Origin of the sequence: Corynebacterium sp. HMSC058E07, assembly GCF_001809885.1 — a bacterium.
Taxonomy (GTDB): domain Bacteria; phylum Actinomycetota; class Actinomycetes; order Mycobacteriales; family Mycobacteriaceae; genus Corynebacterium; species Corynebacterium macclintockiae.
In genome coordinates this window covers 228,699-343,759 of record NZ_KV799275.1, presented here as the reverse complement: position 1 = coordinate 343,759, position 115,061 = coordinate 228,699, and the positions used below count along the sequence as shown (strand labels likewise).

104 protein-coding genes (2 of these 104 cut by a window edge) are annotated in these 115,061 nt (G+C 62.6%); 73 read left to right on the top strand and 31 right to left on the bottom strand.

Going from position 1 to position 115,061, the window contains the following annotated elements:
* The 5 genes from HMPREF2678_RS07005 to trmD all read left to right on the top strand — a co-directional run.
* A protein-coding gene (locus HMPREF2678_RS07005) for a hypothetical protein (RefSeq protein WP_070551567.1) crosses the window boundary here: on the top strand, positions 1-2,770 show its 3' portion. Its footprint begins 1,325 nt before the window's first position; the window shows 2,770 of its 4,095 coding nt (coding positions 1,326-4,095); its start codon lies beyond the left edge, outside the window; its stop codon occupies positions 2,768-2,770.
* Between the two features lie 209 nt (positions 2,771-2,979).
* Complete coding sequence (gene rpsP / locus HMPREF2678_RS07000) at positions 2,980-3,495, top strand: 30S ribosomal protein S16 (protein WP_034976085.1); 516 nt, start codon at positions 2,980-2,982, stop codon at positions 3,493-3,495.
* Positions 3,496-3,728: 233 nt separating this feature from the next.
* On the top strand, positions 3,729-5,072 hold the full coding sequence (gene gdhA, locus HMPREF2678_RS06995; protein ID WP_034970723.1) for an NADP-specific glutamate dehydrogenase: 1,344 nt from the start codon (positions 3,729-3,731) through the stop codon (positions 5,070-5,072).
* A gap of 3 nt (positions 5,073-5,075) precedes the next feature.
* Positions 5,076-5,639, top strand: a complete 564-nt coding sequence (rimM, locus tag HMPREF2678_RS06990) for a ribosome maturation factor RimM (RefSeq protein ID WP_035008289.1) — start codon at positions 5,076-5,078, stop codon at positions 5,637-5,639.
* A gap of 2 nt (positions 5,640-5,641) precedes the next feature.
* A complete protein-coding gene (trmD, locus tag HMPREF2678_RS06985) occupies positions 5,642-6,490 on the top strand; it encodes a tRNA (guanosine(37)-N1)-methyltransferase TrmD (RefSeq protein WP_035008288.1) in 849 nt (282 codons plus the stop codon).
* Positions 6,491-6,496: 6 nt separating this feature from the next.
* Here the strand turns inward: trmD and betA are convergent, their stop codons facing one another.
* On the bottom strand, positions 6,497-8,281 hold the full coding sequence (gene betA / locus HMPREF2678_RS06980) for a choline dehydrogenase (protein WP_034976079.1): 1,785 nt from the start codon (positions 8,279-8,281) through the stop codon (positions 6,497-6,499).
* A gap of 232 nt (positions 8,282-8,513) precedes the next feature.
* Between betA and betT the strand changes: the two genes are divergently transcribed.
* From betT to HMPREF2678_RS06925, 11 genes are all read left to right on the top strand, one after another.
* Positions 8,514-10,697: a choline BCCT transporter BetT gene (betT, locus tag HMPREF2678_RS06975; RefSeq protein ID WP_237743952.1), complete on the top strand. Its 2,184-nt coding sequence runs from the start codon at positions 8,514-8,516 to the stop codon at positions 10,695-10,697.
* A 48-nt stretch (positions 10,698-10,745) separates the two neighbouring features.
* On the top strand, positions 10,746-12,317 hold the full coding sequence (locus tag HMPREF2678_RS06970) for an aldehyde dehydrogenase family protein (protein ID WP_070551564.1): 1,572 nt from the start codon (positions 10,746-10,748) through the stop codon (positions 12,315-12,317).
* A gap of 124 nt (positions 12,318-12,441) precedes the next feature.
* Positions 12,442-14,715 carry a Tex family protein gene (locus HMPREF2678_RS06965; protein ID WP_070551563.1) on the top strand — a complete coding sequence of 758 codons (2,274 nt, stop codon included), beginning with the start codon at positions 12,442-12,444 and terminating at the stop codon, positions 14,713-14,715.
* A gap of 111 nt (positions 14,716-14,826) precedes the next feature.
* The gene (gene rplS, locus HMPREF2678_RS06960) at positions 14,827-15,168 is read left to right on the top strand and encodes a 50S ribosomal protein L19 (RefSeq protein ID WP_034976072.1); all 342 of its coding nucleotides are present in this window, start codon (positions 14,827-14,829) and stop codon (positions 15,166-15,168) included.
* A gap of 85 nt (positions 15,169-15,253) precedes the next feature.
* On the top strand, positions 15,254-16,087 hold the full coding sequence (lepB, locus tag HMPREF2678_RS06955; protein WP_034970500.1) for a signal peptidase I: 834 nt from the start codon (positions 15,254-15,256) through the stop codon (positions 16,085-16,087).
* A gap of 12 nt (positions 16,088-16,099) precedes the next feature.
* A complete protein-coding gene (locus tag HMPREF2678_RS06950) occupies positions 16,100-16,726 on the top strand; it encodes a ribonuclease HII (RefSeq protein ID WP_070551562.1) in 627 nt (208 codons plus the stop codon).
* 4 nt (positions 16,727-16,730) lie between these two features.
* The gene (locus tag HMPREF2678_RS06945; RefSeq protein WP_005295294.1) at positions 16,731-17,036 is read left to right on the top strand and encodes a DUF2469 domain-containing protein; all 306 of its coding nucleotides are present in this window, start codon (positions 16,731-16,733) and stop codon (positions 17,034-17,036) included.
* Positions 17,037-17,201: 165 nt separating this feature from the next.
* Positions 17,202-17,561: a YraN family protein gene (locus HMPREF2678_RS06940; RefSeq protein WP_051873926.1), complete on the top strand. Its 360-nt coding sequence runs from the start codon at positions 17,202-17,204 to the stop codon at positions 17,559-17,561.
* Between the two features lie 3 nt (positions 17,562-17,564).
* Entirely contained in the window at positions 17,565-19,127 is a 1,563-nt protein-coding gene (locus HMPREF2678_RS06935) for a YifB family Mg chelatase-like AAA ATPase (protein WP_070551561.1), read from the top strand.
* Positions 19,124-20,314: a DNA-processing protein DprA gene (gene dprA, locus HMPREF2678_RS06930; protein WP_070551560.1), complete on the top strand. Its 1,191-nt coding sequence runs from the start codon at positions 19,124-19,126 to the stop codon at positions 20,312-20,314. The genes HMPREF2678_RS06935 and dprA overlap by 4 nt, the downstream gene beginning before the upstream one ends.
* A gap of 17 nt (positions 20,315-20,331) precedes the next feature.
* Positions 20,332-21,255, top strand: a complete 924-nt coding sequence (locus HMPREF2678_RS06925; RefSeq protein ID WP_034970511.1) for a tyrosine recombinase XerC — start codon at positions 20,332-20,334, stop codon at positions 21,253-21,255.
* Here the strand turns inward: HMPREF2678_RS06925 and HMPREF2678_RS06920 are convergent.
* The gene (locus HMPREF2678_RS06920) at positions 21,230-21,811 is read right to left on the bottom strand and encodes a M23 family metallopeptidase (protein ID WP_043012568.1); all 582 of its coding nucleotides are present in this window, start codon (positions 21,809-21,811) and stop codon (positions 21,230-21,232) included. The two genes, HMPREF2678_RS06925 and HMPREF2678_RS06920, sit on opposite strands and share 26 nt — an antisense overlap.
* A gap of 478 nt (positions 21,812-22,289) precedes the next feature.
* On the opposite strand from HMPREF2678_RS06920, the gene rpsB reads away from it, so the two are divergent.
* The 5 genes from rpsB to HMPREF2678_RS06895 all read left to right on the top strand — a co-directional run bounded on the left by rpsB (position 22,290) and on the right by HMPREF2678_RS06895 (position 26,467).
* Positions 22,290-23,099: a 30S ribosomal protein S2 gene (rpsB, locus tag HMPREF2678_RS06915; RefSeq protein WP_034972955.1), complete on the top strand. Its 810-nt coding sequence runs from the start codon at positions 22,290-22,292 to the stop codon at positions 23,097-23,099.
* Positions 23,100-23,269: 170 nt separating this feature from the next.
* The gene (gene tsf, locus HMPREF2678_RS06910) at positions 23,270-24,088 is read left to right on the top strand and encodes a translation elongation factor Ts (protein ID WP_034970521.1); all 819 of its coding nucleotides are present in this window, start codon (positions 23,270-23,272) and stop codon (positions 24,086-24,088) included.
* 172 nt (positions 24,089-24,260) lie between these two features.
* On the top strand, positions 24,261-24,962 hold the full coding sequence (gene pyrH, locus HMPREF2678_RS06905; protein ID WP_222866530.1) for a UMP kinase: 702 nt from the start codon (positions 24,261-24,263) through the stop codon (positions 24,960-24,962).
* Between the two features lie 56 nt (positions 24,963-25,018).
* On the top strand, positions 25,019-25,576 hold the full coding sequence (gene frr, locus HMPREF2678_RS06900; RefSeq protein ID WP_034972954.1) for a ribosome recycling factor: 558 nt from the start codon (positions 25,019-25,021) through the stop codon (positions 25,574-25,576).
* Positions 25,577-25,612: 36 nt separating this feature from the next.
* Complete coding sequence (locus HMPREF2678_RS06895) at positions 25,613-26,467, top strand: phosphatidate cytidylyltransferase (protein ID WP_034970530.1); 855 nt, start codon at positions 25,613-25,615, stop codon at positions 26,465-26,467.
* 4 nt (positions 26,468-26,471) lie between these two features.
* On the opposite strand, the gene HMPREF2678_RS06890 is transcribed toward HMPREF2678_RS06895, so the two are convergent.
* Positions 26,472-26,855 (bottom strand): LapA family protein, encoded by a 384-nt coding sequence (locus tag HMPREF2678_RS06890; RefSeq protein ID WP_034970532.1) that lies wholly within the window; start codon positions 26,853-26,855, stop codon positions 26,472-26,474.
* 77 nt (positions 26,856-26,932) lie between these two features.
* Here HMPREF2678_RS06890 and rlmN point away from each other — a divergent pair, with 77 nt between their 5' ends.
* The gene (gene rlmN / locus HMPREF2678_RS06885; RefSeq protein ID WP_034972950.1) at positions 26,933-28,045 is read left to right on the top strand and encodes a dual-specificity RNA methyltransferase RlmN; all 1,113 of its coding nucleotides are present in this window, start codon (positions 26,933-26,935) and stop codon (positions 28,043-28,045) included.
* 5 nt (positions 28,046-28,050) lie between these two features.
* On the opposite strand, the gene HMPREF2678_RS06880 is transcribed toward rlmN, so the two are convergent.
* Positions 28,051-28,452 carry a DUF2631 domain-containing protein gene (locus HMPREF2678_RS06880; protein WP_034970539.1) on the bottom strand — a complete coding sequence of 134 codons (402 nt, stop codon included), beginning with the start codon at positions 28,450-28,452 and terminating at the stop codon, positions 28,051-28,053.
* A gap of 153 nt (positions 28,453-28,605) precedes the next feature.
* Between HMPREF2678_RS06880 and dxr the strand changes: the two genes are divergently transcribed.
* From dxr to ispG, 3 genes are all read left to right on the top strand, one after another.
* Complete coding sequence (dxr, locus tag HMPREF2678_RS06875; RefSeq protein WP_371325838.1) at positions 28,606-29,790, top strand: 1-deoxy-D-xylulose-5-phosphate reductoisomerase; 1,185 nt, start codon at positions 28,606-28,608, stop codon at positions 29,788-29,790.
* A complete protein-coding gene (locus tag HMPREF2678_RS06870) occupies positions 29,775-31,019 on the top strand; it encodes a M50 family metallopeptidase (RefSeq protein ID WP_070551559.1) in 1,245 nt (414 codons plus the stop codon). The genes dxr and HMPREF2678_RS06870 overlap by 16 nt, the downstream gene beginning before the upstream one ends.
* Positions 31,020-31,102: 83 nt before the next feature.
* Positions 31,103-32,263 carry a flavodoxin-dependent (E)-4-hydroxy-3-methylbut-2-enyl-diphosphate synthase gene (gene ispG / locus HMPREF2678_RS06865; RefSeq protein WP_034972946.1) on the top strand — a complete coding sequence of 387 codons (1,161 nt, stop codon included), beginning with the start codon at positions 31,103-31,105 and terminating at the stop codon, positions 32,261-32,263.
* Here the strand turns inward: ispG and HMPREF2678_RS06860 are convergent.
* Together HMPREF2678_RS06860 and HMPREF2678_RS06855 are read right to left on the bottom strand one after the other, a co-directional pair.
* Positions 32,256-32,978, bottom strand: coding sequence for an ABC transporter ATP-binding protein (locus HMPREF2678_RS06860; protein WP_070551558.1), 723 nt, complete (start codon positions 32,976-32,978; stop codon positions 32,256-32,258). The genes ispG and HMPREF2678_RS06860 overlap by 8 nt on opposite strands.
* On the bottom strand, positions 32,975-33,856 hold the full coding sequence (locus HMPREF2678_RS06855) for an FtsX-like permease family protein (protein WP_070551557.1): 882 nt from the start codon (positions 33,854-33,856) through the stop codon (positions 32,975-32,977). Before HMPREF2678_RS06855 ends, HMPREF2678_RS06860 begins: the two co-directional genes overlap by 4 nt.
* A gap of 154 nt (positions 33,857-34,010) precedes the next feature.
* Between HMPREF2678_RS06855 and HMPREF2678_RS06850 the strand changes: the two genes are divergently transcribed.
* From HMPREF2678_RS06850 to HMPREF2678_RS06830, 5 genes are read left to right on the top strand one after another with little or no spacing between them, the layout of a single operon-like run.
* Positions 34,011-35,081: a sensor histidine kinase gene (locus tag HMPREF2678_RS06850; RefSeq protein ID WP_051894272.1), complete on the top strand. Its 1,071-nt coding sequence runs from the start codon at positions 34,011-34,013 to the stop codon at positions 35,079-35,081.
* A gap of 9 nt (positions 35,082-35,090) precedes the next feature.
* Positions 35,091-35,741, top strand: a complete 651-nt coding sequence (locus HMPREF2678_RS06845) for a response regulator (protein ID WP_035008275.1) — start codon at positions 35,091-35,093, stop codon at positions 35,739-35,741.
* A 20-nt stretch (positions 35,742-35,761) separates the two neighbouring features.
* A complete protein-coding gene (locus tag HMPREF2678_RS06840) occupies positions 35,762-37,654 on the top strand; it encodes a penicillin-binding transpeptidase domain-containing protein (protein WP_070551553.1) in 1,893 nt (630 codons plus the stop codon).
* Between the two features lie 11 nt (positions 37,655-37,665).
* Positions 37,666-38,535, top strand: a complete 870-nt coding sequence (map, locus tag HMPREF2678_RS06835; RefSeq protein WP_070551551.1) for a type I methionyl aminopeptidase — start codon at positions 37,666-37,668, stop codon at positions 38,533-38,535.
* A 25-nt stretch (positions 38,536-38,560) separates the two neighbouring features.
* The gene (locus HMPREF2678_RS06830) at positions 38,561-39,112 is read left to right on the top strand and encodes a carboxymuconolactone decarboxylase family protein (RefSeq protein ID WP_070551548.1); all 552 of its coding nucleotides are present in this window, start codon (positions 38,561-38,563) and stop codon (positions 39,110-39,112) included.
* Here the strand turns inward: HMPREF2678_RS06830 and HMPREF2678_RS06825 are convergent.
* On the bottom strand, positions 39,109-40,260 hold the full coding sequence (locus tag HMPREF2678_RS06825; protein ID WP_070551545.1) for an HNH endonuclease signature motif containing protein: 1,152 nt from the start codon (positions 40,258-40,260) through the stop codon (positions 39,109-39,111). The two genes, HMPREF2678_RS06830 and HMPREF2678_RS06825, sit on opposite strands and share 4 nt — an antisense overlap.
* A 214-nt stretch (positions 40,261-40,474) precedes the next feature.
* On the opposite strand from HMPREF2678_RS06825, the gene HMPREF2678_RS06820 reads away from it, so the two are divergent.
* On the top strand, positions 40,475-40,846 hold the full coding sequence (locus HMPREF2678_RS06820) for a GntR family transcriptional regulator (protein ID WP_070551541.1): 372 nt from the start codon (positions 40,475-40,477) through the stop codon (positions 40,844-40,846).
* Positions 40,847-40,856: 10 nt separating this feature from the next.
* Entirely contained in the window at positions 40,857-41,936 is a 1,080-nt protein-coding gene (locus tag HMPREF2678_RS06815; protein WP_070551538.1) for a DUF5808 domain-containing protein, read from the top strand.
* Here the strand turns inward: HMPREF2678_RS06815 and HMPREF2678_RS06810 are convergent.
* The 3 genes from HMPREF2678_RS06810 to HMPREF2678_RS06800 are packed head-to-tail and all read right to left on the bottom strand — an operon-like array spanning position 41,928 to position 45,192.
* On the bottom strand, positions 41,928-42,767 hold the full coding sequence (locus tag HMPREF2678_RS06810) for an SDR family oxidoreductase (protein WP_034970580.1): 840 nt from the start codon (positions 42,765-42,767) through the stop codon (positions 41,928-41,930). The two genes, HMPREF2678_RS06815 and HMPREF2678_RS06810, sit on opposite strands and share 9 nt — an antisense overlap.
* An 18-nt stretch (positions 42,768-42,785) precedes the next feature.
* Positions 42,786-44,198 carry a mycothione reductase gene (gene mtr / locus HMPREF2678_RS06805; RefSeq protein ID WP_070551535.1) on the bottom strand — a complete coding sequence of 471 codons (1,413 nt, stop codon included), beginning with the start codon at positions 44,196-44,198 and terminating at the stop codon, positions 42,786-42,788.
* Positions 44,149-45,192: an alpha/beta hydrolase gene (locus HMPREF2678_RS06800; protein WP_070551532.1), complete on the bottom strand. Its 1,044-nt coding sequence runs from the start codon at positions 45,190-45,192 to the stop codon at positions 44,149-44,151. The genes mtr and HMPREF2678_RS06800 overlap by 50 nt, the downstream gene beginning before the upstream one ends.
* A gap of 114 nt (positions 45,193-45,306) precedes the next feature.
* On the opposite strand from HMPREF2678_RS06800, the gene mqo reads away from it, so the two are divergent.
* On the top strand, positions 45,307-46,779 hold the full coding sequence (mqo, locus tag HMPREF2678_RS06795) for a malate dehydrogenase (quinone) (protein ID WP_083303432.1): 1,473 nt from the start codon (positions 45,307-45,309) through the stop codon (positions 46,777-46,779).
* On the opposite strand, the gene HMPREF2678_RS06790 is transcribed toward mqo, so the two are convergent.
* Positions 46,776-48,146 (bottom strand): protein adenylyltransferase SelO family protein, encoded by a 1,371-nt coding sequence (locus HMPREF2678_RS06790; RefSeq protein ID WP_070551525.1) that lies wholly within the window; start codon positions 48,144-48,146, stop codon positions 46,776-46,778. The two genes, mqo and HMPREF2678_RS06790, sit on opposite strands and share 4 nt — an antisense overlap.
* Between HMPREF2678_RS06790 and cobA the strand changes: the two genes are divergently transcribed.
* Positions 48,145-48,876 (top strand): uroporphyrinogen-III C-methyltransferase, encoded by a 732-nt coding sequence (gene cobA, locus HMPREF2678_RS06785; protein ID WP_083303431.1) that lies wholly within the window; start codon positions 48,145-48,147, stop codon positions 48,874-48,876. The genes HMPREF2678_RS06790 and cobA overlap by 2 nt on opposite strands.
* Here the strand turns inward: cobA and yaaA are convergent.
* Positions 48,873-49,598, bottom strand: coding sequence for a peroxide stress protein YaaA (gene yaaA, locus HMPREF2678_RS06780; RefSeq protein WP_070551519.1), 726 nt, complete (start codon positions 49,596-49,598; stop codon positions 48,873-48,875). The two genes, cobA and yaaA, sit on opposite strands and share 4 nt — an antisense overlap.
* Before the next feature lie 69 nt (positions 49,599-49,667).
* Here yaaA and HMPREF2678_RS06775 point away from each other — a divergent pair, with 69 nt between their 5' ends.
* Positions 49,668-51,446: a proline--tRNA ligase gene (locus HMPREF2678_RS06775; RefSeq protein WP_070551514.1), complete on the top strand. Its 1,779-nt coding sequence runs from the start codon at positions 49,668-49,670 to the stop codon at positions 51,444-51,446.
* Here HMPREF2678_RS06775 and HMPREF2678_RS06770 read toward each other — a convergent pair.
* Complete coding sequence (locus HMPREF2678_RS06770) at positions 51,443-52,396, bottom strand: ferritin family protein (RefSeq protein ID WP_034982068.1); 954 nt, start codon at positions 52,394-52,396, stop codon at positions 51,443-51,445. The genes HMPREF2678_RS06775 and HMPREF2678_RS06770 overlap by 4 nt on opposite strands.
* A 42-nt stretch (positions 52,397-52,438) precedes the next feature.
* Here HMPREF2678_RS06770 and rimP point away from each other — a divergent pair, with 42 nt between their 5' ends.
* The 8 genes from rimP (at position 52,439) to HMPREF2678_RS06735 (ending at position 60,776) form a co-directional block, all read left to right on the top strand.
* Positions 52,439-53,002 carry a ribosome maturation factor RimP gene (gene rimP / locus HMPREF2678_RS06765; RefSeq protein WP_070551510.1) on the top strand — a complete coding sequence of 188 codons (564 nt, stop codon included), beginning with the start codon at positions 52,439-52,441 and terminating at the stop codon, positions 53,000-53,002.
* Between the two features lie 10 nt (positions 53,003-53,012).
* Complete coding sequence (gene nusA, locus HMPREF2678_RS06760) at positions 53,013-54,026, top strand: transcription termination factor NusA (RefSeq protein ID WP_034972918.1); 1,014 nt, start codon at positions 53,013-53,015, stop codon at positions 54,024-54,026.
* Between the two features lie 33 nt (positions 54,027-54,059).
* Positions 54,060-54,452 (top strand): YlxR family protein, encoded by a 393-nt coding sequence (locus tag HMPREF2678_RS10050; RefSeq protein WP_080716694.1) that lies wholly within the window; start codon positions 54,060-54,062, stop codon positions 54,450-54,452.
* 125 nt (positions 54,453-54,577) lie between these two features.
* Positions 54,578-57,334 carry a translation initiation factor IF-2 gene (gene infB / locus HMPREF2678_RS06755; RefSeq protein WP_034982066.1) on the top strand — a complete coding sequence of 919 codons (2,757 nt, stop codon included), beginning with the start codon at positions 54,578-54,580 and terminating at the stop codon, positions 57,332-57,334.
* Between the two features lie 36 nt (positions 57,335-57,370).
* Positions 57,371-57,796 carry a 30S ribosome-binding factor RbfA gene (gene rbfA, locus HMPREF2678_RS06750; protein WP_034970610.1) on the top strand — a complete coding sequence of 142 codons (426 nt, stop codon included), beginning with the start codon at positions 57,371-57,373 and terminating at the stop codon, positions 57,794-57,796.
* Complete coding sequence (locus HMPREF2678_RS06745) at positions 57,796-59,109, top strand: MATE family efflux transporter (protein ID WP_070551506.1); 1,314 nt, start codon at positions 57,796-57,798, stop codon at positions 59,107-59,109. Before rbfA ends, HMPREF2678_RS06745 begins: the two co-directional genes overlap by 1 nt.
* 74 nt (positions 59,110-59,183) lie before the next feature.
* Positions 59,184-59,993 (top strand): metallophosphoesterase family protein, encoded by an 810-nt coding sequence (locus HMPREF2678_RS06740; RefSeq protein WP_070551503.1) that lies wholly within the window; start codon positions 59,184-59,186, stop codon positions 59,991-59,993.
* 72 nt (positions 59,994-60,065) lie between these two features.
* Positions 60,066-60,776 carry a 4'-phosphopantetheinyl transferase family protein gene (locus tag HMPREF2678_RS06735; RefSeq protein WP_141747056.1) on the top strand — a complete coding sequence of 237 codons (711 nt, stop codon included), beginning with the start codon at positions 60,066-60,068 and terminating at the stop codon, positions 60,774-60,776.
* Here HMPREF2678_RS06735 and truB read toward each other — a convergent pair.
* Positions 60,773-61,702, bottom strand: a complete 930-nt coding sequence (gene truB / locus HMPREF2678_RS06730) for a tRNA pseudouridine(55) synthase TruB (protein ID WP_070551500.1) — start codon at positions 61,700-61,702, stop codon at positions 60,773-60,775. The genes HMPREF2678_RS06735 and truB overlap by 4 nt on opposite strands.
* Positions 61,703-61,732: 30 nt before the next feature.
* On the opposite strand from truB, the gene HMPREF2678_RS06725 reads away from it, so the two are divergent.
* The 14 genes from HMPREF2678_RS06725 (at position 61,733) to HMPREF2678_RS06660 (ending at position 77,854) form a co-directional block, all read left to right on the top strand.
* A complete protein-coding gene (locus tag HMPREF2678_RS06725; protein ID WP_034982061.1) occupies positions 61,733-62,713 on the top strand; it encodes a bifunctional riboflavin kinase/FAD synthetase in 981 nt (326 codons plus the stop codon).
* 132 nt (positions 62,714-62,845) lie between these two features.
* Positions 62,846-63,115, top strand: a complete 270-nt coding sequence (gene rpsO / locus HMPREF2678_RS06720; RefSeq protein ID WP_034970619.1) for a 30S ribosomal protein S15 — start codon at positions 62,846-62,848, stop codon at positions 63,113-63,115.
* Between the two features lie 233 nt (positions 63,116-63,348).
* Complete coding sequence (locus tag HMPREF2678_RS06715) at positions 63,349-65,643, top strand: polyribonucleotide nucleotidyltransferase (protein ID WP_034991646.1); 2,295 nt, start codon at positions 63,349-63,351, stop codon at positions 65,641-65,643.
* 54 nt (positions 65,644-65,697) lie between these two features.
* Positions 65,698-66,471: a 4-hydroxy-tetrahydrodipicolinate reductase gene (gene dapB, locus HMPREF2678_RS06710; protein WP_034991649.1), complete on the top strand. Its 774-nt coding sequence runs from the start codon at positions 65,698-65,700 to the stop codon at positions 66,469-66,471.
* Between the two features lie 4 nt (positions 66,472-66,475).
* Positions 66,476-67,228 (top strand): FAD-dependent thymidylate synthase, encoded by a 753-nt coding sequence (gene thyX / locus HMPREF2678_RS06705; RefSeq protein ID WP_070551497.1) that lies wholly within the window; start codon positions 66,476-66,478, stop codon positions 67,226-67,228.
* A gap of 75 nt (positions 67,229-67,303) precedes the next feature.
* The gene (gene dapA / locus HMPREF2678_RS06700; RefSeq protein WP_034991654.1) at positions 67,304-68,206 is read left to right on the top strand and encodes a 4-hydroxy-tetrahydrodipicolinate synthase; all 903 of its coding nucleotides are present in this window, start codon (positions 67,304-67,306) and stop codon (positions 68,204-68,206) included.
* Between the two features lie 7 nt (positions 68,207-68,213).
* Positions 68,214-70,334: a ribonuclease J gene (locus tag HMPREF2678_RS06695; protein WP_034991656.1), complete on the top strand. Its 2,121-nt coding sequence runs from the start codon at positions 68,214-68,216 to the stop codon at positions 70,332-70,334.
* Between the two features lie 45 nt (positions 70,335-70,379).
* Positions 70,380-71,015 (top strand): TIGR03085 family metal-binding protein, encoded by a 636-nt coding sequence (locus tag HMPREF2678_RS06690; protein ID WP_070551774.1) that lies wholly within the window; start codon positions 70,380-70,382, stop codon positions 71,013-71,015.
* Between the two features lie 70 nt (positions 71,016-71,085).
* Entirely contained in the window at positions 71,086-74,100 is a 3,015-nt protein-coding gene (locus HMPREF2678_RS06685) for an FtsK/SpoIIIE family DNA translocase (protein ID WP_070551494.1), read from the top strand.
* 237 nt (positions 74,101-74,337) lie between these two features.
* On the top strand, positions 74,338-75,357 hold the full coding sequence (locus HMPREF2678_RS06680) for a TerC family protein (protein WP_070551491.1): 1,020 nt from the start codon (positions 74,338-74,340) through the stop codon (positions 75,355-75,357).
* Positions 75,358-75,363: 6 nt separating this feature from the next.
* The gene (pgsA, locus tag HMPREF2678_RS06675) at positions 75,364-75,966 is read left to right on the top strand and encodes a CDP-diacylglycerol--glycerol-3-phosphate 3-phosphatidyltransferase (RefSeq protein WP_043012547.1); all 603 of its coding nucleotides are present in this window, start codon (positions 75,364-75,366) and stop codon (positions 75,964-75,966) included.
* Complete coding sequence (locus HMPREF2678_RS06670) at positions 75,967-76,482, top strand: CinA family protein (RefSeq protein ID WP_043012546.1); 516 nt, start codon at positions 75,967-75,969, stop codon at positions 76,480-76,482.
* 58 nt (positions 76,483-76,540) lie between these two features.
* On the top strand, positions 76,541-76,888 hold the full coding sequence (locus HMPREF2678_RS06665) for a helix-turn-helix domain-containing protein (protein WP_034970740.1): 348 nt from the start codon (positions 76,541-76,543) through the stop codon (positions 76,886-76,888).
* 126 nt (positions 76,889-77,014) lie between these two features.
* A complete protein-coding gene (locus tag HMPREF2678_RS06660; protein ID WP_034970639.1) occupies positions 77,015-77,854 on the top strand; it encodes a PspA/IM30 family protein in 840 nt (279 codons plus the stop codon).
* On the opposite strand, the gene HMPREF2678_RS06655 is transcribed toward HMPREF2678_RS06660, so the two are convergent.
* Genes HMPREF2678_RS06655 through HMPREF2678_RS06645 form a run of 3 tightly spaced genes read right to left on the bottom strand, consistent with a single transcriptional unit; the run spans position 77,851 to position 79,792 of the window.
* On the bottom strand, positions 77,851-78,477 hold the full coding sequence (locus HMPREF2678_RS06655; protein WP_070551488.1) for an energy-coupling factor transporter transmembrane component T family protein: 627 nt from the start codon (positions 78,475-78,477) through the stop codon (positions 77,851-77,853). The two genes, HMPREF2678_RS06660 and HMPREF2678_RS06655, sit on opposite strands and share 4 nt — an antisense overlap.
* A gap of 12 nt (positions 78,478-78,489) precedes the next feature.
* Positions 78,490-79,185, bottom strand: coding sequence for an energy-coupling factor ABC transporter ATP-binding protein (locus tag HMPREF2678_RS06650; protein ID WP_070551486.1), 696 nt, complete (start codon positions 79,183-79,185; stop codon positions 78,490-78,492).
* A gap of 1 nt (position 79,186) precedes the next feature.
* Positions 79,187-79,792: a biotin transporter BioY gene (locus HMPREF2678_RS06645; protein WP_192816780.1), complete on the bottom strand. Its 606-nt coding sequence runs from the start codon at positions 79,790-79,792 to the stop codon at positions 79,187-79,189.
* Positions 79,793-79,879: 87 nt separating this feature from the next.
* Here HMPREF2678_RS06645 and HMPREF2678_RS06640 point away from each other — a divergent pair, with 87 nt between their 5' ends.
* From HMPREF2678_RS06640 to HMPREF2678_RS06620, 5 genes are all read left to right on the top strand, one after another.
* Complete coding sequence (locus HMPREF2678_RS06640; protein ID WP_034970741.1) at positions 79,880-80,086, top strand: DUF3046 domain-containing protein; 207 nt, start codon at positions 79,880-79,882, stop codon at positions 80,084-80,086.
* Positions 80,087-80,347: 261 nt separating this feature from the next.
* Positions 80,348-81,478 (top strand): recombinase RecA, encoded by a 1,131-nt coding sequence (gene recA, locus HMPREF2678_RS06635; RefSeq protein ID WP_034970647.1) that lies wholly within the window; start codon positions 80,348-80,350, stop codon positions 81,476-81,478.
* Positions 81,462-82,058, top strand: coding sequence for a recombination regulator RecX (gene recX / locus HMPREF2678_RS06630; protein ID WP_070551483.1), 597 nt, complete (start codon positions 81,462-81,464; stop codon positions 82,056-82,058). Before recA ends, recX begins: the two co-directional genes overlap by 17 nt.
* A 65-nt stretch (positions 82,059-82,123) precedes the next feature.
* Positions 82,124-83,662 (top strand): tRNA (N6-isopentenyl adenosine(37)-C2)-methylthiotransferase MiaB, encoded by a 1,539-nt coding sequence (gene miaB / locus HMPREF2678_RS06625; RefSeq protein ID WP_070551480.1) that lies wholly within the window; start codon positions 82,124-82,126, stop codon positions 83,660-83,662.
* Positions 83,655-84,386 (top strand): Rv2732c family membrane protein, encoded by a 732-nt coding sequence (locus HMPREF2678_RS06620; protein WP_070551477.1) that lies wholly within the window; start codon positions 83,655-83,657, stop codon positions 84,384-84,386. Before miaB ends, HMPREF2678_RS06620 begins: the two co-directional genes overlap by 8 nt.
* On the opposite strand, the gene HMPREF2678_RS06615 is transcribed toward HMPREF2678_RS06620, so the two are convergent.
* A complete protein-coding gene (locus tag HMPREF2678_RS06615; RefSeq protein WP_070551473.1) occupies positions 84,383-85,714 on the bottom strand; it encodes a DUF349 domain-containing protein in 1,332 nt (443 codons plus the stop codon). The genes HMPREF2678_RS06620 and HMPREF2678_RS06615 overlap by 4 nt on opposite strands.
* Positions 85,715-85,842: 128 nt before the next feature.
* On the opposite strand from HMPREF2678_RS06615, the gene miaA reads away from it, so the two are divergent.
* A complete protein-coding gene (gene miaA, locus HMPREF2678_RS06610; protein WP_070551469.1) occupies positions 85,843-86,769 on the top strand; it encodes a tRNA (adenosine(37)-N6)-dimethylallyltransferase MiaA in 927 nt (308 codons plus the stop codon).
* A 15-nt stretch (positions 86,770-86,784) separates the two neighbouring features.
* Entirely contained in the window at positions 86,785-87,651 is an 867-nt protein-coding gene (gene dapF, locus HMPREF2678_RS06605) for a diaminopimelate epimerase (protein WP_034970661.1), read from the top strand.
* Between the two features lie 9 nt (positions 87,652-87,660).
* Here the strand turns inward: dapF and HMPREF2678_RS06600 are convergent, their stop codons facing one another.
* Positions 87,661-88,440, bottom strand: coding sequence for a hypothetical protein (locus HMPREF2678_RS06600; protein ID WP_070551464.1), 780 nt, complete (start codon positions 88,438-88,440; stop codon positions 87,661-87,663).
* Between the two features lie 68 nt (positions 88,441-88,508).
* Between HMPREF2678_RS06600 and hflX the strand changes: the two genes are divergently transcribed.
* On the top strand, positions 88,509-89,963 hold the full coding sequence (gene hflX, locus HMPREF2678_RS06595; RefSeq protein ID WP_070551461.1) for a GTPase HflX: 1,455 nt from the start codon (positions 88,509-88,511) through the stop codon (positions 89,961-89,963).
* A gap of 29 nt (positions 89,964-89,992) precedes the next feature.
* Here the strand turns inward: hflX and HMPREF2678_RS06590 are convergent, their stop codons facing one another.
* Together HMPREF2678_RS06590 and lexA are read right to left on the bottom strand one after the other, a co-directional pair.
* Entirely contained in the window at positions 89,993-90,793 is an 801-nt protein-coding gene (locus tag HMPREF2678_RS06590) for a DeoR/GlpR family DNA-binding transcription regulator (RefSeq protein ID WP_034991676.1), read from the bottom strand.
* A gap of 60 nt (positions 90,794-90,853) precedes the next feature.
* Positions 90,854-91,657: a transcriptional repressor LexA gene (gene lexA / locus HMPREF2678_RS06585; RefSeq protein ID WP_034972859.1), complete on the bottom strand. Its 804-nt coding sequence runs from the start codon at positions 91,655-91,657 to the stop codon at positions 90,854-90,856.
* A 280-nt stretch (positions 91,658-91,937) separates the two neighbouring features.
* On the opposite strand from lexA, the gene HMPREF2678_RS10210 reads away from it, so the two are divergent.
* The gene (locus HMPREF2678_RS10210; RefSeq protein WP_141747038.1) at positions 91,938-92,303 is read left to right on the top strand and encodes a hypothetical protein; all 366 of its coding nucleotides are present in this window, start codon (positions 91,938-91,940) and stop codon (positions 92,301-92,303) included.
* Between the two features lie 101 nt (positions 92,304-92,404).
* Positions 92,405-92,902: a transcriptional regulator NrdR gene (gene nrdR, locus HMPREF2678_RS06580; RefSeq protein ID WP_034982030.1), complete on the top strand. Its 498-nt coding sequence runs from the start codon at positions 92,405-92,407 to the stop codon at positions 92,900-92,902.
* Here the strand turns inward: nrdR and hrpA are convergent.
* On the bottom strand, positions 92,899-96,957 hold the full coding sequence (gene hrpA / locus HMPREF2678_RS06575; RefSeq protein ID WP_070551458.1) for an ATP-dependent RNA helicase HrpA: 4,059 nt from the start codon (positions 96,955-96,957) through the stop codon (positions 92,899-92,901). The two genes, nrdR and hrpA, sit on opposite strands and share 4 nt — an antisense overlap.
* Positions 96,958-97,207: 250 nt before the next feature.
* On the opposite strand from hrpA, the gene HMPREF2678_RS06570 reads away from it, so the two are divergent.
* Both HMPREF2678_RS06570 and HMPREF2678_RS06565 read left to right on the top strand, forming a co-directional pair.
* Entirely contained in the window at positions 97,208-99,286 is a 2,079-nt protein-coding gene (locus HMPREF2678_RS06570; RefSeq protein ID WP_070551456.1) for a neutral/alkaline non-lysosomal ceramidase N-terminal domain-containing protein, read from the top strand.
* 69 nt (positions 99,287-99,355) lie between these two features.
* The gene (locus HMPREF2678_RS06565) at positions 99,356-100,318 is read left to right on the top strand and encodes a hydrogen peroxide-inducible genes activator (protein WP_034970748.1); all 963 of its coding nucleotides are present in this window, start codon (positions 99,356-99,358) and stop codon (positions 100,316-100,318) included.
* A gap of 8 nt (positions 100,319-100,326) precedes the next feature.
* Here HMPREF2678_RS06565 and HMPREF2678_RS06560 read toward each other — a convergent pair whose 3' ends face one another.
* Complete coding sequence (locus tag HMPREF2678_RS06560) at positions 100,327-102,885, bottom strand: DEAD/DEAH box helicase (protein ID WP_070551453.1); 2,559 nt, start codon at positions 102,883-102,885, stop codon at positions 100,327-100,329.
* Positions 102,886-102,901: 16 nt separating this feature from the next.
* Complete coding sequence (locus HMPREF2678_RS06555; RefSeq protein ID WP_034970674.1) at positions 102,902-103,969, bottom strand: PAC2 family protein; 1,068 nt, start codon at positions 103,967-103,969, stop codon at positions 102,902-102,904.
* Positions 103,970-104,147: 178 nt separating this feature from the next.
* On the opposite strand from HMPREF2678_RS06555, the gene HMPREF2678_RS06550 reads away from it, so the two are divergent.
* Entirely contained in the window at positions 104,148-105,563 is a 1,416-nt protein-coding gene (locus tag HMPREF2678_RS06550) for a DUF4192 family protein (RefSeq protein WP_246817902.1), read from the top strand.
* Here HMPREF2678_RS06550 and galE read toward each other — a convergent pair.
* From galE to HMPREF2678_RS06520, 6 genes are all read right to left on the bottom strand, one after another.
* Entirely contained in the window at positions 105,520-106,545 is a 1,026-nt protein-coding gene (gene galE, locus HMPREF2678_RS06545; protein ID WP_083303430.1) for a UDP-glucose 4-epimerase GalE, read from the bottom strand. The genes HMPREF2678_RS06550 and galE overlap by 44 nt on opposite strands.
* Positions 106,546-106,567: 22 nt before the next feature.
* A complete protein-coding gene (locus HMPREF2678_RS06540; RefSeq protein ID WP_034970675.1) occupies positions 106,568-107,290 on the bottom strand; it encodes a metal-dependent transcriptional regulator in 723 nt (240 codons plus the stop codon).
* Between the two features lie 86 nt (positions 107,291-107,376).
* Positions 107,377-108,411 (bottom strand): sigma-70 family RNA polymerase sigma factor, encoded by a 1,035-nt coding sequence (locus HMPREF2678_RS06535; RefSeq protein ID WP_370546972.1) that lies wholly within the window; start codon positions 108,409-108,411, stop codon positions 107,377-107,379.
* A 232-nt stretch (positions 108,412-108,643) separates the two neighbouring features.
* Entirely contained in the window at positions 108,644-109,102 is a 459-nt protein-coding gene (gene dtd / locus HMPREF2678_RS06530; RefSeq protein WP_034970677.1) for a D-aminoacyl-tRNA deacylase, read from the bottom strand.
* A complete protein-coding gene (locus HMPREF2678_RS06525) occupies positions 109,099-110,718 on the bottom strand; it encodes a DUF7782 domain-containing protein (protein ID WP_070551450.1) in 1,620 nt (539 codons plus the stop codon). Before HMPREF2678_RS06525 ends, dtd begins: the two co-directional genes overlap by 4 nt.
* 12 nt (positions 110,719-110,730) lie before the next feature.
* On the bottom strand, positions 110,731-111,174 hold the full coding sequence (locus HMPREF2678_RS06520) for a DUF3099 domain-containing protein (protein WP_237744186.1): 444 nt from the start codon (positions 111,172-111,174) through the stop codon (positions 110,731-110,733).
* Positions 111,175-111,233: 59 nt separating this feature from the next.
* Between HMPREF2678_RS06520 and HMPREF2678_RS06515 the strand changes: the two genes are divergently transcribed.
* The 3 genes from HMPREF2678_RS06515 (at position 111,234) to HMPREF2678_RS06505 (ending at position 113,654) form a co-directional block, all read left to right on the top strand.
* Positions 111,234-111,476, top strand: a complete 243-nt coding sequence (locus HMPREF2678_RS06515) for a DUF3039 domain-containing protein (protein WP_034970683.1) — start codon at positions 111,234-111,236, stop codon at positions 111,474-111,476.
* On the top strand, positions 111,473-113,191 hold the full coding sequence (locus tag HMPREF2678_RS06510) for a DEAD/DEAH box helicase (protein WP_034970686.1): 1,719 nt from the start codon (positions 111,473-111,475) through the stop codon (positions 113,189-113,191). Before HMPREF2678_RS06515 ends, HMPREF2678_RS06510 begins: the two co-directional genes overlap by 4 nt.
* A gap of 85 nt (positions 113,192-113,276) precedes the next feature.
* Positions 113,277-113,654 (top strand): hypothetical protein, encoded by a 378-nt coding sequence (locus tag HMPREF2678_RS06505; RefSeq protein WP_034991690.1) that lies wholly within the window; start codon positions 113,277-113,279, stop codon positions 113,652-113,654.
* 22 nt (positions 113,655-113,676) lie between these two features.
* Here HMPREF2678_RS06505 and HMPREF2678_RS06500 read toward each other — a convergent pair whose 3' ends face one another.
* Positions 113,677-115,061, bottom strand: the 3' portion of a protein-coding gene (locus HMPREF2678_RS06500) for an RNA polymerase sigma factor (RefSeq protein ID WP_035002332.1). Its footprint extends 283 nt past the window's final position; 1,385 of the gene's 1,668 nt are visible here — the last part of the coding sequence; its start codon lies off the right edge, out of view; the stop codon is at positions 113,677-113,679.

The window sequence follows — 115,061 nt, the reverse complement described above, 5'->3', positions numbered from 1 at the left end:
AGGGCAGTGGCGCAGCACAGCAGAACTTTTTGAGTCCGGCCAGTGCCGAAATCGGTGGGAAGTCGCCACGCCTCAGGTGCTATTGGAAGCGATGGTGCTGAACTATTCGAACTGGCAACTCCGGCTAACCTACACGTCCGAAGATCACCCCAGGTGCCGACAAATTCTCATCGTCGAACCGAACAGCCAAGAGCACGACCGCTTCACCATCACGGCCTACGAATCCGGCAGTTTCTTCCATGAGCAATGGCGGAGCCGGACCACACGGGAAGCTACGTCGCTGTCGCAAGGACAAACCCTCGACCTTATCCAGCAGGTAGCCTACGAACCGCTACAGCTTGACGAGTTCATTCACTGGGACTCTAGGCTTGGTTATTCGCTTGGCCCTGAGGAGCTGCCGTTCGAGATCAGCACCCACACTCGAAAATCCACCTCCTTGGACGACCGCCTGTTCAAAAAGGCACTAAGGGAGTTTGCGTCCGAAGAAGCTGGCGGCTGGATCGAGATAACGGACGTGCGCACCCCCGGAGATTTCCTCCGGATCGAACCTGCCGACAACCCCGGGTGGGTCATTACCAAATGGGGCTACAACCGCGGCGGAACCGAACGCGGCAACGTATACGCCAGCGATATGGACGCGGCCACCGAGATCTACCAGTCATTCGTCGGCGACAACTGGACTTCGCTGGATAGAAGGCGAATTAAGGTAGAGCCGAAGAGGGCGCACACCCCGTTGTACGTTCACTTCCCTAAAACTCAGACACACACAAGCCACCACGAGCTTGTCCACGAGTTTTATGCCCAAGAGCAGCCGGATCTGGACGTTCCGCCTCCAGGGATGGAGGACGTATGCCGGGATCTCGAAGGCTTTTTGAAGCAGAAGTATGTGCCACAGCAACGGGTGAAGATCCTCGTAGATCCGGTCGATACGGAACGGATTCGGGGCATCTGTCAGATCGCAATGAAGCACCATGCTCTCGTCTTCGATGACGATAGAGGTCTACTCGCGAACGGCGTCGGCTCCGATATGCAGGTCGGCAGTGGAGCCAGATTGACGAACTCGCTCGGAAGTTTTTGGCGCGAAGTCTCCGGCAGAACCTTGGACCTAGCCTTTGAGGATGCTCTGCGCCCCCGTCATCCGACCGACGTATGGCTAAAGGTGGGGATCGGACGGAACTTTATCCGGCCAAGCGACACATTGTCCTCCACACTTGAAGCGGACGGCAGCTGGCTGATGACATGGCAGTTTGCGGAGACTGCGCTCGGCGTCCATAAAAAGAACCTCGAGTTTCGTGCCAGTAACTACGAAGAAGCACGAGAGTTGCTGCTCGCGTTCGCGGATCGTAGCCCATACCTTGAGCATCTCCCGTGGCAAGAGAGTGAAGCAAAGACCACGTCAGAGAATGTAACTCTGGTGCAGCGAGCGGCGATGCCACTGCGCAGGTTTGAGGCTGTGCTCGAACTGCCGCGGGGAACCATGATGCCGCTGCAGGACAAGAATGGTGAGCGCTTACTATTTGGCCAGACTCGCACGGGCCAATGGCTCGCTGCCTTAAGCCGGGACAACGGGTTTGTTGCGACCCGCACATTCACCAGCGGCCAGGGGGTAGTGGAGTTTGCCCGCTGGTACGTAGCTGCTGACGTGGCCGAAGTTAATGATGTCTTCAAAGCTTTTATCCCATCGCTGGAAGAGCGCTGGGCACCCCGAGGGATGGCGGAGGTGAGCTTCCTGATGCTGCCGCAGCGCGCCGAACCGTGGGCGGATACGACCGTTGTGCACTTCCAGCACTGGCTTGCGCAGAACAACCACGCCGCCTCTGAACAGATGCGTGGTTTTGTCGGAGCTTTGCTGGAAGCGCGTTCGGCTGGTTTGCAGTTTACGAGTTCGGCTGGTGGCGCTGTCGAAGCTCAGGCTCTAACGAGCGTATGGGTGGATCGCGCCGGGCTTTTAGATACATTGACGCAGATGTCTAACATCGCAGTGGCTCACGGTATTTCCATGGTGGTGAACGGAAACCACGTGCTACTGAACTTTGCATGGACTGCCACAGACTCGTCGAATATCTGCCTCATGATGAAGGGAACCGATAGCTTCACTAGTAAATCTTGGATGCAGCCGTCCAGTGCCGCTTTTGCGCAAGCTATACAGAGAATCGCCGACGATGAAAAGGTAGTTGTGTGCAACCGTATTCACACGGGACCTGGTGTGGCGGACGAAGACTTCCAAGAGTTTCTGATGGTTATCGAAACCGATAAGCGAGGCTACTGCCTATCGTACGAATTGCCCGGTGGGATGAAGAATGATGCGCATGATTTGTCGGGTGGGCAGGTCAGCGATGCTTTCAAAATTTTTGTTCAGTCGCCAACGCAGCTTCTCGGTTCAGTGAGCTGGGACAGTTTTGGTCAGTCGCAGATGCTAACGGCGGAATTGGAGCGTTTCGAGATGCAGTCGAACCTTTTTGAACCCGTTCCGCTGGGGGCTGACAACCTGCACGAACTGCAGGCCGTGAGGCTGCCGGCGACCGGAGATTTCATCCAGGTGCTCGACTCGCAGGTTGAGGGCGATTATATCCGCGTCTACAACGACAGCGGTAGGTTCCGCACCGGCTTCCTCGTCAGTTGGGGGCACGACTTTGGGCAGATCGAAAATTATCAGCGCAAGACCAAGCACCTCGACGAGGCTCTGAAGCTCGTCGCGCACTACGTTGCGGGCGATCGTCGCGAATTTGCCGGGCTCGGTTGGAAGCGACGGGAGGTGAAGGGGCGCTAGGAAGGGGGATTTGGTTAACGCAGGTACCGGCCACTACACTTATCCAGGTTGTCTGTGTAACACCGTCCCCGACCACGGTCGGCCGGTGGTCACGCGCAGCAAAAATACCAAGGGCTGAACCGGCTCCGAGCAGGGAAAATTTTTGCAAAAGTTTTTTCTCGGAGCGTCTGAACTGCCCAGTGACCAACTCAAAGAAAAGGAGCCAACACATGGCCGTCAAGATTAAGCTGCAGCGCCTGGGTAAGATCCGTACCCCGGAGTACCGCGTCGTCGTTCAGGATGCTCGCACCAAGCGTTCCGGCAAGGTAATCGAGAACCTGGGTATCTACCAGCCGACCCAGGAGCCGTCCCTGATCCAGATCGACTCCGAGCGCGCACAGTACTGGCTGGGCGTCGGTGCACAGCCGACCGAGCCGGTTCTGGCTCTGCTGAAGATCACCGGTGATTGGCAGAAGTTCAAGGGCATCGAGGGCGCCGAGGGCACCCTGAAGGTGGCCGAGGAGAAGAAGTCCAAGCTGGATCTGTTCAACGAGGCTCTGGCTGAGGCTGCCGATGGCCCGACCGCAGAGGCTATCACCGAGAAGAAGCGCAAGGCCAAGGAAGAGGCAGAGGCTAAGGCCGCTGCTGAGGCTGCCGCTGCTGAAGAGGCTGCTGCCAAGGAAGCTGAGGAGGCCGAGAAGGCTGAGGCTGCTGAGGGCGAGGCTGAGGCTGAGTCCGCAGAGTAAAATCTGCTGGTAGTTTTCACTACTTACTCCACTAACCCCAGGACAGGTGTTCGCACCTTGCCTGGGGTTAGTTGCGTTTGAGGCCATTTGCGTTTGGGGTTAGTGTGTCCCGCCCCCGAGCCACCACCATAAAGGTGTTGTCCACCACGAGGAGTAGAGTGAATGACTGTCATCACAGATCGGCTGAATGCCGATCGCGGATTCTATGCAAGAAGCGAAGAAGGCACATTTTTATGAACGTCGAAGAAACCGTCAGCGGATACTACCAGCAGATTATTCAGCGCAATGCCGGTGAACCCGAGTTCCACCAGGCTGTCGCAGAGGTGCTGGACAGCCTGACGTACGTGCTGAAGAAGGACGAGCACTACGCAGACTATGCCCTCATCGAGCGCATGTGCGAGCCAGAACGACAGGTGATCTTCCGCGTGCCGTGGATCACGGACGAGGGCGAGGTGCGCGTGAACCGTGGCTTCCGCGTGCAGTTCAACTCCGTGCTCGGCCCGTACAAGGGCGGCCTGCGCTTCCACCCATCCGTCAACCTGGGCATCATCAAGTTCCTCGGCTTCGAGCAGATCTTCAAGAACTCCCTGACCGGTCTGCCGATCGGCGGAGGCAAGGGCGGCTCCGACTTCGACCCGAAGGGTAAGTCGAACCGGGAGATCATGTCCTTCTGCCAGTCCTTTATGACGGAGCTGCACAACCACATCGGCGAGGAAGTGGACGTTCCCGCCGGCGACATCGGCGTGGGGGGCCGCGAGATTGGCTACCTGTTCGGCCAGTACCGCCGCATGACCAACCGCCACGAGTCCGGTGTGCTCACCGGAAAGGGTCTGACCTGGGGCGGCTCGCTGGTTCGCACCGAGGCCACCGGCTACGGCACCGTGTACTTCACCCAGGAGATGATGGCTGCCCACGGCGACCGCTTCGACGGCGCCAAGGTGATCGTCTCCGGCTCCGGCAACGTCGCCATTTACGCGGCTCAGAAGGCTCAGGAGCTTGGCGCAACCGTTGTGGCTATGTCCGACTCCTCGGGTTATGTGCACACTCCGGAGGGCGTGGATATCGAACTGCTGAAGGACGTTAAGGAGGTGCGCCGCGCCCGCCTGTCCGACTACGCCAAGGAGACCGACGGCGTGACCTACCACGCGGGTGGCAATATCTGGGAGGTCGAGGCCGACGTGGCTCTGCCGTGCGCCACCCAGAACGAGCTGGACGGCGAGGCAGCGAAGACGCTGGCCGACAACGGCTGCCGCTACGTCGCCGAAGGCGCGAACATGCCCTGCACCCCGGAGGCCATCGAGGTCTTCCGCAAGCGCAAGATCTTCTTCGCCCCGGGCAAGGCTGCCAACGCCGGCGGTGTGGCTACCTCCGCGCTGGAGATGCAGCAGAACGCCTCCCGCGATTCCTGGTCCTTCGACTACACGGACAAGCGCCTGCGCGACATCATGCGCAACATCTTCAAGTCCTGCGACGTCACGGCCAAGGAATACGACAAGGAAAACGATTACATCATCGGCGCCAACATCGCCGGCTTCCGCAAGGTAGCGGACGCAATGCTGGCCCAGGGTGTCATCTAGCCTATGGAGTTGCAGATCGGACGGGTTATCAAGCCCCACGGCGTACGCGGCGAGGTTGTCGTCGACGCGACCACCGACATCCCGGAGCAGCGCTTCGCCGCAGGTGAGGTGCTGAAAGGCAAGCAGGCGGGCAAGGAGCTTTCCCTGACGGTGCGTTCCTACCGCCCGCACCAAGGCCGCCTGTTGGTCACCTTCGAAGAAATCACCGACCGCACCGCCGCCGAGTCCCTGCGTGGCGTGCGATTCTTCGCCGCCCCGGTGCACGACGAGGACGACGACGGCTACTACGACCACGAACTCGAAGGCCTCACCGCCTACCTGTTGGCTCCCGACACGGATCTCGAGGGCGACGAGATCCAACTCGGCGATCTGGTCGGCCAGGTCGTCGCCGTCGAGCGCACCCCGGCCGGGCAGTTGCTGGTTATTCTTATCGACGCCGAATCCCAGCTACCAACGGCTGGAAAGGAAGTACTCGTTCCCTTCCGTCACGAAATTGTCCCCGTGGTGGACCTGGAAGAAGAAGTACTAGTACTCACCCCGCCTGAGGGGCTTTTGGAGCTGAGCTAGCCGTGCGCCTGGACGTAGTAACGATCTTCCCCGAATACCTCGAGCCCCTGCGCCACGCCCTGCTGGGCAAGGCCATCGAACAGGGGATCCTCAGCGTCGGCGTGCATAACCTGCGCGACTGGACCAGCGACGTGCACCAGTCTGTGGATTCCACACCCTGTGGCGGCGGTCCCGGCATGGTGATGAAGCCCGAGGTCTGGGGGCCTGCCCTCGACGACGTCGCGGCCGGCACCGGGCCGGTGGCTGCCTCTGCCGACCTGGAAAGCTCGGCGGAACACAAGCGCAACCTGCTGCCCGCAGCACCCGAGGGGAAGGCTGAGACGGCAGGGGAGGAAGCGGGTGGCGTCCAAAAACCGCTGTTGATCGTGCCCACACCGGCAGGAAAGCCTTTCACCCAAGACATGGCGGAGCGATGGAGCAGGGAAAAGCACGTCGTATTCGCCTGCGGCCGCTACGAGGGTATCGACCAGCGCGTGGTCGACGACGCGCAGAACCGCTACCGGGTGGAGGAAGTCAGTATCGGCGATTACGTGCTGATCGGCGGCGAGGTCGCGGTGCTGGTGATGGCCGAGGCGATGGTGCGGCTGATCCCCGGCGTGCTGGGCAACCAGGCCAGCCACCAGGAGGATTCCTTCCAGGACGGGCTGCTGGAAGGCCCCAGCTATACGCGCCCCCGGCAATGGCGCGGGCTGGACGTGCCCGACGTGCTGTTTAGCGGCAACCACGCCAAGATTGCGCAGTGGCGCCGGGAACAATCCCTGGCTAGAACTAAAAAAATACGCCCTGACCTGCTGGATAGCGTGGAGCTATCCGAGGCAGATCGGGCGTATCTGGACGGTTTAGAGCCCTAGCCGCATTTAGTGGTCAGCGCCCGGGATGGCGTTGACGTGATCGCGGACCTCTTCGCCTTCTGCGTACAGCGGCATGCCCTGCTTTGCGCGGTAGAAGGGGATGTCGATCGGATCCAGGGGCTTTTCGCCCTTGATCAGGTCGGCAGCCTTCTCCGCCAGCATGATTACCGGGGCGTAGATGTTGCCGTTGGTGATGATCGGCATGACGGAAGCGTCGGCGATGTACAGGCCCTCAACGCCGTGGACCTGCATGGTCTCCGGGTCGACAACCGCCATCTCGTCATCGGCGGGGCCCATCTTGGCGGTGCAGGACGGGTGCAGTGCGGTCTCCGCATCGTTGCGGACCCACTCCAGAATCTCCTCATCGGTCTGCACGGCAGCGCCGGGGGAGATCTCGCCGTCGGTGAATTCCTTCATCGCCGGGGTATCCAGCAGCTTGCGGGAGGTGCGGACAGCCTCGACCCACTCGCGGCGATCCTGGTCGGTAGCCAGGTAGTTGAACAGGATCTCCGGCTTTTCCTTCGGGTCGTTGGACTTGATGTGCACGTGGCCCAGGGTGTCGGAGTACATCGGGCCGACGTGGAACTGGAAGCCGTGCTCGCCCTCCGGCTGGGAGCCGTCGTAGCGAATCGCCATCGGCAGGAAGTGGAACATCAGGTTCGGGTAGGCCTCGTCGTCGTTGGAACGGGCGAAGCCACCGGCCTCGAAGTGGGAGGAAGCAACCGGTCCGCGGCGGGTCAGCAGCCACTGCAGGCCGATGAACGGGCGGTTGATCATCTTGTAGTACGGCTGGGAGCTCACCGGCTGGGTGCAGTTGTACTGCACGTAGACCTCGAGGTGGTCCTGCAGGTTGTTGCCAACGCCGGGCAGGTGCTTCTTGACCTCGACGCCCGCCTTTTCCAGCACCTCGCGGTCACCGATGCCGGACAGCTCCAGCAGCTGCGGGGTGTTGAAGGCGCCACCGGAAAGGATGACCTTGTCCGCGAATACGCGGTGGGTCTGGCCCTTCCATTCGTACTCCACGCCCACGGCCTTGCCGTCTTCGATCAGGACCTGGGTGGTGAATGCGCGGGTGCGGACGTCCAGGTTCTTGCGGTCCTTCACCGGGTGCAGGTATGCGCGGGCCGCGGACAGGCGCTTGCCGCCGAAGATGTTGCGGTCGAAGGGGGCGAAGCCCTCCTGGCGGTAGCCGTTAACGTCGTTGGTCAGGTTGTAGCCGGCCTGCTGGACGGACTTGAAGAAGGCCTGGAACAGCGGGCTGGTAGCCGGACCGCGGGTCAGCTTCAGCGGGCCGTTGTGGCCGCGGCGCGGGTCGTTTGCGTCGGCGCCCAGGGCGGTTTCCATCTTGTTGAAGTAGGGCAGGACGTGGCTCCAGCCCCAGTTGGACATGCCCGGCAGGTTGCCCCACTTGTCGTAGTCCATGGGGTTGCCGCGCTGGAAGATCATGCCGTTGATGGAGGAGGAACCACCCAGCACCTTGCCGCGAGCGTGGTAGATGCGACGACCGTTCATCTCCGGCTCCGGCTCGGATTCGTACTTCCAGTCGTAGTGCTTGTCGCCGATGGGGAAGGAGAAAGCGGCCGGCATGTGGATGAAGAGGTCCCAGAGGGAGTCCGGGCGGCCTGCCTCCAGCACCATGACGTCCTTGGTGGAATCTTCGGACAGTCGGTTGGCCATCACCGAACCGGCGGAACCGCCACCGACGATGACGACGTCGCGCCGGCGGTCCTCGATTACCTGGCCAGCGGTGTCGTTCTTCTTACCTGGAATCAGCTTGTCGATGAAACCCATCTATTCACTTGCCTCCTAGTTAAATGATTGGTCGTTGAACAGTATGCCACATTTATTTATCGCTTCGCTAGGTAGCAGGTCGGAAGCATGATTAATGCACCTCGCTAGTGAGGTAGATAAAGCACCTATGTGAGGGGATGTGCTGACTTCCTAGTAATACCTGTGTACTCTAGACAATTGTATTTCTTAGAAAATGAACTCCCTTTGGCGGGAAGTACTTGAGGAGAATTACATGACAAATTCCGAAAACGGCCACCGGCGGGCATCTGCCGACGGTGCCGAATCGACCGGCGCCACCCCGCGCGTCATCGTCGGCTCTTTCGATGTTAACGACCGCGACAGCTATTCGCCGGGCGAAGTCACGCCCCCGAAGCCCAACTGGCCTGTTTTCGCTATCTCGGCGGTCGGTATTCTGATCGTCGCCTTGTACGCATTCTTCGGCCGCGAGCAGGCAAAGGATTCGCTGTTTTCCGTTACAGGTTGGATTTCCACCAACCTCGGCTGGTTCTACATCGTTACCGCAACCGTTGCCGTGATCTTCGTCCTGGTCGTCGCGTTCTCGAAGTCCGGCTCCATCCGCCTCGGTCCGGATCATTCCCGCCCGCAGTTCCGACTGTTCTCTTGGTCGGCGATGCTCTTCGCAGCTGGTATCGGCGTAGACCTCATGTTCTTCGCCGTCGCCGAGCCGGTGACTCAGTACATGGCGCCTCCGGTGGGGGATGGGCAGTCCCGCGAGGCTGCCGAGCAGGCCGTCGTGTGGGCGCTGTTCCACTACGGCATCACCGGCTGGGCTCTGTACGCGCTGATGGGTATGGCCTTTGGTTACTACGCCTACCGACTGAACATGCCCCTGGCCATCCGTAGCGCTCTGTACCCGCTGATCGGCAAGCGTATCCATGGCCCAATCGGCGGTGCGGTGGACGTCGCCGCAGTGCTGGGAACCGTCTTCGGTATCGCAGCCTCCCTGGGCATTGGCGTGGTGCAGCTGACCTATGGTCTGCACCTAATCTTCGGATGGGAGGAAGGCGTGGCCGTACAGTCCGGCCTGATTGTCTTCGCCGTTGGCATTGCCACTCTGTCCGCTGTCTCCGGCGTGGACAAGGGTATTAAGCGCCTGAGTGAGATTAACGTGTTGCTGGCCATCGGGCTGGTCATCTACGTCACGGTTACGGGCCAGACTGCTTTTCTTCTTGACGCCCTCGTCATGAACATCGGAGACTACGTGTCTTCCTTCCCGGGCATGACGATGGATACGTTTGCTTTCTCCGAGGATCCGGAATCCACCAAGGCCTGGATGGGCGCGTGGACGCTGTTCTTCTGGGCTTGGTGGGTGGCCTGGGCTCCGTTCGTCGGCCTATTCCTGGCCCGCATTTCCCGCGGACGCACCCTTCGCCAGTTCGTGGTCGGCGTGCTGACCATTCCTTTCCTCTTCATCCTGCTGTGGATGAGCCTGTTCGGTAACACCGCCCTGAAGCGCGTGATCGGTGGCGACGATGACTTCGCCAACAGCACTATGGAAAACCCAGAGCAGGGCTTCTATGCCCTACTGCAGGACATGAACGGCGGCACCGTGCTGATCGTCCTGTCCACGCTGATCGGCCTGCTGCTGTACATCACTTCCGCCGACTCCGGCGCGCTGGTGACCGCCAACTTCACCTCCAAGATTGAGGATTCCCGCCAGGACGGAGCCAAGTGGTCGCGCATCTTCTGGGCCGTGCTGGTCGGTGTGCTGACGTTGGTCATGCTGCAAATTAATGGCGTCGAAACAGTACAGTCCGCGACGATCGTGATGGGCCTACCGTTCACCATCGTGATCTACCTGATCATGTTTGGTCTGTGGCGTTCGCTGCGATTGGAGAACTACGCGGCCGAAGCGCGCGGGGTGTCTCTGCACGCCGCAATGTCCGGACGTTCCAGTGGTGGGGGAGACAAGCAGACCTGGCGCAAGCGCCTGTCGCGCGCCTCCACCTGGCCGAGCCAAGACAAGGCAAACGAGTACCTGCAGAACGTCGCCCAACCCGCGCTGGAATCCGTCGCTCGCGAGTTAAAGGCAGAGGGGATCGAAACTACGTTGGTGGCCGCCAAGGTGCCGAACCTGCCGGTGAACCAGCTGGATCTGACCCTCCACCTGGGCGAAGAGCAAGACTTCCGCTACCAGATCTACCCCATGGAGCATCCGGTGCCGAGCTTCACCCGCAGCACCAGCAACGAGGAGAACTACTACCGACTCGAGGTGTTCGACAACACCGGCTCCCTGGGCTACGACATTTACGGTTACACCACCGAGCAGCTGATCGATAACGTCCTGGACCTGTACGAGCGCCACCTGGAGTTCCTGCACATGCAGCGCGACCTTCCGGGAACTTCGGACATGTCCGACGGTGCGGATCCGGTGCGCACCTGGATCGAGGACTAGCCCGACATTCCCGCCCTGAAGAACCCCAAGAAAGCGAGAAACCCAACTATGAACAATGCACTGTTCGACCCAACCACCTGCGAGCTGCTGGCCGGAGTGCACAAGAACTCTGGCGCCCCCGCTTCGCTGTTCATCAACGGCCAGTGGGTGCCAGCCGAAGCCGGCGAGACCCGCACGATCATCAACCCCGCCGACAACACCACGGTCGGTGAGGTCTCCGAGGCCTCCGACGTGGACACGGAAAAGGCCATTGCCGCGGCCCGCGCTTCCTTCGACTCCGGCGTTTGGGCCGACGTACCCGCCGTCGAGCGCGGAAAGCTGCTGCTGCAGGTGGCGGCCAAGATCCGCGAGAACAAGGACGTGTTCGCCCGCGCAGAATCCGCCGATACCGGCAAACGCCTGGTGGAGTCCGAGATCGACATGGAGGACATTGCCAACTCCTTCGAGTACTTCGGCACGTTGGTCCAGCACGAGGCCGGTCGTGTGGTCGATCCGGGTGACGCGAATGTGCGGTCCCGTATTGACGCCGAACCGGTTGGCGTCTGCGGCCTGATCACCCCGTGGAACTACCCGCTGCTGCAGGTGGCCTGGAAGGTGGCTCCCGCTCTGGCCGCCGGTAACTCCTTTGTGCTGAAGCAGGCAGAGCTGACCCCGCACACCGCCATGCTGCTAATGAGCATCCTGGATGAGCTGGGCCTGCCGGCCGGCGTGGCCAACCTGATCACCGGCGCAGGCGCGAACTGCGGTAACCCGCTGTCGCAGAGTCCGGACGTGGACATGGTCAGCTTCACCGGCGGTCTTGTCACCGGCAAGCTGATCGCCCGCAATGCGGCGGAGACCGTCAAGCGCGTGGCCCTGGAGCTGGGTGGCAAGAACCCGAACGTCATCTTTGCAGACGCAGACTTCGACGCTGCCGTGGATAACGCGCTCAACGGCGCGTTCGTCCACTCCGGTCAGGTGTGCTCCGCGGGCTCCCGCATCGTGGTGGAGGAATCCATCCACGACAAGTTCGTCGAGGCGCTGGTGGCCAAGGCCGAGCAGATTAAGATCGGTGGCCCGCTGGACGAGGCCGCCGAGACCGGCGCCCTGATTTCCGCCGATCACCGTGACAAGGTCGCCGCCTACGTCGACCACGCACGCGAGCAGGGGGCGAAAATCCTCTGCGGCGGTCGTATTCCAACGGCTGAGGACAACGAGGGCTCCCACTCCACGGGCAACACTGATCTGACCAATGGCGCGTTCTACCTGCCGACCGTCATCGACGGCTGCACCAAGGAGATGGACTGCGTCCACGACGAGGCCTTCGGCCCGACCGTGACGATCGAGACCTTTACCTCCGAGGAAGAGGCCGTGGCGATCGCCAACGACACGGAATACGGCCTGGCCGGCGCCGTGTGGACCTCGGACGCCGGAAAGGCAGAACGGGTTACGCGCAAGCTGCGTCACGGCACCATTTGGATCAACGACTTCCACCCCTACTTGCCGCAGGCGGAGTGGGGAGGAATGAAGCAATCCGGTAACGGTCGCGAACTCGGCCCCACCGGGTTGGCTGAGTACCAAGAGTACAAGCACGTCTACACCAACATCGCCCCTGCCGTGACTGGTTGGTTTAAGGGCTAAGGCTTTCAACGCCAGGTGGTTGGTTGCCGACCGCCACCTGGAATGCCTGCAACGGAATTCACTGGTGTTGCTCCCGAGTGGGGCGAGGATTTCGGCAAGCAGTAGCCCCTCTAGAATGTGGGGAATGACAGATAGCATCGCTAGCATCATTGCCCGTGAACTCGGAGTAGATACGCCCCGGGTTCAGGCCACCATCGACCTGCTGGACGATGGGGCTACCGTGCCTTTCATCGCCCGCTACCGCAAGGAAATCACCGGCGGTATGGACGACGGCCAGCTGCGTCAGTTAGAGCAGCGCCTCAACTACCTGCGCGAGCTCGCCGCCCGCAAGGAAGCGATCCTGAAGAGCATCGATGAGCAGGGAAAGCTGACCGACGAGCTGCGGCAGAAGATCATGGCCGTGGATACGAAGGCGCGCCTCGAGGATCTTTACCTACCGTTCAAGAAGTCTCGCCGCACCAAGGCCGCCATCGCCCGCGAGGCCGGTCTGGGCGAGCTGGTTGACAAGCTGCTCGCCGGTGGCAGCCCCGATGCGGCGGAGGACTACGTCCAGGAAGGGTTTGTGGACGCCGCCGCCGTGATGGCCGGCGCCCGTGCCATCGTGGTCGAGGACATTTCCACCGACGCAGATCTGGTGGGGGAGATCCGCGAGGAATACTTCCGCCGCGGCCGCGCGGAATCCGCGGTGATCGAAGGGCAGGAAGAACAGGGGCAGAAGTACCGCGATTACTTCGAGTTCGACGAATCCTTTGAGGATCTGCCGAGCCACCGCATCCTGGCGCTGCTGCGCGGAGAGAACGAGGGCGTTCTGCGCGTGAACTTCGCGCCAGGGGAGGACGACGAGTTCTACCAGGGCATCATCGCCGACCGGACTGGACTGCAGCCGCAGGGGGACGACGCGGACAAGTTCCGCGCCGAATGCGTGCGCTTCGGCTGGCGCACCAAGCTGGCCGTCAGCTCCGCGGTGGATGTGCGCATGCGCCTGAAGGAAAAGGCCGATGAGGCCGCCGTGAGTGTGTTCTCTAAAAACCTCAAAGACCTACTGCTGGCCGCCCCCGCTGGTCACCGGGCAACGTTGGGCCTGGACCCGGGGTACCGCAACGGCGTGAAGTGCGCCGTGGTGGACGGCACCGGCAAGGTGCTGGACACGGTGGTGGTCTACCCGCACTCCGGCCAGTGGGATAAGGCGCGGGCAATCCTCAGCGCGTTGGTGAATAAGCACGGCGTGGAGCTGCTGGCGGTCGGTAACGGCACGGCCAGCCGCGAAACCGAGAAGCTGGCGAAGGAGATCGCCGGTCTAGCCGAGGGAACCAAGCCGCAGACGGTTGTTATCTCCGAGGCGGGCGCCTCTGTGTACTCGGCCTCCGAAGTGGCGGCCCAGGAATTTCCGGACATGGATGTCTCGCTGCGCGGTGCGGTCTCCATCGCCCGCCGCCTGCAGGATCCGTTGGCGGAGCTGGTCAAGATCGACCCGAAGTCCATCGGCGTGGGACAGTACCAGCACGACGTGAACCAGACCTTGCTGGCCGCTGGCCTGGATAGCGTGGTCGAAGACGCGGTGAATTCCGTGGGTGTGGACGTGAACCTGGCTAGTGCATCCTTGCTGAACCGGGTGGCGGGCGTTACCCCGACACTGGCGGAAAACATCGTGGCCTATCGCGACGAAAACGGCGCATTTAAGTCCCGCAAGGAGCTGCTGAAGGTGCCGCGCCTGGGGCCGAAGGCCTTCGAACAGGCCGCGGGCTTCCTGCGCATCAATGGCGCGGCCGATCCGCTGGACGGCTCCGCCGTACACCCGGAGGCCTACCCACTGGTGCGCCGCATCGTGGAATCCACCGGAGTGGAGGTTGCCCAACTGGTGGGGAACACCGCCGTGTTGAGCAAGCTGCGGGCCGGGGACTTCGCCGACGATACGTTCGGTATCCCCACGGTCACGGACGTGCTGGCTGAGCTGGACAAGCCGGGGCGTGACCCGCGCCCGACGTTCAAGACGGCTACGCTCGCCGAGGGGATTGAGACCATCAAGGACCTCACACCCGGCATGGTGCTGGAAGGCACCGTGACGAATGTCGCCGCCTTCGGTGCCTTCGTCGACATCGGAGTGCACCAGGACGGCCTGGTCCACGTCTCCGCCATGAGCAACAACTTCGTCAAGGACCCGCACGACGTGGTCAGCTCCGGCGAGGTTGTGAAGGTGCGGGTCGTCGACGTGGATATTCCCCGCAACCGCATCGGCCTGTCGCTACGCCTGCAGGACGAACCCAACGGCCAGCCCAAGCCGCAGAAGGGGGCGGGGCAGAAGCGCAACCCTAGGAAGAAACCCAGCTCCCGAAACCAGGCGCCCCAGGGCAGCATGGCCGCCGCGCTGAAGAACGCGGGATTTGGTAATAACCGCTAGTCGGTGGCATACTACTCAAGTTAATTTCTGTTGTGGGTACGAACCCGTAGGCGCGCGCCACGCGAAAAGCCGCGAGGATCCTCTATCCAGACGAGCAAAAGGATTTCATCCATGCACATTCTAGATAAGGTCGATGCAGCTCAGCTGCGCGACGACATTCCAGAGTTCCGTCCCGGCGATACCCTGGACGTCCACGTCAAGGTTATCGAGGGCTCCAAGTCCCGTCTGCAGGTTTTCCGTGGCGTTGTGATCCGTCGCCAGAACTCCGGCATCCGTGAGACCTTCACCATCCGCAAGATCTCCTTCGGCATTGGTGTGGAGCGTACCTTCCCGGTTCACTCCCCGAACATCGACCACATCGACGTTCTGTCCCGCGGTAAGGTCCGCCGTGCGAAGCTGTACTACCTGCGTGATCGTCGCGGTAAGGCAGCCCGCATCAAGGAGCGCCGCTAACCCTTCACCCCGAAGCGGTACCAACCCAGTCACACTCGTGTGGCTGGGTTTTTTGCTGTTGAGGGCACTGGTATCCTGATTCCTTGTGACTCATCGACAGGATTCGAACGACCCCAACGCAAACCCCGACAAGCGCCCCGAAACGGATTACGTCAACGGTGCGCCGCAAGGCGAGGCACAGCCGGAGGAGGGGGCGTCACCAAAAAAGAAACAGAAGAAGACCTACCCATGGTGGGTAGAGATGCCGATCATCATCTTGATTACGATGCTGGTGCTCGGCGCCTTCAACAACTTCGTTGGGCGCATGTACCTGATTCCTTCCGAGTCGATGGAACCCACCCTGCACGGCTGCCACGGCTGCACGCCCGACCGCATCTTCGTGAACAAGCTGGCTTACCGCGGGGACAAGAGCCCGGAGCCGGGCGACGTGATCGTCTTCGTCGGCACGGAATCGTGGAATGAGGAATACGTTTCCCGTCGCAGCTCCAACGGCGTGATGCGTGGCCTGCAGAACCTCGGCGCCACGATCGGCATCATTGCACCGGACGAGAACACCCTGGTCAAGCGCGTAATCGCCACCGGCGGCCAGACCGTGCAGTGCCAGGAAGGTGACCCGGGCATCATGGTCAACGGCAAGAAGGTCGACGATTCCTACACAATGAACCCGCCGGTCAACCCGATCGACCCCACCACGGGCTCCAAGGAGTGCCAGGGTGACTACTTCGGGCCGGTGACCGTGCCGGAAAACTCCGTGTGGGTGATGGGCGATAACCGTACGAACTCGCTGGATTCCCGCGCGCACATGGGCGACGAGTACCAGGGCACGATCCCGGAGGAGAACATCGTCGGCGAGGTCGAGTCCATCCTGCTGCCGTTCAGCCGCATCGGCGGCGTGGATTCCCTGCCGATCCAGGGCTAGATCCCAGGCTCGATGGAAAGTGAGCTCATCGCCGCGGGACTGGGGCCTGTCGCCGGAGTGGACGAGGCCGGGCGCGGGGCGTGCTGCGGGCCGATCTCGATCGCTGCCTGCATTCTGCCCGCGGAGTTGGGGAACACGGGGCTAGACCGCCTGACCGATTCCAAGAAGCTGACGGAGAAGACCCGCGAGCGCCTCTACGACGTCATCCGGGACGTCGCCGTTGCCTATTCGATTATCCACATCAGCGCCGAAGACATCGACCGCTTTGGTATTCAGCACGCCAACGTGTCCGGCATGCGACGGGCAGTGGCGGCGCTGGAGGTGCAGCCCGGCTACGTGCTGACGGACGCGGTCAAGGTTCCCGGCCTGCCTATGCCTCACCTGCCTGTGGTGAAGGGCGACCAGATGGCCAAGTGCATCAGCGCGGCAAGCGTGCTGGCAAAGGTTTCCAGGGATCGAGTGTTGCGAACGCTCGACGAGGAATTCCCGGGGTATGGTTTGGCTAGTCACAAGGGTTATGGCACCAAGGCTCACATGGACGCGGTGAGTCTGCACGGTGGCACCCCGTATCACCGCTACAGTTACAAGAACGTGGCTACTGCGCACCGGCAGTGGCTCGAGGGAAAGGATCGAGGGTAGGTTCGTGAGCGCTGAGGAACTAGACGACTACGAAGCAAACGTCGAGCTGTCGATGTACCGCGAGTACCGCGACGTGGTCAGCCAGTTTTCCTATGTGGTGGAGACCGAGCGCCGCTTCTACCTGGCCAACGCCGTGGAGCTGATCCCGCGTAACTCCGGCGGCGAGGTCTACTACGAGGTCCGCATGTCCGACGCTTGGGTGTGGGACATGTACCGCCCCGCCCGTTTCGTCCGCTACGTGCGCGTGATTACCTACAAGGACGTCAACATCGAGGAGCTCGACAAGCCCGAGCTGCAGTTGCCGGACTGACCTGCGTTTTCTCTTGTGAACTCACAGCCCAGGGGTTTTCCACAGCCCCCTGGGCTTTTGTTGTTCTTGTTTGTTTAGTGACGCCCCCTTGCGGGGATAATGCCCCACACTTGTGAACCAGGTGCCGACCGTGGGGGTCGGCGCCGGTATCAAGAAGGGGACGCAATGGCGGTAAACAAGCGCGCGGTGGGCGACGCGGGGGAGAGTCTGGCCACCGAGTATCTACAGCGGGCGGGGTACGAGGTGCTGGATCGGAACTTCTATACCCGCTACGGGGAGCTGGACGTGGTGGCGCGGACACCCGAGGACGGCCTGGCTTTTATCGAGGTGAAGTATCGTACTTCGGACTCCGACGGGGGCGGAGTGGCGGCGGTGGGGCCGCGGAAACTGAGGCGGATCCGCACGCTGGCCGGATTGTGGTTGGAACAGAACCGCGAGGGGGTGCAGTTTTCTGGGGGACTGCGCGTGGACGTGATCGATGTTGGTCCCGATGGGGTACGCGAGCACGTCGAAGGGGTGTGGTGACCAGTGGCCGTGGGGCACGCGCAGTCGATTGCGTTGGAAGGGACACGGCGGACGGTGATCACCGTCGAGTGTGATGTGAGTAGGGGGCTTCCCGGCATCTCGATCGTCGGTATGGGGGATACCGCAGTGGTGCAGGCGAAGGATCGCATCCGTTCGGCGCTGAAGAACTCCGGCGTGGGGTGGCCGGGGTCGCGGACTGTCATGAGCCTATCGCCTGCCGGGTTGCCGAAGCAGGGGGCGGGTTACGACCTGGCGATGGTGTGCGCGATGTTGTCGGCGGTCGCTGACGATGCGCTGGGGGCGGGGAGGCTTTCGGGTGCAGTCCTAGTGGGGGAGCTGGGACTGGACGGGCAGGTCCGTCCGGTGCAGGGGGTATTCGCACTGGTGCTGGCCGCAGCGATGGAGGGCTTTTCCACCGTCGTGGTGCCCGTCGGCAATGAGGCCGAAGCTGCCGAGGCAGCCGCTGCCGTCGACGGATCCATCACTGTCCTGGTCGCCCGCAACCTGGGCGGGGTGATCGACTGGCTGCGCGGTGGGGTGTTGCCGGAAGCGTGCCCGGGGGAGCACGCTGCACCCCGCCCGGTGGGGGATCTGGCGGACGTTCTGGGGCAGCCTGCCGCGTGCCGGGCCGTGGAGGTCGCCGCAGCCGGAGGCCATAACTTGCTGCTGACCGGGCCGCCAGGCAGTGGCAAATCCATGTTGGCCGAACGGTTGCCGGGGATTCTGCCACCGATGACGGACAGCGAGCGCATAGAGGCCGCCAGCGTCCACTCGTTGGCCGGGGTGAAGGGGAACCTGCCGGAGGTACTTGCGGGGCAACGGCCGTTCATCGCCCCACACCACAACGTCACACCAGCGGCCCTGATCGGCGGCGGGCGGATCCCGGTGCCCGGGGCGGTGAGCCTGGCACACCACGGAGTGTTGTTTATCGACGAGGTCGCCGAGGCACGCCGAGATTCCTTGGAATGTCTGCGCGTGCCGATGGAGCAGCGGCGCGTAGAGCTCATGCGCGCGCAGAGGATTTCCAGCTTCCCCGCCGATTTTCAGCTGGTGCTGGCCGCAAACCCCTGCCCATGCGGGGCGGAGCTGCCCATAGATTGCCGCTGCCCGTCGGGCATTCGTAGCCGGTATCAGGCGAAGCTATCCGGACCGCTGCGGGATCGCGTGGACGTGTTCGCAGCCACCACCGGCAAGCCGCAGATCGAGGGGCTTAAAAATTTTGGAGAGCCCAGCGCCACCGTAGCCCAGCGGGTGGCCGAGGCCCGGGATCGTGCCCGACAGCGATGGGGCGCCGCTAGTAACGCGCTGGTGCCCGGAAAAATTTTGCGCCAGGTCGGAGTGGACGAATCCGGCTCGCTACTGCTGGAGGACATGCTGCGCACCGGCACCATCACACAGCGGGGAGTGGACCGCGCCATTCGCGTTGCCTGGACCCTTGCGGACTTGGACCACGCCGCCGCCCCGCATCTGGGCCACATCAGCGACGCGGTCGAACTATTCGGCGCAGACAGCGAGCTAGCGAGCAGAGAACCGGCGAGTAGAGAACCAGCGGAGGCACAGCGATGACTACTCAAAAAAATTCTTTAGCGTGGGCCTACGTGCGGCGAGTCGTTGAGGCCTCCCGCGTGGACCTGCTGGACATGCTCTGGCCCGACGGCTGGGATCAGGCCGGCCCCTCCCAGGTGCGGGCCGTAGCCGATGCCCTGGCGCGCCGGGCTGGGACCCTGCCCGATGCTCTGGCCGACGCGACCTCCCAGCGCTACGACCACGACCCCACGGCCGACGCGGAGCTCGCGGCTGCCCGCGGCTGGCGCCTGGTAACGCCAGAGGATGACGAGTGGCCTACGGAACTGACCGCCAGCTTCGTCCGCATGGCGGATTCGGGCGCGGATCATGATTCTTCCGTCCGTGGCCAGGCTGCCGCTCCTTTCGCCCTGTGGGTGCGCGGCGATATGCGTCTGGACACGGCCGTGCGCCGTTCCGTCACGGTCGTCGGCACCCGCGCGGCCACGCGCTACGGCGAGCAGGTTACCAAGTCCTTTGCAGGAGACCTGGCGGATGCGGGCTTCAGCCTGATCTCCGGCGGCGCGATCGGTATCGACGCACTCGTCCATCGCGCGGCGTTGCAGTCCCAGATTCCCACCCTGGTGGTCATGGCATGTGGCCTTGACGTGCCCTATCCCAAGGCGCACGCGGAGCTGTTCGAGCAGATCGTCGCCGCCGGTGGACTCCTCATTAGCGAGTATCCGCCGGGCACTCCGCCGGCTCGCCATCGCTTCCTCACCCGTAACCGTTTGGCCGCGGCTCTCAGCCAGGCAACCCTGGTCGTGGAGGCGCCCCTGCGCAGCGGCGCACTGAACACCCTGAACTGGGCCGAGGCCTTCGTGAAGCCGACCTTCGCCGTCCCCGGCCCCGTCACCTCGCATGCCTCGCTGGGGTGTCTCGAACGCATCCGCACGTCGCGCGCCACCCTGGCCGTCAGCGCCCGCGACCTCATCGAGGAGCTCAGTCCCCTCGGCGAGCAGATGGCCTTGGGGTTTGGTGCGGAGGATCGCTCCGAGCTGTTGAATTGGGAACATGTCGCGGTTATCGACGCCGCCGCCCTCCCCAGCGGCCGCGGTCCCGAAGGCCGGCTGCCCCAGTTGGTGGAGGCCACCGGTTTGCCCGCGCGCACGGTGATCCGTTGCCTGCGCGACTTGGAGGGGATGGGCAGGCTTCGCCGAGAGGCCGATCGCTGGATTAGGGTCGAGTGACCAGCTAAATTGGTCACATGAACAACTCTCGTCCCACTGGCACCACGGCGCCGCTGTGGTCTGCGCTGGACGACTACGAACAGCACCTGCGCCACGTCGTGGGGCGCAGCGAGAACACAATCCGCGCTTACCGACGGGACCTAGACAGCGCTCTGGAGGGTCTGGAACGCATCGAACAATTCGACCTCGACCGCGCCCGAGACGTGCTCGGCTGGGCGGTCGATAACGGCGCCAGCAGGGCCAGCCTGTCCCGTCTGGCCTCCAGCATGCGCGGTTTCGGGGCGTTCCTGGCCCACCGTGGATTCGTGCAGGCCAACCCCGTCGCAGCGCTGAAGGCACCCAAGCCGCAGCGCACGCTTCCGCGCGTGTTGCGGGCCGATCAGGCCGCCGACTTGCTGGACGGCTTGCGCACGGACAGCTTGCGCACGGAACCGCAGGATTCCGACCCGCAGAGCATCCGCGACTGGGCGATGGTCGAGCTGCTCTACGCCACCGGTATCCGCGTATCGGAACTGGCGGGGTGCGACGTTGACGATGTGGATTTCTCCAATAACCTCCTCCGGGTCACGGGTAAGGGCAACAAGACCCGGGTTGTGCCCTTCGGCGCTACGGTCTCGGCTGCTTTGGAACAGTGGCTTTCGGCTCGCACCACTATGGCCAAGGGAACCCCGGCACTATTCGTCGGGACTAGAGGCAAGAGGATCGACCCCCGCCAAGTGCGCACCGTTGTGAACCGCGTAACCCAGGCAGGCCCTGGCCCGCGCCTGTCGCCGCACGGCCTGCGGCACTCCGCGGCCACGGCAATCCTCGAGGGCGGTGCAGATCTGCGAGTAGTGCAGGAGCTGCTCGGCCACGCCAACATGTCCACCACGCAGATCTATACTCACGTGGGTACAGAACGGCTGAAGGCCGTGTTTAACCAGGCGCATCCCAGAGCCTGACCCGCACGCTGCCGAGCAGAGTCATTGGGTCGATATAGACCCTCCTCTTGTCCTCCAGCTTGGCGCCCCAGGACAGTCCGGGGGAACTGCGGGCGTAGTCGGGCAGGGCAGTGGCATCCGCCAGCACTCCAATGGCCTCGCCCCGGCGGACCTTTTGCCCCGCACGGACGCGGGCGAGCACCGGCTCATACGTGGTGCGAATGCCATCCGAATGGCTGATCGAGACCACAGGAGTGCCCGCCACCACGCCAGCGAAGGCCACGATGCCACCCCTGCTGGCCACGATCACCTGGCCGGGCGCGGCTTGCAGATCCACGCCACGGTGCCCGGGCTTCCAGACCGCGTCCGGAATGTCCGCAGCGCGGATCACCTGCGCATGCTTCGCTGTGGGCAGTCGGTGGGAGCGGACGATGCGGGGTGAATCTGATTGAATCGTTGCAGATTGGGGCTCTGCAGATTGGGATAGGGCAGAGGGCGCAGGGGATAACGGAACGCCCGCACAGAAGAAGACCAGTGCAAGAGTGAGGTAGAGGGTGCGGTTAAGCCGTGGGATCATGGTTAAAGATGATGCGTGGGGGCGTCATAAAAAAGAAAGGGCATAGGCGTGAGGTTGTGGATAACTAAAAGTTGTCCACAGGACACGCGCGGGTGGACTTGTTTCAGCAGCGTGAGTGGGGGTAGGGTAGCAGTCGCAGTATGTCCGGGCTCGTCCTCATGCAACTCGCATGTGACATTCACATGGAGGGCAAGCGGTTTCGCGAAGACCGTGGGGTAGAGCAAGGCTACTGACTACGCGTAGATAATTCGCACCCCACACAATGGCTCACCAGCACGGTCCCGCTAACGACGGCGGGCGAACATGGCGAGTCACAGCTACACCGGGGAAGTATCTGCCAGGATGGTGCATAAGCCACGCACGTACAGTGAGTGTCGAGTGCATCGTGAAGAAAACCGTCAAACCCTAAACTTTGAAAGCGAGGAAGGGGCGGCGCCGACCACACGGCCGGCTAGAAGAAATACGCCCCTGTAACACCATGGCTGTTGTTACTATGCGCGAGCTGCTGGACGCTGGTGTCCACTTCGGTCACCAGACCCGTCGTTGGAACCCGAAGATGAAGCGCTTCATCTTCACCGACCGCAACGGCATCTACATCATCGACCTGCAGCAGACCCTGACCTACATCGATGAGGCTTACGAGTTCGTCAAGGAGACCGTCGCCCACGGCGGCAACATCCTGTACGTCGGCACCAAGAAGCAGGCTCAGGAAGCAGTTGCTAACGAGGCTGAGCGTGTTGGCATGCCTTACGTCAACCACCGCTGGCTGGGCGGCATGCTGACCAACTTCCAGACCGTTGCTAAGCGTCTGCACCGCCTGAAGGAACTGCAGGCAATGGACGCAGCTGAGGACGGCTACAAGGGCCGCACCAAGAAGGAAGTTCTGATGCTGACCCGCGAGCGCAACAAGCTGGAGCGCGTCCTGGGCGGTATCGCGGACATGACCAAGACCCCGTCCGCACTGTGGATCGTTGACACCAACAAGGAGCACATCGCTGTCTCCGAGGCGCAGAAGCTGAACATCCCGGTTGTCGCAATCCTGGATACCAACTGCGACCCGGACGTTGTCGACTACCCGATCCCGGGCAACGACGATGCCATCCGTTCCGCAAACCTGCTGACCAGCATCATTTCCTCCGCTGTTGAGGCCGGCCGCCAGGCACGCGCCGAGCGCCAGGAAGCTGCTGCAAAGGAAGCTGCAGGCGACGCTGACAAGGCTCCGGCTGAGGCTGAGAAGACCGAGGCTCCGGCTGAGGCTGAGACCGCCGAGGAAAAGTCTGAGGCATAAGCTGTTGTAGAACAGCTATAAAGCGCCCACCCCCGTATGGGACACAGATTGAATCCCGTGTCCAACGGGCGTGGGCGTTACTTGTAACCTAGGCTGGAAAACAGGACTGAGTTTAGAAACTGTAATTTCAGCCACCATTAGTACTTCCACCAGAAGGAGGATCGCCCCACATGGCGAACTACACCGCTGCAGACGTTAAGAAGCTCCGCGAGATCACCGGCTCCGGCATGATGGACTGCAAGAAGGCCCTGGAAGAAGCCGCAGGCGACTTCGACAAGGCCATCGAGATCCTGCGCATCAAGGGTGCAAAGGACGTTGGCAAGCGCGCAGAGCGCTCCGCTTCCGAGGGCCTGATCGCTATCTCCGGCAACACCATGATCGAGGTCAACGCTGAGACCGACTTCGTGGCAAAGAACGCCGAGTTCATCGAGTTCGCCGACAAGGTAGCTGCAGCAGCTGCCGAGGCCAAGGCAAACTCCCGCGAAGAGCTCGAGGCAGTTGAGGTTGACGGCCAGAAGGCTGTCGACGCACTGCAGCAGCTGTCCGCAAAGATCGGTGAGAAGCTGGAGCTGAAGCGCGCCACCACCATCGAGGGCGACAAGGTTGCTGTTTACAAGCACCACCGCTCCGCTGACCTGCCGCCGGCAGTTGGCGTTCTGGTTTCCTACGAGGGCGACGACGAGGGTGCTGCCAAGGCTGCCGCTATGCAGGTTGCCGCTCTGAAGGCTAAGTACCTGAGCAGCGACGAGGTTCCGGCCGAGACCGTTGCCAAGGAGCGCGAGATCGCCGAGGCTACCGCTCGCGAGGAGGGCAAGCCGGAGAAGGCACTGCCGAACATCATCGAGGGTCGCCTGAAGGGCTACTTCAAGGACGTTTGCCTGCTGGATCAGCCGTCCGTCACCGAGTCCAAGAAGTCTGTTAAGCAGGTTATGGACGAGGCCGGCGTGACCCTGAAGGGCTTCAAGCGCTTCGAGGTTGGCCAGGCTTAAGGTCTGCACACTCCGAAAATTTTTTCGGCAGAGGCTCCGGCACACGAATGGGTGCCGGGGCCTCTTTTGTGTGTGCGGGTGGGGTATTATGACCACCAGTGCCAAACACGTCTACCTCAAGGAGCAAACCCCGGTGAGTACAGCCGAAAACCGCGAAGGCTACAAGCGCGTTATGTTGAAGCTGGGGGGTGAGATGTTCGGCGGAGGAAAGGTCGGCATCGACCCCGACGTCGTTCAGAACGTCGCACGGCAGATCGCGGAAGTCTCCAAGTCCGGCGTAGAAGTAGCCGTGGTTATCGGCGGCGGTAACTTCTTCCGCGGTGCCGAGCTGCAGCAGCGCGGCCTGGAGCGCTCCCGCTCCGACTACATGGGAATGCTCGGCACGGTGATGAACTGCCTGGCTCTACAGGACTTCCTGGAGCAGGAGGGCGTGGACTGCCGCGTACAGACCGCCATCCAGATGACCCAGGTCGCAGAGCCCTACTTGCCTCTGCGCGCACGCCGCCACCTCGAAAAGGGACGCGTGGTTATCTTCGGTGCAGGCATGGGCATGCCGTACTTCTCCACCGACACCACGGCCGCCCAGCGTGCCCTGGAAATCGGCTGCGAGGTCCTGCTGATGGCCAAGGCCGTCGACGGCGTGTACAGCGACGACCCGCGCACCAACCCGGACGCGGAGCTGTTCCACGAGATCACCCCATGGGAGGTCATCGAGAAGGGCTTGAAGGTCGCAGACGCCACCGCGTTCTCCCTCTGCATGGACAACAAGATGCCGATCCTGGTGTTCAACCTGCTTACCGAGGGCAACATCGCCCGCGCGGTCGCCGGCGAGCGCATCGGCACCTTGGTCGACAGTAACGTCCGCACCAGCTAGCCATACAAGCGGGTCACTCAACACTTTCCCCACCGTAGACTGGTAAATTCTTAAACATGATTGACGATATTCTGCTTGAATCCGAAGAGCGCATGACTAGCTCTGTGGAGCACGCTCGCGAAGACCTGACGACCATTCGTACCGGTCGCGCGAACCCGTCGATGTTCAACGGCGTGGTAGCCGAGTACTACGGGGTTCCCACCCCGATTACCCAGATGGCCACCATCAGCGTGCCGGAGCCCCGCATGCTGCTGATCAAGCCCTACGAGCAGTCCACCATGGGAGAGATTGAGAACGCTATCCGCAACTCCGACTTGGGCGTCAACCCCACCAACGACGGCCAGGTGCTGCGCGTAACCATCCCGCAGCTCACCGAGGAGCGCCGCAAGGAAATGGTCAAGGTGGCCAAGTCCAAGGGCGAGGACGCGAAGATCGCCATCCGCAACATCCGCCGCAAGGGCATGGAGCAGCTGGGCAAGATCCAGAAGGACGGCGAGGCCGGCGAGGACGAAGTCCGCGCGGCGGAGAAGGATCTGGAGAAGATCACCCACAACTACGTCGAGCAGGTCGACGCCCTGGTGGAGGCCAAGGAGAAGGAACTGCTCGAGGTCTAAAGAGGACCTCCTCGGCGCAAGAAAGGTTCTGTACTCATCGTTGCTCGCCCGAAGCCCAAGAACAGCGCCGGCCGCGACCTAAAGCAGGCAATCGCGGTCGGCGTGTTCTTGGGCGCCATCGCAATCGGGGGGCTGTTCACGCCCTTCGCCTGGTATCCACTGGTCGCCCTGGCTCTGTCCCTGGCAGTGTACGAAGTGTGGCGCCGACTGTACGAGGCCGGATACGTACTGAACCTGCCGGTTCTGATCCTGGGATCTCAGGTGATCGTGTGGCTGTCGTGGCCATTCGGGCCGACGGGCGCGCTGGGAGGGTTCGTCATCAGTGTTTTGCTGGTGATGGTCACGCGCCTGTTTCACCACGGCCGTTCTTCGCCGCCGCATAACTATCTGCGCGACACGGCGGTTGGCATTTTCCTGCTGACGTGGATACCCCTGTTCGGCAGTTTCGCCGCCATGCTGTCGCGCATGCAACGCGATCACATTGATGGCTGGGCCTTTATCGTCACGTTTATGCTGTGCGTCGTCGGTTCCGACGTCGGTGGTTATATCGCAGGCGTGCTCTTCGGTTCGCACTCGATGGCTCCCGCGGTGAGCCCGAAGAAGTCCTGGGAAGGCTTTGTCGGCTCGCTGATTTTGTCCACCGCCATCGGCGTGGCGTGTGTGACTCTGCTGCTCTCCGGCCCGTTCTGGGTGGGGCTGCTGTTGGGGCCGGGTCTGGCTTGCTGCGCTACCCTCGGCGATCTTGTGGAGTCGCAGTTCAAGCGCGACCTCGGCATCAAGGACATGTCCGGCATGCTGCCGGGCCACGGTGGTTTGATGGATCGCCTGGACGGCATGTTGCCGTCGGCGATGATCACCTGGGTGGTGCTGAATATGCTGAGCGGCGTGTAGCCCCCTAGCGGGTGACCTGCTTGCGCAGCTGGATGATGCGCACGCCACCGACCAGCGCCATAATTAGCGCGCCGACGATCGCGGCAATCAGCATGCCCACGCCGATCGGGAAGGTCATCGTCCAGCCCAGCAGCTGCAGCTCCACGGACTCCTGATTCTGCAGGATGAACACCAGCAGCAGGATCAGCAGCAGCACACCCACAATCAGGCCGACCCACGTCGTGCCTGCCAGCGACTTCTGTACTTCGCGGTGTTCTTCGGGGTTCTTTGGTGTTGACGCCGCCGGCTCCACCCCAGCCGGCGGTCCCTGCACTGGCTCGTTGCCAACGGGCTGAGCGTTGTTCTCTGGCATGGGCGGGCGGTTCATATTGTCGTTCATACCTCCCATTCAACGGCATATCCGGGCGCACTTCAGATTTTGGCGATGTGAGGGTTACCCCCGGTACGTGCAATAATGGGCGCATTATGGCTACACCAGTGAAACTTCAGTTCGCCGCGCCTAAAAGGGGCATGCCGCCTGCACACATGGCGGATCTAGATCAGGAAACTCTGCAGCAGAAAGTCCAGGAGCTCGGTTTGCCGAAGTTCCGGGCTGACCAGATTCGGCGTCAATACTACGGGCGCCTGCAGGGCGACCCGATGGAGATGACGGACCTGCCAGAGGCGAAGCGAGCGGCGGTGAAGGAGGCACTGTTCCCCGAACTGATGCGCCCGCTGCGCAACATGGAGGCCGACGACGGCGAAACGCGCAAGACGCTCTGGCAGCTGCACGACGGCACGATGCTGGAGAGCGTGCTGATGCGCTACCCGGGGCGCGCGACGCTGTGCATTTCCTCTCAGGCTGGCTGCGGAATGGCCTGCCCGTTCTGCGCTACCGGTCAGGGAGGACTGGACCGCAACCTCTCCGTCGGCGAGATGGTGGAGCAGGCCCGCGCCGCCGCCGTGGCGATGCGCGACGGGGAAGTCGATGGGGAAGAGGGGCGCCTGTCCAACATCGTGTTCATGGGTATGGGCGAGCCGCTGGCGAACTACAAGCGAGTGGTGGAGACCATCCGTAAGGTGTCGGCCCCCGCGCCGGAGGGATTCGGTATTTCCCAGCGCAACATCACCGTCTCCACGGTGGGGCTGGCTCCGGCAATCCGCAAACTGGCGGACGAGGATATGAAGGTGCGCCTCGCGGTCTCCCTGCACACTCCCGACGACGAACTGCGCGATGAGCTAGTTCCGGTGAACAACCGCTGGTCGGTGGAGGAAGTGCTGGATGCTGCGCGCTACTACGCGGATACTTCCGGGCGCCGCGTATCCATTGAATACGCCCTGATCCGAGATATGAACGATCAGGATTGGCGTGCCGACCTCTTGGGCAAGAAGCTGCGCGGAGCGCTGGGCTCGAAGGTGCACGTTAATGTGATTCCACTGAACCCGACTCCGGGCTCCAAGTGGGATGCGTCCCCGAAGGAACGCCAGGATGAGTTCGTCCGCCGCGTGGAGGCCCAGGGCGTGCCGTGCACCGTGCGCGATACGAAGGGCCAGGAAATTGCTGCGGCCTGTGGCCAGCTAGCGGCGGAAGAGCGCTAGGAAAACTAGCGCGCGACCGTCGTCGGGTCGATGTTCTGAGCGCGCAGTTCGTCGTCGCTCAGGTTGGAGTATGCACCGGTCAGGTTCAGCTGGTCAGCGGACCATACCGGCTCGACGTGGCCTTCCGGCTTGTTGCGCGCGGTGACGGTCTTGCGCTGCTTGAACTTCGGGGTAGCCAGCCACAGGCCCAAGCCGAGGAAAACCACGACGGCCAGGACGATCAGCCAGATGTTCTCAACATTGCCCTTGTGGTTGCCGAACAGCATGCCCAGCAAGAACAGGCCACCGATTACACCGGCAGTAATGATTCCGCGACGCGGAAGCTCGCTCCAGCCCCAAGCCGCAGACGGTACGTCCGCGGTGGATACGCCGTTGTAAACTTCAGCTTCCTTAGAGTGGTGCGCCACCGTTTCCTCCTGAATGTCAAAAGAATTCTATCTCTCGTATTTTGACACACCCGACCCCAATTGTCCCTATCCGCGCGCGGGGAATGGCAGGAAAATACCTACTTTGGGTGGGGATGTGCGGGCGTCCCAAAGAAAAGAAATAGAATAGGCCACGTGAAAACGCGTGTAGTAGTTCTAGGCAGTACCGGCTCCATAGGCACCCAAGCTTTGGAGGTGATGGCGGATAACCCGGAGCGTTTCGAGCTTGTCGGGATTTCCGCGCACGGATCGAAGCCGGAGCTGCTGGCGGAACAGGTGCGCCAGTTCGGGTTGGAGCTCAGCCACGTGGCGGTGGCCTCCGAGCGGGCAGCCGAGTGGCTGGACGGGGAGATCAGCGGGGGACGTTGCATCCGCGGCAAGGATTCCGCCCGCGAGTTGGTTGAGGCGCTCGGGCCGGGGCTCACCGAGAACGACGTGATCCTCAACGCCCTGGTGGGGTCGTTGGGCCTGGACGCCACCCTGGCCGCCTTGGGAACGAAGGCGAAGCTGGCACTGGCGAACAAGGAATCCCTCGTGGCCGGTGGGCAGCTGGTGCTCGAGGCCGCGGCGGAAGGGCAGCTGATTCCCGTGGACTCGGAGCACTCCGCGATGGCTCAGTGCCTGCGCTCCGGGCGGGTGGATGAGGTCGACTCGCTGGTGCTGACCGCCTCCGGTGGCCCCTTCCGCGGCTACACCCGCGCGCAGCTGGAGGATGTCACCCCGCTGCAGGCCGCCAACCACCCGACCTGGTCGATGGGCCAGATGAACACGCTGAACTCCGCGACGATGGTCAACAAGGGGCTGGAGCTGATCGAGGCCAGCCTGCTGTTCGGCATTCCCGCCGAGAAAATCGACGTGACCGTCCATCCGCAGTCCATCGTCCACTCCATGGTCACCTTTATCGACGGGGCGACGATCGCCCAGGCCTCCCCGCCGTCGATGAAGCTGCCGATCTCCCTGGCCCTTGGCTGGCCAGATCGCATTGCCGATGCCCAGCCGAAGCTGGACTTCTCCTCGGCCGCGGATTGGCATTTCGAGCCGCTGGACGACGACGTCTTCCCGGCCGTCACGCTGGCACGCCAGGCCGTCACTGCCGGCGGAACGATGCCCGCGGTCTATAATGCAGCGAACGAGGAAGCGGCCGTCGAGTTCCTGAACGGCAGGCTGAGCTTCCCCCGCATTGTGGATACTGTGGCGGCCACCATGGAGGCTTGCCAACACCTGTCCGCCGAACCCAACGACCTGGAAGATGTGCTGGCAGCGGAGCGCGAAGCCCGCGCCAAGGCGCATGAAAGGATGGCCACGTGGCTTTCGGACTAGGGGTAGTTCTTTTCGCCCTAGGCATCGCCGTCTCTATTGCCCTGCACGAGGCCGGGCACCTCATCGCCGCCCGCATGTCGGGTATGCGCGTGCGGCGCTACTTCATCGGCTTCGGCCCGACGATCTTTAGCTTCCGCAAGGGGCACACCGAATACGGCCTGAAGGGTGTCCCCCTGGGTGGTTTCTGCGACATCGCCGGCATGACGAAGCTGGACGAGATGACCGACGAGGAGCGCCCGTACGCCATGTACGACAAGCCGGCGCTCCGGCGCATCTTCGTCATGCTTGGCGGCATCATCATGAACATCGTCCTGGCCCTGGGCATCCTCTACGGCGTGGCCTTGGCCTGGGGATTGCCGGATCGCAGCGTGGTGTTCACTCCCACCGTCGAATCCACCCAGTGCGCACCGGCGAAGCAAAATTCGGACGGCACGCTCGCCAAGTGCTCGGGCGACGGTCCGGCGGCGGAGTCCGGCGTCCAGACCGGCGACACCTTTCTATCCGTCAACGGCGAAGAAACAAAGGACTTCCGGGCCTTCACCAAGGCCATCGCCGACGAGGCGAAGCACGCGGCCGACAACGGTAAGAAGGTCGGCGACCGCATTACGGTGCCCGCCGTTGTAGACCGCGAAGGTAAGCACCAGAACCTCGACCTGCAGATCGAGCTGGTGGAGCGCCTGAACTCCGCCGGCAACCCCATGACCTCCGGCGCTGTCGGCATCAGCGCGAAGCGGCCGAAGTTCGTCATCAATCAGTACAACCCGGCCAGCGCGGTGGGCGGCACGCTGTCCTTCACCGGGGGAATGGTCAATGACACGTTCCACGGCCTCATCGAGCTGCCGCAGCGCGTGCCGGGCGTGGTCAAGTCCATCTTCGGCGGCCACCGCGCCGACGATTCCCCGATGAGTGTGGTCGGCGCCTCCCGCGTCGGCGGCGAGCTAGTGCAGTACCAGCAGTGGATGAGCTTCCTCATGACCCTGGCGAGCCTGAACCTCTTCCTCGCCGCCTTCAACCTGGTGCCATTGCCACCGTTGGACGGCGGCCACATCGCCGTGGTGATCTACGAGAAGATCCGCGACTTCTTCCGCCGCCTGCGCGGTAAGCAGCCGGGTGGCCCCGCGGATTACACCAAGCTGATGCCCCTGACCTACGCGGCCACGGCGGTGTTGTTGGTGTTCGGCATTATCGTCATCGTCGCTGATGTAGTTAATCCGATCCGTATTTTCTGACGCCCACATCTGCGCGCCTGCAACGACGCGTAGAATTGTTGAAGGTTCAACGGCATTCACAACTGAAAGGTTTGTCTTCGTACATGTCTGGTATTTCCCTGGGTATCCCCGACGGTCCGCCCCCAGTTCTGGCCCCGCGCCGTAAGACCCGCCAGCTGATGGTCGGCGGGGTAGGGGTGGGCAGCGATCACCCGATCTCGGTGCAGTCGATGACCACGACGAAGACGCACGACGTTAACGCGACGTTGCAGCAGATCGCCCAGCTGACCGCCTCCGGCTGCGATATCGTCCGCGTGGCGTGCCCGAAGACGGTGGACGCCGAGGCGCTGCCCGCCATCGCCGCCAAGTCACCGATCCCGGTCATCGCGGACATTCACTTCCAGCCGAAGTACATCTTCAGCGCCATCGACGCGGGCTGCGCGGCCGTGCGCGTGAACCCTGGCAACATCAAGGAGTTCGACGGCCGGGTCAAGGAGGTCGCGAAGGCGGCCGGGGATGCTGGCATTCCGATCCGTATTGGCGTCAATGCCGGTTCGCTGGATAAGCGCATCATGGAGAAGTACGGCAAGGCCACGCCCGAAGCGCTGGTCGAGTCCGCCATGTGGGAGGCCAGCCTGTTCGAGGAGCACGGCTTCGGCGACATCGCCATCTCTGTGAAGCACAACGACCCGGTCGTGATGGTGGAGGCCTACCGCCAGCTGGCCGCGCAGTCTGACTACCCGCTGCACCTCGGCGTGACGGAGGCCGGCCCGGCCTTCCAGGGCACCATCAAGTCCTCCGTCGCCTTCGGCGCGCTGCTGGCCGAGGGCATCGGCGACACGATCCGCGTGTCCCTGTCCGCCGATCCAGTCGAAGAGATCAAGGTCGGCGACCAAATCCTGCAGTCGCTGAACCTGCGCCCCCGCAAGCTCGAGATCGTGTCTTGCCCCTCGTGCGGTCGCGCGCAGGTGGATGTGTACAAGCTGGCCGACGAGGTCACCGCTGGCCTGGAAGGCATGGAGTTCCCACTGCGCGTGGCCGTCATGGGCTGCGTGGTGAATGGCCCGGGCGAGGCCCGCGATGCCGACCTGGGCGTGGCCTCCGGTAACGGCAAGGGGCAGATCTTTGTGAAGGGCGAGGTCATAAAGACCGTGCCCGAGGATCAGATCGTGGAGACCCTCATCGAAGAGGCCATGCGCATCGCCGAGGAAGAAGGCCTGGAGGCCGTCGAGGGCCAGAAGGCCGACGTTCGCGTGACTAAGTAGTCACGGGCGCTGCCTCGCTGGCCTTGCCGTCCACCAGCTCGATGCGGCGGCCCAACGTGGCCAGCTGCTCCTGGTCGTGGGACACGTACAGCACGGGGGTGTTGCGCTCGCGTGCCAGACCCACGATCAGCTCCGTGACGCGCTGCGCGTTGGTGGTATCCAGCGCCGCGGTCGGCTCGTCGACCAGCAGTAGCGCCGGGTCGTTCATCATTGCGCGTGCCAGGTTAACGCGTGCCTGCTGGCCGCCGGAAAGCTCGGAGACCTTCGCGTTCTCTCGCCCTTCCAGGCCCACTTCCTTGAGCATGCGCTCGGCTTTCTCTTCTTGCTGACGCCACACTTTTCCGCTGATACCGAATGGCTTATCCAGGCGGCTCATCACCATGAGCTGTTCCTTAGCGTTCAGTGCGGGCAGGAGGTTCGGCTGCTGAAACACAATGCCCAGGTGGCGGCGGCGGATCTCGGCGGCCTGGCGACCCGACACGGTACCGAGCTCCAGTGTCTCCTCGCCGTGCAGGGTGGCCGACCCGCTGGTGGCGGTTTCCAGGCAGCCGATGATGGACAGCAGGGTGGACTTTCCGGAGCCGGAGGGGCCGGTGATGCCGACGACGTCGCCGGGATCCACGTTGAAGCTGACGTCGCTCAGCAGGTTGCGCTTGGTGGTCCCGTCGGTGATCTCCAGGGAGATGTTCTTGACTTCGAGTGCGGGGAAGATCATGAGTTCATTGCCTTTCGCGGATCGACCTTCATAACGGGGATGATGGACAGGCCAGCGCCGAGGAGGCCTGCAACCAGCAGAATGCCGGCGGGGACGAGGGTGGTGTTGGCGGTGACCTCCATGGGGATTCCGTCCAGGAACCCACCGACGCCGACGGTCATCAGGGTGCCCGCCGTGATGCCCACGATTAGGACAACCAGCGCCTGGCCGACCGCGTCGCTCAAGATACTGGAGCGCGTGCCGCCCAGCGCGACCGTGATGGCCACGCCTCGTAGGCGCTGCATCGTCCACACGGTGAAGAAGGCACCTAGAACCAGGGCGGAGATGACGTAGAGCAGCACGATCATGAGGCTCAGCGACGACTGTTCGCCCTTGTAGGAGGCGCTAGCGTTTAAGGCCTCCTTGCCCTTCATCATGACCGCCCCGTTGATTGGTTTTGCGTCGCCAGCAACTACGCCGAAGGCGGAGGCGCCGGGCAGGTCCTTTACCTCATCGGTACTCATCCAGTGGATGGGCTGGTGCTCTAGGTAGAGTTCCTCACTGGGCTTTTCACCCTTGTAGGACATTGCAATGAACGGCTGACCTTCCGCATCCTTCGAGCGGGCCATCGTGACGACCTCTCCGCCACGGCTCTCAACGGCGCTGGCTTGGGCGTCACTAAGAGAACCCGTACTTAGGTTCACAGTGCCGCCGGCATCGTTGAGCACGAGTTGACGGTCGCTTCCGACCTTGTGCTGCAATGCGGAGGCGGACTGGAAGCTCAGACCTGCAGACAGGGAGCTCAAGAGAGTGACCATCGCGGTGATCAGAAGGACGGTGGTGATAATAAGCGCCGTCTTACCGCGGGATACGCGCAGTTCGCGGATCCCTTGAAACATGAAGCCCCGGACGGGGGTTAACGACTTATTACTTAGCATGGCCCCTATTCTTCGCACGGAGAGGAAGGAACACATCGGGCAAAGTAGTAGTCTTCGACTCATACTTTAGGTGGAGGTGCGCTGCACCTTGTGGCCGTTAGACTTGGGGACAATCATGATTCACACATCAAAGTCGACCGCCAAGTCGAACAAGGTCATTGCGCTGAACCGGGCGTGGGTCTACCTGGGCATGGGGCTGCACCTGCTGATGGCTCTGCTGATGGCGGTGACCGTCATCCGCGACGGATGGTCGTGGAACGCCGCAGCGCTGTGCTTCATCTACGTCATGGGGCTGTGGCTGCGCCCCAGGTGGCTGTGGTTGACGCTGGTGATCGCCGCCTGGGCGTGCCTGCTGTTGGTGGCCCCAAGTGCTGCGTTTATGGCATTTGCGCTGTTCTTCCTGTGCGTCGGCGTGCTGCCCATGTGGCCGGCGATCGTGTGCAACACAGTGGTCACCGTGTTGTCTATCTACCACAGCGGGGAGGCCTTGGGGCCGATCGTCGCCGCGGTGGTCGCGACGGTTGTCGGCTTAGGCTTCAAGGAGCTGCGCGACGAAGCCAGCGCCCGGGAAACTGCCAGCCGCCTCGCTGGCGAAATGGACGAACGCACCCGCCTGGCCGGGGAGATCCACGACACGGTCGCGCAGGGCTTAAGTTCCATTCACATGATCCTGCAGGCCGTGGAGAAGCGCGTCGATGACCCCGAGATCCTGGAGAACCTGCGGCTGGCGCGCACCACCGCCGAAGACAACCTGGCGGAAACTCGCCGCATTATTGCCGCCCTGCAGCCCGGACCGCTGGTCGGCGGAGACCTGCCCATCGCTCTGGCACGCGTGTGTTCGGGCACCCCGCTGGGTGAGGCCTTAAGCTTCGACGTTGAGGGCGATCCCTACGACCTGGACGAAAAGGTGGAACAGGAGCTCACGCGCATCACCCAATCGCTCGTGTCTAACGTGGTGAAGCATTCGGAGGCCACGCGCGCCCGCGTGACCCTGACCTACCAGGACGACATGCTGAGCCTCGATGTGGTGGACAATGGCCGCGGAATGGACGCCGACCAGATGAGCCTGTCGCCCGTCGGCCTGGCGGGCGTCCGCCGTCGCGCTAATCTAATCGGGGCAACCATGCACGTGGAGAGCTCCCCAGGGGCCGGGTGTGGCGTTTCCATCCAAGTGCCGATGCGTTAGGAGCTGACTGTGCCAGACCAACTTCGCGTGCTGATCTGCGATGATCACCCCGTCGTGCGTGCCGGAATCGAAGCCATGCTGCGGGGTACCGGGGACGTGGAAGTCGTTGCCTCCGTCGGCGAACCCGAGCGCGCCGTCGCGATCTGCGAGATGGAACGCCCCGACGTTGTACTGATGGATCTACGCTTCGGCGAAGGCCCCGGCAGCGAGGGCGCCGAGTCTGGGGGCGTGCGTGCCACCCGCGCCATCCGCACGCAGCGGCCCGCCCCGCAGGTGCTGATCCTGACGAACTACTCCACCGACAGCGACGTGCTGGGCGCCATTTCCGCAGGCGCGGTCGGCTACCTGCTGAAGGACTGCTCCCCGGAGGATCTCGCAGAGGGCATCCGCCAAGCCGCCCGCGGACAGACCGTGATGAACAAGAGCATCATCGGCAAGCTCCGCGGCCGCCTGGCCAACCCCTTCGAATCGCTGACTAACCGCGAGCAGGAGGTGCTAACCCTGGCCAGCCACGGCAAGTCTAACCGCGCCATCGCCAAGGAGCTGATTCTTACGGAGGCGACCGTGAAGTCCCACATGGCGCACGTGTTTTCCAAACTCAATGTGAAAAACAGAACAGCTGCCGTCGCCGTGGCGAGGGAACGCGGAATCATCGATTAACCCTGCTAACCTCTGTGCCTATGCGCACCCTCACTTTTTCCCTCAGCTCCGCCACCCGACGGAGTATCACCGCGGCCGTCACTACGGCAGGGCTAGTGCTGGGGGCTGCGGCTTGTACGCCGAAACCTGATGTTGCTGATGACGCCGCCCAGGCCTTTCTTTCTGCCCTTTCCACACCGGGGGAGGCTTCCGTAGCTGGCGGGGAGACCGATAACCCCGATGAGGCGTCCCAGGCCATTGACCAGGCGTGGAAGTCCCTGCAGGCCGAGGGGCTGCGGACGGAACTGAAGAACGTCAACTCCAAGGACAACCAGGCCACCGCCCAGTACTCGATGCACTGGCAACTGCCGGGTGGTCGCGATTTTTCCTATGACTCGTCCATGAGCCTGACCCGCACCGGCGACGACTGGTCCGTACGTTGGCAGCCGGCTGTGTTACACCCGGAGCTCGGCGCGAATCAGCACCTGGAGCTGCGCAGCGTGCCAGCGACAGTGGCGAATGTCGTGGGGTCCGATGGCGCGGTGTTGCTGAAGCCGGGCACCCAGTACCGCATCCTCGTGGATACGAAGAAGGTGGCCAGCGTACTTGGAACGATGCGCCGCATCGCCGGTGAACTCGACGCCCTGCGTGCGGGCGACAAGTCCGTGCCCGCCATCAACCCCGAAAAGGAGGCCGAGGAAGCCGACGGGGTGGACGGCGAGTACTCCGTCGTGAGCGTCAACCAGGCTCAGGGCAAGCGCTTGCAGGAAGTCCTCGGCAATGTCGAGGGCGTCCGCATGAACGAAGAGCCCGCCTTGGTGCGCCCCGATCCTTCCTTTGCCCCGGACATCATGTCGCGCGTGAGCAGCGTGGTGGAAAAGGACCTGCAGGGCGTCAACGGCTGGAAGGTCGTCGCCGCCACCAACGAGGGCAACGAGGTTGCCCAGGTCGGCGGCGAGGAAGCCAAGTCCGCGCCGAGCGTGCGCGTCTCCCTGTCCCGCAAGGTGCAGGAGGCCGCCCAGAAGGCTGTGAATACCCGCGCCGATTCGAAGGTGATGATGGTGGTCATGCGCCCATCGACCGGCGAAGTGCTGGCCGTCGCGCAGTCAGAAAAGGCCGACGAGGACGGCAACACGGCTCTCATGGGCCAGTACCCGCCGGGCTCGACGTTCAAGATGCTCACCGCATACGCCGGCTTGCAGAAGCAGGGGCTTACTCCGGATTCGATCGTTGATTGCCCCGGAACTCAGGACATCGGCGGACGCGTGGTGACCAACTACAACGGTTTCTCGCTGGGCAGCACCCCTCTGGAAGATGCCTTCGCCAAGTCGTGCAACACCACCTTCGCGGACATCTCGACCAAGCTAAAGCCCGGCGAGTTGAAGGACGTCGCAGCGCAGTTTGGTCTCGGCGCGGACTACGACATCGAGGGCCTGGAGACCATCACCGGCTCCGTACCCGAGGGCGAGACGATGCTCGACCGCACCGAAGCCGGCTACGGCCAGGGCCTCGACCTGGCCAGCCCCTTCGGCATAGCCTTGGTCGCTTCCGCTGTGGCAGCCGGCAAGGTGCCCACCCCGTACCTCATCGCCGGCGACAACCACCACACCGAGGCGAATAACGACGAGGCCAAAAAGGACGCCAAGAAGAAGCTGGATCCGAAAGTCATTCAAGAACTCCGCCGCATGATGCGGGCAGTAGTGACCAATGGCTCGGGCTCCGGGGTGGCCGGCGCCGGAGAGGTCTACGCCAAGACCGGTGAGGCGGAAATCAATGAAGGTTCTCACAGTTGGCTAGCCGGATACCGCGGCGACCTGGCCTTTGCGACCCTCATTGTGCTCGGCGGCGGATCCGAGCACGCTACCGCCGTGACTGCCGATTTCTTTAAGAACCTGGATGGCCCGGGCGCGGAGGCGGAAGGGCGTCAAGAGTAGAATAAGGACCCATGACTCGAGCACCATTGACCCCCGGTAACCCCACGCCCATCCGTAACGTCCCGGCCAACATCGAAAGGCCAGAGTACGCCTGGAAGGACAGCGTGCAGGAGAACATCGGCGAGCCGTGGGTGCAGACGCCTGAGACTATCGAAAAGATGCGTGAAGCTAGCCGCATCGCCGCCGACGCACTGCAAGCCGCCGGGGCTGCCGTCGCCCCCGGTGTGACCACCGACGAAATTGACCGGGTGGCGCACGAATACATGTGCGACCACGGCGCGTACCCCTCCACCCTCGGCTACCGGCACTTCCCGAAGTCCTGCTGCGTGAGCCTCAACGAGATCATCTGCCACGGCATCCCCGACAGCACCGTTATCCAGGACGGCGACATCGTCAACATCGACGTCACCGCCTACAAGAACGGCGTGCACGGCGATACCAACGCGACCTTCCTAGCCGGCGACGTCTCCGAAGAACACCGCCTGCTAGTCGAACGCACCGAGAAGGCCATGTGGCGGGGCATCAAGGCCGTCAAGCCGGGCCGCCAGATCAACATCATCGGCCGCGTGATTGAGAGCTACGCCAAGCGCTTCGGCTACAACGTCGTGGAGGACTTCACCGGCCACGGCGTTGGTCCGACCTTCCACAACGGCCTTGTTGTGCTGCACTACGATCGCCCGACCATGTACACCGACCTGCTGGAACCGGGCATGACCCTGACCATCGAGCCGATGATCAACCTCGGCGGCCTCGACTACGAGGTCTGGGACGACGACTGGACCGTCCAGACCAAGGACCGCCAGTGGACCGCGCAGTTCGAGCACACCCTCGTCGTTACCGAGGACGGCTACGAGGTTCTCACGATTCCCAGCGATTCCTAGCCCGACCGACTAACCTCCCAGAAGTATGGGAGACAAAACTACACCTCTGGGGCCCGGCCCTGTACCGCGCAAGCAGCACCTGCGCCGCCTCGGCCCATTCGGCGCCTTCGCCACGCGCATCGGGGCCCGCGTAACCAAGAAAAAGAACCTCGGAGTGTTCGCCACCATCGGCCGCGCCCCGCGGTTGTTCTTTTTCTGGCTGCTGTACGGCGGCTCGATGATGCCCTTCGGTTACCTTTCGCGCGTCGAAACCGAAATGATCATCCTCCGCGTCGCCTACCTGCGCGGCAGCGCCTACGAAGCCGACCAGCACCGTGCCCTCGCCGCACGGGTTGGGGTTAAACGTATTGACGCCCTATTCCAGCCCGACCACGGCTTCACCGGCCGTCACGGCACCTTGCTGGACGCCGCTGAGCAGCTAGTCCGCGACCGTGGACTGACCGCCGACATGGCCCAGCGCGTGCGGGATCTGCTGAGCGAGCGGGAGCAGGTTGCGTTCGTCATGCTAGTCACCAACTACGACGGTCTGGCCACGGCGCTGGACGTCATGGGAGTCCCAGTCGACGAGCCGCGCTAGGCTGCCCGTCGACGATTCTCCGCTCGCTGGGCGAAGGTTTCCCGGCCCAGTGGCCCGTTGGGAGCCGTCATCACCGTGTGCCCGTCGCCGTGGCTCGTCCAGGTCTCGTTGCCGTCGGGATGGATGGTGACGTCCCAGGATCCAGTCGTCTTCGCGTTGTGGTGCTTGGCGCACAGGCAATGCAGGTTTGACGTCGCCGTTGGCCCTCCTGCCTGCGGGTTTTCATGGTTATAGCGCTGCACGTGGTCCAGCTGGCACTTGTGTGCGGGCACCGAACATCCCGGGAAGCGGCAGGTTCCGTCGCGCCCCTCCACGCTGGCCCGCACCAGAGGTGTGGGGGAGTAGCCCTCGTTGCTTGCGGCACCGGGGAACTGGACGTGCGTAACGCGATCTTTCCATCTCTGCGTGGCCTTTGAGCTGACCCAGCCACCCGCGGCCCAGATGGGGGCGTCTGGCTGATCCGTACTCTGATACAGGTTTAGCGTGATGTCCGCCGTGGTCTGCCTGCGCACCAGGCGCATCAGGGCTTCGGCGCGAGAGCAAGAACTGTTTTTGACCACGTTATTGAGCGTTCGTTGGAGCTCTAACCCTTCGAGTTTGGGCAGCGTCAAGAAGAAAACAGTGGTGGTGTCGGGGCGATCGTCGATGTCGAGGCGCGCGGAGGAACCCGTGTCCGTATCCTTCGACTCCTCCGGCAGGGCCTGGGGATCGTGCTTGCGGATCACTTGCTCGATGCGACTGCGAATGGTGGCCCGGGCAAGCATGGCCTGGTTGGGGACGGTGGGGGAGATCGCCTGAAAAATTTTTTCCTCGAAAATTTCGGGCACGTCCATCTTGACGGGGCTGAGGCACTCGGCCATGCATCGCAGCAGGTCAAGCGAGTAGGCGCCGGTACGGGCGAGTTCGAGGATGGTGGGGAAGCGGCGGAACATGTGGCCGATCTCTACCAGGGTGAGTGCGCGGTATTCCGTCAGGCCGAGGCGCACGGCCAGGCGGGTGGATACGTCGATGACGCACTCGTCCATCTCGGGCGTGCAGGCCACGGCGAGGTTTACGTGCCCGCGGTTTACTTCGCACGCTGCGGCGCTTAGTGGATCGTTTGGGTCGGTGATGCGCCAGCAGGGTGTGGTGGTGGAATGCTCGAACATGGTCTTTCCTCTTTTGCCTGTTCGGAGGTGGTTTTATGGTGTAGCCAAAAATTTTTCCGGCTTGTGCGTGCAGTATATAAACCGACCCGGACAACCCCCTTGCGTAGAAGCTAGAAAAATCGAACATCGGGCATTGAGATCTTTTTGTGTTGCTCATGGCGATACAGTTTGTGTTACTATCTGTAATACAGATTCTGAAGGAGGTTCTCGTCCCATGTATCTCATCGTGGAGCCCGACTCGCCCGTGCCGATCGCTCAACAGATCCACGACGGAATCGTGGCGGGGATTATCTCCGGCGAACTGCAAGACGGACAACCCTTGCCTTCGGTGAGGCGGTTGGCGGTGGAATATGGCGTCAATCCCGCAACAGTCAAGAAGGCATACGACCAGCTACAAGAAGACGGGCTAGTGCTCACGGCGGCGCGATCGGGCACCGTGATTACGCGGCCTAAGCGGCCTAGCGCGCAACAGCGCGAACGGCTGCGCGAGGATCTGCGGGCCACGGTGTGGCGGGCGCTCGCGCAAGGCTTCAAGACAGATGACATTTGCGCGACGGTTGACGACCTCGCGGTGAAGTGGGAATAGGAGAACCATCATGATTGCATTCGATCCATTCCTTGCAGGAGTGTTCTGCGTGACAGCACTGCTTGTAGGGCTGATCCTGGTGTGCACGCCGAAGCTGTCGTCGCCGGGAGTACGGTTGGGCGTGCGCGTGCCGGAGACACATTGGGGCGACGATGTGGTGCGGCGACAAGAGGGTACGTTCCTTAAACGCCAGGTTGCGGCGACTGTGGTCTCTGCGCTGCTCGCGATACCGGCCGCTGTGGTGCCAGTAGTTGGCGCAGTGCTGACCCTCGTGCCGGTGGGTTTCTTTATGTGGAATCTCAACCAGGCCGGGAAGCCAATACGCGAGGCCAAGCAGCGGGAAGGCTGGTTCGACGGCGTGCGTACGGTCGTGGCCGGGGAGATCACGCCGGTAGAGGACACATCTCCGCAACGTGCATGGGCCTTCACCTGGGCAGCGCTGGCTGTGCTCGCCGTCGCGGCCGGGTACGTGGCCGCGCGGTGGGGTGATATTCCCGAGCGCTTCGCCACTCACTTCGGCAGTGGTTTCGAACCGGATAGCTGGGATAGCAAATCTGTGGGTTCGGTGTTCTTCCCGACGTTCTTTGGTGTGGGAATGGTGCTGCTTTTTGCGCTGATTACGGTCGCATTGTTGCGCGTTAGCGTGCCGGCCCGAGCGGATACGTCGCTGCGGGGGAAGGTTTCGCAGAAGATTGTTTGGCGTCATACGGCGATGTGGCTGGCGGTGATGAACGTTGCGGTGGCCATCTTGCTCGCTAGCCTGCAGGTTGTGACCGTGCTGCACACGGACTGGGTGGCTCCGGCCATAATCGGTTCGCTCGTGCTCGTGTTTGCGGTTTGTCTGGCCATGGTCGTGGCTCTGGCGAGGAAGCAGTCCGCGCTAGCGAACACGAGCGGCGAGGGGCGGGACAACGACGAGCACTACAAGTGGGGCATGTTCTACTACAACCCGGAGGATCCGGCCGTGATGGTCGACAAGCGCTTCGGGGTTGGCATGGACTTCAACTACGCCCACTGGCAGGGCAAGGTGTTCCTCGCTTTTATTGCGCTCGTGTTGCTCGCCTCGATCTCGTTGCCGTTCTTACTTTGACGCCCATCGGAACCCAGCGTTAAGCGCCTTCATCGCTCCCTTGTAGGCCCAGGGGGCGTTAACTTGTGCCCAGCGGGCCACTGGGATGTCGGGGCTGGTGTTGATGAGGTACTTGCCCTTGTCCACGCCCTTCAAAATTTTTTGAGCCGCCTTGGCGGGAGTGACCGCGTGGCCCTGGAACAGGGCCGTTGCCTTCTGTATGCGCTTCTTGGAGCGATCCACGCCGTGGATGTCAATGGTGCGTACCAGGGGAGTGTCCACCGCGCCGGGGGCAACGGCGTGCACGTCCACGCCGTAAGGGGCCAGGTCGAAGCGCAGCACCTCGCACATGCCAAGTACACCACCCTTGGAGGCGGAATACGCCGCGTGCCACGGCAGCCCGATGATGCCGGCGGCGGAGGAGACGAACACGAATTTCCGGCGATCGCGGCGGCGCCGTCGAACCGGCTGGCTCTCCATGAGCTTCGGCGCGAAGGCCTCCACCATGTGCACGGAACCCATCAGGTTCACATCGATCACGCGCTGCCACTTTTCGTGGGGCATCTGGCGCACATCACCCCAGATGGCGATGCCGGCCACGTGGTGCACCTGATCCGGGGCACCGTGGGTAGCGACCACGTCGTCCGCCCACGCCTTCACCGCTTCCACGTCGGTGACGTCGACGGTGCGCTGGTCAGCGACGGTGCCGCCGCGGGAGGTGATGTCGTTGGCAGTGGTGGCCAGGCCTTCCTCGTCGCGGTCGCTGATGGCCACTGCATAGCCACGTTCGGCCAGTTGCAGTGCCACCTCCCGGCCGATACCTGAGGCTGCTCCGGTGACTACTGCAAGCATGGCGAAAAGGCTCCTTCGTTAGTTTTCGAGATCTAACCCCAGCAGGGCGTTCTCGACCAATTCTGTCAGAGCAGGGTGGGGCCAATACTGCTTTTCGGCGAAATCCCGGGCATTGATGCCGAAGGCCATGGCGGTGACGAAGCACTGAATCAGCGAGCTGGCCTCCGGGCCGATGATGTGCGCGCCGAGAATCTCGCCGGTGCTGCGGTCTGCAATGACCTTGCAGAAACCAGTGGTGTCTTCCATTGCCCAGCCGTAGGCCACGTCGCCGTACTTTTGGATCTTTACGGCGATGGGGCGGTCAGTCGCGCGGGCTTCGGCCTCGGTCATACCCACCACGCCGATCTGCGGGTGCGTGAACACACCGCTGGGCACCACGTCGTGGTTAAACTTCCGCAGGTCATCGGGGTGCGCCAGGTTGTGCGACACCACGCGTGCCTCGGCGTTGGCGACGTGCTTGAGCTCGAAGTCGTTGCACGCATCGCCTAGCGCCCACACGCCGTCGGCGCTGGTGCGACCGTATTCGTCGACCTCAATTCGGTCGTTTTCTTTGGTGTTGACGCCACCCTTTTCACAGTCCAACGTGTCCGAATTGTTGACCCGCCCCATCGCGACCAACACCTCCTGGCCAGTGACGGTCGTTCCATCGTCGAGGGTGAGGCAGATCTGCCCGTCGGCGGTTTCTTGTGCGGCGGTGATGGTACGCCCCAGGTGGTTGGTCCACTGTTGCTTGGCTTGGGTGGTGAAGGCTTCGGAGATGTCGGCGTCCAACTTCCGCAATAGCTTGTCCGAGCGATTGATGAGCGTGACCTGCGTGCCGAGGCCAGAGAACATCGCGGCGAACTCCACGGCGACGATGCCGCCGCCGACGACGATGAGGGACTCGGGCAGTTCATCGAGGCGCATGATGTCCTCGTTGGTGCGGTAGCGCACGTCGGCGAGGGTGGGGTGGATGCGCGGGCGGCCGCCGGTGGCGAGCACGATGTTGGTGCCGGTGATGGTGGGGCCGTCGTCGATCTGGAGGGTGCGGGGGCCGACGAAGCGGGCAGTGCCTTCGAAGAGGGTGATGTTCGGGGTCTCGTCACCCGCGCGGTAGGCGGCGCCGCTTTCGCTGATGGGATCGATGCGATCTGCGAAGACGCGGCGTTGGATGCCCTTCCAATCGACGTCTTTGAGCTCGCCGGTGAGGCTGAGGCGGGAGGCCTCGGAAAAACTGCGGGCGACGTCGGCGGTGTGGACGAACATCTTGGTCGGGATGCAGCCCACGTTGATGCAGGTTCCGCCGAAGGTGCCCTTTTCCACGATGGCGATCTTCTGATGCTCGTTGGCGGGGCTGGGTAGGGAGTTGCCGGACCCGGTGCCGACGATGATGAGGTCGAAATCAGGCACGGTGGATCTTCCTTTCTTTGAAAACGTCGCTAAGCCACTCATCGGTGGCGGCGAAGGCGCGGTTGCGGACTTGGGGACGGGACAGGAAAACGTCGTGCAGCGCGCCCTCGATGACGATAGTGGTGGACAGTGAGGAGGCGTTGGAAGCCTGCTGCCACATCTGGCTGGGCATGAGGATCAGGTCGGCGTTGTAGGACTGGCGGGAGAGGCGCTTGGAGAAGTGGTGGGTGTGGCTGGTGAGGATCAGCGTGGGCACGCCCGTATCTCCCTTGCCGGAGTGCAGGCGGCGGATCTCGCGAGCCACGCCCAGGAGCCACTGCAGATATTTGGGGCGCGGCTCCAGAGGCTTGAGGCGCAGGTTGTAGCTCCACTCGCCAGCTTCGGTGACGTGCAGGGATTGGCCATAGACCGGGTTGATTCCGCCGGGCAGCAGCATGTTGGGCTTCAGTTTGTGAACGATCGGCAGAACGCGATTAATGACGAAGCGGACGGCCGGGTTGAACTGCAGGCCAAACCACGGGGAGTTCAAGACGATAGCGGCGATGGAACTGTGGAGGGGGGAGTTGGCGTCAAAAAGGCGATGAGCCCACATCGTGACGTCCAACCCGCCGGTCGAGTGCCCCACAGGAACCACCGCACCGTGGGCGGCGGCGAGCAACGACGTGGCGGTGGTGAGGTCGACGTCGTAAAGAGACTGGTCGCTGACGTGGTGCCAGGTCTGGCCCTCGCGCCAGGAACGACCGCACTTGCGAAGGTCGAGGCCGTAAACGGCATAGCCGCGGTCGTGGAAATGGCGGGCGACGTGATCCTGGAAGAAATAGTCGGTCATTCCGTGGACGAAAAGCATGGCGGGGCGGGCGAAAAAGGAATCGTCCGGCACGGTGGGGCAGTAACGCACCAGAGTGCAACGAATGGGGGACTCGCCGTCCGGATCGTCGCCCAACTCGAGGAAGCAGTGGCCGAAGCCTTCGCCCAGCTCATCGGGCAAAAAATCGAGGTCGGCGGCGGAAGAAGGGAGCGCGGAACTGTTTGACATGCCCTCATGCTAGCGCCACGTGGGGCGAAATAGCGTTGAAACATAGAGCTACAGGCGTAGAGTAAATGTGAAGCAATAAAGATCTGACTTTTCCTCCGAAGGAATGAATACATAGTGGCAAACAAAGATTCTGTGGATGTAGCACTAGTCGGCGCTGGTGTTATTTCCAGCACCCTGTCCGTCATGCTCAAGGAGCTGCAGCCAGACTGGAGCCAGGTGATCATCGAGCGTCTGGACACCCCGGGTGCGGAATCCTCCGATCCGTGGAACAACGCAGGCACCGGTCACTCCGCACTGTGCGAGCTGAACTACACCCCCGAGGTCAACGGAAAGATCGACATTTCCAAGGCCGTCGGTGTGAACGAGAAGTTCCAGGTCTCCCGCCAGTTCTGGAGCTACCTGGTGGAACAGAACGTGCTGGGCGACCCGTCCGAGTTCATCAACAAGGTGCCGCACGTCTCCTTTGCCCAGGGCATGGATCAGGTCGACTACCTGAAGGCCCGCTACGAGGCGCTGAAGGATCACCCGCTGTTCCCGAACATGCAGTACAGCGACTCCGACGAGAAGTTCGCCGAGTTCCTGCCGCTGATGGCTCGCGGTCGTGACTTCAACAACCCGGTCGCGATCTCCTGGTTCGACGACGGAACGGACATCAACTACGGCGCCCTGACCCGCCAGTACCTGGATGCCGTGACCGCGAAGGGCGTTGAGGTTCGCTACGGCAACGAGGTCAAGAACATCGACCGCGACGGCTCGAAGTGGAAGATCACGACTAAGAACCTGCACACGGGCGACACCTCCGTGATCACCGCCAACTTCGTCTTCGTCGGCGCGGGCGGAATGGCTCTGCCGCTGCTGCAGAAGTCCGGCATCCCGGAGATCAAGGGCTACGGTGGCTTCCCGGTCTCCGGCCAGTGGCTGCGCTGCACCAACCAGGAGCTGGTGGAGCAGCACCAGGCGAAGGTCTACGGCAAGGCTTCCGTCGGCGCCCCGCCGATGTCTGTCCCGCACCTGGATACCCGCGTGATCGACGGCAAGAAGGGCCTGCTGTTCGGCCCCTACGCCGGTTGGACCCCGAAGTTCCTGAAGAAGGGCAGCTACCTGGATCTGGTCAAGTCCCTGCGCCTGGGCAACATCCCGTCCTACCTGGGTGTTGGTGTGCAGGAGATGGGCCTGACGAAGTACCTCATCGAAGAGGTGCTGAAGGACCAGGCAGCCCGCGTGGAATCCCTGCGCGAGTACATGCCGGAAGCCCGTGCCGAGGATTGGGAGCTGGTCACCGCTGGCCAGCGCGTGCAGGTCATCAAGCCGATCGGCGCCCCGAAGTTCGGCTCCCTGGAGTTCGGCACCGCGCTAATCAACTCCAACGACGGCACCATCGCCGGCCTGATGGGTGCTTCCCCGGGTGCGTCCATTGCACCGTCCGCAATGCTCGAGGTCCTGGAGCGCTGCTTCGGCAACCGCATCGCCGACTGGGCTCCGAAGCTGAAGGAAATGATTCCTTCCTACGGCACCCGCCTGTCCAAGGACTCCAACCTGTTTAACGAGCAGTGGGATCGCTCCCAGAAGGCTCTGAAGCTGGTCTAGGTTCCGCAATACGTCGTGAACTCGGCCTCCGCGCGCGGCACCGCCGCATGGAGGCCGAGTTTTTCGTATTTGTCGTCCCACTCGTAGGGATTGCGCAGCGCCTCAAGGGTTAGCAGGTAGCGGCCGATGTCTCCCTGTTCGGCCTCCGCAAGCGCCGCCTGTAGGCCGTGGTTTCGCGGCAGATAGATCGGATTGTGGGGCTGTGGATCCAGCGCCGACCAGTGCTCGGTCCACTCCGCGGCGCCAGGAATTCCTTCGAGGCCCGGCGGGACCTTGCCCGGGGTGAGTCCCGCCAGCAGCGCGTTGTAATCGGGCGCCGCGACCTCCAACAAACCCAAGAGCTGCTCCGCGCAACCTTCCGCCCCCAACGCTGCTGCCATCGCTTTGTCCCACGCCGCGCCGTACTGCGGCTGGTAGCGCTGTAGCCGTTCTGTAAATTTTTTGACGCCCTCATCGACCAGCGGCACGAGCGCCTCAGCCAGGCGCGCAAGGTTCCACATCATCACGGCGGGCTGCTGGGCGTAGGCGTAGCGGCCACGGGTGTCGATGGAGCTATAAACAGTGTCCGTGGCGAAATAGTCCATGAATGCGCACGGGCCGTAGTCGATCGTCTCGCCGGAAATCGCCACGTTGTCGGTGTTCATCACACCGTGGATAAAGCCGAAGCGCATCCAGTTGGCGACGAGTTCGGCTTGGCGGGCGACTGTGGCGTCAAAAAGATCGAAGGGTGAGGAGCCAGCGGGGAAGTGGCGGGCCAGGGCGTAACGGGTGAGGCGGTCGGTGACGGACGGGCCCAAAAGCGCGGCGTATTGAAAAGTGCCGATGCGGATGTGGGAACTGGCGACGCGCACTCCGATCGCGCCCGGGTGGAGGCGCCTGCGGGGAACGGTGCCGCCCGTGGTCAGGACGGCTAGGGAGCGGGCGGTGGGGACGCTGAGTGCGTGGAGGGACTCGGCGAAGGCGAACTCCTTGAGGGCGGCGTCGAGGGGGTAGTGTCCGTCGCCGCCTCGGGAGAAGGGCGTGCGACCGGTGCCTTTGGCGTGGATGTCCCAGTTCTTGCCGTGGGGATCCGTGTGCTCGGACAGCAGTAGGGCGCGGCCGTCGCCCATGCGCGGGTTGAACTGGCCGAACTGGTGGCCAGCGTAGCCCAGCGCGACACAATCGCCCTGGCCGGTCAGGAAGTCTATGCCCGCGGGGCTGCGGAGCCATTCGGGGTCCAGGCCCAGCTCGGTGGCGAGGGGTTCGTTGAGGACCAGCACCTGCGGGTCTGGGAAAACCTCGCCGGTGGCGGGGAGCGCGAGTTCCGGGAATTCTTCGGCGAAGGTATTCATGGTGCTGACCATTGTAGGGGTAGGCTGTGAACCCATGAGTGAGACAGGCAAAGTAGTGCTGATCGGCGGCGGACCAGGCGCATGGGATCTGATTACGGTGCGGGGCATGCGCGCGCTGCAGGCGGCCGACGTGATCCTGACGGATCACCTGGGGCCGACGAGCGAGCTACACAAGCTGTGCGACGTGGAGGCCAAGGAGGTCATCGATGTGGCCAAACTGCCTTACTCGAAGCAGGTCAGCCAGGAGCGGACCAACGAGCTGCTGATCGAACACGCCCGGGCGGGGAAGAACGTCGCCCGGCTGAAAGGCGGGGATCCGTTTGTGTTCGGGCGGGGGTTTGAGGAAGTGCAGGCGTGTGCTGCAAGTGGCGTGCCCTGCGAGGTGATCCCGGGCGTGACCAGCGCGGTGAGCGTTCCCGCGGCAGTTGGGGTGCCAGTGACCCAGAGGGGAATGGTGCACGCGTTCACCGTGGTCTCCGGCCACGTGGAGCCAAACGACCCGCGCAGCCTGGTGGATTGGCGGGCTTTAGCAGCATCGGGGGCCACGCTATGCGTGATCATGGGCGTGCGCAACGTCGCCGCCATCGCCGCGGAGCTGCAGGCCGGAGGGCTGAGCGCAGACACCCCGGCGGCGATCATTCAGGAGGGCACCACGGAGCAGCAGCGCTCCTTCCGGTGCACGCTGGGCACGCTGGCGGAAACATTCGAAGTCAACGGGGTGACCTCGCCCGTGGTGTACGTCATCGGGGACGTCGCGGGACTCTAGACGACCAGGGTGAGCTCGGCGGAGTTTAGCTCCACCGTGAATCCGGCGGCGCGGGCGATGTCCGCGACCTCGGCGGCAGTGGTGCCGGTGGGGTTCTGCGCCAACGCGCGGGCCAGCAGACCCTTATAGTGCTTGTTGAAGTGGCTGACGACCTTGCGACTGCCGTCCGGGCGCACGGATTCCACCCGCACAGTCACCGCAGTCTTGAGCTTGCCGAGCTGCTGATAAGCACCGGATCGCATGTCGACCACCAGGCCGTGTTCTGCCTCCGCCCGCTGGAGTGCCTCGGTGATGGCGGAGCCCCAGCGCTTCTTCATGGTGGTGCCGGGGGTCAATTTGGTGCCGCCTGACAGGCGGTAATGGGGGATCGGGTCCCCGCCCATGACTAGGCCAAACAGTGCTGAACCGATGGCTAGGTGGTGCGTAGTGGCGTCCGAAAGAGAAGACACATCGAGCGCATCGTAGAGCACGCCCGTGTAACGGTGCAGGGCAGGCAACGTCGGGGCGGTGTGGAGGACTTGGTTGGCCTCGACCTCGCTGCGTAGCTTCTCGGACAGGCCCAGGACCTGCATGGCGGCATCCGGATCGTCGGTGCACAAGGCCACCAGGTCGCGGGCGATGTCCTCGCGGATGGGGTCGAGTTCCGGGAAGTGCAGCGGTGCACCGGCAGGCAGGGAACCGCCGGGGGCCTTGGTCTCGGATGGGGGAAGCACGATCAGCATTCCCACAGACTAGCTAAAACCCCTACCGAACGACACAAGTCACAAGGCGAAAAGGTAAAGTCAAGATTCATGATTACTCGGATGTCACAACTCTTCTTGCGCCCCCTTCGCGACGACCCCGCGGATGCAGAGGTGCCCAGCCACAAGCTGCTGGTACGCGCGGGATACATCCGCCGCGTGGCCCCCGGCGTGTACTCGTGGTTGCCGCTAGGCCTGCGGGTTCTGCGCAACATTGAAAAGATCGTCCGCGAGGAAATGAACGCCATCGGCGCACAGGAACTATCCTTCCCAGCGCTGCTGCCTCGCGAGCCCTACGACACTACCGGACGCTGGGTGGAGTACGGCGACGCACTGTTTAGGCTGAAGGATCGGAAGGGCGCCGACTACCTGCTGGGACCGACGCACGAGGAGATGTTCGCCTCCGTCGTGAAGGATGAGTACAACTCCTACAAGGATTTCCCGGTCATCCTGTACCAGATCCAGACGAAGTACCGCGACGAGGAGCGTCCGCGCGCCGGCATCCTGCGTGGCCGCGAGTTCGTTATGAAGGATTCCTACTCCTTCAACATGAACGACGAGGGGCTGGACGAGTCCTACCAGCTGCACCGCAAGGCCTACCAGAACATCTTCGACCGACTGGGCATCGAGTACGCTATCTGCTCCGCGACCTCCGGCGCTATGGGCGGTTCCGCGTCCGAGGAGTTCCTGGCTGTCGCGGCCAACGGCGAGGACACATTCGTGCGTTCGACCGAGAGCGACTACGCGGCGAACGTCGAGGCTGTGGTGACGCAGGTCCCGCCGACGCAGCCGATCGAAGGCCAGCCGGAGGCCAAGGAATACGACACCCCGGATAGCGAAACCATCGAAGCGCTGGTGGAGTGGGCCAACAGTGAGGGCATCACGGTCGATGGCCGTGCCGTGGAGGCCGCGGACACGCTGAAGTGCATCGTGGTGAAGGTCAACGATCCGACCCTGGATAAGGAAGGCAAGCCCCGGGGCGAATCCCTGACCGGTGTGCTGGTGCCGGGCAACCGCGAAGTTGACATGAAGCGCCTGGAGGCGGCCATGGAGCCCGCACAGGTGGAGCTGGCCGACGAGGCGGACTTCAAGAAGCACCCGTTCCTGGTTAAGGGCTACGTCGGACCGAAGGGTCTGGCGGACAACGGCGTGCGCGTGCTGGCCGACCCGCGCGTGGTCGAGGGAACCTCCTGGATCACTGGCGCGGACGCGAAGAACCGCCACGTCGTGGGTATGGTCGCCGGACGCGACTTCACCCCGGATGGCGTGATCGAAGCCGCCGAGGTGTTGGAAGGCGATCCGTCGCCGGACGGCAAGGGCACCCTGACCCTGGCCCGCGGCATCGAGATCGGACACATCTTCCAGCTGGGCCGCAAGTACACCGAGGCCTTCGACGTGAAGATCCTGGACGAGGCTGGGCGCCAGTCGATTCCGACGATGGGCTCCTACGGCGTGGGCGTATCGCGCCTGGTGGGCGTTATCGCCGAGCAGATGCTGGACGAATCCGGGCTGCGCTGGCCGGCCTCCGTGGCTCCTTTCGACGTGCACGTGGTCATCGCCAACAAGGACGCCGCCGCGGGTGAAGCTGCCGTGGAGCTGGTGGAGACGCTGTCCAACGACGGTCTGGAGGTTCTTTTCGACGACCGCCCGAAGGTATCCCCGGGCGTGAAGTTCAAGGATTCCGAGCTGCTGGGTATGCCGCTGGTCATCGTGGTCGGCCGCGGTTTTGCCGACGGCAAGGTGGAGCTGCGCAATCGGATGACGAAGGAGACCTACGAGGTTGACTACGCCAACGCACTCACTGAGGCGAAGCGGGTGCTGAACTCCTAGTTCGACTGCCCGCGCAGGTGCATGTCCAGGGGATCCTTCCCCTGGAGGCGCTCTAGGGTCGCCTCCGCGTGAGAGTTGGCCCGCACCCAGCCCGCCGCGAACTGGACGGCGCGATCGTCGTTGGCGTGTTCGGTAATGCGACGCAGCTGAACGCTGATGGGGGTCAGCGTGGGGTAGAGGTACGCCGCAGCGTCCGTTTTCCCGTCCGCGTCGCCTTGGCTATAGCCGGACTCCGGGGAGGGCACATCGGCGCCATGACTGCGCAGAACGTCGATGGACTGATCACGCAGAACTCGCAGCTGGTTGGCCACATCTTGAATCTGCGACCGTGTCTGGCCGTCCGCGGCAGGCACCTTCGCCAGTGCCACTCCCGAGGCGTAGATCGCGCCATAGGTCAGCGGCAGTAGAGCCTGGAAGTCCTCCGCACTCCCCACGCCGCGGGAGAACTCGGGAAGGCTGTAATCGGATTCCTTGGCCGCGCTGTACGCGCCCCACAGACCCGCGATGAGGGAGTTCTGCGCCCCCAATTGTTCCCGTTGATCTGCGGAAAGCTCCTTGCCGTCGTTGCTGAGCGCAGCGGGGTAGAGCTTGTCCAAAAAAATTCTTTCTGAGCCCGACGTTGCCTCGTCCGCCTCGTCGCCGCATTGTTGCGGCGGGTTGCCGTCCTTGTCACTGCCGCATTGACGCCGAACTTCCTTGGCCAACAGGTCGTGCTGCTGGCCAAGGAATGCATGCCACTTTTCGAGCTTGGCGGAGGCCATCTTTTGCTGTTGGTTTTTCACCGCCGCCGCCAGTTCCACCAGTTGCTCCGTCGGTGCTGGCTGACCACCGAATGCCAGCCCTTTGTCGCAGGAGGCAAGGGTAAGCCCGGCGCCTACAAGCGCCCCGGCGCTGAGAAAACGGCGACGGGAGAGGAGCGGGAGAGGGAAGCTGGAACTGGTCGTATTCATCAGTGTTAGAAGTCTACTAGAAGCCGCCTGCTGCTAGACTGCATGGTCATGGCATTTCCCCACAAGGAACAGTTGGCAGACTCGCTACGCGGGCTGGTTGAAGAATTCGGATTGGTGATCGAAGACATCAAGATCACCAAGGCCGGAGCGAAGTCCGCGATCAGGATTGCGGTGGATACCGCCGATCCGCGCGCGGAAAGGCCGGATCTGGATCGGTTGGAAGAACTCAGCCGCGAGGTGTCCGCCCACTTGGATGACGCCGAAGCGAAGGGGGATATGAGCTTTGGGCCGGGATACACCTTGGAGCTATCCACCCCGGGCGTCGATTTCCCCCTGACGGAGCGGCGCCACTGGGTGCGCAACATTGGGCGTCAGGTGCGACTGGCCGATGGTGTGCACCGCATTGCTCAGGTGGGCGACGAAGATGTCGTGTTGATCACACCACACAAGAAGTCTCCACGTGTGCGGCGCGTGCGATTCGCAGATCACGCAGGAGCGGTGGTAGAAGTGGAATTCTCTCCGGCGCCTAACGCCGAAGCGGAGCTCGTCGGACTGGCGATCGAAGCTTATGACGTGCCGGAAGCGCAAGTCCCTGCAGAAGACTAGGAGCAAACAAGTGAATATTGACATGGCGGCACTGCGTGCAGTCGAAAAGCAAGAGTCGGTACCCTTTGACGACTTGCTGGAGGGGGTTAAGCGGGGTCTGCGGGAGGCCTACCGCGCCAACAGTCGTTTCACCGGCCCGGTCGATGTGGACATCGATCCCATCAGCGGCGAAGTGACCATCTACCAGGTCGAGAAGGACGAAGATGGCAACGTCATCGGGCGCCTGGACGACACTCCGAAAAATTTTGGACGCGACGGCGCACTCGCGGTGCGTGAGGCAATCCGCTTCCGCATCAACTCCGCGCGCGTGCAGAACCGCTATGACGAGTATGCAGAGCTGCGCTACCGCGTGGTCTCCGGTGTGGTCTCCGCGGATGCTCGCGCCAATGAGCGCGGCGTGACCATCGTTCACCTGGGTACCGAGGCCAACGGTCAGGACGGTCAGATCCTGCCGGCTGAGCACATTCCGGGGGAGAAGCTGGAACACGGCATGCGGGTGAAGGCGTTTGTGACTGACGTGATCAACAACGCCAACCGCATGGTGCAGATCAACCTGTCCCGCACCCACCCGGAACTGGTGAAGGGACTGTTTGCGCTCGAGGTGCCCGAGGTTGCGGATGGTTCGGTGGAGATCGTCTCCGTCGCCCGCGAAGCCGGCCACCGTACCAAGATCGCCGTGCGCTCCACGGTGAAGGGGCTGAACGCCAAGGGAGCTTGTATTGGTCCACGTGGCCAGCGCGTCAGCAATATCATGAGCGAGTTGGGCGGGGAGAAGATCGACATTATCGACTACTCCGATGATCCGGCGACGTTCGTTGGCAACGCTCTGTCGCCTTCCAAGATCGTCAGCGTCAAGGTCACCGACCCGGAGATGCAGGTTGCCCGTGCCGTTGTACCGGACTACCAGCTGAGCCTGGCCATCGGCCGCGAAGGTCAAAATGCCCGCCTGGCTGCCCGTCTGACCGGCTGGAAGATCGATATTCGATCGGAGACGGACGCGGCTGCGGAGGACACGCCCAGTTAACTGTTTCCACCGGGAGCGGGGTACAGTGGGCAGGTGGTATCCCATGAAAGTCCCACGGGTAAGCACCTTCCCGAACGGACGTGCATTGCTACCAAGCAGGTGATCGGAATAGATCAGCTGCTGCGTTGCGTTGCACGTCATGCTGGGGGAGGCACCGAGGGTAAGGTTCAGGTTGTCCCGGACCCGGAAAGGAAGCTTTCCGGGCGCGGCGCGTGGATCACTCCCACCGTGGAGGCATGGGAAATCGCCGTGAAGCGTAGGGCTTTCAGCCGTGCGCTTAGGGTATCCGCCACCGTGGATGCAGACCCTGTACGTGACTACATCGTCACACTGCCAGTGACAGTGGAAGTAGGTGACGGCCGCGAAAGTGGGCGTCAACAAAAAGGACGAGGAACTTACGTCGACATGAAGAACAACGAAGTCTGATGAGACCGCGATGAAGCAGCATCAGCGATGAGTATCTACAAGTACGGGAGTCGTACGTAGCCCCGGCTGCAGGTAAGCCTGCATGCTAGAGCGCACTACGGCTCCGCAAGACATGAAGGAGAGTAGTGGCCGGAAAGCTACGCGTACACGAGTTGGCCAAGGAACTCGGGGTGACGAGCAAGGAGTTGCTCGCCACGCTGAAGGAACAGGGCGAGTTCGTTAAGACCGCTTCCTCGACGGTGCAGCCGCCCGTCGTGAAGAAGATGAAGAAGCACTACGGGGTGGGCGAGCAGAGCCCCGCCGAGAGTGCCGCTGGCCCGAAGACCAGCCCGCAGCCGACCCCGCAGGCAGGTCCGAAGCCTGCAGCAAAGCCGGGTCCGAAGCCCGCAGCTAAGCCAGGTCCGAAGCCTGGTCCGAAGCCGGTGAAGAACACCAACCCGGTCGCGAATGCAGGCACGAAGCCGACCTCCTCCGTCAAGCCGGGCGAGGCTCCGAAGCCGAAGCAGGCCCCGAAGCCGGCAGCCAAGCCAGCTCCGAAGCCGGCAGCCAAGCCAGGTGCAAAGCCGGGCCCGAAGCCGGGGAGCAAGCCGGGTAGCAAACCAGGCCCGAAGCCGGGCGGTCGTGCTCCGCGGGTCGCTAACAACCCGTTCTCCTCTGGCGCTCCTGCCGAGCGTCCGGCTCCGCGTCCGCGTGGTGGCCAGGCCGCTCCAGGTGATATGCCGCGTCCGGGCGCTCGTCCGGGTGGCAAGAAGCCCAGCCCGAAGCAGGGCGGCGGCCGTCGTCCATCGCCGGCAATGATGCCGAGCCACCCGAACCCCGCGCAGATGCCGTCGAAGTCCGACAACTTCGGTGGTGGCCGCGGTCGTGGTGGTCGCCACGGCGGCCCAGGCGGTCCGGGAGGCCCCGGTGGCCCGGGTGGTCCGGGAGGCCCGCGCGGCGGTCGTGGCGGCCGTCGCGGCGGCACCGCCGGCGCATTCGGTCGTCCGGGTGGTGCACCGCGTAAGGGACGCAAGTCGAAGCGTCAGAAGCGCAACGAGTACGAGGCAATGCAGGCGCCGAGCGTCGTTGGCGGCGTGAAGCTGCCTAACGGCAAGGGCGCGAAGATTCGCCTGGCTCGTGGTGCATCCCTGATGGACTTCGCCGAGAAGATCGAGGCGGACGCAGCGGCACTGGTCCAGGCACTGTTCAACCTGGGCGAGATGGTCACGGCTACCCAGTCCGTGTCTGACGAGACCCTGATGCTGCTGGGCGAAGAGATGGACTACAAGGTCGAGGTCGTCTCCCCAGAGGACGAGGACCGCGAGCTGCTGGAGTCTTTCGACCTGCAGTTCGGTGAGGACGAGGGCGAGGATGAAGACCTGGCTCAGCGTCCTCCGGTGGTTACCGTCATGGGTCACGTCGACCACGGTAAGACCCGCCTGCTGGATACGATCCGTAAGGCCAACGTCGGTTCCGGCGAGGCCGGCGGTATTACCCAGCACATTGGTGCTTACCAGGTCGCCGTGACCATGGAAGGCGAGGATCGACTGGTCACCTTCTTGGATACCCCTGGTCACGAGGCATTTACCGCCATGCGTGCCCGTGGTGCGAAGTCCACCGATATTGCGATCCTGGTGGTCGCTGCGGACGACGGCGTGATGCCGCAGACCGTGGAGGCCATTAACCACGCCAAGGCTGCGGACATCCCGGTCGTGGTCGCGGTGAACAAGATCGATAAGGAAGGCGCACAGCCGGACAAGATCCGTGGCCAGCTGACCGAGTACGGCCTGATCCCGGAGGAGTACGGCGGCGAGACGATGTTCGTGGACATCTCTGCAAAGCAGGGCACCAACATCGACCAGTTGCTGGAGTCCGTCCTGCTGACCGCCGATGCATCGCTGGATCTGCGCGCGAACCCGGATATGGACGCCCAGGGTGTGGCCATCGAAGCACACCTCGACCGTGGTCGCGGACCTGTGGCCACCATCATCGTTCAGCGCGGTACCCTGCGCATCGGTGATTCCATCGTCGTTGGTGACGCCTACGGTCGCGTGCGCCGCATGATCGACGAGCACGGCAACGACGTCCAGGAAGCTGGCCCGTCCCGCCCGGTCCAGGTGCTGGGCCTGACCAGCGTGTCCGGTGCTGGAGATAACCTGTTGGTTGTCGACGAGGACCGTACGGCTCGCCAGATCGCGGATCGTCGTGACGCTCGCCGCCGCAACGCGCTGGCTGCACGCAGCCGCAAGCGCGTCTCCCTGGAGGATCTGGATGCGGTGTTGAAGGAAACCAACACCCTGAACCTGATCCTGAAGGGCGACAACGCCGGTACGGTGGAGGCGCTGGAAGACGCGCTGCTGAAGATCGAGGTCGACGACGAGGTCGAGCTGAACATCATCGACCGTGGTGTCGGTGCTGTGACGGAGACTAACGTCAACCTGGCCGCCGCCTCCGACGCGGTGATCATCGGCTTCAACGTCCGCGCCGAGGGCAAGGCAACCGAGGTTGCCAACGCCGAGGGCGTGGATATCCGCTACTACTCGATCATCTACAAGGCGATCGAGGAGGTCGAGGCTGCGCTGAAGGGCATGCTGAAGCCCATCTACGAGGAGAAGGAGATCGGTACCGCGGAAATCCGCCAGATCTTCAAGGCTTCCTCTGTGGGCCTCATCGCAGGTTGCATGGTGGAAACCGGCAAGGTGCGCCGCAACGCTCAGATCCGCCTGATCCGCGACGGAAACGTCGTGGCGGAGAAGGCGACCATCGAGTCGCTGCGCCGCGAGAAGGACGATGTCACCGAGGTCACCGCTGGCTACGAGTGCGGTATGGTGCTGTCGTACCCGGACATCCAGGTTGACGACATCATCGAGGTCTTCGAGCTGGTTGAGGTGCCGCGCGACTAAGGCGTGGTGGCGTCAAGAGGAAAATAGGAGAGGCTCATGGTTGATCACGCACGTGCTGCCCGCATGGCAAAGCGCATTCAGCAGATTGTCGCTACCGCCATCGAGCGGCAGATCAAAGATCCGCGCCTGGAGTTCGTGACCATCACGGACACGCGGCTGACGGGCGACCTGCACGATGCAACGGTGTTCTACACAGTCCGCGGCAAGACCGTGGACTCGGAGCCGGACACCGACGCAGCTGAGGCCGCCCTGGCCAAGGCGAAGGGGCAGCTGCGCAAGATCGTCGGCGACCAGCTGAGCGTGCGCTTCACCCCGACGCTGAGCTTTAGCCTAGACACGGTGCCGGAGGCCTCCGCGCACTTCGAGGAGCTGCTTGCCCGGGCGAAAGCCCAGGATGCGGCTCTGAAGGAGCAGTCCGCCGGCGCACGTCCGGCAGGCGACGAGGACCCGTACAAGGCATAGTGACTAAGCACTCTGACACCGGCCAGGCCGATGCCCGCACAATTGTGGGGCTGGCCTGGCCGGCTCTCGTTGTACTGGCGGCCACACCGCTGTATTTGCTGCTGGATACGGCCGTCGTGGGACGGTTGGGCGCGACAGATCTGGCGGCGCTGGCTGCCGGCGCGACGGTGTTGAGCACCGTCACTACGCAGCTGACGTTCCTTTCCTATGGCACGACCGCCCGTGCGGCCCGCCACTATGGGGCCGGGCGCCGCTCCGCCGCGATCTACGAGGGCGTGCAGGCCACCTGGGTCGCCGTGGCCGTGGGAATGCTGCTGGCCGGGGTTGTTTTCGCCTTCGCGCCGTCGATCATGGGGTTCTTTTCTAGTGACGCCACCGTGGTCTCCGAGGCGACGACGTGGATGCGGGTGACCTGCGCGTCGATCATCCCGGCGCTGTGCACCATGGCGGGGAACGGTTGGTTGCGCGGCATGTCGAACACAAAGCTGCCGCTGTGGTTCACGCTTGCCGGGGTGATTCCGATGGCGGTGATCGTGCCGTTGTCGGTGAAACACTTCGGGCTTGTCGGTTCGGCGTATGCGAATGTGTTGGGGGAGTCCATCACCGCCGTGTGTTTCCTTGGGGCGCTGGTTGTGTACTGGCGGGCGGAGGGGGACGGGAAGTCCCTGGCGCCGAACTGGACCGTGATTAAGTCACAGCTGGTCATGGGGCGGGATCTGATCCTGCGCAGCCTCAGCTTTCAGGTCGCCTTTATCTCCGCCGCGGCGGTGGCCGGGCGCATGGGGCCGGCTCCGCTGGGTGCCCATCAGGTGCTGCTGCAGCTGTGGAACTTCCTGACGTTGGTGCTGGATTCCGTCGCCATCGCTGCTCAGGCGTTGGTGGGTGCGGCGCTGGGCGCGGGGTCCTATGCGACGGCCCGCAAGGTCGGCGTGTCCGTGCTGCGCTTTTCGGTCGGCGCCAGCCTGTTGCTGGCCGGTGCGCTGGCGGCGGGTGCGCACGCGATCCCGCGGATCTTCACGTCCGATGCCGACGTTCTGGCGACGATCGGCGGCCCGTGGTGGCTGCTGGTGTTGCTGGTGCTGGCCGGGGGCGTGGTCTTTGCCCTGGATGGGGTGCTGCTCGGGGCCGCGGATGCCGCGTTCTTGCGCACCGCGACGATCGCTTCCGTGTTGGCGGGGTTCATACCTTTGGTCTGGTTGTCCTGGATCTTCGGCTGGGGTTTGGTCGGCGTGTGGTGGGGCCTGTTTGCCTTCATTTTGATCCGTTTGGCCTTTGTCTGTCAGCGCTTCGCCGGGGATAAATGGATGAACTAGGTCAGTAACTATTGTTTACTAGTGTTAAGCTTGTTAACAATTGTGACTGGATCTGGTGAAAGGGGGAGTGCGGCATGCCTCGCACGCTATGGGCCGTCAGCGATTTGCATGTGCGCGCCCCCGGTAACCTGGATCTGGTGCGCGAACACGTCCGCCCTACCAATGCGGGGGACTGGCTGATCGTCGCCGGGGACATCGCCGAGGATCTGGACTCTATCGAACGCACCCTTGGGTTGCTGCAAAGTAGGTTCGCACAGGTCATTTACACACCCGGCAACCATGAGCTCTATAGCCGTACCCGCGATACCGTCCACGGTCGCGCAAAGTACGAAGCTGTCATCGCCGCCGCGCAGCGCCTCGGGGTGCTCACTCCGGAGGATCCCTACCCGACGTTCGCGGGGCGCACGATTGTGCCGCTGTTTACCCTGTACGACCACTCGTGGCGTGATTCTTTAATGACGCCCACCGCCGCGCTGGCTGCCGCTCGCGACAAAGGCATCGTACTGATGGATGACCTGGCGATTGCCCCGTATGAGGACATAGCAATGTGGTGCCGCGATCGCCTGCGCTACTCGGTGCGCCGCCTATCGGCGGTGCGCGGGCCGACGATCCTGGTCAACCACTGGCCGCTGGTGCGTGAGGCCATGCAGAACGTTCGGCACCAGGAGATCGGCCTGTGGTCGGGCACGCGGCACACTCAGCAGTGGCCGCAGCGCTACCGCGCAGACGCAGTGGTTTATGGGCATTTGCATATTCCGGTAGAATTTTCGCTCGGCAATGTAACGCATACGGAGGTCTCCCTCGGTTACCCAAGGGAGAGGAAGGTGAGCCTTCCGCCCCGGTTAGAAAAAAATTTGTGGCCCTATCCAGTTGCTACCGAGTAGAGACAAAGAACCCGCAGAGGAGGTGACAGCATGATGTACCCAGCAACGACAACCACAGCAACGACAACCGCCATGCAGGACGCGGCAGTAGTGGAAAGCTTCGGCGCGGCTCAGTCGACGATCCCGCGCGGATTACTGCCTCACGGTGCGGCTTGCGCAGAGTTGCATAGCGCGCCGACCAAGCAGCCGGACTTGCAGTACTTCCAGTCTCTGCCTGTGGAGGAGCAGGCGCTGGTCGGCACCGCCGTGGATCGGCGCAAGGCCGACTTCGGCGATTCCCGCTGGTGTGCGCACCAGGCGCTGAAAAACTTCATGGACGTCCAGCCTCCGATTCTGCGCGGCCCGCGCGGAATGCCTCTGTTCCCAGACGGCATCGCGGGATCCCTGACGCACACGGAGGGCTTCCGGGCCGCCCTGCTGGCGCCGACTCACCGCTGGCAGTCGGTGGGCATAGACGCGGAGGTTGCCCGCCCGTTGCCAGAAGGAGTGTTCTCCACCATCGCGCGTCCCGGAGAGCAGCGCCGGATCCGCAACACCATGCGCTCCGAGGACCTGCAGCTGCTGGATACCGTCTTGTTCAGCGCCAAGGAGGCCACCTACAAGGCCTGGTTCCCGCTGACCCACCGCTTCCTGGACTTCGACCAAGCGGACATCGACCTCCGCGCCGACGGCACTTTTACCTCCTACCTGCTGGCGCGTCCGGTTCCGGTGCCTTTCATTCAGGGGCGGTGGACCATCCGCAACGGATACGTCATCACCGTCACAGCCGTTCCGGCCAACTAGTCCATTCCCGCGGGGCGCGCGACGAAGACGCTGGCGGCCCGCTTGCCCTTTTCTTCGACCAGAGCGATCGCCCGGCCCGACGGGGTCACCGCCGCGTGCACACCCTTGTGGCCGACGGGCTGTAGCCATTTGCCCAGGGACAGGTCGACCCCCTCCGATTCGCTGACCTCGCGCACGTCGAAACAGCGCACCATCGCTTCGTCCAGGTTGAGGGACAGCTGCGGAGCCTTCTCGAGCTGTTCCAGCGTGCGTGCCTCGGAGATGTCGAAAGGGCCCACCGACGTGCGCCGGAGCTGCGTCAGGTGGCCGCCCACGCCCAGGGCTTCGCCGACGTCCCGGGCAATCGCCCGGATATACGTCCCACTAGAACAGTGCACTGAGATACGAACGTCGATGCAAGAGGTGGCGTCCACACCAAAAACAACATCGAGCACCTCCAGCGAGAAGATGGTGACGGGCCGCTCCGGTAGCACGACCTCCTGGCCTTCGCGGACGAGTTCGTGGGCGCGCTTGCCGTCGATCTTGATGGAGGACACGGACGTGGGGCGCTGCATGATGTCGCCGCGCTGGGCATCGAAGGCTGCGCGGATGCGCTCTTCGGTCAGCGCTTCGAGGTCTGCGGGCGCGGCGGTGGACAGCACCTCACCCTGCGCGTCATCGGTGTGGGTCGCGGCGCCCAGGCGCACAGTTGCCTCGTAGCGTTTATCGTGCGCGACGACGTGGGCCAAAAATTTTGTGCCTCTTTCGACGCCCACAACGAGCAGCCCCGTAGCCATAGGATCTAGGGTGCCCGAATGGCCCACCCGGCGCGTGCCCATGATCCGGCGAAGCTTGGCGACCATGTCGTGGGAGGTGGGGCCGGAGGGCTTATCCACCAGAACCACCCCGGAACGATCCAGGATTGAAGTGCCAGTGCGTTGATTCATACCCACACACTATCGGCTAGCATGCAACGTGTGAGTATCTGGTACGGACTGGACAGAATTCCCGAACACCTGGCCGCCGGCGGAACCGTCGTAACCATCGGCGTGTTCGACGGCGTGCACCGCGGACATCAAGAACTGCTGAAGCGAGCGGTCGAGCTCGCGCGCGAGCGGGGAGTGCCCAGCGTGATGTTCACCTTCGACCCGCACCCGACGGTGGTATTCCGCCCGGATGCCGTGCCGCCACTGCTGTCTACCGTGCGGAGGCGCGCGGAGCTGGCGCATGAGTACGGCATCGACCACGTGGTCGTCGTGTCCTTCACCAAGGAGATCGCCAGCTGGTCGCCCGAAGAGTACGTGGACACTGTGCTGGTGAAGATGCTGAACGCCAGGGCAGTAGTGGTGGGGGATAACTTCACCTTCGGCCACAAAGCCGCCGGTACTTCCCAGGCGTTGCAGGAGCTGGGTGAGGCCCGCGGCATGCGCGTCGACGTGCTGGGGCTGCTGGAAGATGGCGACCATGTGGTGTGCTCGACCTGGATCCGCCAGGCGTTGGCCGCAGGCGATGTGGACGGGGCGAACGCGGCCCTGGGCCGCAGCTTCTGCGTGTCCGGGGAAGTCACGCACGGCGCGGGGCGCGGCGGTCGCGCGCTGGGATTCCCCACGGCAAACCTATACTTTGCGGAGAAGTACGCGCTGCCCGCGGATGGCGTGTACGCGGGCTACGTGACAGTGCTGCCGGGGCACGGCATTGCCGCGGGGGCACAGGTGGGAACCATGCCGGTGGGCGAGCGGCTGCCCGCGGCAATCTCCGTGGGCACCAACCCCACCTTTGGCCACGAGCCGCGCAGTGTGGAGAGTTTCATCCTGGACCACGATGCCGACCTATACGGGCTGGATATCGCCGTGGAGTTCATCCACCGTCTGCGGGGGATGGAGACCTATAGCTCCCTGGACGAGCTGATCGAGGCCATCAGTAGGGACGTCACCGAGACCCGCAAGGCGCTGGGATAACGTTTGGGATTCCAGTTTTGGGATCTGCGGGGAGTGCGTGCTAAACTCCCCAGGTCGAGCGACTGTGGTCTGCGGTAGTCGCTGGTTAAAACCTTTCGCGCAGACTGAAATAACTATCAAGGAGAAAAATCCATGGCACTGTCCAAGGAAAAAAAGACCGAAACTCTGAAGGAGTTCGGCCTGCACGAGACCGACACCGGCTCCCCGGAGGCTCAGATCGCCCTGCTGACCGTTCGCATCCGTCAGCTGACCGAGCACCTGAAGTACCACAAGCACGACCACCACTCCCGCCGTGGCCTGCTGCTGCTGGTTGGTCGCCGCAAGGGCCTGCTGAAGTACCTGGCAGAGAACAACGTTGACCGCTACCGCTCCTTGATCGAGCGCCTGGGGCTGCGTCGCTAAGCGCTATTCCCTCGGGAAACTTCCGCCCGCCACCTTTTGACGTCGCTACTGCGACGAGGTGGCGGGCGTTTGTGCTTTTCGTGCTAGTGTTGGTGCCGGTTAAAACCTAAAAAGCTAATTGAATATTTAACAGGCCACCACGGCGGCGTCGGCACCGAAGACCAGACGAACAACAGTGAGTGCCGTGGCGTGCTACGCAAGGTAACGCAGAAAGGCGATTGCGAAACTTCATCATGAGTACGAAGAAGCAGAACATTCAGGCAGAGCTCGTCGACCCGGATGCAGGGGTGTGGGAGGCAGAGGCCACCATCGACAACGGCGACTTTGGTACCCGCACCATCCGCTTCGAGACCGGGCTGCTGGCCCGCCAGGCCGACGGCGCAGTGACGGCCTACCTGGACGAGGACACGATGCTGCTGTCCACCACCGCCGCCTCCCGCCAGCCGCGTGAGGGCATTGACTTCTTCCCGCTGACGGTCGACGTGGAGGAGCGCATGTACTCCGTCGGCCGCATTCCGGGTAGCTTTTTCCGCCGCGAGGGTCGCCCGGGCACCGATGCGATCCTGGCCGCCCGCCTGATCGACCGCCCGCTGCGCCCGACCTTCGTCCGTGGCCTGCGCAACGAGGTGCAGGTCATCGTCACGGTCCTGTCGATGGATCCGAATGATCGCTACGACGCGCTGGCTATCAACGGCGCCTCCGCCTCTACGCAGCTGTCCGGCCTGCCGGTGTCCGGTCCAGTCGGTGGCGTGCGCATGGCGCTGGTCGTCGATGACAAGCACCCGGAGGGCCAGTGGGTTGCTTTCCCGACGCGCGAACAGGAAGAAAAGGCCATCTTCGAACTGGTCGTGGCCGGTCGCGTGACTGAGCCGGTGAAGCCCGCCCGGGGGCGCGGACGTGGCCGCGGCAAGGGCTCTAACAATGGGGCGCCGAACGTTGCCGTCATGATGGTGGAGGCCGGCGCTACCGATTCTGTTGTGGAGCGCATCGCCGAGGGCGCGCCCGCCCCGACCGAGGAGGTTGTGGCGCAGGGTATTGAGGCCGCCAAGCCGTTCATCGCCACTCTGTGTGAGGCGCAGGACGCTCTGGCCAAGGCTGTGGACGCCGAAACGCGTGAATTCGAGCTGTTCCCGCCCTATGGCGAGGACGTTTTCGCCTCGGTAGAGGCGGAGGCGCTCGACGCGCTGGAGGACATCATGGCTATCGCCGACAAGCAGGAGCGCGATGAGGCGCTGGCGGCGAACATGCAGGCCAACGTCGATCAGCTGTTGCCGGAGTTTCCGGAGCGAGAGGCCGAGATCCGCGCGGCTCACAACGAGATCACCAAGACGGTGGTGCGTCGCCGCATCCTGGAGGATGGGTTCCGCATCGACGGCCGCGACAGCACCACCATCCGCGACCTGGGCATTGTTGTGCAGCTGATCCCGCGCGCCCACGGCTCTGCTCTGTTCGAGCGTGGCGAAACCCAGATTCTGGGCGTCACCACGCTGGACATGCTGAAGATGGAGCAGCAGATCGATTCTCTGGGTCCGGAGACCACGAAGCGCTACATCCACCACTACAACTTCCCGCCGTACTCCACGGGTGAGACCGGCCGCGTGGGCTCCCCGAAGCGCCGCGAGATCGGCCACGGTGCGCTCGCGGAGCGCGCATTGACGCCTGTCATTCCCAGCCGTGACGACTTCCCGTACACGATTCGTCAGGTCTCTGAGGCTTTGGGCTCCAACGGCTCGACCTCCATGGGCTCCGTGTGCGCCTCGACCTTGAGCTTGTACAACGCTGGCGTGCCGCTGAAGGCACCGGTGGCGGGTATCGCCATGGGTCTGGTTACCGGCAAGGTCGGCAAGTCCGGCAAGGACAAGTACGTCACCCTGACGGACATTCTGGGCGCGGAGGATGCCTTCGGCGACATGGACTTCAAGGTGGCCGGCACCGCCGACTTCGTCACCGCATTGCAGCTGGATACCAAGCTGGATGGCATTCCGTCTGACGTGCTGGCCGAGGCTTTGCAGCAGGCCCGTACCGCACGCCTGGAGATCCTGCAGCTGATGGGGGAGGCCATTGACTCTCCGGATGATATGAGCGATCTGGCTCCGCACATCACCAGCATCAACATCCCGCAAAACAAGATCGGTGAGGTTATCGGCCCGAAGGGCAAGACCATCAACCAGATCACCGAGGAGACCGGTGCGAACATCACCATCGAGGACGATGGCACGGTGTTCATCTCCGCGATCGGGGGAGAGGCTGCCCGCGAGGCGGAAGAGAAGATCAACGCTATCGCGAACCCGCAGCAGCCGAAGGTGGGCGACCGTTTCCTGGGAACCATCGTGAAGACCACCGCATTCGGTGCCTTCGTTTCCCTGCTGCCAGGAAAGGATGGCCTGATCCACATTTCCAACCTGGGTGGGGATCGTCGCATCGAGCGCGTGGAGGACGAGGTCTCCGTCGGTGACAAGCTCGAGGTGGAGATCGCGGACATCGACAACCGCGGCAAGATCTCCCTGGTACTGGTGGACGAGGACTAGTCCAGAACTAGCCGAGAAACTAGCCACAAACTAGCTGGAAAGAGTGATTTCTTTATGACTCGCATTGGTGTTTTGGGCGCTCGCGGCCGAGTAGGCAGCGCAGTGGTCGCAGCTGTTGAGGCAGACGCGAACCACGAGCTGGTCGCCGCCATCGGCCACGGCGATGATCTGCAGGCGCTGGTGGATAACCAGGCAGAGGTCGTGGTGGACTTCACTGTGCCGGATGCCGTCATGGGCAACCTGGAGTTCTGCATCAAGAACGGCATCCACGCGGTCGTAGGCACCACGGGCTGGACTGAGGAACGCTTCGAGACCGTCCGCGGTTGGCTGCAGCCCTCCCCGGAGGTCGGCGTGCTGGTCGCCCCAAACTTCGCAATCTCCGCCGTGCTGACCATGAAGTTCGCGGAGATCGCCGCGCCCTTCTTCGAGTCCGCCGAGGTAGTGGAGCTGCACCACCCGAACAAGGTCGATGCACCGTCGGGAACTGCGGTGCACACCGCGGAGGGCATTGCGCGCGCTCGCAAGGCCGCCGGTCTTGCCGAGCAGCCGGACGCCACCACGCAGTCCCTCGATGGGGCTCGCGGCGCTGACGTGCAGGGCGTGCCGGTGCATGCCGTGCGCATGACCGGAATGGTTGCCCACGAGCAGGTCATTTTCGGCACCAAGGGGCAGACCCTGACCCTGAAGCAGGATTCCTACGACCGAGAGTCCTTCGTGCCGGGCATCATGATCGGCGTGGAAAAGATCGGCGCTAACCCGGGCCTGACCATTGGGCTGGAGAAGTTCCTGGGCCTTGATGGCAGCACGGACGGCGGTGCTAAGGCCTAAGCACATGGCTACCGTTGCACCCCTACAGATCGACCTGGTCGGCCACACCGACTTCCAATCGGTGGAGGATCTGGAGTGGCAGACAGATGCCACGGGCGGCGCCTCCCTGGTCGAGTTCGCAGGTCGCGCCTGCTACGAGACCTGGGACAAGCCCAATCCGCACACCGCGACCAACGCGGCCTATGTGCGCCACATCATGGATGTCGGCCACACGACGCTGCTGGAGCACGCCAGCGCCTCCATGTATCTGCGAGGTGTTTCGCGTTCCTGCTCCCACGAGATCATGCGGCACCGGCACTTCAGCTTCAGCCAATTGTCGCAGCGCTATGTCCCTTCCGATGAAGCACGGGTCGTGGTTCCGGAAGCGATTGAGGACAACGAGGATCTGAAGAAACTGTTCCTCCAGGCTGCGGACGTTGCCTATGACGCCTACCGGGAGATCCTGGACGGCTTGGGCGAGGACTTCGCGGAAGAGCCTAATGCAGTGCTGCGCACCAAGCAGGCCCGCCAGGCCGCCCGTGCAGTCCTGCCGAACTGCATTGAAACCCGCTTCGTCATGAGCGGTAACTTTCGCAGTTGGCGGCACTTCATCGCCATGCGTGCAGCGGAGCATGCAGATCCGGAGATCCGCCGAATTGCCGTGGCCTGCCTGCGCAAGCTACAGGCCGTGGCGCCGAATGTTTTTGAGGACTTTTCGATCACGCAGTTGCACGATGGCGGGGAGATGGCGACGAGCCCCTATGTGGGTGAATCCTAAACCTACAACCGCAACCCATCGGACATTGCACCCAAATACGTGCGTTTCTCGGGAAGGAAGGTAGTCTGGGAAGTCATGAGTACAGGTAACGCAGCAACAAGGGGATCCGCGCATTTCGGAACTATCTCTCTTGCGATGGTGACCCCCTTTAAAAAGGACGGTTCCATCGACTTGGATGCGGGTGTGGCTCTAGCCGGCCACCTCGTGGAAGAGGGCTGCGATTCTTTGGTCTTGGCCGGAACCACCGGAGAGTCTCCCACTACGGGTGCGACCGAGAAGCTTGACCTGCTCAGAGCAGTACGATCCGAGCTCGGTGATCGCGTAAAGCTCATCGCCGGAAGCGGATCGAATGATACCGCTGCCACTGTCGAACTGTCCCGCGCTTCGCAGGACGCTGGTGCTGATTCTCTGCTGGTTGTGACTCCTTACTACTCCCGTCCCAGCCAGGAGGGGCTATATCAGCACTTCACGACCGTTGCGGACGCCGTGGATATTCCCGTCTGCGTCTACGACATCCCTTCCCGTTCCGTCGTTCCGGTAGAGCCGGAGACCCTGCACCGACTGGCTGCGCATCCACAGATCGCAGCCGTGAAGGATGCCAAGGGTGACCTGGCCGCAGCCATGGAGCTGATCGAGAACACCGACCTGGCATGGTACTCGGGCGATGACCCGCTGAACCTGCCGTGGTTGGCCGCTGGTGCCACGGGCTTTATTTCCGTGATTGGCCACGTTGCGGCGCGACAGCTGAAGGAACTGAGGGATGCTTTTGACGCCGGGGACCTCGCCACGGCCCGCAGCATCGCTGTGCGACTGCAGCCTCTGCAGAAGGCACAGGCACGGCTCGGAGGCGTGACTTTCGCAAAGGCAGCTTTGAAGCTAAAGGGGAAGGACGTGGGTGCGCCCCGTCTACCCATTATCGAACCGACAGCCGCTGAGATGGATCAGCTGGCTCAAGACCTGCAGGCAGCAGGGGTATAGGGAAAATATGACTGAACAACGTTCCCGAGGCCGCAAGGTAACTCGGAAGGCAGCTCCGCCGAGCGCTGAAGCGGAAGCACAATCGGACAACACCGCTGTCTCTAACACTGAGGCTGCGACGGTTTTCAACGACGGTGGCGTCGCTAATAACGACGGCGCTAACAACAGCGCCGATGCTGGCAACGACAACGGCAACGGCAAGAACGACGGCGGCAACAACAACGCTAAGAACAACGGTGGCGGCAACCGCAACCGTAACCGCCGTTCCCGCGGCCGGGGTCGCGGTGGCAACGGCAACAATGGCAACAACAACGGCAACAACAACGGCCGGGGGCGCAACAACCGCGGTGGCGACCGCCGCAAGGGTGCGCTGAAGGCAATGCAGGGTGCGGACCTGACACAGCGTCTGCCGAAGCCACCAAAGCAGCCTAAGGGCAGCCTGCGCATCGTCGCTCTGGGTGGCATTTCCGAGATCGGCCGCAACATGACCGTTTTCGAGTACGACGGTCGCCTGCTGATTATCGACTGTGGTGTGCTCTTCCCGAGCTCCGGTGAGCCGGGCGTGGACCTTATCCTGCCGGACTTCAGCTACCTGGAGGACAAGTGGGACCGCGTCGAGGCTCTGGTTATCACCCACGGCCACGAGGACCACATCGGCGCAATCCCGTGGCTACTAAAGCAGCGCGCGGACATTCCGATCATCGCCTCCCGCTTTACCTGCGCCCTGATCGCGGCTAAGACGCAGGAGCACCGCCAGCGTCCGAAGCTGATCGAGGTGGATGAGAACTCCCACGAGAGCCGCGGCCCATTCGACCTGCGCTTCTTCGCCGTGAACCATTCCATCCCGGACTGCCTGGGTATTGCCCTAAAGACCGGCGCTGGTCTGCTGGTTCACACCGGCGACATCAAGATGGACCAGACCCCGCTGGACGGTCGCCCGACCGATCTGCCGGCGCTGTCCCGCTTTGGCGACGAGGGCGTGGATCTGTTCCTGTGTGATTCCACCAACGCGACCACCCCGGGTATATCAGGCTCGGAGGCTGACATCGCCCCGACGCTGAAGCGCCTGGTGCGCGACGCAAAGCAGCGCGTGATCATCGCCTCCTTTGCCTCGAACGTCTCCCGCGTGCAGTCCGCTGTGGACGCTGCGGTGGCTGCCAACCGCAAGGTGGCCTTCAACGGACGCTCCATGATCCGCAACATGGAGATCGCAGAGCGCATGGGCTACCTGAACGTGCCACGCGGTACCATCGTCTCCATGGACGAGGCCTCGAAGATGGCTCCGCACAAGGTCGTTCTGATTACCACCGGTACCCAGGGCGAGCCGATGGCGGCTCTGTCCCGCATGGCGCGCCGCGAGCACCGCCAGATCACCGTCCGTGATGGCGACCTGATCATCCTGTCTTCCTCCTTGGTTCCAGGTAACGAGGAAGCTGTGTTCGGCGTGATCAACATGCTGTCCCAGATCGGCGCGACGGTTATCACCGGCCGCGATGCGAAGGTGCACACTTCCGGCCACGGTTACTCCGGTGAGCTTTTGTTCCTGTACAACGCCGTCCGCCCGCGCAACGCCATGCCCGTGCATGGCGAGTGGCGCCACCTGCGCGCCAACAAGGAGCTGGCGATCAGCACGGGTGTGAACCCGAACAACATTCCGCTGGCGCAGAACGGCGTGGTCGTGGATCTACACAAGGGTCACGCGAAGGTCGTTGGCCAGATCACCGTCGGCAACCTCTACGTCGACGGCACCCGCATGGGTGACATCGACAGTGGCGTTCTGGAGGACCGCACCGCGATGTCGGAAGGTGGTTTGATCTCCATCACCACCGTGATCGACAACCGCACTGGTCGCCCACTGGAGGCACCGAGCGTGCAGGCCAAGGGCTTCTCCGACGATGCCCGCGACATGCTAAAGGAAATCCAGGAGAAGGTCGACAACGTGATGATCGACCTGGCCGGCGAGGGCGAGAATGACCCGTACCGCATGGCGCAGGTTATCCGCCGCAAGGTGGGCAAGCTGATCTCCGACAAGTGGAACCGTAAGCCGATGATCGTGCCGACCGTGGTTCCGATGAGCTCCGAGATCGTCGAGGAACTCGACGAAGAGGACTCCCGCGAGTCCATCTAGCGAGCCGTTTTTTCGCTACGCTGGGGTGCCATGGACAATCGCACCATGAGCACCTCCCAGTCCGAACGCGAAGCGCTCGCTAACCTGCTGCAGAAGTCCGGACCCGATGCACCTACGCTCTGCGAGGGCTGGTCCACTCGCGACCTCGCCGTTCACCTCGTTATCCGCGAGTATCGCCCCGACGCTGCAGCGGGGCTTTTCTTCAAGGGGCTCGCAAACCGACTGGATTCCGTCAGCCACGACTATGAATCCAAGCCATTTGGTGAGCTGGTCGAGATGTACCGCAGCGGTCCGCCTGCGTGGAACCCGATGCGCCTGGCAGACAAGTATGCCAACCTCGCCGAGAACTTCATCCACCACGAGGACGTGCGCCGCGGGGGAGGGGAGGGCACGCCGCGCGACTTACCGCAGTCTGCCCGGGATGACCTGTGGAATGCGGTGAAGATGATGGCTAAGTTCTTCCTGCGTTCCTCGACTATCCACGTAGTCCTGGAGCGCACGGATGCCGCCACGCCGACCGTCGCCCGCGCCGGAGCTGATTCTTCCTCCGACGAGGTGCGGGTGAAGGGTGGCTCCGGGGAGCTCTTGTTGTGGTTGTACGGTCGCGATAGCGTTGCCGAAGTCACCTTGACCCCGGAGGATCCAGCTACAGTAGACCGCATAGGTCGCCACGTTTTTTAACTCATCTTTTTAGAACAAAGCGCGTGTTGCTCGTGTGACTACTGTGGTTGCTGCGACTAGAGTGGTGACCATGTCTGTCACAAGTCGTTCACGCAGCTCGGCGCCCCGCAACCGGGACGCCCACGTCGGCCGCTCTAGCTCTGGCTACTCCGGCTATTCCGGGGACGAGGGCTTCGAAAGGACCGGCAGTGCCTTCGGAGTGGTCGGTCACTCTCTAGGATCTGCGTTCAGCGGTGCCGCACGGGGGATTGGTGGCCTTACCCGCCGCCTAGCCTCCCATGGCCGAGGTAGCGACTTTGACACTTTTGACGATGAAGATCTAGACGTTGTAGAGGAGGCGGAGACGCAGGTGATCTCCAAACGGGGTAACCAGCGAGGATCGCGCACAAGTCAAGTTAAGAAGGTTGACAAGCGTCGCGGTTCTCGAGCAAGCGACAACTGGACCCCGGATACCGAAGACGATGGTTTTGACGCCGACTTCAACGCCGATGATTCCCGGGACACCGAGGGCTATCCAACGCGCATCGGTGGATCCTACGATGGCGCAGCGATCGGCGTGTTCGCCGTTGCCCTGATTCTGGCCGGAACGTTGTGGTTCGGCGTGGGCGGAGCAGTGGGCAACGCGATCGCCGGCATTCTCACCTGGATCATCGGCGCCGGCGGCTACGTGGTACCGGTTGCTATGGCGTTTGCCGCCTGGGTGCTGATGGTGGGCATCGAGCGCACCCAGCGCTCCACGCTCCGCCTGTGGCTCGGCTCTGCGTTGATCGTGCTTTCCATGCTGGGGTTGATCCACATATTTGCCGGACAGCCGACGACCAGTGGCGGTAAATCTAGCGCTGGCGGACTCGTCGGCCAGGCGATCGGCACGCCGATGGCCGTGGGCTTTAGCTCCTACCTGGCTGTACCACTCCTGCTGCTGGCGATCGTCTATGGAGCCCTGCAGCTGACGGGGCTGACGGTCAAGCAGATTTACAACCTCGCCGTGGACTTCCTCGGCGTGGGAGGTGGCCGTGGTGGCACCGCTTATGACGCCTACGATGAGGATGCCGAGGGTATCGACGACGATCAATATGGCCATGTCGACCGCGAGATCACTCGCGCGGCTCGCGCGAACTACCGCACGCCGATGGATAACTACCCCGTGGAGGCCGACGCTGACGCGGACCAGAACGAAACTCTGGTGCTGGACGACCTGGAGCAGCCGAAGCGCCAGCCGCGCCGCCGACCGAAGGCAAAGCCGGCGCCTAAGCCTGTAGCCAAGCCTGAGCCCCAGGTCGATGACGTTGCGGATCTGTTGGAAGACGACGATCTGGATGCAGAGTTGGATCTCGACGCACCGGCCAAGCCCGCCCGCCGGGATCCCGTGGCCGACTCGCGCGATTCGGTACGCAATGCCATCGTCGCTCGCTCCGGAATTGATGCCGCCAAGATTCCAGCTTCGACCCCCAAGTCGGAATTGGAAGAGGCTGAGCCTGCGGGACGGGGCGTCCAGAACAAAAACAGCAACAACGACAGTGGCAGCGACAGCGATTACGCGTTGCCGTCAACCGAATTGCTAATCAAGGGCGACACACCGAAGACCCGTAGCGAGACGAACGACCGGATGATCGAAGCGATCACGGATGTGTTCGCGGAATTCAACGTCGACGCACAGGTGACGGGCTTTAGCCGCGGACCGACAGTGACCCGCTACGAGGTCGAACTGGGGCCTGGCGTGAAGGTATCGAAGATCACCAACCTGCAGTCCAACCTGGCCTACGCGGTGGCTACCGATAACGTGCGTCTGCTGACCCCGATCCCCGGCAAGTCCGCCGTAGGCATCGAAGTTCCCAACACGGACCGCGAAATGGTGCGTCTGGCCGATGTGCTGGAGGCTCCGAAGGTGCGGGCCGACCACGATCCCATGGTTATCGGACTGGGCAAGGATATCGAAGGCGACTTTGTGGCTCACTCGATCCAGAAGATGCCGCACCTGTTGGTGGCAGGTTCGACGGGCTCCGGTAAGTCGGCATTCGTTAACTCGATGCTGGTTTCCCTGTTGACCCGTGCAACCCCCGACGACGTGCGCCTGATCCTGGTCGACCCGAAGATGGTGGAGCTGACCCCCTACGAGGGCATCCCGCACCTCATCACGCCGATTATTACGCAGCCGAAGAAGGCCGCCGCGGCGCTGACCTGGCTGGTGGAAGAGATGGAACAGCGGTACATGGACATGAAGGCCAGCCGCGTGCGCCACATCAAGGACTTCAACCGCAAGGTGAAGTCGGGTGAAATCACCACACCGCTGGGCTCCGAGCGCGAATACCGCCCGTACCCGTACATCGTCTGTGTGGTCGACGAGCTGGCCGACCTGATGATGACTGCCCCGCGCGAGATCGAGGACTCGATCGTGCGTATCACCCAGAAGGCCCGTGCCGCCGGCATCCACCTGGTGCTGGCGACACAGCGCCCGTCGGTAGACGTAGTCACCGGCCTGATCAAGACGAACGTGCCTTCGCGACTGGCCTTCGCCACCAGTTCGTCGACGGACTCCCGCGTGATCCTGGACCAGGGTGGCGCGGAGAAGCTGATCGGCATGGGCGACGGCCTGTTCATCCCGCAGGGTGCTGGCAAGCCGCAGCGTATCCAGGGTGCCTTCGTGACGGACGAGGAGATCAGCGCGGTCGTCGAGGCTGCGAAGGATCAGGCAGAACCCGACTACACCGAAGGCGTGACCGAGGACAAGGCCGCTGAGGCGAAGAAGGATATCGATCCGGACATCGGCGATGACCTGGAGGATCTGCTGCAGGCAGTCGAGCTGGTCGTGACTAGCCAGTTCGGATCGACTTCCATGCTGCAGCGCAAGCTGCGCATCGGTTTTGCCAAGGCCGGCCGACTTATGGACCTCATGGAAACCCGCGGCGTGGTTGGTCCGTCCGAGGGGTCGAAGGCGCGCGAGGTGCTGGTCAAGCCGGAAGAGCTGGAGACGATGCTCTGGATGATCAAGGGCGCTAACCCGGAGGACGCGCCCAAGGAGGTAGCGGAGGAAGACTCCGAGACCACCCGTGTAGTCTCGGCCAATCCGCCGAGCGGGGCAGTGTAGGTGCCTCTATCCGCCCCCGCCTCCCCAAGCCCGCGCCCAGGGCGTGTAGAGTGAGCACCAGTTGGAGGGGAGTACCCTAACGCCAAAAATTTTTTGGCGCCTCGACATTGATCGTCAACACGGCAGGTGCGGATAGCCCGTGAACCTCCCGGTCATGTCGGCCCGTGACTGTTTTTGGAACGGGCAGGGGAGACCTCCGGTCTTACAAGTGACGCATTTCTACGACCGGAGGTTTACATGGAAGTTAATGCCTTAACCTGGGTGATCACCATCGTCGTGGTCGCCGGATTCTTTGTCTTCGATTTTTACAGCCACGTCAAGACTCCTCACGAGCCGTCGATGAAGGAGTCGGCGCTGTGGTCGCTGTTCTACGTGGCTCTTGCCTGCCTCTTCGGTGGTTTCCTGTGGCTGACCTGGGGTGAGCCGGGGAACCCGCACCAGCACGGCATGGAGTTCTTCGCCGGCTATATCACCGAAAAGGCCTTGAGCGTAGACAATCTATTCGTTTTCGCGCTGATCCTGAGCTCCTTTAAGGTCCCACGCAAGTACCAGCAAAAGGCGCTATTGATCGGTATCGCGCTGGCGCTAATCCTGCGTGGCGTGTTCATCGCCCTAGGCGCGGCCATCATTGAGGCCTGGTCCGATGTGTTCTACCTGTTCGGCCTGTTCCTGCTGTGGACCGCCGCGAAGCTTCTGTGGGACGAGATCTCCGGCCAGGAGGAGCAGGACCCGCAGGACATGATGGTCATCAAAGCAGTGCGCAAGTTTATTCATGTCTCGGATCACTACGAGTCGGACCGTTTGTGGTTTAAGGAAAATGGCAAGAAGGTTTTGACGCCACTTTTCATCGCCCTGGTGGCCATCGGCTTCGTCGACGTGCTCTTCGCCTTGGATTCCATCCCTGCCATCTACGGCATTACCAGCGAACCATACATTGTGTTTACGACCAACGCCCTGGCACTGTTGGGACTGCGGCAGCTCTACTTCCTGTTGGATGGCCTGCTGGATCGTCTGGTCTACCTGTCTTACGGACTGTTCCTCATCCTGGCGTTTATCGGTGTGAAGCTGATCCTGCACGCTCTGCATGAAAACAACCTGCCGTTCATCAACGGTGGTCAGGGGCTGTCGGTGCCTGAAATTTCCGTGGAGTTTTCCCTGTTGACGATCGTTGGCATCCTCGTTGTCACGACGGTTTTGAGCTTGACAGTGGGCAAAAAGAAGCGGGCCGAAAACGAACAGAGCTCCGCGCTAGGATAGATACTCGTGAACACTTCAACACCGCGATCGTCGTTTGGCAGGTTCGTCCACAACGTGAGCCTGCCGAATGTACTCACGTGCATTCGCATCGCCTTGATCCCGGTGTTCCTCTGGCTGATCCTGACCTCCGGGGACTGGGATGTGGCCGGGGCCGATACCGACCGGGCGCACCGTTGGTGGGCTCTGCTGGCGTTTAGCCTGTTGATGTTCACCGACCAGCTGGACGGCTACCTAGCGCGCCGCTATGAGGTCATCACCGACTTCGGCAAGCTGGCTGATCCCATCGCGGACAAGGCGCTGATGATCTCCGCCTTCGTAAGCCTGAATATCCTCGGCGAGCTACCGTGGTGGGTCACTGCCATCGTCGTTGTGCGCGAGCTGGGGATCACCGTCTGGCGCATGGTGCTGGCGCGCCAAGGTAATGTGGTGCCGGCATCCAAGGGCGGAAAGCTAAAGACCGTGCTGCAGACCCTGGCGGTGTTCCTCTACATACTGCCTTTCGGTGGGGTCGTGCGGACCATCGCCATGATCGTAATGGGCGTGGCCGTCGTACAGACCGTCGTCACGGGCGTGCAGTACATTGTGGATTCCCGCAAGGAAAACGCCTAAGTGTCCGCTCACCCCGCCGCCGAACGCTTGGTACGGGAGTTCACCCGGAGGGGTCTGACCGTGGCGACGGCGGAATCCCTTACCGCAGGTCTGTGTGCGGCCACAATTGCAGAAGTGCCTGGGGCTTCGGCGGTTCTCCGCGGCGGCGTCATTACCTATGCAACAGAGCTCAAGCACAACCTGGCAGGGGTCAGTCAGGAGATTCTGCGCGCGCACGGGCCGGTGGCGGCGGAGACAGCGGCAGAGATGGCAGCTGGTGCGGCGAGGGCCTGCGGCGCCGATGTCGGCATAGCACTGACGGGCGTGGCGGGGCCAGATCCGCAGGACGGGCATCCGGTGGGCGAGGTTTTCGTTGCGGTGTGTGACGGCACGGGTGCCATAAGAGTGGAAAACCTTTATGAGGAGTTTGCCCGCAGGCGCGACAGCGGCGAGTTCGACGGGTTAGATTCCGCCCAGCTGCGGGCGGAAATTCGCCAGTTCAGCGTAAAGTGCGCGCTGGAACTGGCTAGCGCGTAGACTGGCGGGAACAAATTCGCCGCCTGGAACGTTGGGATGATTGATGAGTCACAATACTATGGTCATGGATACGGTTGCAGTAGAGCGTCCGAGTGAGCGGATGCCGGCGGACGAGCCACTTCTGCGGGAGGCTCTGGGAGCCACGCTGAAGGAATACCGCACAAACAACGGCTTTACGCTGCGCCAGCTTGCGTCTTTGGCGAACGTCAGCCCGGGGTACCTCTCGGAGCTCGAGCGGGGTCGCAAGGAGGTTTCCTCTGAGCTGTTGGCTAGCGTGTGTCACGCGATGGCGGTATCTGTCGCCTCGGTGATTCTGGAAGCTGCGTCGATGATGGCTCTGGATGCGGCGGCTGCAGAGCTGGCAGCGAACATGGCTGCGACCGCGGGGGACAGGGCTCGCGCATAAGTGCTGCGGAGGGGGCTGTGAAGGGGGCGTGAAGGGGCGCAGCACAGCTGAATATTGATAGAATCATTCGCGTAGAAAAAATTTTTTAACCCGGTTCTCGGGGCCGCATTAAAGGAGTATTAGCGCATGGCCAATCCGTTTGTGAAGGCGTGGAAGTACCTGATGGCGCTCTTCGACAACAAGATCGAAGAGAACGCTGATCCGAAGATTCAGATCGAGCAGGCCATCGCGGAAGCGCAGAAGCAGCACCAGGCTCTGTCTCAGCAGGCCGCAGCGGTGATTGGCAACCAGCGTCAGCTGGAGATGAAGCTGAACCGCCAGCTGGAAGACGTAGAGAAGCTGCAGGCCAACACCAAGCAGGCGCTTAACCTGGCGGATAAGGCGCGCGCTGCGGGCGACCAGCAGAAGGCGATGGAATACGAGAACGCCGCGGAGGCCTTCGCCGCACAGCTGGTGACCGCCGAGCAGTCCGTGGAGGACATGAAGAGCCTGCACGACCAGGCCCTGCAGCAGGCAGCACAGGCCAAGCAGGCGGTGGAGCGCAACTCCATGCAGCTGCAGCAGAAGGCTGCCGAGCGCACCAAGCTGCTGAGCCAGCTGGAGCAGGCGAAGATGCAGGAGAAGGTCGCCGAATCCCTGCAGTCCATGGATGCTGTGACTGCTAACGGTTCTCCGAACCTGGACCAGGTGCGCGAGAAGATCGAGCGCCGCTACGCCAACGCACTCGGCCAGTCTGAGCTGGCACAGAACTCCGTCCAGGGACGCATGGCAGAGGTCGAGCGCGCCGGCATTCAGATGGCGGGGCACTCCCGCCTGGAACAGATCCGTGCGGAGATGAACAGCGGCAACAGCCAGCTTGCCGGTGGCCAGCAGCAGGAGGCCATTGAGCAGGCGAAGCCGCAGGCCGGTAATGTCGGCCAGGATGCAGTCGCCGAGCGCATGCGTCAGCTGCGCAACGAGAACTAGTTTCCGACTCCGCGGGATTTCAGCGCCTCGCCCAGGTGGCGGGCGCGCAGCAGGCTACGGACAATAACCGGCACGCCGAACGCAAGCACGGAGCGCGATGCGCCCCGTGCTTTTCTTGCGTCCAGCACCTCGTTCACCGTCAGCGCGGTCAGCGGAATCAGGCGAATGGTCAGCGCAAGGAGCAGGCTGATGGTCTCCACGGGCAAGCCGATCCTGCCGAGCGGCCGCAGTCCGGCCTCTACGGCGTCCATCAAGGCCACGACTGTCGTGGTCAGTGTGAGTAGGCTGGCCATCGCGACCGCCGACAGGATCACCCCGAAGTAAGTCAAGGCAGTCGGCAGGTCGCGCTGCCACCACAGCAATCCAGCAAAAGCGGCCAGCAACACGGTAGGAGGCAGCAGCTGCTGCAGCGTTAGGCGGACGGGAATCCGCGCGGCCAGGTAGCAGATCGCCGTGAACCCGACGACCACTCCGGCCTGCCACGGAACCTTGGCCCACAGGGCAGTGCCGACGAGGAAAACCAGCAGTAAAAAAATTTTTAGGCCCGCTGGTGCCCGGTGGAATACCGAGGTCCCGGGGTGAAACACGGACAGCGGCACATGTACGTGCAGGGGTTGCTTCATTCGTGAGCCTCCCTAACTCCGGTAGCTGTCAACGTAGTCGTTGATCACGCACTCCGCCGGTCCGTCGTCGTGAATCTGGCCGTCGCTGACCCACAGCACCCGGTCCATGTCCTCTAGGAGTTCTAGGTCGTGGGAGACCACGATCAGTTGCTGCGGCAGTTCCGCCAGGGTGCGGGCGATCATCCGCCGGTTTCCCAGATCCAGCAGGGTAGTCGGCTCGTCGGCAATTACTAGGTCCGGCTCGGCAACCAAGACTGAAGCAAGTGCTAGCAGTTGCTTTTCGCCACCGGAGAGGAAGTGCGGGGAGGCATCCGCCAGGTGCTCCAGGCCCATGTTCTGTAGCGCGCGTTGTACCTTCTCCCGCCGCTCGGGGCCTTTCTTGGTGGTTCCTTTTAAGGAAAACGCGACGTCTTCGGCGACAGTGGGCATGATGATTTGGTTGTCGGCGTCACTAAAAATAAACCCCCCCTGCTTGCGCACCTGGCGACCGTGCTTGGTCACGTCGAGGCCCGCGACGCGCACCTGGCCGCGCGTTGGTTCGGCAAGGCCGTTGATGAGGCGCGCCAGGGTGGATTTGCCGGAGCCGTTAGAGCCGATGATGCCGATGCGCCGTTCGCTCAAGGTCAGGTTGATGTCGTGGAGCACGGTGCGTTGGCCTGCGGCGCTGGGGAAGGTGACGCCCACATTGTCGAACTCGATGACGGGCATTCTAGGCCTTGGGGGAGTCGGCGTTCTGGGGCTTGCGAAGCGTGGGGAGCAGGTCGGGAACGGCCTTTGTGACGGCAAGGGCAATGGCGACGGCGAGGACGATCTTGATGAGGTCGCCCGGGATGAACGGCGTGTTGGTGGCCAGTGCAGTGCCCAGGCTGTAGTCCAGGCGCACCATCAGGCCAACGGTGCCGCAGAGGTATTGGATGATCACGCCGACAATGCCTGCCAGGAAGAACACGGCGGCGCGGGCGTTGAGGTTGCGTGGGGCGTACTGGGCGATGAGGCCGATGACGAAGGCGGCGATGACGTAGCCGACGATGTAGCCCACGGTGGGGCCGGCTACGGCTGCGGCGGCGGGCTTCCAACCGGCCATGTTGGGCACGCCGACGAAGCCTACGGCAATGAACAGGGTAGTGGCCAGTCCGCCGCGCCAGAAGCCAAGTATGAGGGAGGCTAGGAGGATGCCCATGTTTTGGAGAACGATGGGCACTCCGGAAACGCCGACGGGGAACTGTACGCCGCCGAGGACGATGATGAGAGCTGCAAAAACGGCGATGTACGCGAGGTCCACCGCTTTGAACTTTGTAGTTTCTGTGGTTGACATAAATAGAATGATAAACCAATTCGCCGTAGAACTTGAACAGTGTTCAAGGAGGGGTTGGGTCGGAGGTGGGGTGTAGATTGGGAAACCATGCGCAGGACAGAGTTTGATCGACTAACCGAAGGTGAATTTGGCGATGGTTTCCGCGCGTGGATTGCGGACACCCACGTGCTGAGTTCCTTGGGGGACACGCCCGCGGCGCTAATCGAACAGGGGTATGATCCGCGCGATGTGTGGCTGGCGCTGTGTGATGACTTTGATGTGCCGGAGGAGCGCCGCTTAGGCGAGGATATCTAGTTCTCTCCGTTCTTTCTTTATGGACGCCCATCTTGTGCGCGATTGAGGAATTCAGTTAAACAATCGAACAAAGGTTCGTGTAGGGTGTGTGTCGGTGCCATGGTTGTCCGCGCGGTCGAGTACAACTGTCAATGAACCTTTTCGCGGTGCCCTCGGTCTAAGGGATCGGGGGGTGCGAAAAAGATGACGAATATAGGCACGTTAGATAAGCAGGGCACGGCAACACCAGGTGCCGACGCAGAAGTAAGGAGCAGCAACTCTATGCCACCGAAGAAGAAGCAGACCGCCGCCGCGGCGGGAAAGGATCGTTCCAAGGCTCTAGAGCTTGCTATGGCGCAGATCGAGAAGGACTTTGGCAAGGGTGCCATCATGCGCCTCGGCGACGATACCCGCCCGCCGATCCAGGCGATTTCCACCGGCAATATCGCCATTAACGCAGCGCTGGGCATCGGCGGTTTTCCGCGCGGTCGTGTGGTGGAGATCTACGGGCCGGAGTCTTCCGGTAAGACCACCGTGGCGCTGCACGCGATTGCGGAGGCGCAGCGGGACGGCGGTATTGCGGCCTTCGTGGATGCCGAGCATGCGCTGGATCCGGAGTACGCCCGCGCGCTGGGCGTGGATACGGATGCGCTACTGGTTTCTCAGCCGGATACGGGCGAGCAGGCGTTGGAGATCGCGGACATGCTGATCCGTTCTGGAGCCATCGACATCATTGTGGTGGACTCCGTGGCGGCGCTGACCCCCAAGGCGGAGATCGATGGCGACATGGGCGACTCCCACGTTGGTCTGCAGGCGCGTCTGATGAGCCAGGCGCTGCGCAAGATGACCGGTGCGCTGTACCAGACGGGCACCACCGCCATCTTCATTAACCAGCTGCGCGAGAAGATCGGCGTGATGTTTGGCTCGCCAGAGACGACGACGGGCGGTAAGGCGCTGAAGTTCTACGCTTCGGTTCGTTGCGATATTCGCCGTATCCAGGCGCTGAAGGACGGCCAGGACGTGGTGGGTAACCGCACCCGTATCAAGGTTGTGAAGAACAAGGTTTCCCCGCCGTTCAAGATCGCAGAGTTCGACATCCTCTACGGCGAGGGCATTTCGCGCGAGGGTTCCATCATTGACCTGGGTGTGGAGACCGGCCTGATCAAGAAGTCTGGCTCCTGGTTTACCTACGACGGCGACCAACTGGGGCAGGGCAAGGAGAAGGCCCGCGAGTTCCTCAAGAACAACCCGGATCTTTCCGCGGAACTGGAGGATCGCATTGCCCGCGAGCTGAAGATCGGCCCCTACGCCAAGATGAAGGACGAGCAGGCTGACGATGCCACCGAGGGGCAAGTGGACGAGGATAAGCCCATTGAGCTGAGCCCGAACTTCGACGATGACAGTGAAGAATAGGGATCGCGAAGGAACGATAGAGGCACTCCGGCAGGCCATTGCCAACTACTCGCCCGGTGAGGGTGGGGGATTGGTGGATACGGCGCAGGAGGAGAGGCTCGCGCCGATTAAGGCCAAAGCGGTGCGGCTGATCAACCACCGTGCCCGATCCACCGAGGAGCTGCGCCGCAGACTGCTGGAGGCCGACTGTGAACCGGAGGGCGTGGAAGAGGTTCTGAACCGCTGCATAGCCAATGGAATGTTGGACGATGCCGAGTTTGCCAACGAATGGGTGCGCCAGCGGGAAAAGAACCAAAAGAAATCCGTCGCTGTATTGCGCCGCGAACTGCAGCAGAAGGGGATCACCTCCCCGCTGATCGACGGTGCCTTGGCGCAGGTCGATGATGAGTCCCAGGAACGGATCCTCGACGATCTTGTGACCAAGAAGGCAGCCAGTATCAAGACCCGACCCGCCGATCGCAAAGAATACGACAAGGCTCTGCGACGTGTGGTGGGCGTTGCCGCCCGTCGCGGGTTCCCGGAGGGCGTAGCGCTGCGCCACGCGCGCCGCGCGCTGGACGCGCGACTAGAGGAGCTGTAGCGGGCGTCACTAGGTAACAACCGCGCTTTCGTAAACGCAGCAACGGAAGGGGTAGGGTAATCCACGTGACACAGACGATTCAGACGCAAACGGGCGAGACCAGCGGTGCCGCGCGTACTTACGAGGTGCGCACCTTCGGCTGCCAGATGAACGTCCACGATTCCGAGCGACTGTCCGGGCTGCTCGAAGACTCCGGATACGTCCCCGTAGATGAGGGCGCAACCCCGGACGTGGTGGTTTTCAACACCTGCGCGGTACGGGAAAACGCAGATAAGCGCCTGTACGGCACCCTCGGCCAGATGAAGGCCATCAAGGACGAACACCCCGGCATGCAGATCGCTGTCGGTGGCTGCATGGCGCAGAAGGACAAGCAGACCGTGGTGGACAAAGCACCATGGGTCGACGTGGTGTTCGGCACGCACAACCTAGGGTCGCTGCCAACGCTGTTGGAGCGTTCCGCGCACAACCACAAGGCAGAGGTGGAGATCTTCGACTCGCTGGAGGAGTTCCCCTCCGTGCTGCCAGCCAAGCGCGAATCCGCGTACGCCGGCTGGGTGTCCGTCTCCGTCGGCTGCAACAACACGTGCACCTTCTGCATCGTGCCGGCGCTGCGCGGCAAAGAACAAGACCGCCGCCCCGGCGAGATCCTGGCCGAGGTCAAGGCGCTGGTGGCACAGGGCGTGAGCGAGGTGACGCTGCTGGGTCAGAACGTCAACGCCTACGGCGTGAACTTCGCCGACGAGACCCTGGAGCGCGACCGCACGGCATTTTCCAAGCTGCTGGGCGCCTGCGGCGAGATCGAAGGCCTGGAACGCCTGCGCTTCACCAGCCCCCACCCGGCCGAGTTCACCGACGACGTAATCGACGCGATGGCCGAAACCCCCGCAGTCTGCCCGCAGCTGCATATGCCACTGCAGTCCGGCTCGGACAAGGTGCTGAAGGACATGAAGCGTTCCTACCGCTCCAAGAAGTTCCTGGCGATCCTCGACAAGGTGCGCGAGCGCATCCCGCACGCGGCGATCACCACGGACATCATCGTCGGCTTCCCGGGCGAGACGGAGGAGGACTTCCAAGCGACCATGGACGTCGTAGAGAAGGCCCGGTTCTCTAGCGCCTACACCTTCCAATACTCGCCGCGCCCTGGTACTCCCGCTGCGGAGATGGAAAACCAGGTGCCGAAGGCTGTGGTGCAGGATCGCTACGAGCGCCTGCTGGCGCTGCAGGAGCGCATCAGCGAGGAGGAGAACCGCAAGCTCATCGGCACTTCCCAGGAGCTGCTGGTGCAGGCGGATGGCCGCAAAAACGACCGCACCCAGCGCCGCTCCGGTCGTGCCCGCGACGGGCGCCTCGTGCACTTCACGCCGGAGGGCGATATCCGCGCAGGTGATGTCGTGGAGGTCGTTATTACTGACGCCGCGCCACACTTCCTCATCGCCGACGGCGGAGTTGCGAGCCACAGGCGCACCCGGGCTGGGGACATGACAGAGCTGGGGGAGACTCCGACGACGGCGCCTGTGGGCGTCGGGCTCGGAATGCCCAGCATGAAGAAGCCCGAGCCGACCACGGCGGGCGGATGCAGCACGGGAGGATGTGGCTGTGAGTAAAGAAGACGCTGTGAGTAAGGAAAAAACAGACAACAGTGCAGATCAGGTGGACCGGCTAGCGAAGTACCGGGACGACCTCGGTGGTGCCGAGCGCAAGGTCGCGCGCCAGGTGGTGCTGGGGCGCTACATGCCTCTGCTGGCCTTCGGGTTGCTGGTTCCGCTGATCACTATTTTCCTGCCGCACGCGGGCGACGTGCGCGGCTTCGACGTGCTCTTCGATACGCCGGTGGCGCAGAACAACGATACGACGAGGCCGGAGATGATCTTTTCCTGGCTCCGACTGACTGCTATCTTGCTGACGATTGGCACCATCGTGTCCAAGTCCTGGATGGTGGCCTGGGTGACCTGGGCTTTTGCGGGCGTGGCCTGGTGGTACAACGTGTTTGCCGTGTGGATGCGGCAGACCCGCCCGCCGACACTCACGGGCGACGGGCCGGCGATCCCGCTGGTCTTCAGCCTGCTTGGGTTGACGGTGCTGTTTATCGCCATGTCGGCCGTGGTGTTCCAGAAGAACCCGCTGCAGCGAGCCCTGGCGGCCGCGCGGCGCGAGGAAGCGCACCGGGACGAGGAATCCCGTCTGGCGCAGCAGCGCCTACGCACGGGCATTGAGGAATGCGAGGTAGCCGAGATCGTCGATGACCGGCGTGCCCGCGCGAAGGCTCGGCGCCAGCGCAAGGCGGAGCAGAAAGCCGAGCAGGATTCCGAGCAGGATTCCGAGAGCTAGCTTTCTAGCGCCGCCGCAGCGGCATCTGCCCATTCCTGCCACTGGGCGGCCTGTGCGCGCAGCTTCTCTGCCTTGGAGGCGTTGCCGGCCTTCTCCGCCGACTCGGCTTCGCGGGTGAACTGGTCAACCTTGGCCTGGAACTGGGCGACACGTGCCTGAGCCTCCGGGTCGGTGCGGCGCCACTCGGCATCGGCAGCTTCCTCAACGCGGGACTCGATGGCCTTGATCTTGTCCTCAAATTCGCGGACTCGGCCACGGGGGACGAAGCCGATCTGCTCCCACTTTTCCTGTAGCTCGTGAAGCACCTTGCGGGCCTTGTCCACGCCGTGGGCCTGCGGATCGACCTTGGGGGAGTACTCGTCGATCAGAGCCTGCTTGGCCTCCGCATTCGCCTCGAACTCCTTGTCCTTTTCCGCGTTGGTGGCCTTGCGCGCGGCGAAGAATACGTCCTGTGCCTTGCGGAAGCGTTCCCACAGCTGGTCGTCCACGTTGCGAGGGGCGCGGCCGGCTGCCTTCCACTGGCTCATCAGGTCGCGGTACTTGGCGCTGGTGGCACCCCAATCCGTGGAATCCTGCAGAGCCTCGGCCTCCGCGATAAGGTCTTCCTTCCTTAGTCGCGCGCGCTCGCGATTGCGGTCGAGTTCATCGAAGTGTGCCTGGCGCTTGCGGTTGAACTCGGAGCGGGCAGAGGAGAAACGCTTCCACAGCTCGTCGTCCTTTGCACGATCCACGCCCTTGATGGCGCGCCACTGTTCGACGATGGTGCGGATGCGCTCGCCGGAGCGCTTCCAATTCACTGTAGAGGGGTCTGCCGCAGCGATCGACTCGACCTCCGCCAGCAGCTCCTCCTTGCTCTCCAGAGCGGACGCCCGGCGCTGTTTCTTGGCCTCCGCGACCTCCTGTTCGGCGGTCTGGGTGCGCTGAGAAATTTTTTCCAGTCGCGCCTCGAGCGCCGGGATATCGCCGATCACCGCCGCGGTGCTCAGCGAATCCAGCAGTGCCTGGGCATCGTGACGAATGGTCGGGGCCTGCTCCGGGTTGTTAGTCAGGCGGGCCTCGAGCATCTGAACCTCGGTGCACAGATCGTCGTAGCGCGCACCGAAGTGCTGCAGCCCCTCCTCCGGGGTGCCGGCCTTAAACTCGCCGACCTGGCGCTCGCCCTCGGGTGTCCTCACCCAGGCCACGCCTTGGTCATCTACACGGCCGAACCGCGCGGGGTCGTTCTTGGGAATAGAGACACTCCCGGGCTGAGCCACCTTGGGTCCCGGCTTCGGGCCGGGCTTTGGACCGGGCTTGGGAACCGGACGAGAATTCGTGGGATCAGTCATTGGGGATACTCCTACCTAAAACCAAAACGTTCCAATCGCCTTCACAGGCAATGAGGTCATTATTACACCAGCCAGCACCTTGGTGGGGGATCTTGGGCGGTGCACTGGGGCGGCTACACTGGTTTCCTATGAATTCCTCCACCCGTCCGCGCCCCATTGCCGTCGTTGGCCCCACTGCGTCCGGCAAGACGGCAATCTCCTTGGCGTTGGCCAAGCAGCTGGACGGGGAAATCGTCAATATCGACTCTATGCAGCTGTACCGCGGCATGGATATCGGCACGGCCAAAGTTCCGGAATCCGAAAGGGAGGGCATCCCGCATCACCAACTGGATATCTGGCCGGTCACCAAGCCAGCCAGCGTGGCGGAGTACCGCGATGGGGCGATCGAGACCGTGGTGAAAATTTTTTCCCGCGGCAAGGTGCCCATCATCGTCGGCGGTTCCATGATGTACGTCCAGGCGCTGGTCGACGAGTGGGACTTCCCGCCGACTGATCCGGCCGTGCGCGCAAAGTGGCAGCGCCAACTCGACGAACGCGGCGTGGCTGCCATGCACCAGCACCTGGCGACGATCGACCCCGAGGCCGCCCGGATCATCGAGGACAACGATCCCCGCCGCACCGTCCGCGCCCTCGAAGTGATTGAACTGACGGGCAAGCCCTTCGCGGCCTCGCAGCCCCCGAAGGACTCCATACCACGGTGGAACATGCGCCTGTTGGGGCTGAACGCTCCCGCCGAATGGCTCAACCCGCGCATCGAGCTGCGGGTTCGCCAGATGTTCGACCAGGGACTCGTGGACGAGGTTCGGGCTTTGGTCGACGAAGGCCTGGTCCGCGAGTCCACCGCCGGCCAGGCTATCGGGTACGCGCAGGTGTTGGACTATTTCGCCGGCGAGCTGACGTACGAGGAAGCCGTGGATCGCACCATTACCGGCACCCGTCGCTATGCTCGGCGGCAACGTTCCTGGTTCCGGCGCGATAAGCGGATTGTGTGGATTGACGCCGACTCTCCCGACCCGGTGCGCGTAGCGACGGAAGCACTGGGATTAAACGACTAGAAGGAGTTCCCTACAGTGATCGAGTTCATGAAGGCCCACGGCACGGAGAACGACTTCGTGGTGTTGCTCGACGAGGCCGTGGAAGTGCAGCTGTCCGAAGAGCGCGTGCGCGTCCTGGCAGATAGGCGGGCCGGGATCGGCGGCGACGGGGTGATTCGCATTGCCACTGCCGATGCTCTGGTTAACGCCGGGGTGCTGCCAAACCTGCCCGAGGGCGTGCGGGGCGACGAGTGGTTCATGGATTACCGCAACGCCGATGGCTCGCTGGCGGAGATGTGCGGTAACGGTGTGCGCGCGTTCGCACACGTGTTGTGTTCGCAGGGGAAAGTGCAGGCAGGGGAGCAGTTCGGCATCGGCACCCGCGCAGGCCGCAAGCTGGTGGAGGTCCACGAGGTGACCGGCGAGAATCAGGAGCACGCCATAGTCAGCGTGGAGATGGGCGCCCCGCAGGTGCTGGGAGTTTCTACCGCCCAGGTCGGCGACGTGAAGGTTGCAGGGCTTGGGGTAGACATGGGCAACCCGCACCTGGCCGCGGTGATTCCGGGTCTTACCGCGGACAAGCTCCAGGAAATGCCCATCGATCAGCAGATACAGTTCGACCCGGAGTTCTTCCCGGCGGGGGTGAACCTGGAGGTTCTCACGCCGCTGGATGAGGCGGGCGCGGTGCACATGCGCGTCCACGAGCGCGGGGTGGGCGAGACTCGCTCGTGCGGCACCGGCACTGTTGCCGCCGCTGTGGCTGCTCTTGCGGACGCCGAACGGGCCGAAGGCACCGTCACCGTGCACGTTCCAGGTGGCGAGGTGCAGGTGGAGATCTCCGCGCAAGGTTCCGTCTTGCGCGGGCCGTCGGCCATCGTGGCCTGGGGGCGGACGGTTCTTTAGCGACCCTTTTTAGTGGCCTCCGCAGCCGCAGCTGCCGGAGCCACAGGCGCCGCCGCAGCCGGCGGCGTCCACGGTACTAGCGGTGAACTGCACGGTGCCGGCCACGATCAACGGAGCATCGGACTGTGCGAGTTCCTCGTCGACCGCATCCTCGGGTAGAACTACCGTAAACTCGAAGGGAGAGGTCACCCTTGCCGTCCAGAACTTCTGGCCGGTCAGGGCGTTAACCTTGCTGGACCAATCGGAGGCCTCCACGGCGATGTTGGCCGTGGCGTGCGGGGTAGTGGCAGGGGAGTTGATGTCCTGCAGGCCACTCGAGTCCACCACGCTGACCTTGAGGCCGCCGTCCTTGGCGAACTCAGTCGAGTCCCCGTACACACGCACGGAGCTGGCCAGAGCCCCAATGTGGAACTGGTGGTACTCCAACGAAGGGGCGTCCACAAGCAAAGGCCCTTGCGCGATGGTGGCGGTGAGGGAAGCGATTGTCGGTGCCTGCTGGCCGGCGATCTGCAGCATGGGGCTGTCATCGACGACGTCGAGTACGCCGATGATGTCGTTCAACATCGACAAGTGCGCCGTGGCGGGCACACCGCCGGTGAAGCTGGCGAAGGAGCCGAAGGGCTCGACGGCGAGTACGACCAGGCGGGCGCCGGAAGGGTCGTCGAACTGCAGAACCTGGCCGCCGCGAACCTCGCCCGAGACGGCGAGGCTACCCGAGGAGTAGGTGGCCTCCAGGGCGTCCTGCCACTTGGGGAAATCCATACCAATGCTGCGGAGTTCAGGAATCATGCCCACCACTCTAGTCCTCTACACCAAATTTCCTATTTACCTCCCCTGACAGGTAAAAATAGAGCGTAATGACGGAAAAGACGGATAGAACCGAACACACTACACACCTTTATGATTCGCCTGCGGCGCCCACGGTCGGCGAGCTCGATTTGGAGGCGCGCTCTAGCCTCCGGCGGTTGTCCCGCGGAGTAAATACCTACACAGACGAGCAGTCCGACGGCTACGACGTTGAGTACCGTAAGCTGAGGCTGGAAAAGGTCGTGCTGGTTGGCGTGTGGACCACCGGGACGATCGCGCAGGTCGAGGCGAGCCTGGAGGAACTGCGGGCCCTGGCGGAAACCGCGGGCTCCGAGGTGGCGGACATGCTCTACCAGCGGCGCGACAAGCCGGACTCCGGCACCTATATCGGCCGTGGCAAGGTCGAGGAGCTGAAGTCAGTGGTGCAGGAAACCGGGGCAGATACGGTGGTCTGCGACGGTGAGCTGAGCCCCGGCCAGATGATTGCGCTGGAGAAGGCGCTGGACGTCAAGGTCATCGATCGCACCATGCTGATCCTGGATATCTTCGCCCAGCACGCGAAGTCCAAGGAAGGCAAGGCGCAAGTTTCGCTGGCGCAGATGGAGTACCTGATTACGCGTGTGCGTGGTTGGGGTGGCGCGCTGTCCCGCCAGGCTGGTGGCCGTGCAGGCTCCAACGGTGGCGTGGGTCTGCGCGGTCCGGGTGAGACGAAGATCGAGGCGGATCGTCGCCGCCTGCGCTCCGATATGGCGAAGCTGCGCAAGGAGATCGCGGCGATGAAGACCTCCCGCGAGGTCAAGCGCGAGCGGCGCGATGCTTCCGCCATTCCGCAGATCGCCATTGCCGGTTACACGAACGCGGGCAAGTCCTCGCTGATTAACGCGCTGACTGGCGCGGGCGTGCTGGTGGAGGATGCGCTGTTCGCCACCCTGGATCCGACTTCTCGCCGCGCGCAGCTGGCCGATGGTCGCGCCGTGGTGTTCAGCGATACGGTTGGCTTCGTCCGTCACCTTCCGACCCAGCTGGTGGAGGCTTTCCGCTCCACCCTGGAGGAGGTGCTGGCCGCCGATGTGGTGCTGCACGTTGTGGACGGTTCGGATCCATTCCCGCTGGAGCAGATCAAAGCCGTCAACTCGGTCATCGGCGGGATTGTGGAGGAATCCGGACAGGCAGCGCCGCCGGAGATCTTGGTGATCAACAAGGTCGACGCGGCCGATCCGCTGGTGCTGGCTGAGCTGCGCCACCGGGTGCCGGATGCTGTGTTTGTGTCGGCGAAGACGGGCGAGGGCATCCCGGAGCTAGAGGCGCAGCTGGAACTGTTCTTGAACTCTTTGGATTCCCAGGTGACGTTGCATGTGCCTTTCGAGCGGGGCGATGTGGTGGCGAGGGTGCACGAGCTGGGCACGGTGATTGCCGAGGAGTACGACGCCGCCGGCACCCGCCTGGACGTACGCTTGCCCACGGTGGTGGCTAAAGAGCTCAAGGAGTTCATCGTCGCCGAGTAGACGAAGCCGACTTAGTGGGGCACGAGTAGTTAGGCCGGGAAGGTGACCTCGATGCCCAGATTCTGCAGTTCTGAGACGTAGGGGGCGGGCGCGTCATGGTCGGTGACGATCGCCCCAATGTCTTGGATGCTGGCGAAGCTGACAAGGTAATCGAGGCCGAACTTCGTGGAATCGCAGAGCGCGACTACGCGGTCGGAGTTCGCCACCATAGCGCGCTTGATAGCGCCTTCCTGCGCGTCTGGGGTGGAAAGCCCATGGTCGATCGTGAGTGCGTTAGTGCCGATGAAGGCGACGTCCGCATGGAGCACGCCAATGTCACGGGTAGCTAAGTCGCCAACTACCGCCTGCGAAGCCGCACGGACGTGACCGCCGATGAGTTGCACGTCGCAGCGGGGGGATTCCGCCAGCGTCGTGGCGATGAAGAGCGAGTTGGTGACGATGTTGAGCTTCGGCGCCATGCGCTTCGGGTCGTTGGTAGCGTTCGCCTCGGCTATAACCTCGGCGAAGATGCCGGTGGTGGTTCCCGCGTCGATGAATACGGTGCTGCCAGTGTCCGGCAGCAGGGAAACCGCCGCCTTGGCGATGGCTCTTTTGGCGTTGAGGGAGGCCTTCGACCTGGCCGCGAGCGTGGTGAAGTCCGTTCGGAAGTTCTGTACCGGAACGGCGCCGCCGTGCACGCGGAAGAGCTCCCCACCGTCGTCGAGGACGGCGAGGTCGCGGCGAATTGTTTCTGCGGTGACGCCGAACTTTTCCGCCAGTTCATTGACAGTAACCCTGCCATGAATGGCGGTAAGGGAGGCTATCTGACGGCGCCGTTCTGCTGATTCCATACGCGATACTTTAGTGGTTTGCGGGCGGTAGACGGTGGCGTCAGAACCAATGGGGGGAGCCTAGATCTTGCGTAGGACGGCGGCGACCTTACCCAAGATCGTTGCTTCCTCCGCAGGAATGGGTTCGAACAGTGGGTTATGAGGCAGCAGCCACAGGCCGTCACCGTCCTTGTGGAACTCCTTGACGGTGGCTTCGCCGTCGATCATCGCGGCAACGAAATCGCCGAACTCGGCAACCGACTGGGAGCGTACGACGACCCAGTCGCCGTTGAAGATGCCAGCGTCCTGCATGGACTCGCCAACTACCTGCAGCAGGAAGAGTTCGCCGTTGCCCACGAGCTCCTGGGGGAGCGGGAAGTGCGCTTCGACGTTTTGCTCGGCCAGGATCGGCGAGCCCGCGGCGATCTGCCCGACCACCGGTACGTAGGTGGCCTCCGGCATGAGCTCTTCGTTCTCAGTTGGTTGCGGAGTGCGGGGGGAAGACGACGCGGCAGGGGCTTTGCCCTGATTGACCAGCTGGCCACCATCAAACGAGCGCACGTCCACTGCGCGGGGGCGCTTGCCATCGCGACGGAGATAGCCGCGCTTTTCCAGCTGCGTGAGGTGATAGGAAACCGAGGAGGTGGAATGCAGCCCCACCGCGTCCGCGATCTCTCGGATGCTTGGTGGGTAGCCACGAATGACCGTCGAATCGCGGATGACCTCGAGGATGCGGCGCTGACGGGTGCTGAGGGCTGGCTTCTTGCCCTCCTTCTCCGCCTGCTTCTCCGCTCGCTTGTCGGCCTCCGACTTTGGCGGGCGCCCCAGTTTGCGGCGGGGGTTAGCGCTTGCGCTCGGGGTGGTGGGGGATTCGTCGGTGCTCACAGGGGTACCTCATTCCGGCGGTGTTTCACGATCGAATCCAATAGTACCCGAAATCGAACGGAGTTCTAGCATATGTGTTCGAAAAAGTTTGGATTCCACTAGACAGTCTCGAACATGCGTGCTAAATTTCATCACAGGTTCTTAATTCGAACAGGCGAGCGAAATGATGGAGAGATTTTCGAACGCTGTCCGGAGCGACTGGTTCACTGTGAACCGCAGTAAGAGATACGAAGCGCGTTACCCCTTAGTGGCAAGCGCGGATCTAAGAAGGAGAAACCACGTGACCACCTCGATTGTACGACAAGAAAACACCCGTCAGTCGCTGAAGTCTGGGCGTGTGTTGCCCATCGATCGTTGCGCTCCGCTGCGCCGCCCGCAGATTCGCAAGCCCGATTGGCGGGCGCTGGACAGTGCTCCTAATTCGAACACCTATGGGTATTCCAACGCGCCCACTGTTCGACCCGTTTCCCGCGATCGTATGGATCGTATCGCAGGCCGGAGTGAATACATGTTCGATCGCCCGAAGGGACGAATGGATCGTTTCTACGCTCGTGTTGACAGAGTTGTGCACTCTCCAGGAGCCACCATTGTTTCTTTGGCTGCAACGTCGATGCTACTGGGGCTGGCCCCGCTCATTGCGCCCTAAAACGCAAACCTAGCCCAAGCTATCGCGGGTGAACGCGAGTGTGCTTGTAGGTTTTTGTTCGGGTTCTGTGTACGAGGGAGGGGGAGACTAGGCTAAGGGGCGTGTTGTGCCCTTCTTGTAGCTCGGACTCCTCCCGCGTAGTTGACTCGCGCTCCATCGAAATGGGCGTGTCCATTCGCCGCCGCCGGGAGTGTAGCCAATGCCAAACGCGCTTTACCACCATCGAAAGGTCTGTCCTTTTGGTGGTTAAGCGCAACGGAGTGACCGAGGAGTTTAGCCGAGAGAAAGTCATCAAAGGCGTGCGCCGAGCGTGCCAAGGGCGCGATGTCTCCGATGATGCGCTCAAACGCCTAGCGCACGAGGTAGAGCAGGCAGTACGAGTGGCACACGGCTCCCAAGTGCCGGCCAACCAAATTGGCCTGGCGATCCTGGATCCCCTGCGCACCCTCGACGAGGTTGCGTATCTGCGCTTCGCCTCCGTGTACAAGTCCTTCAACTGTGCCGAGGACTTTGAGCAGGAAATCGAATCCCTACGCGCACACCGCAAAGCCCTGGCAGAGCGGCAGGACGGCTCCGAAAGTTCGCATCCCGAAAGCTAGCGGATTTTTTCCAGCTTCTTGCGAATGCGCTGCAGGGACACAGAATGGGCGGTGCCCAGGTTCTGCGCGAACAGACTGACACGTAATTCCTCGATCATCCAGCGCACCTCCTTGATCTGCGGTGATGCTGCGCGAGCAGTCGGCAGGCGCTTCTTAGTCTTCTCCAGCAGCTCGAAGGCCTCCTGAACCTCATCGTCCAGATCTTCCTCCTTATCTGGATCCAGCTTCATCAGTTCCAACCGCGCCCGCATCGCTTCCACGTAGCGGGGGACATGTCGCATGTGCTCAATGCCATTGCGTGCAATTGCGTGTTTGCCCAAGAAGAAGTCCAGCTGCCCCTGCATATCGTCGATGGCCGCTCCGGACCACCCCTGCAGCTCTGCGGTCATGTCCGCCACTGCCAGCACCGCGGGCGCCAAAGCAACCACATACTGGCGCACCCGGCCAGGCCCCTGGGAGCGGGCTTCTGCCACGACCTCCTCGCAGCGCTCCGGATCCCGAATGATGGGGCCCAGCTTCATCAACATGTCCCGGCAGGCCAACGCGACCACGTCGTTCACCAGCCCGTCCACGCCTCCGGGGATCTGCTCCATGGCAACCCGTTGCCGCAGTGGCAACCCCTTGATCATCTGGTTGGGGGATACTGTGCATGCGTCGATCATCATGTTCAGCACCGTCGTGAACTGCTGGGCATCAGCCGCTTGGCGGGTAGGGAATGCCTTGAGTGTGACTCCGCACTTGGCTGACTTGCCAGCCGACGTGCCTGCGACAATGGCCGGGTACGTGTGCAGAGTTTGCCCGTCGACAATGGTCTCAACAGTCTCCGGGAGCACGCCAATGCCATCGGCCGTCCACGCCTCCGCGGTAGCCAGCACGCCGGTTGTTGTTCCGGCGGTTTTCCCGCGCCCGGCACGAGCCGTGCCGTTGTTACCCTTGTTGCCGTTGTTGCCCCTGTTATCTTGGCTGCTCTTGCGGGCGGCCGGGGAATGCTGGGCGGCGTCACTGGGGCTAGCCAGGTTGGATCGCGCCGCCGCCTGCGCGATCGCGGAGGTGACCTGCCCGGATAGCTTGTTCTGCAGGTACTGCAGGTCACGCGACTTCTCGATGACCTTGCCCCTGCGGTCGATCGCCGCGAACTGCATCAGCAGGTGCCCTGGCACCCGAGACCAATCGAAATCCTGGGCGCTAATGCCCTGGCCACCCAGCCCACGCAATGCCTCCGCCAGTGCGAAGTCGAAATCCCCATTAAAGGGCACCATCTTCTGCAACGCGGCAGAAGCGAAGTTGCTGGCGGGAACCACACTGGTACGCAGTGGCTTCGGCAGTGAACGGATCAGCGCCACCGCTAGCTCCTCGCGCATTCCGGCCACCAGCCAGCGGGTCTCGGGCTCAGAGACATTGGCCAGCAAAGGTAGCGGAACGCGCATAGTCATGCCGTCATCCGGATCGCCCGGCAGGAAGACGTAGCTCAGCTCAAACTCCAGGCTGCCCTGCTGCCAAATATCGGGGAAGTCGTCGGCGGCCTGCGCGGCTTCCTGCGAATCGATCAGGGCTTCCAGGGTGAAGTCCAGCTGGTGCGGATCCTTATGGCGAGCCTTCTTCCACCAAGAATCAAAGTGTCGGGAGGACACGATCTTTTCTGGCAATCGGGCGTCATAAAAATCGAATAGCACCTGGTCGTCGACAACGATATCGCGACGGCGAGCCTTATCCTCTAGCTCCGTAGCCTCGGCCAGAAGTTTCTGGTTGTGCGCGAAGAAGTGGTGACGGGTCTTCCAATCACCCTCGACAAGCGCATGGCGGATGAACAATTCGCGGGCTAGGGGACGATCCACTTTGGAGGCATTGACCATCCGATCCGCGACGATCGGCAGGCCCAACAGCAGTACCTTTTCATGCACCATCGCCGCACCGCGGGAGGAAGACCACACTGGCTCGGAATAGTTGTACTTCACCATGTGGGGCGCAATGGCTTCGATCCAGCTGGGGTCGATGGGGCCTACGGTGCGGGCAAAGACCTGCGACGTTTCCACCAGTTCGGCGGCCATCAGCCACTGCGGCGGCTTCTTCGACACGTGCGAGGACGGATGCACCACAAAGTGCGACCCTCGGGTGCCGGTGAACTGCTTGGAGTTGCCCTCGCGCATACCCACATGCGTCAATAGACCGCTGAGGACGGATTTGTGGACCAGATCCTCGTTGATCGACTCGGGCTCGAAGACGAGCTCGCGGACGTGGCGAATATTGGGGATCTTCCAGCTCAAATCCTGCACCACGGACAGCATCTGGCGCACCAGGTCCATCCATTCCCGCACGCGGACGTAGTGGATAAACTCGCGCTGGCACAGCTTTCTGAACTTGTTCGCCGACAGTTCCTGGCGCTGTTGCTGCAGGTAGTTCCAGAGCTTCAGCAAGCTCACGAAGTCGGAGTTCGCCTTGAAACGCGCGTGCATCTCATCTGCTTGCTGCTGCTTTTCCAACGGCCTTTCGCGCACGTCCTGGATGGACAGCGCCGAGACGATGACCGCGATCGGTTCAATCAGGTTGTTCGCATGCCCTGCCACCAGCATGCGCGCCAGACGCGGATCGGTAGGGATGCGCGCCATGTCGCGGCCGATGGGGGTAAGCGTTGCTTCTTTTTCTGACGCCAACGCTCCGAGCTCCTGCAGCAATGCCACACCGTCGCGGATCGACTTGCTATCGGGTGCTTGCAGGAACGGGAACTTCTGGATATCGCCCAAGCCCAACGCGGCCATGGACAGGATCACGCTGGACAGGTGGGTGCGCAGGATTTCCGGATCGGTGAACTCTGGGCGGGCCTCGAAGTCCTCCTCGGAGTACAGGCGGATCGCGATGCCGTCGGCGATACGGCCCGAGCGGCCGGAGCGCTGTTTCGCGCTGGCTTGGCTAATTGGCTCCACCGGGAGGCGCTGCACCTTGGTGCGGTGGGAGTAACGGGAAATGCGGGCGTAGCCGGTGTCCACGACATAGTGAATGCCCGGCACGGTCAGCGAGGTTTCGGCGATGTTGGTGGCCAGTACAATGCGGCGGCGCGGACCGGTGCGGAACACGCGGTGCTGTTCGGCGTTGGAGAGGCGACCGAACAAAGGCAGCACGTCGACCTTGTGCGCGCCTCCGGGGCCTGCGAACTCGCCTTCCAGTGCCTCGGCTGCGTCGCGGATCTCGCGTTCGCCCGAAAAGAAGCACAGAATATCGCCGTCACCTGCGCGCATGAGCTCCTTGCAGGCAGCGACCAGCCCGTCCAGCGGGTCTGTTTCCACCTCGACGACCTCGCCGGTCTTTGGGTTCTCACGCTGCGTAACGAGCGGGCGATAGCGAATCTCCACCGGGTAAGTGCGACCAGAGACTTCGATGATGGGGGCGGGGGAGCCGTGGGCGTCACAAAAATGCTGTGCAAAGCTTTCCGGATCGATCGTTGCAGAGGTGATGATGACCTTCAGGTCCGGGCGCTTCGGCAGGAGCTGTTTGAGGTAGCCGAGGAGGAAGTCGATGTTCAGGCTGCGCTCGTGGGCCTCGTCGACGATGATCGTGTCGTAGTCGCGCAGTAGGCGGTCGCGCTGGATCTCGTTGAGAAGCACGCCATCGGTCATCAGTTTGACGGCTGTTTCCTTGGAGATCGTGTCATCGAAACGGATCTTGTAGCCGACCAGGGAAGATCCGCCGGGACTGTCCTCTTCCAGTTCCTCGGCGATGCGCTCTGCCACACTGCGGGCGGCGATACGGCGAGGCTGGGTGTGGCCGATGACCTGCGTGCGACCGCGGCCGAGTTCAAGGCACATCTTCGGGATCTGGGTGGTCTTACCCGAGCCGGTCTCGCCGGCAATGATGACAACCTGGTTGTTCTCGATGGCCTTCTTGATGTCTTCGCGACGCTCCGAGACCGGCAGGTCGGGGTAGGAAATCGGCGGGATGGTGCGGACGAACTGGGGGCAACGGCGCTTCTGCGAGCGACGGCGCGAACGCTTACGCCGCTGTGGCGTGCCCGGGGCGCGACCTTCGTGTCCGGGGGAGGTCGACCCGTGCTCGTCCGTCATTGTGTGAATCACCCATCTTGCTTGTTGAATTTGCCCCGTGTTTGTGGGGGCTGAACAGGCCGATTCTAACAATCGGGGTGCGGGGAAGGAACTTTCACCCCAAGTACTTTCTACCCCCAAATGAAATAAGAGAAGGCTAAGTTTTTACTTAATTTATGAAAACCATCACACTTCCCCACGGTCTAAGCCTTATGTTTCGATAGTCAAAACAATCTATGGATTAATGTCCTTCTTCAGAAGCGAGAAACATATGTGCGAGCACACTAAGCAGGCCACGACCAGCAGTTCAAACAACTTCCTAGAGAACAGTTTCAGCCGCCGTAGCTTCTTCCGGGGGATGGCGGCCGTCACCGGCACCGTTGTGTGGGCTTCTGCCGGCGCCCCTGGTGCTGGTGCGCAGGAGGATTCAGGTTCCGGCACGGGAGGCTTTAAGGTCGGTCGCGGTTTGGCGGATATGACCGGCGAACCCTGGGGTGCCGGCATGTTTGGATACGCAGTCGACGAACAGAAAACGGTAGGCATTCAGCGCCGCCAGTACGCCCGGGCGTTCATCTTTGTTGACGCCAACCGCGAGGACTCTCGCTTCGTGCACGTCACCTGTGACGTCGGTCTGATGTTCCAGTCTATTCATCTGGAGGTGCTGCGCCGGCTGAAGGATAAATATGGCGACCTGTACACCCAGGAAAATGTTGTGCTGGCTGCGACCCATACCCACGTGGCGCCCGGTGGAACCTCCCAGCACTTGATGGTCGACATCACCCACGGCGGCTTCCGCCCGAAGACCTTCGAGGCGACGGTGGAGGGGATTGTGACCGCAGTGGAACGCGCCCACGAGGATATTCAGCCATCAGACGTGACGGTTGCTGAGTCGACCGTTGCTGACGCGGGCGTCAATAGGTCTAAGACATCGTGGGATCGCAACCCCGAAGAAGACAAGAAAGCACTCCCTAACGGTGTGGATACCCGCAGTGTAACCCTGCATGTCTCGCGCGGGGGTAAGCAGGTCGGTCTGATCAACTGGTATTCGCTCCACCCCACAAGTTTCGGTGCAGAATACAAGCACATTGCCGGCGACAACAAGGGTTATGCTGCCTGGGCTACCGAGGAAGCCCACGGCGTGGTGCATCGCCACCCCGAGGACGCGCCGTTCGTTGCGGCCTTTGCCAACATGTGCCCGGGCGACATCACCCCGAATATGGGGTTGACGCCTAACTCTGGACCCGGCGCAGACGAGCGTGAATCAGCAAAGATCCTCGGCGAGCGGATGATGAAGGCGACCGACGACCTGGGTAAGGACTGGTCGGCAGGCGGCATCGACGGGCGATTTCGTTGGGTGGATTGTCCCAAGCTGGTGGCGAGCCCCCGTTTTACCCCGGACAAGAAGGAGCACAAGCTCGGGCCAGCGATTCTGGGCGCGGCATTTGCTGGGTCTTCCCAAGAAGACGGCGGTGGCGTGCCGCTACTGGGCTTCAACGAAGGTGAGCGCGGTGGCAATCCGTGGGTGCGTGACCTGAACAAGGCTCTCGCACCGCAGGAAATCAAGGATATTCACGGCCCAAAGGAATGTCTGCTACCGATGGGGTATATCGACGGAATGATCCAGCAGGTACACCCATTTACCATTCACCGCCTGGGAACCTTTGTTCTGGTCACCCTGGGATTCGAGCCGACCATTACCAGTGGGTTGCGCATTAAGCGCACTGTCGCCGCGGCGTTGGAAGTGCCGGAGAACACCATCGTGGTGCAGGGCTACACCAATGCCTACGGCCACTACATCACCACGCCCGAGGAGTATGAGGCGCAGAACTATGAGGGTGGCGCGACCATCTTCGGTCAGTACCAGCTGTCCGCATTTCAAGACGTCTTCGATGAGATGGCTCGGGCGCTGAAGGAGGGCAAGCCGGTGGAGGTTGGACAGCCTGCGGGCGACCTGACCGGCCTGATTCCTAAGGTTCCGGGAAGCGATAACTGGATGGACGCTCCACCGGCGGGGAAGAAGTTCGGGGAAGTCTTGGAAGCGCCAATGGAGGTCAAGAGTGGCTCGAATGCGCGAGTGGTCTTCGTGGGGGCTAACCCCAACAACGATATGCGCCACGGTGAGGGCTATGTGACCATCGAAGACCTCAATGGTGAGGTTGTCGGAGATGATTCCAGCGAGAATACTCTGATCACATTCGAAAACAGTTTCGGGCAGACGCGAACCACGATTGACTGGAATACACAGGATGTTCCTCCGGGGCAGTACACCGTGCGTTTGAAGGGCGATTGGAAGGCGTTCTTGGGGAAGCTGACGCCATTCGAGGGCACTGCTGAACTGCAGATTACCTAGCGTTGGACTTGCTACTTATTTTTTACGGTTTAATTATACGTTTCTCATAATTGCTGTAATGTTGTGAGCGTGGTTCAGAGAGAGTATCGCCCTACAGTTGCCCAGCTGCGCACCTTCGTGACCATTGCCGAACACGGCCATTTCGGTACTGCCGCAACCCATTTGGGCATTTCCCAACCCTCCTTGTCGCAGGCACTAGCCGCGCTGGAAGCAGGGCTGGGGGTGCAACTGATTGAGCGCTCTACTCGCAAGGTCATCGTCACCCCAGTGGGCCGGGGGCTGCTCCCGTACGCCCAGGCAACGCTGGAGAGCCTAGAGACCTTCGTCACCCACGCCCGTGGCGCCCACGGTGGGCTGGTCGGACAGATGGCGATTGGCATGATCCCGACGGTCGCGCCGTATATCCTCCCGGACGTCCTGCATTCGGTCGCCGACTCAGCCCCAGAGCTCGAACCGCGGATCGTGGAGGAAAAGTCCCCACTGCTGGTCGATGCTCTGCGCCAAGGAAAGATCGACGTCGCCGTGCTGGGTATGCCGGGGGAAGGCGGCGGTCTGAATACCGTAGATCTGTACACCGAGGAGTTCGTCCTCGTCCTGCCGGAGGGGCACGCGCTTGCCGGGCGCAAGGACCTTTCCGTCGACGAACTGAAGAACGTGGATCTGTTGCTGCTGGACGACGGGCACTGCCTGCGCGACCAGATTCTCGAGCTGTGCCGAACGGTGGATATGTCCAACGATCCGCGCCACTCTGTGACGCGCGCGGCAAGCCTGTCTACGGTTATCCAGCTGGTCGCCGCGGGCCTTGGTTGCACCCTGGTGCCACTGTCCGCGGTGTCCGTGGAATGCCAGCGGCCGGGTATCGCCCTGGCAACGTTCTCCGGCGGCGCGGTGCGCGCCGGACGCACGATTGGTATGGCCTACCGTTCCAGCTCCACGCGCATCGACGATTACGCGGCACTGGGGGAGATCGTCGCGCAGTCGTTCAACCGCGTGGCGCAGGAAAGCCGGCGCGTTCTAGAAACCTACTTCTAGAGGCTTTCTTAGCCCTGCACGATGCTGAGCTCGGACAGGCGGATCTCGCCAGCCTCGTCCGTTGCGTGCAGATCCACCACACCTTCCAGCGCCCAGCCGTGATCGCCTTCCGGATCGTCGATGATCTGGCGCACAAACCAGCTGCCCGCGTCGGAGCCGGTGCCCCGCTTGATGAGGATGTTCATGTTTGACCGCGCGGCGGCGTCCACACCAACATCCGCATACTCGTCGAAGTAGTCGTCCATGGCGGCGGGCCAATCCGGCGGCGAGTCCAGGTATTCGTCCATCTCCGCAAGTTCGCGCTCCTTTTCGAAGGCGAACAGCTCCACGTGGCGGAAGAAGTAGTTCCGCACCATGCGGGTCAGCGCCTGCGGGTTGGCGGATAGCAGATTCGTATCCTCCACCCCAAAGGCGTGCTCGGCGACCTGATCCTCGGTCAGCGGAGCGTCCGGGTCGGCCATCTGAACCCACTCGTCGATCAGGGAGGAATCGACCTGTCGGATCAGTTCACCCAGCCACACGAGGATGTCGTCGAACTCCTCGGAGCGATAAGCGTCCGGCACCGAGTGCTCCAGCGTGCGGTAAGCGTCCGTCAGGTAGCGCAGTACCACGCCCTCGGAACGCCCCAGGCCGTATGTCGCCACAAAGTCAGAGAAAGTCATGGCCTTTTCCACCATGTCGCGCACGATAGACTTCGGGCTGATCTGGAAGTCCCGCGCCCACGGGTTGCCCTCACAGAAGGTGTCATAGGCCTGGTCGAGCTCGTCGGCAAGAGGCATTGGCCAGGTGATCTCCTCCACGATGGTCATGCGCTCGGTGTAATCGACGCCCTCTGCCTTTAGCGCCGCGATCTCCTCACCCCGCTCCGCTTTCTGCTGGGCGAGAAGTACCTGCCGGGGATCCTCTAGCACGGCCTCAAAGGTTGAGATGACGTCGAGCGCGAAGGTGTCGGACTCCGGATCCAGCAGCTCCAGCGCGGCCAATGCGAATGGGGACAGCGGCTGGTTGAGGGCGAAGTCGCGGTTCAGATCCGCGGTGAGCCGGGCATCTTTACCACTGGGAGTGTCGGCGGAGAATTCCTCCACGACCTCTGCGTTAAGCAGCCCGCGATAGAGCTCGATGGTGCGCAGGATCGCCTTGTTCTGCTTCGCGCGCGTGTCATGGTTAGTGCGCAGCAGGTGCTCCAGTGCCTCGAAGGTCCACTGGTCGCGGGCGACGACGTTGAGCAGCATGGAGTTGCTCATGCGGAACTGGCTGGTGAGTTCCTCTGGCTCGGCGCGGGTGAGCCGCTCGTAGGTCGACTCGGTCCACGTCGCCTGCCCGTCCGGGGCGGAGCGCTTGCGCAGCTTCTTGAGCTTCTTCGGGTCGCTTCCCGCGCGCTGGCGCAGGCGGAAGTTCTCAATCTCGTGCTCCGGAGCCTGGACGACCACGGTGCCTTCTGTGTCATAGCCCGCACGCCCCGCACGGCCGGCGATCTGGTGAAACTCGCGGGACTTCAGCACGCGGTGTTTAACGCCGTCGTACTTGGTCAGGCCCGTCATCAGGACCGTGCGGATCGGCACGTTGATGCCCACGCCCAGGGTGTCGGTGCCACAGATGATCTTCAGCAGACCCTTCTGAGACAGTCTCTCGACCAGGCGGCGGTACTTGGGAAGCAGACCCGCGTGGTGCACGCCGATGCCCTTGCGCAGCAGGCGCGAAAGCGTCTTGCCGAAGGCGGAGGTGAAACGGAAGTCGCCGATTTCCTCGGCAATGGCTGCCTTGGCCTCGTCGTTGACGAGCTTCATGCTGGTCAACGCCTGGGCGCGCTCGATGGCCTCGCGTTGGGTGAAGTGGACGATGTAGATCGGCGACTTGCCGTCGCTGATCAGTTCCTCCACTGTCTCGTGGACGGGAGTGTAGACGTAGTGGAAATCCAGAGGCACCGGACGGGTCGTACCTGTGACCAGCGTGGTTTGGCGCCCCGTGCGCTGAGTGAGGTCATCCTCCAGCCATTTCGTATCGCCCAGGGTGGCGCTCATCAACAGGAACTGCGCTTTAGGGAGCTCCAGCAGCGGAACCTGCCACGCCCAGCCGCGGTCGGGTTCGGAATAGTAGTGGAACTCGTCCATCACTACCTGGTCGATTTTCGCCTCCGCTCCGTCGCGGAGGGCGATGTTGGCAACGATTTCGGCGGTGGCGCAGATGATCGGCGCGCCACCGTTGACTGTGGCGTCACCAGTCATCATCCCGACATTCTCCGGGCCGAAGGTTTGGCACAGGTCGAAGAACTTCTCACTCACCAGGGCTTTGATCGGCGCGGTGTAGAAGCTGCGCTGCTTGCGCGCCATGGCGATGAAGTGCGCGGCGATGGCAACCATCGACTTGCCGGATCCCGTGGGGGTAGCCAGGATGACGTTGTCCTGGGCAACCAGGGCGGTCGCGGCTTCCTCCTGGGCGGGGTAGAGGTTGATGCCGCGGTCGCGCGTCCAACCCAGAAAGGATTCCAGAATCGCATCGTCGATCAGGGATTCTGGGACCTCATCGAGGTCGGGGAGGAGCTCGGCCAGTTCTGCGGCAATACCCACGTCGTCTACTTTTCCTCTACTTGTTTTCTTCCGGGCCGTCGGTGCCAGCGGAGCCGCCATCGCTGCCGCCCTCGTCCGACATGTTCTGTAGGAAGGCCTCGAATTCCGCCCCTAGCTCTTCGCCAGTGGGGATATCCTGGCCGGGCTGCAGCAGATTGTTTTCCCGCTTGCGGCGCATCCGCTCCATTTCCGCGTCGTACTGCTGCTCCAGTGCGCTGACGACCGTCGCAATCTCCTGCGAATCGTCGACCTGGTCCTGCAGCTGGCGCTGAACCCGCTCCAGCTCGCCCTCCAGCGCCTTCAACGGCAGTTCGCGGTTGGCAACTTCGCCGAAAGCCTGCAGCAGTCGCAGGGTTGCCTCTGGGTAGTCGGAGGCCGCGATGTAATGCGGAACGTGGGCCGTGAAACCGATGGTCTCAAAGCCATGCCGGTTCAGCTTCTTCTCGGTCTCCAGCGCCGCCGCACCGGGGACAATCATGCGGGAATCCCAGGTGTGGTAATCCCGGATCAGCGACGCCTCCGAAGCGTGCGCAGAGATCACCAGGCTACGAGTGTGCGGAACCGTCATCGGCGCGGAATACAGGGAGGCCACCATGCCTACCTGACCACGGCGGGCCAGATCCACGACGGCGTCACTAAAAGCACCCCACTTCAGATCTGGTTCCAGACCGCTCAGCAGCAAGAACGGGCGACCCTGCGTATCCTTCACAAGGTGCAGGTCAAGACGAATGTCCTCGCTGTCCACGACCTTGGAATTATCGATCGTCACGCCGGGGCGCCGGGAACGGTAGTCGATCAGCTCGTCAATCTTGAACGAGGCCACGGGGCTGTGCTCGAGGGCGGCAAGGAGGTGAGAGCTGGCGCTGGACACAGCTTGCCCCGCATCCGCGTAGCCCTGCAGGGCTACGAGCATCGGCAGCTCTTCGCTGGGCGCGCCATCGCCAGACGTGCCTTCACCCAGCACAGCTGGTTCGTCGGCGATAGACTGTCGATCGAATTGGATCGGAGCTGGGTATTCTAGCTCGTACATCCGTCCCGTCGACTGCTGCTCTGTGCGGTCGTTGTTTTCGAAGTGCTCATGCATAGTTTCGCTCTCCCTTCCGGCGGAACCTGTGTCCAACCAAGCACCGTCTGCCTAGCCTATCAGGCGCTTCGGACACGTTTATTCACAGTTGTGAGTTATCCACAGGCCCCTGGGGCTTCCATGCCGAAGTTCTCCCGCGCGTCGGCGAAAAACTCTTCCCTCGGCGACTATCTGTGGCATGAACAACTCACCAGAAGACAACCAGCGCAGCACACAATCTATTCCCACCCCTTCGGTTCACCTCGGCGCAGATAAGGGGAAGCTCATCGCCGCGATCCCCTCGCTGCTGGGATTCCCGCCCGTCGATTCCATGGTTCTCATTGGTCTTGTCGCGTCCGCCGACACGGATTCGCTGGCGGAGGGGCATCGTCGCTTCCGCATTGGTCCGGTCCTGCGTTGCGATCTACACCCCGTTGCCGTCGACGAAGCGGTGCGCGGTCTCTCTCGAATTCTTTGTGACGCCCCAGCGGCAGAGGCCATCATCCTCGCGATCGGAAACAATGACGACTGCCTGGGGACCTGTATGGCAACCGCCACGAACCAACTCCAGCGCGACTGCGTGGAGCTGCAATCCGCCCTGATCGTTCGGCGTATCGCCACGGGGGAGGAGTGGACCGACCTGCTGGACGGGGAAAAGGGCACGGTGGATAGCGTAGAGACCAATGAGCTGGCCGACATCAGTGCCTTAAGCGGAGCACGCAAGATGCGTGGCAGGGAAGAGATGGAACAGTGGCTGGATCCGGCGAACCTCCTGGAACCCGACTGGATCATCGAGGATCGTGGGGAGGCCTCGACGGTGGATCTGATCCAAGTGCTGATATCAGTCGCCTCCGTAGCCAACGGCACGCGGGTGCTAGAGGAAGAGTGCGAGCACGAATACTTGGTGGATAGCTTGGCCGCCGTCTGCAGTGACGAATTGCTGCACACGCTGGTCATCGCTTGGTCGTTGGGCGCGAACAGCGCGATTTTGCGGGAGATGCTGGCCAGCACGGCCCGTCGGACGACAGGAGCTGTGCGCCGGCGAGTGATGCTGATCCTGGCTCTTGTGGCCTCTGCAAACGACGAGGGAGTGTTGGCCTATCACACCTTGAATCGCCTGCTAGAGGAGCTGCAGGCGGATCTCCGCGCGGAGGATGCCTGCCACATGCTGGATAATCTGGGGCAGGCGCCGTGGATCGATGACGAGGAGACGGATAGCCTCGCCGATGCACCGGAGGATGTGCTTCAGAGGGTAGAGAATGAAGCCTCCTTCGACGGCGAACTGCAGCTTTCCGACATGGACAGCTTCACCGTGGATATCGCGATCGCAGCGTTGGATGCCCACCAGCGTGGAATGATCAAGCTACTGCTAGCCAAGGCCGTGCGCGCGGCCTGCACCGTGATGGCGAATGTGCAGATGGATCTGGACGCGGCCGAAGATGGCAGCGAAGAAGCCAGCGAAAATGAAGCTTCTGAAGGGGAGCATTCATATGTCACCGTCCGCGAGTACGCCGGACTCGACATAGCTTGGGAGTACGAGCGACTACTCCAGACGGTGGATTGGGATGCGATTAACGCTGTGCGGAATGCAACCTATCACCCAGTTGTCCGCTGAAGGCCCACGCGTCGGAGATGATGGTGTGCAGGTCGGAGCGGGTGGGGTTCCACCCCAACTCTGACTTCGCCTTCGCAGAGGAAGCGATAAGAGTGGCCGGGTCGCCAGCGCGACGGGGGGATTCGATCGCTGGGATCGGATGGCCCGTGACCTCTCGGCAGGTTTCGATGACCTCGCGCACGCTAAATCCGTCGCCGGAACCCAGGTTGAAGATGCGGTGGGTGCCGGAGGCATTGGAAGCTGCTGCCAGGAGGTGCGCGTCCGCGAGATCGCGGATGTGGATGTAATCGCGCACTGCAGTTCCATCGGCGGTGGCGTAATCGGTGCCGAAGATAGAGATGTGTTCGCGGTGGCCGAGCGCGACCTGCAAAACCAGCGGAATCAGGTGCGTTTCCACCTTGTGGTTCTCACCGATAGTGCCGTAGGCGCCGGCTACGTTGAAGTAGCGCAGGGACGTGGCACCCAGACCATAGGCCTTTGCGTAGGAGGTGATCATGTGGTCGATTGCCAACTTGGAGGCGCCATAAGGATTGGTTGGCGCGGTTGGCATGTCCTCGGTGATGGGCACCTGCTCCGGCTCGCCATAGGTGGCGGCAGTGGAGGAGAACACAAGGTTCTTCACCCCATGCTCGTGCATCTGACCCAGCAGGTAAAGGCTAGTTCCTACGTTGTTGTGCCAGTAGATATCCGGCTTCTCCACCGATTCGCCGACCAGCGAGCGGGCGGCGAAGTGCATTACTGCAGCGACATCCCCGGCGGCGAAGACGTCGGAGATTACATCGCGGATATCGCCCTCAACGAAGTTCGCGCCGTCCGGAACTGCGTACCCGTTGCCGGTGGTTAGATCGTCGACGACGGTCACACGGAAGCCGTGTTCGAGAAGTACGGTGGCGCAGACACTGCCGACGTAGCCGGCACCGCCGGTGACCACGATGTGGGAGGAAGGCGGTAGGACGGAGGTGGAAAGATCGATATTGTTCACACGTCCAACGCTACCGCACTGACTAGTTGGTCTCCTTTACCCGCACGGCGTGGGATAGTTCTTCCGGCACGACCATGGTGCCGTTGTCGTTGCCGAACTCCAGGCCGTCCTCGGTAGCGACCAAGGTGACGACGCTGCCGGGTCGCATGTCCAGCGCGTGGAACTTCGCCATCAACTTGTGCTCGACCTGAACGATTTCGTTGATACTCAGGATCTTGACCGTGATGGGCTCTGCCGGATCGAGGTCAGAGGCGCGCTGCGAGGAGCCTTCCTGCAGCGTGCGGATCTTGTCTCGCATGTCGGCACGTTCGGCCTCCGGGACGCTATCCATCAGCTCGTCAAGTCCGGGGATCGGGTTGCCGAATGGGGAGGTGGAGTATTCGCTTAGAACCTTGACTAGCTGCACTTCGACTTCGTCGCCCATGACGTGCTCCCAGCGACAGGCTTCGTCGTGCACCTTCTCCCAGGGCAGTCCAATAACGTCCGTCAGCAGGCGCTCGGCCAGGCGGTGCTTACGCATGACGGCGGTAGCAAGTTCACGCCCCTGTGCGCTGAGCTTCAGGGAACGATCTTTTTCAACGGTCAGCAGATTATCGCGCTCCATGCGCGCAACCGTCTGGCTCACGGTAGGGCCGGACTGATCCAGCCGCTCGGCGATGCGGGCGCGCAGCGGAGGAATACCTTCTTCCTCCAACTCGTAAATCGTTCGGAGATACATCTCAGTGGTATCGACGAGATCCCTCACCAGCGCTACGCCCTTTCTATACTGATTGACTTCGACCGATTATAGCCCCGACTGACGGGGCTTGGGGCAGAAGCTTAAGTTCGAGCTTAGACTGCGTATTCGCGCAGCTTGTTCGCGCGGTCGCCCTCGCGCAGCTTGGCCATCACTTCGCGCTCAATCTGGCGAACCCGCTCGCGGGACAGCCCGAAGCGGCGACCAATCTGATCCAGCGTGCGGGGCATGCCATCGTCCAGGCCATAACGTAGCTTGATGACGTCCTGCTCACGCTCCTCCAGAGTGCCCAGCACTGCGCGCACATCGGAGTGGCGCAGGGAAGCCACAACTGCGGTCTCTGCGTCGGTTGCCTCGGAATCCTCGATGAAGTCACCCAGGGGAGCTTCTTCATCGCTACCGACTGGCATGTCCAAGCTCACCGGATCGCGGGATTGCTTCAGCAGCATCTCAATCTTCGATTCCTCAATGCCGGACTCTTCTGACAGCTCCTCGTTGGTGGCCTCGCGCCCCAGCTGCTGGTACATCTCGCGCTTGATGCGGGACAGCTTGTTGACCTGCTCCACCAGGTGGACGGGCAGGCGAATCGTGCGGGACTGGTCGGCCATGCCACGGGTGATGGCCTGGCGGATCCACCAGGTGGCGTAGGTAGAGAACTTAAAGCCCTTGGTGTAGTCGAACTTCTCCATCGCGCGGATCAGTCCCAGGTTGCCCTCCTGGATCAGATCCAACAGGGGCATTCCGCGGCCGGTGTAGCGCTTGGCCAGGGAAACGACGAGTCGCAGGTTGGCCTCTAGCAGGTGGCTGCGCGCTGCCTTGCCCTCGCGAGCCAGCACCTTCAAGTCGCGCTTCTTCGCGCGGGTTAGCTTCTCCGCCGTTGCCAGCAGGTGTTCGGCGTACAGGCCTACCTCGATGCGCTGGGAAAGCTCGACTTCGTCCTCTGCGGTCAGCAGGGCAGTCTTGCCGATGCCGTTGAGGTACACGCGCACGAGGTCAGCCGAAGGGTTTTCGTTGTTACCCCGGCGCCGACCTTTGTCCTCTTTTTTATCGCTATCGTCGGCGGAACCGCCGTTAATCCCTCGATCGTTGCTGACGGCCTGGATGTCGTCATCAAACATGGAGTTGCTCATAGTGCTGGTGTTCCTCCTGTGGCTCGATAGCGCTCAAGCCGTTCAAGATGTGTGGGTTTGTGCCGAAGCTCTAAGGGGTTAACGGACTACTGCGTCGAATTGTTCCCCACACGCCCACAAGGAGGGAACTGTGTGTACCCCCGCACAGGGGTTAGGGAGTGAACCCGCGCAGCGCCGTAGCCAGAAAAATCTTAGCCGACCAGGTTATTTAGCGCTCGATGAGGGTGCTGATTTAGGTCTCGATCAATACGGTAAACGGCCCCTCATTGGCGCTGGAGACCTTCATCATCGCCCCGAATCGACCTGTTTCTACAACTATCCCGCGCTTGCGTAGCAATTCGGCGATTCGGTCGAAGATTGGCTGCGCTGCCTCGCCGGGGGCAGCGTTCGCCCAGGACGGTCGGCGGCCCTTTTTCGTTTCCCCCATCAGGGTGAACTGGCTTACCAGCAACACCTGCCCGCCGACTTCCTCCACGGAGTGGTTCCGTGGCCTGTCCCATGCCTCTCCGTCTGCGGGGAGAAGGCGCAGCTCTGCGATCTTCCGCGCCATCTTTTCCACCGACTCGTTATTCGTCACGTCGTCCACTCCGATGCCCACCAGAGCCAAAAGCGCCGGCCCCTGAACCGCCCCGACGACCTCGCCGTCGACTGTTACTTCGGCACTGCTGACTGTACTTACCACTGCTTTCATTCGTTCCCGTTCCTTTCCCGCAGGTCTTCCGGCACAATCATCCCGTGCCGCACCAAATCAATCGCAATCGGCACCAACTGGTCCACTAGCTGCTCGGCCTCTAGGTCCAGTTCCTGGCCGTTGACGGCGTGATAGAGCTCGGCGACGTCGCCGAGGTTCAGTCCTTCCCAGTTCAGGCCCGCCAGAATCGCCGCCAGCGCCGCATCGATCTGGTGTGTCCACCCCGGACCCTCGGTTCGGGTGAGCGCTAACTCTTCGTCGCCGTAGCCCTGGTTCGTGGTGCTTGCTGTTTTTTCTAGTATGACGCCACGTCGCAGCTGATAGCGCGATCCCACTATCGCGTCGCGGGCCGAACGCCCAGGGACCTCCAAGCCGTCGATCCAGCGGGAGCGGGCGAACCACTCGGCTACCTCCTGGCCCAGGAAAGCTCCTGCTGGTAGCCCGTGGGACAGCGTTTCGACGGTCAGCTCGGTGGGGCCTGAAGTTTTCTCAATGTGAATCCATCCCAGGCCAATGCGGGTGATTCCGTGGGTGGCAAAGTAGTCCAACCACTCGGTGGTGCGGCGCTGCCCGTCTGCGCTGCGCGGATCAATGCTCTCATCCCGCAGCCAAATCGTGACATAGGTGGCGATATCCACCTCCTCGCGCTGTAGCACCCAGGCGCGGGCGCCTTCGTCGGGAAGCCAGCTGAGGATGCGCTCCGCGGCAGAGCCCTCATCCTCGAGAGCCCAGCCGGCCAACAGGTGCGCGTGGCCGGCGGGGGCAAGGTGCGCGACGGAATTCTCAACCACTAGTTTGCTGGCGGCGTCCAGGGGCAGGCCGGAATCGCGATACACGTGCCCCTCTGCGGCGTCCAGATCCACAGACGGACCGATGACGAAGGGCGGGTTCGCGACGATGACGTCGAACTCCTCGCCTGCAAAAGGCTCGAACCACGAGCCCTCAACCCAGTTGATTAGGGGCTCTTCCAGGCCTTGCGCCGCCGCGGCGACGCGGGCGTAGGCCAGTGCGCGGGCGTGGATATCGCTGCCAAAAATTTTTGGGCGGCTTGCGCTGTAGTTGGCGGCCAACACCATCGCAAGCACACCGGAGCCCGTGCCGAGGTCCAACACTCTAGCTTCTTCGGGAAGTCGGGGAATGGAGTTCAGAAGCGAAAGGGGAGCGTTGCCGACGCCGGGGACGTGATCGGAACCCGGGATGCGGAGGTCCAGGGACGCATCCGGATCGGACAGCACCAGTACTTCCGCGTTGCCGTGCGCAGGATGGTGGGCAGGGCGAATGTCGAGGTTGAGCTGCAGCTGATCGTCGGCGCTGACCAGGGCATGCTCTGCCACCAAGCCGGAGGTCACATCTGCCCCGACGAGATCCTGGTAGAAGGTGGCTGGCTGGGGGCGTCGTAAATATATGGCGGCGACCAGCTGCGCGCCCGCAGCATTGCGGCGCTGCAGGTGCCAGTGCGCCGCCGCGGGCGAACCAGATTGCACGGCGGCGACACCTTCGTCGCCGAGCGCCTCCAGGATCAGGGCAGAGCCATACCCACGCGCGATAAGGGTACGAACCAGTTGTTCGGTAGCTGCACTGGGACTACAAGAAGGGCTACAAGAATGGGCAGACATAGGGGATCCTTGCTAGTCGGAGGGGGAGTCGGGGGCTTCGAGGTGATCAATGACCTGCGGGGCCGATTCGGTGGACTCGATCATCGGCCGGGCCGATTCACTCGACAATGCGGCGCGCTGGGCACGGCGCTGTTCGCGGACGAGGGCGGGTTTATAAACCTTGTTGGTGGTCTCGTCGACCTGGCCAGTCTCGTTGGCCAAGAGCACCGCGATCCACGGCAGCGGAATGCTGATCACCGCCACCCCCACAGCCAGGGCAGCGTTATGGGTCACCAGCATCACCACTGCACTCGCAGCGAGCAGAGGGATACGCAGGATCTGCAGCACGGTATAAACCCTGCGACGGTGGTGCCAGCCTTCCAGTGGCGAACTTTTCGCATCCGTGATCACTTCCACCTGTGAGGCACGCCTGGAACGGGATTCACCTCCCGTTTTCCTTTTTCGTGCAACTGCCATGGAACCCACGCTAGTACGCGGCTGGAAAACAGGCAGATTCAGGGGCATGATGGTGAACTGTGAGTAACCCAAGTACGACAACGATTGAACGCCCCGAAGTCAACACAGACTCGACGACGGATGACGATGTACCGAAGTTCTTCCACTACGTAAAGAAGGACCAGATCGTCGAATCCGCCGTGATGGGCAAGCTTGTCGTGGCACTGTGCGGTGAGACCTTCCCCGTGCGCAAGCAGGCGAAGCCGGGGTCGCCCGTCTGCCCGGATTGCGAGCAGATCTACAAGGGGCTGCGCAAGAAGTGAAGCACCTCCGCCTATGGCAGCAGGAGGCACTGAACAAATACGTCGAGACCAGCCCGCAGGACTTCCTGGCGGTGGCAACCCCGGGAGCGGGTAAGACGACTTTCGCCCTGACGATCGCGCGGCTGCTGTTAGACACCCGCACGGTTGACCGGCTGATCATCGTTGTGCCCACAGAGCACCTGAAGGTGCAGTGGGCACAGTCCGCAGCGGGGCAGGGGATTGCGCTCGACGCTGAGTTCACGAACTCCTCACCGTTCAACAACTCCTACGACGGAGTGTGCGTGACCTATGCCCAGGTGGGAATGAAGCCCACCAAGCACTACCAGGTCGCGACCGCGAAGAAGACGTTGGTGATCCTTGACGAGATTCACCATGCCGGCGACGCGAAGAGCTGGGGTGACGGCGTGCGGATGGCCTATGCGCACGTCGAGCGGCGCCTGGCGCTCACGGGTACGCCGTTCCGTTCCGACGATTCGCAGATCCCGTTTGTGCGTTACGAGGCCGTGGAAGGCGCCGACGGCGCGCTGGTTTCCTCCGCCGACTACACCTACGGTTACGCGGACGCATTGAAGGACGGCGTGGTGCGCCCCGTGGTGTTCCTGGCGTATTCCGGGCAGGCGCGGTGGCGTAACTCTGCCGGTGAGGAGTTCGAGGCTCGCCTGGGGGAGCCGCTGAACGCTGAACAGACCGCTCGTGCCTGGCGCACCGCACTGGACCCCAAGGGCGACTGGATTCCCGCAGTGCTGAATGCGGCGCAGACACGTCTGCAGCAGCTGCGGGAGACAACCCCGGACGCGGGCGGGTTGGTGATCGCCACCGACAAGACGACAGCCCGCGCCTACGCGAAGATCCTCGAACGGATCAGCAACACCCCCGTCACAGTCGTGCTCTCTGACGAGGCCGGCGCCTCGGAGCGCATCAAGGAGTTCTCCGCCAGCACTGACGAGTGGATGGTGGCCGTGCGCATGGTGTCCGAGGGCGTGGACGTTCCGCGCCTGGCCGTGGGCGTGTACGCGACGTCGTCCTCCACACCACTGTTCTTCGCCCAGGCTATTGGCCGTTTCGTGCGTTCGCGGCGGCCGGGAGAGTCGGCGTCCATCTTCCTGCCTAGCGTGTCGGTCTTGCTTGAGTTGGCGTCGAAGATGGAGCAGCAGCGCAACCACGTGCTCGGCAAGCCAGATCGGCCGAACGAAGGCTGGGACGACGAGCTGCTGCAGCAGGCCAACCAGGAAAAGAACGAGCCCGAAGAGGATAAAGGCTATGAGTCGGTCGGCGCCGAGGCCGAACTCGACAGTCTGATTTTCGACGGATCGACCTACGGCACTGCGACGCTGAGCGGATCGGACGAGGAGCAGGCCTACCTTGGCCTTCCCGGTCTTTTGGACGCCGACCAGATGCGTACGCTGTTGCGCCAGCGCCAAGCCGAGCAATTGGATGCCCGGGCGAAGGAAGAGGAACAGCGCCGCAAGCAGGAGAAGCAGAACCCCGCGCCCGAAGGCAGTGGCGCTGATCTGCGGAACAAGCGTGTGGCCAGCGAGGAAATTCCCGCGCTGCGGAAGGAACTGAATGCGCTAGTGTCGATGAAGTCGGCTCGGACAGGAAAGCCTCACGGGCAGATTCACAACGATGCCCGGCGAAACTGCGGTGGTCCGGCCACGGCGCTGTGTACCGCACAGCAGTTACGGGATCGCATCGCCTATCTGAGAGACTGGTAGGAATTAGCATGTACGTCGTCGAAGGCAATAGGCACTAGAGCCCTGAAATAGGGCTGTGAAAAAAGGGCACTGAAAGGCAGGCCACGTGGCTCGGGAAGATTACACCGATCTGGACAAGTCCCATGCACAGAAGATTGAGCGCCAAAAGATACAACCCCGCGCCGTCGGCGGGTTGAGCTTGGCGGCGCTGCTTGTTGGCATACTGGCGATCCCCGCAGCTATCTTCCCCCTGGTTGGCGTGGTCGTGGCTGCGGTAGCCATTGTGGTGGGAATAATTGCTGTGATCAGGGCGAACCGCCGGGGAACGCAGCGCAGCTACGCAATCATTGGCTTGGTTCTGGCGGTGATTTCGATGGCTATGGCGATCTTCTTCACACAGGCCGCGATGAAGAGCATCGAGGGGTGCGAAACCCTCCGCGGCACGGAGTTCTCCGACTGCGTGAAGAACAACCAGAACAAGTAGCCGCGAGGCGCCGAGAGCTCGACTAGTCCAGGTAGTCGCGCAGAACCTGGGAGCGCGACGGGTGGCGCAGCTTCGACATCGTCTTGGACTCGATCTGGCGGATGCGCTCACGCGTTACGCCGTAGACCTGGCCGATCTCGTCTAAAGTGCGTGGCATGCCGTCGGTCAGGCCGAAGCGCAGCTTCACCACACCAGCCTCACGCTCGGACAGGGTGTGCAAGACGTCCTGCAGCTGATCCTGCAGCAGGGTGAACGAAACCGCATCGACGGCCACGACGGCCTCCGAATCCTCGATGAAGTCGCCCAGCTGGGAATCGCCCTCGTCGCCGATGGTCTGATCCAGGGAGATCGGTTCGCGGGCGTACTGCTGGATCTCCAGCACCTTGTCCACGGTGATATCCATTTCGCGGGCCAGCTCTTCGGGGGTGGGCTCGCGGCCCAGATCCTGCAGCAGCTCGCGCTGGATGCGGCCCAGTTTGTTGATGACCTCCACCATGTGTACCGGAATGCGGATGGTGCGAGCCTGGTCCGCCATTGCGCGGGTGATGGCCTGGCGGATCCACCAGGTGGCGTACGTGGAGAACTTGTAGCCCTTGACGTAGTCGAACTTCTCCACCGCACGGATCAGACCCAGGTTGCCTTCCTGGATGAGGTCCAGGAAGGCCATGCCGCGGCCGGTGTAGCGCTTCGCAAGGGAAACCACCAGTCGCAGGTTGGCCTCCAACAGGTGATTCTTTGCACGGCGACCATCGCGGTCGATCTCGCGGAGATCGCGGCGGTTCATTGGGGAGAGCTTCTCACCCGACTCCTTGATCTCCTGCAGGCGGTAGGCGGCGTAGAGGCCGGCCTCAATTCGCTTGGCGAGGGAGACCTCCTGCTCTGCATTCAGCAGGGCTACCTTGCCGATCTGCTTCAGGTACGCACGGACGGAGTCCGCAGAGGCGGTAAGCTCCGCGTCCTTCCGGGCCTGGCGCAGCGCGGCGGATTCATCCTCGTCCCAGACGAAGCTACCGTCGTTCTTCTCTTCCTCGTCGTCATCCGAGTCAACGTCATCGGAATCTTCGTCGTCCTCGTTCAGATCGTCGTCCTCTAGATCATCGTCGAGGTCGTCATCTTCCAAGTCATCGTCATCGTCGAGGTCGTCGTCCAGATCATCGAGATCGTCCAGGTCGTCGAGATCGTCGTCCAGGTTATCGATGTCATCGAGGTCGTCCGGGTCGCGGTCGAAGTCGTCGTTATCAACGCCAGCGTCGTTGTCCTTGCCCTCGACCTGCGCGGCAGTCGCCTTCGTCGTTTCCTCAGCGACTTCAGCGGCCTCTGCGGCGGCCTTCGCTGCCTTGGTTCCCCGCTTGGTGGTTGCCTTCTTCGTGGCCTTGCGGGTGGTCTTCTTCGCAGTCTTTTTCGCGG

What these genes read in the sequence shown, in the direction of transcription:
- rpsP (WP_034976085.1), top strand. Translation starts at nt 2,980, where the DNA reads ATGGCCGTCAAGATTAAGCTGCAGCGCCTGGGTAAGATCCGTACCCCG.
- gdhA (WP_034970723.1), top strand. Translation starts at nt 3,729, where the DNA reads ATGAACGTCGAAGAAACCGTCAGCGGATACTACCAGCAGATTATTCAG.
- rimM (WP_035008289.1), top strand. Translation starts at nt 5,076, where the DNA reads ATGGAGTTGCAGATCGGACGGGTTATCAAGCCCCACGGCGTACGCGGC.
- betA (WP_034976079.1), bottom strand. Translation starts at nt 8,281, where the DNA reads ATGGGTTTCATCGACAAGCTGATTCCAGGTAAGAAGAACGACACCGCT.
- betT (WP_237743952.1), top strand. Translation starts at nt 8,514, where the DNA reads ATGACAAATTCCGAAAACGGCCACCGGCGGGCATCTGCCGACGGTGCC.
- HMPREF2678_RS06970 (WP_070551564.1), top strand. Translation starts at nt 10,746, where the DNA reads ATGAACAATGCACTGTTCGACCCAACCACCTGCGAGCTGCTGGCCGGA.
- HMPREF2678_RS06965 (WP_070551563.1), top strand. Translation starts at nt 12,442, where the DNA reads ATGACAGATAGCATCGCTAGCATCATTGCCCGTGAACTCGGAGTAGAT.
- rplS (WP_034976072.1), top strand. Translation starts at nt 14,827, where the DNA reads ATGCACATTCTAGATAAGGTCGATGCAGCTCAGCTGCGCGACGACATT.
- HMPREF2678_RS06950 (WP_070551562.1), top strand. Translation starts at nt 16,100, where the DNA reads ATGGAAAGTGAGCTCATCGCCGCGGGACTGGGGCCTGTCGCCGGAGTG.
- HMPREF2678_RS06940 (WP_051873926.1), top strand. Translation starts at nt 17,202, where the DNA reads ATGGCGGTAAACAAGCGCGCGGTGGGCGACGCGGGGGAGAGTCTGGCC.
- dprA (WP_070551560.1), top strand. Translation starts at nt 19,124, where the DNA reads ATGACTACTCAAAAAAATTCTTTAGCGTGGGCCTACGTGCGGCGAGTC.
- HMPREF2678_RS06925 (WP_034970511.1), top strand. Translation starts at nt 20,332, where the DNA reads ATGAACAACTCTCGTCCCACTGGCACCACGGCGCCGCTGTGGTCTGCG.
- HMPREF2678_RS06920 (WP_043012568.1), bottom strand. Translation starts at nt 21,811, where the DNA reads ATGATCCCACGGCTTAACCGCACCCTCTACCTCACTCTTGCACTGGTC.
- rpsB (WP_034972955.1), top strand. Translation starts at nt 22,290, where the DNA reads ATGGCTGTTGTTACTATGCGCGAGCTGCTGGACGCTGGTGTCCACTTC.
- tsf (WP_034970521.1), top strand. Translation starts at nt 23,270, where the DNA reads ATGGCGAACTACACCGCTGCAGACGTTAAGAAGCTCCGCGAGATCACC.
- pyrH (WP_222866530.1), top strand. Translation starts at nt 24,261, where the DNA reads ATGTTGAAGCTGGGGGGTGAGATGTTCGGCGGAGGAAAGGTCGGCATC.
- frr (WP_034972954.1), top strand. Translation starts at nt 25,019, where the DNA reads ATGATTGACGATATTCTGCTTGAATCCGAAGAGCGCATGACTAGCTCT.
- HMPREF2678_RS06890 (WP_034970532.1), bottom strand. Translation starts at nt 26,855, where the DNA reads ATGGGAGGTATGAACGACAATATGAACCGCCCGCCCATGCCAGAGAAC.
- rlmN (WP_034972950.1), top strand. Translation starts at nt 26,933, where the DNA reads ATGGCTACACCAGTGAAACTTCAGTTCGCCGCGCCTAAAAGGGGCATG.
- ispG (WP_034972946.1), top strand. Translation starts at nt 31,103, where the DNA reads ATGTCTGGTATTTCCCTGGGTATCCCCGACGGTCCGCCCCCAGTTCTG.
- HMPREF2678_RS06860 (WP_070551558.1), bottom strand. Translation starts at nt 32,978, where the DNA reads ATGATCTTCCCCGCACTCGAAGTCAAGAACATCTCCCTGGAGATCACC.
- HMPREF2678_RS06855 (WP_070551557.1), bottom strand. Translation starts at nt 33,856, where the DNA reads ATGTTTCAAGGGATCCGCGAACTGCGCGTATCCCGCGGTAAGACGGCG.
- HMPREF2678_RS06850 (WP_051894272.1), top strand. Translation starts at nt 34,011, where the DNA reads ATGATTCACACATCAAAGTCGACCGCCAAGTCGAACAAGGTCATTGCG.
- HMPREF2678_RS06840 (WP_070551553.1), top strand. Translation starts at nt 35,762, where the DNA reads ATGCGCACCCTCACTTTTTCCCTCAGCTCCGCCACCCGACGGAGTATC.
- map (WP_070551551.1), top strand. Translation starts at nt 37,666, where the DNA reads ATGACTCGAGCACCATTGACCCCCGGTAACCCCACGCCCATCCGTAAC.
- HMPREF2678_RS06830 (WP_070551548.1), top strand. Translation starts at nt 38,561, where the DNA reads ATGGGAGACAAAACTACACCTCTGGGGCCCGGCCCTGTACCGCGCAAG.
- HMPREF2678_RS06825 (WP_070551545.1), bottom strand. Translation starts at nt 40,260, where the DNA reads ATGTTCGAGCATTCCACCACCACACCCTGCTGGCGCATCACCGACCCA.
- HMPREF2678_RS06820 (WP_070551541.1), top strand. Translation starts at nt 40,475, where the DNA reads ATGTATCTCATCGTGGAGCCCGACTCGCCCGTGCCGATCGCTCAACAG.
- HMPREF2678_RS06815 (WP_070551538.1), top strand. Translation starts at nt 40,857, where the DNA reads ATGATTGCATTCGATCCATTCCTTGCAGGAGTGTTCTGCGTGACAGCA.
- HMPREF2678_RS06810 (WP_034970580.1), bottom strand. Translation starts at nt 42,767, where the DNA reads ATGCTTGCAGTAGTCACCGGAGCAGCCTCAGGTATCGGCCGGGAGGTG.
- mtr (WP_070551535.1), bottom strand. Translation starts at nt 44,198, where the DNA reads ATGAGTGGCTTAGCGACGTTTTCAAAGAAAGGAAGATCCACCGTGCCT.
- HMPREF2678_RS06800 (WP_070551532.1), bottom strand. Translation starts at nt 45,192, where the DNA reads ATGTCAAACAGTTCCGCGCTCCCTTCTTCCGCCGCCGACCTCGATTTT.
- cobA (WP_083303431.1), top strand. Translation starts at nt 48,145, where the DNA reads ATGAGTGAGACAGGCAAAGTAGTGCTGATCGGCGGCGGACCAGGCGCA.
- HMPREF2678_RS06790 (WP_070551525.1), bottom strand. Translation starts at nt 48,146, where the DNA reads ATGGGTTCACAGCCTACCCCTACAATGGTCAGCACCATGAATACCTTC.
- yaaA (WP_070551519.1), bottom strand. Translation starts at nt 49,598, where the DNA reads ATGCTGATCGTGCTTCCCCCATCCGAGACCAAGGCCCCCGGCGGTTCC.
- HMPREF2678_RS06775 (WP_070551514.1), top strand. Translation starts at nt 49,668, where the DNA reads ATGATTACTCGGATGTCACAACTCTTCTTGCGCCCCCTTCGCGACGAC.
- HMPREF2678_RS06770 (WP_034982068.1), bottom strand. Translation starts at nt 52,396, where the DNA reads ATGAATACGACCAGTTCCAGCTTCCCTCTCCCGCTCCTCTCCCGTCGC.
- rimP (WP_070551510.1), top strand. Translation starts at nt 52,439, where the DNA reads ATGGTCATGGCATTTCCCCACAAGGAACAGTTGGCAGACTCGCTACGC.
- rbfA (WP_034970610.1), top strand. Translation starts at nt 57,371, where the DNA reads ATGGTTGATCACGCACGTGCTGCCCGCATGGCAAAGCGCATTCAGCAG.
- HMPREF2678_RS06740 (WP_070551503.1), top strand. Translation starts at nt 59,184, where the DNA reads ATGCCTCGCACGCTATGGGCCGTCAGCGATTTGCATGTGCGCGCCCCC.
- HMPREF2678_RS06735 (WP_141747056.1), top strand. Translation starts at nt 60,066, where the DNA reads ATGCAGGACGCGGCAGTAGTGGAAAGCTTCGGCGCGGCTCAGTCGACG.
- truB (WP_070551500.1), bottom strand. Translation starts at nt 61,702, where the DNA reads ATGAATCAACGCACTGGCACTTCAATCCTGGATCGTTCCGGGGTGGTT.
- rpsO (WP_034970619.1), top strand. Translation starts at nt 62,846, where the DNA reads ATGGCACTGTCCAAGGAAAAAAAGACCGAAACTCTGAAGGAGTTCGGC.
- HMPREF2678_RS06715 (WP_034991646.1), top strand. Translation starts at nt 63,349, where the DNA reads ATGAGTACGAAGAAGCAGAACATTCAGGCAGAGCTCGTCGACCCGGAT.
- dapB (WP_034991649.1), top strand. Translation starts at nt 65,698, where the DNA reads ATGACTCGCATTGGTGTTTTGGGCGCTCGCGGCCGAGTAGGCAGCGCA.
- thyX (WP_070551497.1), top strand. Translation starts at nt 66,476, where the DNA reads ATGGCTACCGTTGCACCCCTACAGATCGACCTGGTCGGCCACACCGAC.
- dapA (WP_034991654.1), top strand. Translation starts at nt 67,304, where the DNA reads ATGAGTACAGGTAACGCAGCAACAAGGGGATCCGCGCATTTCGGAACT.
- HMPREF2678_RS06695 (WP_034991656.1), top strand. Translation starts at nt 68,214, where the DNA reads ATGACTGAACAACGTTCCCGAGGCCGCAAGGTAACTCGGAAGGCAGCT.
- HMPREF2678_RS06690 (WP_070551774.1), top strand. Translation starts at nt 70,380, where the DNA reads ATGAGCACCTCCCAGTCCGAACGCGAAGCGCTCGCTAACCTGCTGCAG.
- HMPREF2678_RS06685 (WP_070551494.1), top strand. Translation starts at nt 71,086, where the DNA reads ATGTCTGTCACAAGTCGTTCACGCAGCTCGGCGCCCCGCAACCGGGAC.
- HMPREF2678_RS06680 (WP_070551491.1), top strand. Translation starts at nt 74,338, where the DNA reads ATGGAAGTTAATGCCTTAACCTGGGTGATCACCATCGTCGTGGTCGCC.
- HMPREF2678_RS06665 (WP_034970740.1), top strand. Translation starts at nt 76,541, where the DNA reads ATGGTCATGGATACGGTTGCAGTAGAGCGTCCGAGTGAGCGGATGCCG.
- HMPREF2678_RS06660 (WP_034970639.1), top strand. Translation starts at nt 77,015, where the DNA reads ATGGCCAATCCGTTTGTGAAGGCGTGGAAGTACCTGATGGCGCTCTTC.
- HMPREF2678_RS06655 (WP_070551488.1), bottom strand. Translation starts at nt 78,477, where the DNA reads ATGAAGCAACCCCTGCACGTACATGTGCCGCTGTCCGTGTTTCACCCC.
- HMPREF2678_RS06650 (WP_070551486.1), bottom strand. Translation starts at nt 79,185, where the DNA reads ATGCCCGTCATCGAGTTCGACAATGTGGGCGTCACCTTCCCCAGCGCC.
- HMPREF2678_RS06645 (WP_192816780.1), bottom strand. Translation starts at nt 79,792, where the DNA reads ATGTCAACCACAGAAACTACAAAGTTCAAAGCGGTGGACCTCGCGTAC.
- HMPREF2678_RS06640 (WP_034970741.1), top strand. Translation starts at nt 79,880, where the DNA reads ATGCGCAGGACAGAGTTTGATCGACTAACCGAAGGTGAATTTGGCGAT.
- recA (WP_034970647.1), top strand. Translation starts at nt 80,348, where the DNA reads ATGCCACCGAAGAAGAAGCAGACCGCCGCCGCGGCGGGAAAGGATCGT.
- recX (WP_070551483.1), top strand. Translation starts at nt 81,462, where the DNA reads ATGACAGTGAAGAATAGGGATCGCGAAGGAACGATAGAGGCACTCCGG.
- HMPREF2678_RS06615 (WP_070551473.1), bottom strand. Translation starts at nt 85,714, where the DNA reads ATGACTGATCCCACGAATTCTCGTCCGGTTCCCAAGCCCGGTCCAAAG.
- miaA (WP_070551469.1), top strand. Translation starts at nt 85,843, where the DNA reads ATGAATTCCTCCACCCGTCCGCGCCCCATTGCCGTCGTTGGCCCCACT.
- HMPREF2678_RS06600 (WP_070551464.1), bottom strand. Translation starts at nt 88,440, where the DNA reads ATGATTCCTGAACTCCGCAGCATTGGTATGGATTTCCCCAAGTGGCAG.
- hflX (WP_070551461.1), top strand. Translation starts at nt 88,509, where the DNA reads ATGACGGAAAAGACGGATAGAACCGAACACACTACACACCTTTATGAT.
- HMPREF2678_RS06590 (WP_034991676.1), bottom strand. Translation starts at nt 90,793, where the DNA reads ATGGAATCAGCAGAACGGCGCCGTCAGATAGCCTCCCTTACCGCCATT.
- hrpA (WP_070551458.1), bottom strand. Translation starts at nt 96,957, where the DNA reads ATGACGGACGAGCACGGGTCGACCTCCCCCGGACACGAAGGTCGCGCC.
- HMPREF2678_RS06570 (WP_070551456.1), top strand. Translation starts at nt 97,208, where the DNA reads ATGTGCGAGCACACTAAGCAGGCCACGACCAGCAGTTCAAACAACTTC.
- HMPREF2678_RS06555 (WP_034970674.1), bottom strand. Translation starts at nt 103,969, where the DNA reads ATGCATGAGCACTTCGAAAACAACGACCGCACAGAGCAGCAGTCGACG.
- HMPREF2678_RS06550 (WP_246817902.1), top strand. Translation starts at nt 104,148, where the DNA reads ATGAACAACTCACCAGAAGACAACCAGCGCAGCACACAATCTATTCCC.
- HMPREF2678_RS06535 (WP_370546972.1), bottom strand. Translation starts at nt 108,411, where the DNA reads ATGAGCAACTCCATGTTTGATGACGACATCCAGGCCGTCAGCAACGAT.
- dtd (WP_034970677.1), bottom strand. Translation starts at nt 109,102, where the DNA reads ATGAAAGCAGTGGTAAGTACAGTCAGCAGTGCCGAAGTAACAGTCGAC.
- HMPREF2678_RS06525 (WP_070551450.1), bottom strand. Translation starts at nt 110,718, where the DNA reads ATGTCTGCCCATTCTTGTAGCCCTTCTTGTAGTCCCAGTGCAGCTACC.
- HMPREF2678_RS06520 (WP_237744186.1), bottom strand. Translation starts at nt 111,174, where the DNA reads ATGGCAGTTGCACGAAAAAGGAAAACGGGAGGTGAATCCCGTTCCAGG.